This is a genomic window from Paraburkholderia sp. EG287B (assembly GCF_040965595.1).
Lineage (GTDB): Bacteria > Pseudomonadota > Gammaproteobacteria > Burkholderiales > Burkholderiaceae > Paraburkholderia.
Genome location: NZ_JBFRCG010000005.1, coordinates 115,344 through 227,795 on the forward strand (window position 1 = coordinate 115,344; position 112,452 = coordinate 227,795).

The window sequence follows — 112,452 nt, forward strand, 5'->3', positions numbered from 1 at the left end:
AGTCATCAAGGGATCGAGCCATGAACGCCTCCGCATCGTCGTCGCCGGCTCCGCGGAGGGCGGGGCCGATCCGCATTGCCATCACCACGGGTGAGCCGGCCGGCGTCGGCCCCGAGCTGACCGCCGCCGCACTGGCGGGTGCCTCGGCACATTGGCCCGACGCGCAGTTCGTCGTGCTAGGCGACAGCGCGCTGCTCGAAGCGCGCGCGCAGGCCGCGAAAGTCGACTGGGCCGCCGTGCTGGCAAACCAGCCCGTGCAGGTCGAGCATGTGGCGCTCGCCACGCCCGCCAAGGCCGGCAAACTCGACGCCGCCAACGGCCGCTATGTGCTGGCGCTGCTCGACCGCGCCATCGACGGCGCACTGGCCGGCGAGTTCGACGCCATCGTCACCGCGCCGCTGCAAAAGAGCACCATCAACGACGCCGGCGTACCCTTCACCGGCCACACCGAATACCTCGCCGAACGCACGCACACGCCGCGCGTGGTCATGATGCTGGCGGGCACCGGCGCGCGCCCGCTGCGCGTGGCGCTCGCGACGACGCATTTGCCGCTCAAGGACGTGTCGGCGGCGCTCACCGTCGAGGGGCTCGTCGAAACCCTGAGCATCATCGACCATGACCTGCGCCATCATTTCGGCGTGCCGCTGCCGCGCATCCTCGTGACCGGCCTCAACCCGCATGCGGGCGAGAATGGCTACCTGGGGCGCGAGGAAATCGACACGATCTCGCCGGCGCTGGCCGCCGCCGCCACGCAAGGCATCGACGCGCGCGGTCCGTACCCCGCCGACACGCTGTTCCAGCCGCGCTACCTCAAGGACGCCGACTGCGTGCTGGCGATGTTCCACGACCAGGGCCTGCCGGTCCTGAAATACGCGACGTTCGGCGAGGGCATCAACGTCACGCTCGGCTTGCCGATCGTGCGCACCTCGGTCGATCATGGCACCGCGCTCGACCTCGCCGGCACTGGCCGCGCGGACGCGGGGAGCCTGATCGCCGCCCTCGACACCGCCGTTTCGATGGCGCGCCACCGGCGCGCTATCTGATTGATTCCAGAGAAGATGTCCAATAGCAGCAGACAGCACCAGGGCCACTTCGCGCGCAAGCGCTTCGGCCAGAACTTCCTCGTCGACACGGGCGTGATCGATTCGATCGTCGACGTGATCCGCCCGCAGCGCGGCGAGCGCATGGTCGAAATCGGGCCGGGTCTCGGCGCGCTCACCGAGCCGCTCATCGAACGGCTCGCCACGCCCGAGTCGCCGCTGCACGCGGTCGAACTGGACCGCGACCTGATCGCGCGCCTCACGAAGAAGTTCGGCCCGCTGCTCGAACTCCACGCGGGCGACGCGCTCGCGTTCGACTTCGGCTCGCTCGCGGCGCCGGGCGAGAAGCCCTCGCTGCGCATTGTCGGCAACCTGCCGTACAACATTTCGAGCCCGCTGCTGTTTCACCTCACCACGTTCGCCGAGCGCGTGATCGACCAGCACTTCATGCTGCAGAACGAAGTGGTCGAGCGCATGGTGGCGGAGCCCGGCAGCAAGGCGTTCGGCCGTCTCACGGTGATGCTCCAGTACCGCTACGTGATCGACAAGCTGATCGACGTGCCGCCCGAATCGTTCCAGCCGCCGCCCAAGGTGGATTCGGCGATCGTGCGCATGATTCCCTACGCGCCGCACGAACTGCCGAAGGTGAACGACGCCATGCTCGGCGAACTCGTGACGGCCGCCTTCTCGCAGCGCCGCAAGATGCTGCGCAACACGCTCAGCGATTACCGCGAGCGCCTCGATTTCGACGCGCTTGGCTTCGACCTGGCGCGCCGTGCCGAGGAAGTGCCCGTCGAGGAGTATGTGAGTCTCGCGCAGGCGCTGGAAGGGGCTGGCGGCGCGTGATATGCGCGTGGTGCGCCGCCGCCTTGCCGGTGCACTAAGCGTCGTCGCTCAGGCCGCCTCGGCGCGCTGCGCCTCGTAGGCCTTGAGCTGGCTGTAGACGACGCGCAGCACCGAAAGCTCGCTCGACGCGTGCGGTGCCGCGCCGCCACGCTGGATCAGGTCGCCGAGCACGTGATCGGCCTCGATGCGCGAACCGTTCTGCACGTCGCGCAGCATCGAGGCGGTGAGCGACGAACCCTTGGCGAACAGCATCGCCCGCGAACGCTCGAGGAAGCTGTCGCGCACGGCGTGGCCGTGTCCGGCTGCGATCGCGCGGCATTCGGCGAACAGGCGCTCGATGATCGCGGCGCCGTCGGGCGTGGCGAGAATCACGCCAATGGGCGCACGGAAAAGACACGTGCTGCCCGCGAGCGACGCGAGGAACACCCACTTCTCCCACATCTCCTGAAGGATGTGATCGCTCGCCTTGACGTGAAAGCCGGCATTGCCGAACTGATCCGCCACGGCTTGCACACGCGCCGAGACGCCGCCGCCGAGTTCGCCGAACGTGATGGCCTGCACGTCGTTCAGATGGACGATCTCGCGCTTGTCGTTAAGCGTGGACGCAATCAGGCAGACGCCTCCCAGCACCGCCTGCGTACCGAAGCGCGCCTGCAGGACTTCGAGGTGACGCATGCCGTTGAGCAGCGGCAGGATCAACGTGTTGGGCCCGACGGCTGCGGCGAACGAATCGATGGCATTGTCGAGGTCGTAGGCCTTGCAGCTCAGCAGGACGAGATCGAACGGCTGGCCGCCTTGCGAGTCGAGCGCTTCGCGCGTGACGGTCTTGACGTCGCGCAGCGTCAGATCGCCCGCCGGACTGCGGATGACGAGCCCCGCTTCGCGCAGTTGCGCGGCGCGCGCCTCGCGCACCAGAAACGTCACGTCGCGCCCCGCAGCGGCGAGCCGGCCGCCGAAATAGCCGCCCGTCGCACCCGCACCGACTACCAGAATTCGCATGTCTACTCCTTGATCCTTATGTTCGTTGCTTGCGCGCGTTGCTTACGCCTGGCTGGCGAAATTGCCGCGGCAATTTCGGGATGGCGTCCATGCTAGAGCAAATCGGCGTATCTTGCCGGCGCCGGCAGGGCCGGCGTGTTTTTGGTACAGTCCGTTTTTTGACGACGGCAAAACGGAGTACACCATGCGCCTGCTGCACACGATGATCCGGGTCGGCGACCTCGATCGCTCGATCAAGTTCTATACCGAACTGCTCGGCATGAAACTGCTGCGCCGCGAAGACTTCCCCGATGGCAAGTTCACGCTGGCCTTCGTCGGGTACACGGACGAGCGCGACGGCACCGTGCTCGAACTGACGCACAACTGGGATACGGCTTCCTACGATCTTGGGACGGGCTTCGGCCACCTGGCGGTCGAAGTGGAAGATGCCTACGCTGCCTGCGCCAAGATCAAGGAGCAGGGTGGGACGGTGGTGCGCGAAGCCGGCCCGATGAAGCACGGAACTACGGTGATCGCGTTCGTGACCGATCCGGATGGGTACAAGATCGAGTTTATTCAGCGCAAGAAGTAAGGATGTGATACGGGCTGGTAAACCAGCCTGTTTTGTCGGGGAATTGCTTCGAACTGCGAATGAATTGAAATTCAGCTGGAATTCGCGCACTCGCAATGGAGATATCACATCCCCGGCACCATCTCGGGCGGATGCTGCTTAAGCTGCTTCCTCGCCTCGCGAAATTCCGGAAAAATCGACTCCACCGTTTGCCAGAACCTCGGGCTGTGATTCATCTCGCGCAAATGCGCGAGTTCATGCGCCACCACGTAGTCCACAACTGAGAGCGGAAAATGAATCAGCCGCCAGTTCAAGCGAATCCTGCCTTCGCTTGAACAGCTGCCCCACCGCGTCGCTGCCGAAGAAAGCGCATAAGACCGGAACGAGACGCCAAGCTTCTCGGCATACACCTCGAGGCGCTCACCGAAAATCCGCGTCGCTTCGCCCTGCAGCCATCCAGTCACGCGGTCCTTGATCTGCTGCGCGTCGGCATGCGGCGGCAGCGGCAACGCAAGCACGCGCGTCTCGTGATCGAACGCGAGTAAAGAAGCCCCCAGCTTCACCGTAATCGGCTTGCCAAGAAAAGGCAGTTCAGCCCCGTCGCTCCATTCCACGCGCGGCAAGGCGCGCTGCTCCGTGCGCGTCTGCCATTCGGCGATCTTGGCGAAGATCCACCGCTGCTTCTCGGCGATAGCGGTTTCGATATCGGCGATCGTGACCCACCGGGGCGCCGTGATGCTGAGCCCGGTACCATCGATCACGAACCCGATCGATTTACGCGACGAGCGCTTGAGCCGGTAATGCAGCGTGCGCGCGCCAAGCACGACAGTACGCAGCCGCGTGCCATCGGGCGCAAGCGGTGCCTTGCCGGGCTTTTCGGGCGACAGCGGCGTTCCGGGCTGCGGTGTGAGAGTGGGGGAGGACGCATCAGGCGCCACAACAGGCGCCGGTTCAGCAAAGAGCGGCAAGTCGAGCTGCCGGTTGTCGAGTGCCGCGTTTGGGCGCGGCGTGGGGGACTTCTGCATCGTCAGGCCTGGTGCGGGTGGGCGTGCGCGGCGTGGACGTGTGCCGTTCGCGGGGCGTTTGCGCGGGGCTGCTGGCGCCGTGTCGCGCGGCGCGCTCAGCCGTGCGGCGAGCAGCGCCCACATCCGCGCCACGACGCTTCGTGCGACGCGGGTCAGCCCGCCCTGCGCCTCAAATCCGTGCCGCTTTCGCCGCTGCGCCATCCGTTTCGCGATATGCCTCAGGATCGATCCGCCGCATTTCCGTTTCGATCCACGTTTCCACGCGCGTGTTCACTTCGTCGGGCGTGAGTCCGGTCGTCTCGATCGGCTTGCCGATCGACACCGTGACTATACCCGGATATTTGATGAACGAGTTTCGGGGCCAGACGTGGCCCGCGTTGTGCGCGATCGGCACCACGGGCGCGCCCGTTTCGATGGCGAAGCGCGGGCCGCCGGTCTTGTACTTGCCCTGCTTGCCCACCGGAATACGCGTGCCTTCGGGGAACATGATCACCCATGCGCCTTCGGCCATGCGCTGCTTGCCCTGACGTATCACCGAGGTGAATGCGTTCTTGCCTTCCTTGCGGTTGATGTGAACCATCTTCAGCATGCCCAGCGCCCAGCCGAAGAACGGCACGAACAGCAGCTCGCGCTTGAACACGTAGCACATTGGCCGCGGCATGAGCGCGGGGAACGCCAGCGTCTCCCATGCGGACTGGTGCTTCGAAAGCAGCACGGCCGGCCCGTCGGGCAGGTTCTCCATGCCCTCGATGCGGTAGCGAATGCCATTGAGGTGGCGCGCAACGAAGAGCGTGGAGCGGCACCAGCCCACGGCCATCCAGTAGCGCCGCGTCGCGTTCATGAACGGGAACGCGATAAAGCACGCCGTGGCGTACGGCATCGTGTAGACGATGAAATAGATGAACAGCAGCAGGGAGCGGAGAAAGCGCATCGGTCGAGCCGGTTTAATGTTCGCGTAAGCCGCCTGCGCCTTTACGCAGTGACGTTCGCGAGAAAGTCGAGCGCGAAAGCGCGCAGGTCGTCGTGGATCAGCGTGCCTTCGGGCAGGCCGCCGGCGGCGAGCGTCTTCTCGCCCTTGCCCGAACGCACGAGGTGCGTGCGAAAGCCGAGTGCCGCGCCTGCCTGCAGATCGCGCAGCGAGTCGCCGACCACCGGGGTATCGGCCGGTTCGATCTCGAAGCGTTCCGCGATCATCTTGAGCATGCCCGGTTGCGGCTTGCGGCACTCGCAGTGGTCCTGCGCCGTGTGCGGGCAGAAGAACACGGCGTCGATGCGTCCGCCCACGGCTGCCGCCTGGCGGTGCATCTTCGCGTGCATGGCGTTGAGCGCGGCCATGTCGAACAGTCCGCGTCCGATGCCCGACTGGTTCGACGCGACCGCGACGCGATAGCCCGCCTGATTCAGGCGCGCGATCGCTTCGAGGCTGCCGGGTATCGCGACCCATTCGTCCGGCGACTTGATGAACGCGTCGGAGTCGACGTTGATCACGCCGTCGCGGTCGAGGATCACGAGTTTTCTGGTGGTGCTGGTCGGCATGGCGTTTCGCTCAGTTCCGCATGTTTCCGCTAGTTTCCGCTTATGCAGCGAGCCGCGAGATGTCCGCGACGCTGTTCATCTGGCGATGCAGCGCCTTGAGCAGCGCGAGGCGGTTCGCCCGCAGCGCCGGGTCTTCGGCGTTGACCATCACGTCGTTGAAGAACGTGTCGACGGTCTCGCGCAGCGCCGCGAGCGCGGTGAGCGCGCCCGTGTACTCGCGCGCGGCGAGTTGCGTTTCCACGCGCGGCGCGACCTGTTCGAGCTGCGCGAAGAGCGCCTTCTCGGCGGATTCGACGAAGAGCGCGATCTGCACGCCGGCGTCTTGCGCACCCTCGGACTTCTTGAGGATGTTCGAGATGCGCTTGTTGGCCGCCGCGAGCGAGGCCGCTTCCGCGAGCGCAGCGAATTCGCGCACCGCGTCGAGACGCGAGACGATGTCGTCGAAGCGCGTGGGGTTCAGCGCGAGCACCGCGTCCACTTCGGTGGCCGCGAAGCCGCGTTCGCGCAGCATGCCGCGCAGGCGGTCCATGCAGAACTCGTAGATGGCCTGGGTCGATTCCGCCACGGCCTCGATGCCGGCAAATTGCGCGGAGGTGGCGCGCAGCAGCTCGACGAGGTCGAGCGGCAACTGCTTCTCGACGAGAATGCGCAGCACGCCCAGCGCGTGACGGCGCAGCGCGAACGGGTCCTTCTCGCCCGTGGGCGCGAGGCCGATGCCCCAGATGCCGACGAGCGTTTCCAGCTTGTCCGCGAGCGCGACGATCGTGCCCGTCGTGGTGCGGGGCAGGGCGTCGCCGGAGAAGCGCGGCTGGTAGTGCTCGGAGCACGCAATCGCCACTTCTTCGGGCTCGCCGTCGTGGCGCGCGTAGTAGGTGCCCATCGTGCCTTGCAGCTCGGGGAACTCGCCCACCATGTCGGTCAACAGGTCGGCCTTCGCGAGGCGCGCGCCGCGTTCCGCGAGCGCGATATCGGCGCTGCACATCAGGGCGATCCGGCCGGCGAGCGCTTCGAGGCGCTCCACGCGCCGCAGCTGCGAGCCGAGCTTGTTGTGATACACCACGTTCGCGAGCAGCGGCACACGGTCGGCCAGCGGCTTCTTCTTGTCCTGCTCGAAGAAGAACTTCGCGTCGGCCAGACGCGGGCGCACCACGCGCTCGTTGCCCTCGACGATCTCGTCGGGCGTTGGCGTCGCGATGTTCGAGACGATCAGGAAGCGCGAGCGCAGTCGGCCCTGGTCGTCGGTGAGCGCGAAGTACTTCTGGTTCGTCTGCATCGTGAGGATCAGGCATTCCTGCGGCACTTGCAGGAACTCGTCCTCGAACTTGCACGCGTACACGACCGGCCATTCGACGAGCGAATTCACTTCGTCGAGCAGCGACTCGGGCATCACGACCTTGTCGCTGCCGGCCTGTTCGATCAGTTGCGCGCGAATCGATTCGCGGCGGTCGGCGTAGCTCGCGATCACGAAGCCCTTGTGCTGGAGCGTGTGCGCGTACTCGTCGGCGTGCTGGATCGCGATCAGGCCTTCGGAGAGGAAGCGGTGGCCGCGCGTGGTGTCGCCGGCGTCGACGCCGAATGCCGTGACCGGCACAATCTGGTCGCCGTGCAGCACCGTGAGGCGATGCACCGGGCGCACGAACTGGACGTTGCTGCCGTCCGGGCGCTGGTAGGTCATGACCTTCGGGATCGGCAGCTTGCCGAGCGCTTCGTCGAGCACGGCCTGCAGGCCGTCGGCGAGCGTGGCGCCCGGCGCCGAGTAGCGCAGAAAGAACGCTTCGTTCTTGCCGTCGCTCGCGCGCTCGAGGTCGCTCACGGGGAAATCGGGGAAGCCGAGCGCCGCGAGCTTCTTCGCGAGCGGCGCGGTGGGCTGGCCGTTGGCGTCGAGCGCGACCGAAACGGGCAGCACTTTTTCGCGCACCTGCTTTTCGGGCGCGACGCTGCGCACGTTCCTTATCGTGACGGCGAGGCGGCGCGGCGTGGCGTAACGTTCGAACGAGAGATCGCCTTCGATCAGGTCGCGCGCGGCGAGGCGCTGCGCGATGCCTTCGGCGAACGCGTCGCCCAGGCGCGCGAGGGCCTTCGGCGGCAGTTCCTCGGTCAGCAGTTCGACGAGGAGAGTGGCGTGATGAGCTTGCGTCATTGTTCTTGAGATCCGGTCATGCCTCGTCGAACTTGCGTTCGACCTTCAGCGGCGGCGCCCAGGCGGGCATCGCGGCGTCCTGTTCGTCGGTAGTGAGGCCCGGCACGCCGTGCACGGGGTTGCCGAGCATCGGGAAGCCAAGCTTTTCGCGCGACTCGTAGTACGACTGCGCCACGCTGCGCGACAGCGCGCGAATGCGGCCGATGTACGCTGCGCGCTCCGTCACGGAGATCGCGCCGCGCGCGTCGAGCAGGTTGAACGTGTGGCCGGCCTTGAGCACGAGTTCGTAGGCGGGCAGCGCGAGTTGCAGGTCGATCATGCGCTTCGCTTCGGCTTCGTACGCGTTGAAGAACGTGAACAGCAGGTCGACGTTCGCGTGCTCGAAGTTGTAGGTCGATTGCTCGACTTCGTTCTGGTGGTAGACGTCGCCGTAGGTTAGGCGGCGCATTTCCGCGCCGTTCGGGCCTTGTTCTTCCCACTCGGTCCAGACGAGGTCGTAGACGTTCTCGACCTTTTGCAGATACATCGCGAGACGCTCGAGACCGTAGGTGATTTCGCCGAGCACCGGCTTGCAGTCGATGCCGCCCACCTGCTGGAAGTAGGTGAACTGCGTGACTTCCATGCCGTTGAGCCACACTTCCCAGCCGAGGCCCCAGGCGCCGAGCGTGGGGTTCTCCCAGTCGTCTTCGACGAAGCGCACGTCGTTCTGCTTCAGGTCGAAGCCGAGCGCCTCGAGCGAGCCGAGGTACAGGTCGAGAATGTTCTCCGGCGCGGGCTTGAGGACCACCTGGTATTGGTAGTAGTGCTGCAGACGGTTCGGGTTCTCGCCGTAGCGGCCGTCCTTCGGGCGGCGCGAAGGCTGCACGTAGGCCGCGCGCCACGGCTCGGGGCCGATTGCGCGCAGGAAGGTGTGGACGTGCGAGGTGCCGGCGCCGACTTCCATGTCGATCGGCTGGAGCAGTGCGCAGCCCTGCTTGTCCCAGTAAGACTGGAGCGTCAGGATGATTTGCTGAAACGTGAGCATGTGTGCCTGCAGTGTCTTTCGGGCTTTCGGGGGCGGAATGCGGCGGCCGGAGCCAGGCGAGCGCGCCGGCCGGGCGGCGATGCTCCGCCTTGCCCCTTCCCCTTGCGTGGCCCGGGCCGGGAGGCGGCCAGGTGCTAAAACGTTGAATTTTACCGGATTGCCGGCGCCTTGAGACCTGGACGGGGTTCGGGCGGCCGGCAGCGGTGTGGTTGCGTCGTCAGCGCGAGGTTGCGTGCGCTTTGTGCGCGGCTTATTTTTCGTTCGCCGGCTTGCGCTCTTTCGCGCCCTTGAACGCCGGTCCGAACGCAAAGCCGAGCGCCAGCAGCAGCAACGAAACGGCGATCACCGTGTTGTTGCCGCTCGTCACGTAGGGCGTGAAGCCGCTCGTGCCTTCCACCTTCACGTCGAGCGAGCCCACCGTGAACGTCGGCAAACGTGCGATCACGCGGCCTTTCGCGTCGATGGCGGCGGTGGCGCCCGTATTGGTCGCGCGCAGCATCGGGCGGCCGGTTTCGAGCGAGCGCATGCGCGCGATCTGCAGGTGCTGGTCGAGCGCGATGGTGTCGCCGAACCACGCGAGGTTCGTCGAGTTGATCAGGATGCCCGGCGAGGTCGGGCTCTCGCGCACGGTGCGGGCGATCTCCTCGCCGAAGATGTCCTCGTAGCAGATGTTCACCGCCACGAGCTCGCCGTGCACGCGGAAGGGCGGCTGCACGGGCGCCCCGCGCGCGAAGTCGCCGAGCGGGATGTTCATGAGATTGACGAACCAGCGGAAGCCCCAGGGCACGAATTCGCCGAAGGGCACGAGGTGATGCTTGTCGTAGCGATAGAGGCCGTTCTGGCCCGGCGTGATGCCGAAGAGGCTGTTGGTGTAGTCGATCACGCGGCCGTCGGACGTGATCGTGCCGCCCACGGCGCCGAACAGGATAGCGGTGTTGGTGCCGTCGGCGAAGGCGCGGACATCGCGGCCGAACTTCTGGGGAATTTCCTGCACGAGCACCGGCACCGCGGTTTCGGGCGTGACGATGAGATCGGCGGGCTTTTCGGTAATCAGCTTCTGGAACTCGTTGAGCGCGTCGATCGTGCCCTGCTCGGAGAACTTCATGTCCTGCTTGACGTTGCCTTGCAGCAGCCGCACGTTCAGCGGCGTGCCGGAGGGTTGCGTCCACGAGACGAGCGAGAGCAGCAGGCCGGCGGCGATCACGGCGAGAGCAAGCAGCGCCGGCGTCGCCACTGCGCCGCGCCGGGGCGCCATGCCGCCTTGGCCTTTCACGTCGCCCGCACGCAAAACCGCCTGCGCGATGAGCGCCGCGACGAGCGCGAGCACCCAGCCCACGCCATACACGCCCACGATGGGCGCAAAACCGGCGAGCGGACCGTCCACTTGCGCGTAGCCGCTAGCAAGCCAGGGAAAGCCGGTGAACACATAGCCGCGCGCCCATTCGCCGAGCGCCCACGCGCTTGCGAACGCGAACGCGCCGTGCCACGTGGGCGAGAACGGCAATTCGCCGCTACGCCCGTTCTTCGCGTGTCCCGCGCAAAACGACCAGACGAGTGCGGCGAGCGCCGGATACAGCCCGAGGTAAAGCGAGAACAGCACGAGCGCGGCGCCCGCGAGCACCGCGGGCATGCCGCCGTAGAAGTGCATGCTCACGTAGAGCCACCACACGCCGCTCACGAAGTTGCCGAAGCCGAACGCCCAGCCAGTGAAGAGCGCGCTCTTCCAGCCGGTGGTGCGCGTGAGCCAGACGTAGAACAGCGCAAAGATCGCAATGGCGAGCCAGCCGCCGTGCGGCGTGGGCGCGAACGACAGCGTGTTGAGCGCACCCAGCCCGGCGGCGGCGAGATAGTGCCAGAAGGGCAGCGCGCGGCGCGCGGCGCCGTTGGTGGTTTCGCTCGCGCGCGTCTCGGTGTGCGTGCGGGTATCGATCGGTTCGGCCATGCGGTGCGGTGGAAGGCGATGGAAAGCGCGCTGAAAAGCGCGAGCGCGGATTGCGCGACGAGCGCAACGATAGCACTTTCGTGCGACGGTACCGGGATGGTCTCCCGGGGACGGATCGAAGCGTCGGCGCGCTCGAAGCAAAAACGCCAGCCCGAAGGCTGGCGTCGTTTGCGCGAGAGCCGGCGCGCTCGCGTTGGGTCAGGTGCCCGGCGGCTGCAGCGCGGCTTCGCGCTGTCCTGCCATCGGGTCGCGCCGCACCAGCAGCATGTGAACCTGGCGCGCGTCGGCGCGCAGCACCTCGAAGATCAGGTCGTCGATGCGCACCTTCTCTCCGCGATGCGGCACGTGCCCGAAGTGATTCGTGACGAAGCCGCCGATCGTATCGACTTCTTCATCCGGGTAATGGGTGCCGAACGCCTCGTTGAACTGCTCGATTTCGGTGAGCGCGCGCACGCGGAACCGCCCGTCGGGCGAGGCGATGATGTTGCCGCTTTCCTCGTCGAAGTCGTACTCGTCCTCGATGTCGCCGACGATCTGTTCCAGCACGTCTTCGATCGTGATGAGACCGGCCACGCCGCCGTATTCGTCCACGACGATGGCGATGTGATTGCGGTTCTGACGAAAGTCGTGCAGCAGCACGTTCAGGCGCTTGGACTCGGGGATGAACACGGCCGGGCGCAGCATGCCGCGCACGTCGAATTCCTCTTCGGCGTAGTAGCGCAGCAGGTCTTTCGCGAGTAGCACGCCGATCACGTTGTCGCGGTTGCCGTCGTACACGGGGTAGCGCGAGTGCGCTTTCTCGAGCACGAACGGAATGAATTCGTCAGGACTTTCGGCGATGTTGATCGCGTCCATCTGGGCGCGCGGGATCATGATGTCGCGCGCGCATAGCTCGGACACCTGGAACACGCCTTCGATCATCGAAAGCGAATCGGCGTCGATCAGGTTGCGCGCGTGCGCGTCCTGGAGGATTTCGAGAAGCTCGCTGCGAGAGTCGGGCTCGGGCGAGATGAAGTCGGTCAGCCGCTCGAGTAGCGAGCGCTTTTCCTGCGGTTTGTCGGTCTGGCGTCGACTGGGATAAGAGTCGTTCATGGTGGTGCGCCCTTTGCCCGCTGGGGGCAGGGCGCGCTGTTGCGGAAGGTTAAGGATACAACATGCCTGTGGCGCTACCGTGTATTGCCACACAAAGGACACACACCGGCAGATCAATCCTAACGCAGATGCGGCGTGGCCGCCCGGTGGACGAAAAAGCGGCGCGGCGTGACGGCAGCCGCCGTCCGGTCAACCTCGGAAGTGCAACCTAAGAAGCGCAACCGCAGAAACGCGGCGGCCTCAAGCGCAGCGCGCGAGCAGCCGCTCCAGCGCGCGGTCGCGCATGCCGCTCTCGCGCAGTGCATCCACGGTGCGGCGCACGTAGTCGAGCGTCGAGCCGTAGCGGCCCGACGCGCAGCCGAACACGGTGCGCACGGTGGCTTCGGAAAGCTTGCCGGTGTAAGACGCCACATCACGGCGCATGACGAAGGCGAGCGCGTCGACGCGGCGGCCGTCTGCGAGCACACAGGGCAGCCAGGCGGGGCGGTACGAGCCCATCGGCATCTCGCGGCGCCAGAGCGCTTCGAGGTGCGGCATCACGCCTTCGGCCGCAAGCCGGAACGCGACGCCCGCGCACGAGCCGCCGCGGTCGAGCGCGAGCACGAGGCCGGGCTGCTCAGGCGTGCCGCGGTTCACGCGCGACCACAGATACAGCCCGCGATGGTAGCCGTGCACGCGCGAACGCACGTTCTCGACGGTGGGCAGCCCAGGGTTCCAGATCAGCGAGCCATAGCCGAACAGCCAGATGTCGCTCGCGCTGTCCCAGCCTCGCGCTTTCAGCGTGCAGTCGAGCGAGGCGCGCAACTCGTCTTCGCTCAGGAGCCGCGACTCGCCGAGCGCCGGCGGGTAGCCGGGACAAGGCACGCTCGCATCGCCCGCCTCGGGCAGTGCTGAGGGTTCGACGAAATCGGGCGTGCGTTTGTCGTTCATGGCGGGGGCTTACTTGTACGGATCAGCAAAGCCTAGCGAGTTGAGCACCTCGGTCTCGATGCCTTCCATCTCTTCGGCTTCGGTCTCGTCTTCGTGATCGTAACCCTGCGCGTGCAGCGCGCCGTGAACGAGCAGATGCGCGTAGTGCGCGGCGAGCGGCTTGCCCTGCTCGGCGGCTTCCTTTTCCACCACGGGGCAGCACAGGATCAGATCGCCCGTGACCGGATCGTCCTCGCTCTCTGCATAGGCGAAGGTGAGCACGTTGGTCGCGTAGTCCTTGCCGCGATACGTGCGGTTGAGCGTGCGGCCTTCTTCGGCGTCGACGAAGCGCACGGCCAGCTCCGCGTCGGCGAACAGCGCGGCCTTGAGCCACGCCGCCACGGTGGCGCGCGGCAGCGTGGCCTTGTGCTCGGGGAACGCCTTCGCGGCGGGGAACTGCACGGTCAGTTTGAGTTTCGGTGCGCGGGGCATGGGGCTAAAGCTGTGAGACGACGCAGGCGGCGGCGTTAGCGCGCGTCGCCAACGCCTTCGTCCTTTTTCGAATGCGCGTCATAAGCCTCGACGATACGCGCGACGAGCGGATGGCGCACGACGTCCGCGCTCGTGAAGTGCGTGACGGCGATGCCGCGCACGTCCTTCAGCACATGCTGCGCTTCGATCAGGCCGCTCTTGTGGCCGCGCGGCAAGTCGATCTGCGTGGTGTCGCCGGTCACGACCGCCTTCGAGCCGAAGCCGATACGCGTGAGGAACATCTTCATCTGCTCGGGCGTGGTGTTCTGCGCCTCGTCGAGAATGATGAACGCGTGATTGAGCGTGCGCCCGCGCATGTAGGCGAGCGGCGCGATTTCGATCATCTGGCGCTCGAACATCTTCGCGGTCTTGTCGAAGCCGAGCAGATCGTAAAGCGCGTCGTACAGCGGACGCAGATACGGATCGACCTTCTGCGACAGATCGCCGGGCAGGAAGCCCAGACGCTCGCCCGCTTCCACGGCCGGACGCGTGAGCACGATGCGCTTGACCTGGTCGCGCTCGAGCGCGTCCACGGCGCAGGCCACGGCGAGATAGGTCTTGCCGGTGCCCGCGGGGCCGATGCCGAACGTCACGTCGTGCGAGATGATCTGCTTCAGATATTCGCGCTGCGCAGGCGTGCGGCCGCGCAGGTCGGCGCGGCGAGTGTACAGCTTCGGACCCAGTTCCTCGATATCGACGCTTTCGCTCGCGGGCTCGTCGAACGGATGATCGGGGTCGCCGCGAAAGCGCGGGTCGATCTCGGAGGCGTCGTTGCCACCGCTATTGCCGCCGTTCACATTGCCGCGCACGCCGCCGTGGCCATTGCCGCGCGGATCGTTCGCCGAGTTGCCGCCGAAGTTCGCAGGGTGCCGGGCTTCGACGAGCGCGAGCTGAATGTCGTCGACGGAGAGCGGATCGCGCGCCTGGTTGTAGAAGTTCTCGAGTGCCGCGAGCGCCAGCCTGGCGCCACGCCCGCGAATGGTGATGCGATGGCCGCGCCGCGCGAGCGTCACGTCGAGCGCTTGCTCGATCTGGCGCAGGTTTTCGTCGAGCGGGCCGCAGAGGTTGGCGAGCCGCGCGTTGTCGTCGCGCGGCGCGGTGAATTCCAGATGCTGCTGATTGGGCTTCAAGGTGTCTCTGAACTCCTGAATTCCTGGCTGGGTGCGCCGAGCCGATTAATGCGCGAGCGTCGAAGCGTCTTCGTGCGCGAGCACGAGTTCGCCGCGCAGCGAGTGCGGGTACGCGTGGTTGATCTTCACGTCGATCATCTGGCCGATCAGGCGCGTGTGCGAAGCGAGCGGCGCCGGGAAGTTCACCACCCGGTTGTTCTGCGTGCGGCCCGAGAGTTCGCTCGGGTCCTTGCGCGAAGGGCCTTCCACGAGAATGCGCTCGACCCGGCCGACCATCGACTGGCTGATGCGCGCCACGTTCTCTTCGATCGTGGCCTGCAGGTGCTGCAGGCGCTTGAGCTTCACTTCGCGCGGCGTGTCGTCTTCGAGATTCGCGGCGGGCGTGCCCGGGCGCGGGCTGTAGATGAACGAGAAGCTCGTGTCGTAGCTCATCTCCTCGACGAGCGCCATCATCTTCTGGAAGTCCTCTTCGGTCTCGCCGGGGAAGCCGACGATGAAGTCCGTGGAGAGCGACAGGTCCGGGCGGATCGCGCGCAGCTTGCGGATGATCGACTTGTACTCGAGCACGGTGTAGCCGCGCTTCATCGCCATGAGCACGCGGTCCGAGCCGTGCTGCACCGGCAGATGCAGATGGCTCACGAGCTTGGGCACCTTCGCGTAGGTGTCGATCAGGCGCTGCGTGAATTCCTTCGGGTGCGAAGTCGTGTAGCGGATGCGCTCGATGCCGGGGATTTCGGCGACGTATTCGATCAACGTGGCGAAGTCGGCGACGTCGTGCGCGCCATTCGTGAGCGCGCCACGATAGGCGTTGACGTTCTGGCCAAGCAGCGTGACTTCACGCACGCCCTGGTCGGCGAGGCCCGCGATTTCGGTGAGCACGTCGTCGAGCGGACGCGAGACTTCCTCGCCGCGCGTGTAGGGCACGACGCAGTAGCTGCAGTATTTCGAGCAGCCTTCCATGATCGAGACGAACGCGCTCGGGCCCTCCACGCGCGCGGGCGGCAGATGGTCGAACTTCTCGATTTCGGGGAAGCTGATGTCCACCTGCGCGCGGCCCGAGGCGCGGCGCGCGTCGATCATCTGCGGCAGGCGGTGCAGCGTTTGCGGGCCGAACACGAGGTCCACGTACGGCGCGCGCGCGACGATCGCCGCGCCTTCCTGGCTGGCCACACAGCCGCCCACGCCGATCAGCAGGTTCGGGTTCGCTTCCTTGAGCTCGCGCACGCGGCCGAGGTCGGAGAAGACCTTCTCCTGCGCCTTTTCGCGCACCGAACAGGTGTTGAAGAGGATGACGTCCGCGTCTTCGGGGGTGTCGGTCTTCACGAGACCTTCGGCAGCGCCGAGTACGTCGACCATCTTGTCGGAGTCGTACTCGTTCATCTGGCAGCCAAAGGTCTTTACATAAACTTTCTTGGTCATCGGGTTTCGCCGTTCGCAGTGGTTGACCTGGGGGCGTCGTCCGCTTGATGCACGCGCGTGATGCACGGTCTGCACGTCAGGACTACGGTGTTTTATGAGGGCTGAATCGAGATGCGGGGAAGCCGGCTATGAGGCCGGCGTTGGCATCCTGTTTCTGGCCATGCGCGTCTGGCAACTTGGGACGTTCCGGGTTGCTCTTTTGTTCTGTTTGCCGGTGCCGCATTTGCCGATATTGGCCAATGCGGACGCGCCTGCGGATCGCTTTCTGCGCAATCTAACATTATATCCGTTTGCGTCTGCGGCTTTGCGTCGCTTCGGCCGGATCCGTGCAGGGGACGAGCGCCTCCAGTTCGCCCGAAGTCTGCGCGAAACGCTCGGTGAGGAAATCGAGCAGCGCCCGCACGCGCGGCGCGAGAAAGCGATTGCGGTGGTAGAGCGCGTGCAGCGGCGCGTCGGGGTAGCGCCACTCGGGCATCACGGTCTTGAGCCGCCCGGCGCGCAGATCCTCCGCGACATCCCAGATCGACTTCACCGCGAGGCCATAGCCGCACAGCGCCCACTGGCGCGCGACTTCGCCATCCGTCGACTCGAGCGCGCCATCGAGCGGCACCGTATAGGTCTGCGTTTCGGTTTGCGATCCGCTGCCGCGCGTGAAGCGCCACTCGTTCACCGGCCCCGCCGCCGAACCGATCACGATGCAGTCGAAACGGGCCAGATCGTTCGGCTCCCGCGGCTCGCCGCAGCGTGCGAGGTACGCGGGCGAGGCGCACAGCACGCGGCGGTTCGGCGCGAGCCAGCGCGCCACGAGCGAACTGTCCTGCGGCGTGCCGAAGCGGATCGCGAGATCGATGTCTTCGAGCACGAGATTCGAGAGCGAGTCGGTCAGCATCAGCGCGAAACGCACGTCGGGGTAGAGCGCGCGGAATTCGTCGAGCCAGGTCATCAGCAGATTGCGGCCGAAATCCGAGGTCGCCGAAATGCGCACCTTGCCGCGCACCGCGTTCTGGCCCTCCTGCAAGGCCGCCTTGGCGTCGTCGAGCGAGCGCAGCGCGTGCTCGCTGCAGGTGAGGTAGAGGCGGCCTTCGTCGGTGAGGCGCAGCTGGCGGGTGGTGCGGTCGAACAGCCGTGCACGAAGCTCCGCTTCGAGCCGCGCGAGCCGGGCGCTGGCCGCCGCGGGCGTGAGGCCGAGCTTGCGGCCCGCCGCGGAAAGGCTGCCGAGGCGTGCCGCCTCTACGAACAGGCGCACGTCGCCGAGGTTGTCCATCGCGATTATTAGAAATGGATTGAAAATGATTCAAATGCTACGCCAATTATCAAATTCGAGCGTAGCCGCGACAATGCGCGTGTTTTCAGGACAGCCGCCCAGGCCTGCACGCCATGCAACTCGATCACGTCACGCTCGTCACGCCCGACCTCGAAGGCACATGCCGCTTCTTTCGCGACGTCGTCGGCCTCGAAGACGGCCCGCGTCCGCCGTTTCGCGTGGACGGCCACTGGCTCTACGCGCACGGCCGCCCGGTCATCCATCTGGTCGAGGCGACCGGGCCCGCGCGGTTGCCAGGCGGTGCGTCTGCGCTCGTCGCGCCGCGCATCGACCACGTGGCGTTTCGCGTGGCGCCGGGCATCGAGTGGCGCGCGCTCGTCGAGCGGTTTGCCGCGCACCGCGTGCCGTACCAGCTGGCGGAGGTGCCCGCGAGCGCGGAAGTGCAGCTGTTCGTTGCGCTCGCGCCCGGTGTCGTCGTCGAGTTCGTGACGTCGCTGGCGGCCGGCGCGGCGGCTTGATGGCCGCTGGCTGCCACTGAAGCCCATTTGAATCCAGGCTGATTTTCGGAGATTTCGATGCCTATCCCCTTGCTCGCGCTGGCCATCAGCGCCTTTGCCATCGGCACCACCGAGTTCCTCATCATGGGCCTGTTGCCCGATGTGGCGCGCGATCTGCACGTGACGATCCCCGCCGCGGGCCTGCTCGTGACCGGCTATGCGCTCGGCGTGGCGGCCGGCGCGCCGCTGCTGGCCGCGCTGACGAGCCGCATGCCGCGCAAGCTCGCGCTGCAACTGCTGATGGGCGTGTTCATCGTCGGCAACGTGATGTGCGCGGTCGCGTCGAACTATTCGCTGCTGATGGTTGCGCGTGTCGTCGCGTCGTTCGCGCACGGCTCGTTCTTCGGCATCGGCGCCGTGGTGGCCGCCTCGCTCGTGCCGCAGGAAAAGCGCGCGAGCGCCATCGCGCTGATGTTCACGGGGCTCACGCTCGCCACCGTGCTGGGCGTGCCGTTCGGCACCGCCATTGGCCAGCAGTTCGGCTGGCGCGTGGCGTTCTGGATCGTGAGCGGCCTTGGCGTGATTTCGCTCGTCGGCGTGACGGCGCTGGTGCCCAACCAGCACGATAGCGGCCCGGCCGGGCTCGGCCACGAAGTGCGCGTGCTGCGCGACCCGCAGGTGTGGCTCGCGCTCGGCATGACGGTGCTGGGGTTCGGCGGCGTGTTCGTCGTGTTCACCTACATCGCGCCGATTCTCGAGCAGGTGGGCGGCTTCTCGCCGCGCGGCGTGACGCTGATGCTCGTGCTGTTCGGCGTGGGCCTGACGCTCGGCAACACCCTGGGCGGCAAGCTCGCGGACCGCGCGCTGATGCCTTCGCTGATGGGCATTCTCGTCGTGCTCGCCGTGGTCATGGCCATCTTCACGAAGACGAGCCACGCCATGTGGCCCGCCGCGATCACCGTGTTCGTATGGGGCATCGCCGCGTTCGCGACCGTGCCGCCGTTGCAGATGCGCGTGGTCGCGAAAGCCGCGGCGGCGCCGAATCTCGCTTCGACGCTGAACATCGGCGCGTTCAACGTGGGTAACGCAATGGGCGCGTGGATGGGTGGCCTCGCCATCGCGCACGGCGTGGCGCTCGACTCGCTGCCGTGGGTGGCCGCGGCCGTCTCGGTGGCGGCGCTCGTGCTCACCTGGGCGGCGGCGCGGCTCGACACGCGCGCCGTACCGCTGCGCGACGCGCACGTGGCGGCGCGGCAGAATACGTGAGCGCCCGACGAGGGCAACGCGCAAGGCCGCGCAGAAGGCAGCGCGCCTTATGCGCAGGGCGCGAAAGCAATCCACGAATCGCGCTCTGCAATGCTGATAACAGTGTGAAGATAACTTCGTTGGGCGTGGCAAATCGCGATGCTAGTCTTGCCTCCATTCATGCTCTTGCGCCGCAATGACGCGGCGCTGCCTGGAGGCAGCCATGCATTCACCCCTCGCGCTCGTACGCGATGCACAACCCGATAGTGCGCACACCGAAGGATCTTACGAGACGCTGGAGCATCTCGTGGGCGTGAACCTCGCCCGGCTGCGCGCCGAACGCCAGCTTTCGCTCGATGCGCTCGCACGCGCCTCCGGCGTCTCGCGCGCGATGCTCGCCCAGGTCGAGTCGGCGCGCAGCGTGCCGTCGATCAAGGTGCTGTGCAAGGTGGCGGCGGCCCTCAAGGTCTCGGTGTCGGCATTCCTGCGGCGGCATGCCGTGAACGGCTTCGAGCATTTGCCCGCCGAGCGGGCGTCGCGCCTCGTTTCCGCCGACGGCCGTTATTCGGCGCGCGCGCTCTATCCGGAAGCGGAGCCCGCCGCCGCCGAATTCCACGAACTGCGCATCGCGCCGCTGCATACCGAGTCCGGCGTGCGCCGCCCGCCCGGCACGACGGTGAACCTCGTGGTGAGCGAGGGCACGCTCGAAGTGAGCGTGCACGATCGGCGCCAGCTGCTCGCCACCGGCGATGCGATCGTATTCGACGCCGACCAGCCGCACAGCCTGCGCAACCCGGGCGACACCGAGGCGCGCGTGTTTCGCGTGACGCTCAACGCCGAGACGCCGCCGCGCTGGGACGTGCCGGCCGCGACGGCTGGCGGCGAAGCGGCGTCGGCAGTCGAAGCCATCAGGACGGTTGAGGCGGTGGATGCGGTCGAGGCGGTCGCAGCCGTGGCGGCGCAGCCGGCATGAGCCGTGTCGCATCGTCGAGAAAATTCTCTAGTCGTACTTTTTTGCGCTGCACAGTTGCGCAGCCTGTTGTATCCTTTGCCCGCCGGTTAAGTCAGGTAATAAGCCGGTAATCAGTGCGTCTTCAGGGCGGGGTGAAATTCCCCACCGGCGGTATGCCGGCCGCGCCGCAAGGCAAGGTCGACGAGCCCGCGAGCGCCTGCGCGAGCCTCATTGTGTCGTGCGCAGGGTCAGCAGATCTGGTGCGAAGCCAGAGCCGACGGTCATAGTCCGGATGAAAGAAGATGTGCAGATGGTCATGTTTGCCCATCCGCCGCGGCGTTTCGGCCGATGCGTGTGCGTCCCCATTTTCGGGGCGCGCGGCATCCGTGCGAATCGCGCGTGCCGGGGATTCCTGTCTGTTTGCAATGCCCTGAAACGTTTTTCGCCTAACTCTCGCGAGGAGCGTTTCACATGTCCCTTACTGCCAGTACCCCTCTCGCTGCATCCCAGGGCGCGCCGCTCGACGCCGCCGCCGATCTCCCGTTCATCGATTCCGAGCCGGTGCCGCCGCGCATTGCCGCCGCGTTGCAAGCCATGCGCGAAGGCCGCCCGGTCGTGCTGCAGGACGATCACGACCGCGAGGACGAGGCCGACCTGATCGTCGCCGCCGAGCGCCTCACGCCCGAAACGATGGCGCTCTTTATCCGCGAATGCAGCGGCATCGTGTGCCTGTGTCTGTCTGACGAAAAAGTGCGCGCGCTCGAACTGCCGCCGATGGTGGCCCACAACGAGAGCCGCAACCGCACTGCGTTCACGGTCTCGATCGAAGCGCGCGACGGCGTGAGCACGGGCGTGTCGGCCGCCGACCGCGTGACGACGATCCGCGCCGCGATCGCCGCGGACGCAAAGCCTGCCGATATCGTGCGCCCCGGCCACGTGTTCCCGCTGCGCGCGCAGAAGGGCGGCGTGCTGGCGCGCCGCGGCCACACCGAAGGCACCGTCGATCTGGCGGTGCTCGCGGGCCTCGCGCCCGCCGGCGTGCTGTGCGAGCTGATGAACCCGGATGGCACGATGGCGCGCGGCAAGCAGGTCGACGACTTCGCGAAGCTGCACAATCTGCCGGTGCTCTCGATTGCCGAGCTGGTGGCGTTTCGCGAGTCGCTCGCCGTGGCGCGCGAGCGCTGTGCCGAGCCGGCCTGAGTCACGCTGAAAGTCGCAAGGTGAGGTGAGGGACGTGACGCCGACGGGCGCCGCGTCCCGTTTTCATTGCGGCATGCGCGATTTGTGCGATCTGTGCGCCGGTGGCGCGCGCAGCCTTACGACTGCACGTCGCCGAATTCTCCGCGCACGCCGGCCTCGACGAGCGCCGGCAGTTCTTCCATGTGCGCCATGATGCGTGTGATGCCCATCTCGCGCAGCACGTCGGCGTAGCCCGAAGGAATGTGGCTCGCGCCCACGAAGGCAATCGTCTTCATGCCTGCGGCGCGCGCGGCGTTCAAACCCGAAATGCTGTCTTCGACGACGATGCACCGCGCCGGCTCCACGCCGAGCTGCTTCGCCGCGTGCAGGTACACGTCCGGATAAGGCTTGGGCCGCGCGACCTGCTCGGCGCTGAAGATGCGCTCGCCGAAGATCGTGTCGAGCCCGGCGCGCCGCACCGAAGCGTGCACGCGCGTGAGCCGGCTGTTCGAAACGACGGCGGCAGGCAGCGTGACCCGGCGCAAGGCGTCGCGCACGCCGTTGATCGGGCTCACCGACTCGGCAATCGCGGCTTCGCAACGATGTTCGATGGTCTCGAGAAAGTCCTCGGGCATCGTGAGGTCGAAGCGCGCGGCGACGTCGGCGAGAAAGCGCGAGGTCTGCTGGCCGAACGCTGCATTCACGGCGGCGTGAAAATCGATGCCGGGAAAGGTGCTGCTGAGCGTGTCGAACAGAACGCGGTCGGCGATGACTTCACTGTCGACGAGCACGCCGTCACAGTCGCAGATGAGATGGTCGATCATGCGTGAAACGAGAGCCCGGGCGCAGCGCGCGGCCAGAGGTCAGCGGCCGGTGCGTGCGCCTGAGCCAGGCAGGCGGGAAGGTGGAAACCCCCAATCATACGTGCTTTTGCTTTTTGCACGCAGTGCACTCGCGGCCTGCAAGGCTCAGCCGTCGTCCGCGGCGTTTGCCGAGCCGGCGTCGGCCCACGCTTTTGCCGCGCTGATCGCGCGCTGCCAGCCGGCCACGCAACGTGCGGCCGCGTCGCTCGGCAACGAAGGCGTGAAGCGGCGCTCGAGGCTCCAATGCTGCTGGAGTTCGTCGATATCGCGCCAGAACCCCACCGCGAGCCCGGCCAGATATCCCGCGCCCAGCGCGGTGCTTTCGCTCGAGCGCGGCCGCAACACGTTCACGCCCAGCAGATCGGCCTGGAACTGCATGAGCAGATCGTTCGCGCTGGCGCCGCCATCCACGCGCAGCTCGTTTATGCGCATACCGGAATCGGCCTCCATGGCGGCGAGCACGTCGAACGACTGATAGGCGATCGAGTCGAGCGCCGCGCGTGCGATATGCGCCGCAGTCGTGCCGCGCGTGAGCCCGAACAGCGTGCCGCGCGCGTGCGCGTTCCAGTGCGGCGCGCCGAGGCCGGCGAACGCGGGCACGAGGTACACGCCGTCGCTGTGCGGCACGCTGGCCGCGAGCGGTTCGATTTCCGCTGCGCTGCGAATGATGCCGAGTCCGTCGCGCAGCCATTGCACCACCGCGCCCGCGATAAAGATGCTGCCCTCCAGCGCGTATTGCGTCTGCCCGAGCGCTTGCCACGCGATGGTCGTGACGAGGTGGTGGCTCGACTCGACGGGTTGCGCGCCGGTATTCATCACGAGAAAACAGCCGGTGCCGTAGGTGTTCTTCACCATGCCGGGGCGCATGCACATCTGCCCGAAGAGCGCCGCATGCTGGTCGCCGGCCACGCCGGCGAGCGGGATTTCGGCCGCGAAGAGCGACGCCGCCGTGCGCGCATAGACCTCCGACGACGAACGCACCTCCGGCAGCATGCTGCGCGGAATCTCGAAGAGCGCGAGCAGGTCGTCGTCCCAGCGCAGCGCGTGGATGTCGAAGAGCATCGTGCGCGCGGCATTGGTGACGTCGGTGGCGTGCAGCGCGCCGCGTGTCAAGTGCCACAGCAGCCAGGTGTCTACGGTGCCGAAGGCGAGCCGGCCCGCGCGCGCTTTTTCGCGCGCGCCCTCGACATGATCGAGAATCCAGCGGATTTTCGTGGCCGAAAAGTACGCGTCGATCGGCAGGCCGGTTTTCGCGCGCACCATCGGCTCGAGCCCGCGCGCTTTCAGCTCGTCGCAATAGCCGGCCGTGCGGCGGTCCTGCCAGACGATCGCGTTGTACACGGGCTGCCCCGTCGCACGGTCCCATACGATGGTCGTTTCGCGCTGGTTCGTGATGCCGATGCCCGCAATCGCGGCGGCCCCGACACCCGCGCGCGTGAGCGCTTCCGCCGCGACGCCAGCCTGGCTCGACCAGATGTCGCGCGGGTCATGCTCGACCCAGCCGGGCCGCGGGTAGAGTTGCGCGAACTCCTTCTGCGCGAGCGCGACGATCGCGCCGCTGCGCTCGAGCAGCAGGGCGCGCGAACTCGTCGTGCCCTGGTCCAGCGCGAGGATGTACGACTCGGCGTGCGAGTGAGGCATCGTGCAGTCTCCCTGGAGGGGCGCGGCGGTACGCGCGTCGATCGGCCGTCGACCGGCGCGCAACGAGGCGCGTGGCATCGAACCCAGCATAGCCCGAAAGCGGTTTGCGCTCGCTTCGGCGCAACGGAACGGCCAGGGTGTCGCTCGCGCGGCGCGGTGCGACAATGACCGAGTCGGGATGCAGTCGTTCCAACCAGGCGAAAACGATAACGAGGCAATAATGCGTGCAATTGCAATGATCGGTGCGGCCGTGCTGCTCGCGGGGTGCGTGGGCGCGCCGCCGGGCACGGAAGGCGGGGGGCGCGCGCCGTCGCTCGCCGCCTTGCAGCAGATGTGCGGCGGCCAGACAGTCGATTTCGGCGCGTATGCGCCGGGCGTCTACGCGGCCATCTTCGACGCGTGGGTCGCGAATCGGCGCGGCAGGCTGCCCCAGGACCAGTTTTGCGGCTTCCAGGCTCAGCTCGCGCAGCAATACACCACGCTCGGCAAGAGCGCCAATGGCGAGGCGCGGGGTGAGTGGGTGAACTTCCTCAACGCACAGCGCGCCCAGGCGCTGAGCTGGCGGTCGGCGGTCGACCCCACGCTGAGAGCCGGGTAGGCGAACAGGCGGATGGCGCTGCGGCAGGGTGCGCGCGTACGCGCGCTGCACGGAGGCATGCGCAAAAAAATGGTCACGCGGGCATGAAGCGCGCGGGTCCGCGTGACCATGCACTGCAGGCGCGTACGTCTACAGCCGTGCGCCTGCATCGGGGACGTGCCCGACAAGTCGGGCTGGCGGACGACCCATGCGTCCGCGCAAATCGATAAAGGGCAATGGAGCCTGTGGCTGCGCGGGTGCTCGGCCCGCGGGATCAGGCTACGAACACCGTTTGATGGCGCGCAACGCAGAGTCGCCGATTTCGGTTAGTCGCCATTGCTGAAGGCCGGATGCAAGGCGCTCCAGTTGGACGAGCTGTCGTTCGAGCAAGGCGTCCAGTTCTTCTCGCTCCATGTCGAGCTGGTTGGGGGCGTCCTGTACTAGCAGCAGGGTGGCGAATTCATGCGGACTCAGCATCGTTCTCTCCGTGTTGCCGCATCAGAGGTCGCCGGTTGCGGCCCGCAGGGCGGCGCAGCGACAGGAATGCGGTGGTGTGAGCGAAAGCCTGCGACCGGGCAGGTCGACTGGCTGGAGGGACCGGCCGCCCGGACCGCCTGTGCGCGGCCCAAACGACACCCAGCCCGGGATCTACCTCGGGGAACTGGAGTGTAGTCAACGCCGCTGCGTTGTACAAACCACGCCCCGAAAATTTTCCCTTTGACATTCGAGCCCGCACGCAGCGGTCGTGCGAGCCGCCTGGATTCGCGAAATCACTTGAAGTTCGTGCCGCAGCGCGGCACGCAGCGAGCGAATCCGCTTCGATTCGCTACGCATCAAACGCACGGTAGGCCCGCGGGTATTGCGTTTGCGCGTCGGCCAGTGATCGTCACATGACGTAACGCGGAGAGGTCGTCTATTCCCGGAACTGCGGGAAGCGGGCCCGGTCTGTGCTTTGTGACTGCAGCTGCGCGAAAGTACAGCTAAGATGGAATTAGGGATGGCTTGTAACGTTCGCCGCGCGTGACTGGCGCAGCTCGCCGGGCCTCGGGCTTCCGGCTGGGCGCCGCGCGGCGTGAGCGTAAAACGCCGCTTCGGGAGTAGGACACAATGCGTAACGACAATGAGCCTCGCCATGTGATGCCCTGGCGCATCGAAGACATCGATCTCACCCGTATCGACCGTCAACGTGCCGCCGCCAACGAAGACCTGATGCTGCTCCTCGCCGCCTCTTCGTTCATTGAAAGCGGTTCCGATCTTTACACGAGCAACCTGAACGTGTTCTTCAACGGCGACCCCGAGGTCTCCGAGTGGCTCAACCGCGAATGGGAGCCCGAGGAGCTTCAGCATGGACGCGCGCTGAAGACGTACATCCAGTACGTGTGGCCCGAGTTCGACTGGGACGCGGCGTTTCAGACCTTCATCGAAGAGTATTCGAAGACCTGTTCGTTCGAGGAATTCGAGAAAACGCGCGCGCTCGAAATGGTCGCGCGCTGCGTCGTCGAAACCGGCACCGCCACGCTCTATCGCGCGATCGGGGAGTATTCGGATGAGCCCGTGCTCAAGGAAATCACCGACAACATTCGCAGCGATGAAGTGCGCCATTACAAGCACTTTTTCCGCTATTTCAAGAAGTACAACCAGATAGAAGGGCACGGGCGTCTCGCCGTGCTCGGTGCGCTCATGCGCCGCGTGATGGAGATCAAGAACGAAGATTCCGAGATCGCGCTGCGCCATGTGTACGCGGGCCGCTACCCCGACCGCGTGCGCGACGACGCCTATAGCCGCGAACTCACCGCGCGCGTGAACAGGCTGGTGCGCCACAATCTTTCCGCCGACATGTGCGTGAAGATGCTGCTCAAGCCGCTCAACCTGCCCGCGAAGATCCGGCCCGGCGTGCACTATCCGCTCGCGAAGATCACGCAACACGTCTTCTTCCGCTAGGACATCCGCACGCGAAAACAAAAAGCCCGCTGCTGGAGCGGGCTTTTTCGTTTCTGGGCGCAAAGATCAGCGATCGCGCTGGCCGTTGCCGTCGCGGCGCGCATTGCCGCCTGGGCGGCCGCCGAGCAGCGCGCCCGGGTTGCCTTGCGACTTGCGTTGCTGCGGGCGGCCCAGTGCGCTTTCGTGCGAAACGCCGCGCTGGCTTTCGCGACGCGTATGCTCGCCGCGCGCGCCTTGTGCGCCGTGATTCGCGCCTTGCTGTTTCACGGGCTTGGCGGTGCGCACGCCGCCGTTCGAGGCCGGCTTGGCCGGGCGCTGGCCGCCGTTGCCGCCACCGTTGGCTGCATGCGCGCGGTTGCCGTCGCGGCCACCTTCACGGTTGCCTTCGCGATTACCGCCGCGCGGCTCACGCGATTCACGCGATTCACGCGATTCACGCGGCTCACGCGGCTCACGCGCCTGCGCAGGCCGTCCGCCGTTCGCGGCATTGGTGCCATTCGACGCACCACGGCCCTGGCCCTGGCCTTGCCCCTGGCGCGGCGAGCGCCCTTGGGGCTGGCTGCGGCGCTGGATCGGCTCGGGCTTCGCGTTCGGGTCCGGCTCGAAGCCCGCGATGACCTCCTGGGGCACCGCGCGCTTGATGAGCTTTTCGATGTCCTTGAGCAGCTGATGCTCGTCCACGCAGACGAGCGACACGGCTTCGCCCGTCGCGCCCGCGCGGCCGGTGCGGCCGATGCGGTGGACGTAGTCCTCGGGCACGTTCGGCAGATCGTAGTTGACGACGTGCGGCAGCTGGTCGATATCGATCCCGCGCGCGGCGATGTCGGTCGCGACGAGCACCTGGAGCGTGCCGTCCTTGAACTCGCTCAAGGCGCGCGTGCGTGCCGACTGGCTCTTGTTGCCGTGAATCGCCAGCGCGCTGATGCCGTCCTTCGAGAGCTGCTCGGCGAGGCGGTTGGCGCCGTGCTTGGTGCGCGTGAACACGAGCACCTGAAACCAGTTGTGCTGGCGGATCAGGTGCGTCAGCAGGTCGCGCTTGCGGTCGCGGTCGACGGGATAGATCTTCTGCGCCACGGTTTCGGCCGTGGTGTTGCGGCGCGCGACTTCGATCAGCGCGGGCGAGTCGAGCAGGCTGTCGGCGAGCGCCTTGATCTCATCGGCGAAGGTGGCTGAGAAGAGCAGGTTCTGGCGCTTGGGCGGCAGCTTCGCGAGCACGCGCTTGATGTCGTGGATGAAGCCCATGTCGAGCATGCGGTCCGCTTCGTCGAGCACGAGAATCTCGAGCTGCGACAGATCGATCGTCTTTTGCTGCATGTGATCGAGCAGGCGACCCGGCGTCGCGACCACGATATCCACGCCGCGCCTGAGCGCGTCGATTTGCGGATTGATGCCCACGCCGCCGAACATCACCGTGGACTTGAGCTTCAGATACTTGCCGTAGGCGCGCACGCTCTCTTCGACCTGCGCGGCGAGTTCGCGCGTGGGCGTGAGGATCAGCGCGCGCACCACGCGCTTGCCACCTGCGGCCGGCGCCATGTCCGTGAGGCGTTGCAGGATCGGCAGCGTGAAGCCGGCAGTCTTGCCGGTGCCGGTTTGCGCGCCGGCGAGCAGGTCGCCGCCGCCGAGCACGGCGGGAATCGCTTGCGCCTGGATAGGCGTGGGCGTGCTGTACCCAAGTTCGTTGACTGCGCGGACCAGCGGTTCGGACAAGCCGAGAGAATCGAAAGACATAAACACCTGTTGTATTGCAGTAGCGCGGGCGTCGCTTCGCGGCCCGAAGGCGCGCTGCGCAGCCAAAGCGGTGTTGCCGGGTTCGAATGCGCCCGGTGAAGCCGCCTTTTCGCGTTGTTCGGACGGCGCGCCAGTGCGCGCGCCGCGTTTTTTCTTCATGGAACGGACAGGTCTATCGAGACCTGTCGTCTGGCGTTAAGTTGCATCGTGCGGCCGCGGACACTGCGGCAGCCGTACGATGTCTTCGCATTGACGCGTCACGCGACGTAGCGCGCGACGCTCACGAATTGACAGACGCTCCCGGCGAGCACGAACAGATGCCAGATTCCATGTCCGTGCCGGATGCGTTCGTCATTGACGAAAAAATAAATACCGACGCTGTAAATGACGCCGCCGGCCAGCAGCCACGCCGTGCCCGCGGCCGGCAAGGCTTCGATGAGCGGTCGAACCGCCACCACCGCGAGCCAGCCCATCACCACATAGAGCACCATCGACAGCGCTCTCGTGCGCCGCCCGAGCGTGAGTTCCTGAACGATGCCGAGGGCCGCGAGCCCCCAGCTCACGCCGAAGAGCGACCAGCCCCAGGGACCACGCAGCGTCACCAGCGTGAACGGAGTATAGCTGCCCGCGATGAGCAGATAGATCGCGGCGTGGTCGCACTTTTGCAGCACTGCCTTCAGGCGGATGCCGCGCACGCCGTGATACAGCGTCGAGATGGTGTACAGCGCGCACAACATCGCCCCGTATACCGCAAAGCTCACGACCTTGTACGCGTCGTGATCCAGCGCCGCGAGCGTCACGAGCGAGACGAGTCCCGCCACCGACAACATCGCGCCCACGAGGTGAGTCATGCTGTTCAGACGCTCACCGGCGTGCATGACGACCACTCCTTGTTCTTCCTGGGCGCGACGCGCGCCGGCGGAACAGTGTTCCACCGCGTACGGCGCCGTGCCCGAGCGCAGCGTTCAAAACCAGGCCTGACGGGCCACGGAGCCGCTTTCACCACACGGCGCCGGCGCCAAATAGCGAAGGGCGCAGCCCGCGCTGTGCGGACTGCGCCCTTATCAGGCAACCGTCACTATAACAGTAACCACTTGCGTGGGACCGCCGCAAGGGCTCCGGCCCCTACGGCCGTGGACGGCTTTGCGTCAGTCGAGCGGCGACGAGCGCAGGTCCGCGACCTGCTGCGGCGACACCGGCGTGCCCTTGTTGCCCCAGGACATGCGGATGAACGTCACCACCGCCGCAACCTCCTGATTCGAGAGCGACTGCGCGAACGGCGGCATGCCGTACGGGCGCGGATTGCCCCCCGTGCTCGGCGGATAGCCGCCGTTGAGCACCATGCGGATCGGGTTCACGGCCGAATGCATCTGGATCGACTGGTTGTTCGCAAGCGGCGGGAAGTTCGGCGGCATGCCGAGACCGTTCTCCGCGTGGCACTTGGCACACTGGTCGTGGTAGATCTTCTGACCTTGCTGCAAGAGTTCGCCGCCGAACGCTTCCGACGTCTCCATCTGCATCGTTTCGGGCGCTTCCTTCTTCTGCGGGATGGTCTTCAGATACGAGGCCATCGCGTGGATGTCGTCGTCCGAGAGGTATTGCAGACTGTTGTGGATCACGTCCGCCATCGGGCCGAACACGGCGCCGCGCTCGGACACGCCGGTCTTCAGGAGGCTTGCGATGTCCCTGATGTCCCAGTCGCCGAGGCCGCCTTCGCTGCCCGTGAGCGACGGCGCGTACCAGTTCTGCAACGGGATCAGGCCGCCCGCGAAGGCCGCCGAGTTGACCGGGCCGCCCACCGCGTTGATCGACGTGTGGCACATGCCGCAGTGGCCGAGGCCTTCGACGAGATACGCGCCGCGGTTCCATTCGACCGACTTGGTCGGATCGGGCTTGTACTCGCCCTCGCGGAAGAACAGCGTGCGCCAGCCGATCAGCAGGTTGCGGTTGTTGAACGGGAACTTGAGTTCGTGCGGGCGGCTGGGCGCGTTGACGGGCGGGACCGAGCGCAGATAGGCGAAGATCGCGTCGGCGTCGGCGCGTGTGACCTTGGTGTAGCTCGCGAACGGGAACGCCGGATAGAGCAGGCTGCCATCCTTCGAGCGGCCCGTGTGCATGGCGCGATAGAAGTCGTCGGCGCTCCACTTGCCAATGCCGTACTGGTCGTCGGGCGTGATGTTCGGGGTGTAGAGCGTGCCGAACGGCGTGGCCATCGGCAGGCCGCCCGCGAACATCTGGCCGCCGCGCACGGTGTGGCAGGCGATACAGTCGCCGGCGCGCGCGAGGTACTCGCCCTTCTTGATGAGATCGCCCTGGTCGACGGGCGTCGCGGCCTGCGCCGCGCCGTTGTGCAGATAGTGGGTGCCCGACCAGAGCACCGGTACGAGGGCCGCGGCGGCGGCCACGATGACGGCGGAAAGTGCGAACAGGGACTTGCGGTTCATATTGGCTGTCTCCCCCGGCGCCTTATTGCGGTTCGCTGCCGCAGGCAAGCGGCGTCTTGAGTGAGCCAGCCGGCGCCGGCACGGGGTTCTGCGGCGCGCTCTGCGTGGAGAGCCAGGCCGCGACCGCGTTCACGTCTTCGTCGGTGAGACGCGTGGCGATCTCATGCATGCAGTCGGGTGCCTTCGCATGCCGCGAGCCCGAGCGCCAGGCGCCGATCTGCGCGCTGATGTAGTCCATGTGCAGACCGACCAGACCCGGAATGGCCGGCTCCATGCCGGTGAGCTTCGCGCCGTGGCAAGCTGCGCAGGCGGGCACCTGCTTGGCCGGGTCGCCGTGCAGGACGATCTGCTGACCGCGCGCGAGCGTGTCGCTGCCGACCGAAGGTTTCGCCGGCGGCGGGTAGGGCGGCCGCTGCTGCGAGAAGAACGTCGCGATCTCGTGCAGGTAGTCGTCGGAGAGATAGGTGACCAGATAATTCATCGGAGGGTACTTGCGGCGCCCCTCGCGAAAGTTCATTAGCTGGTTGAACAGGTACTCGGCCGGCTTGCCGGCGAGACGCGGGAAGTAGTCGTTGTCGGTGCCCTGCCCGTGCGAGCCGTGGCACGCGGTGCAGCCCTGCACGCGTGCGGCGATCGTGTCGGGGGCTTTGGCCTGCGGCGCGGAGGCCGCCGTCTGGGCATGTGCAGCGCTGAGAACGCCGGTCGTCCCGAGCAAAAGTGCTGCTGCCAGAGGCGCGACGAGCGGAATGAGCGGTCGGAAGATACGTCTTGGGGACACGCGTAACTCCATCTTTATCGTGGACCTGACCAGGCTTCGAACGGCCCGGCTTCCAGGCTGCGCGCGATGAAAGCAGAAGACGTGCGCGCTGCGGCGACGCAGCAGATTCTAGCATCGGGAACTCATAGTGACCATTTGCCGCATGCGCCACAAGCGCCCTCCGATGGCTTCGAGGCGCCACCGGGACGTGCTTGCGGCCGATCGTCGCGTCGGTGCCGGTTATGATTCTGCACCTGTTCGCCAATCGGTGACACGGGGTTGTCCCGCACCCGCGCCACACTCGGCGAGCCGCTCGTTGCCGGCTGCATGCGTGACCCGATGCCGGGCGCATGCCGCCGCCGCTTACGGTCTCGTGCCTTCGCTCGATGCTCGCGCATGGAATGCGCGTTGAAGCCGCATCGCGCCCGCATTGAACCGAATCGCGCGGCGGCTATCGAAGCAGGCACCCTGGCGGGACACGCGATGTGATGCGTGTGCGTGTTGCTGTTGCCGTTTTCATGTTGTTTCCTTGCCACTTGTCTCGATGACTCCAATTGCACTTTCCCTATCGTTGCATCAAGCCGACCGATCCCCTTCGCGCGAAGTCCGCGCGACCCGCAACACGCGGGAGGGCGAGGTCCGATGAAAGCTGACTGGCTCTGGATCGGGCAGGTCGCCATGGCGGCCATCGTCAACATTGCCTACGCATTCGCGCTCGGCTCGGCGTTCTATGGCGCGTGGCTCGACAAGGACGGCCGCACGCCGGTCGCGCCCGCGCGCCTCGCATGGCTGCGTGCGCAACGCTCGCTGCGCGCCGCGGCGTTCGTGCTCGTGGCGGCGCTCATCATGTGGATGCTTTACGAGAGCGCGTCGGTCAGCGGCGAACCGTTGCCCAGCGCGTTCGGCGTGGTCGGCACGGTGCTCTCGCAAACGCACGTCGGCCACGCGTGGACCGTCGCGTTCGTCGGCGCGCTCGTGTTGCTCGGCTGCGCGTTCGCGGCTTCGAGTGTGGCGCGCGACGGCGTGCTGTGGCTCGCGCTCGTCGCCATCGCCGCGGGGCGCGCGGGGCTCGGCCACGCCGCCGATGCGGGCTTCGCCTCGGCCGCGCTCGGGCTGCACACGCTCCATTTGCTCAGTGCGAGCGCGTGGAGCGGCATCGTCATGGCGGGGGGGCTTGCCGTGCTGCCGGCGCTCGGCGCATCGACGGCACGCGGCGTGCTGATCCGCACGGCGGGCCAGATTTCGAACGTGGCGTTCTTCGCGGTGGGCTTCGTGATCGCGACGGGCGTGTTCGATGCGCTGCGCGGCAGCGGCGGCTCGATCGACGCGATCGTCGGCAGTACCTGGGGCCGCGTGCTGATGCTCAAAGCCGTGCTCGTGCTGCTCGCGCTCGCGATGGGCGGCTTCAACCGGCTCGTGGCGATGCCCGAGTTGCGGCGCGCGGCGTCGACAGCGGCGGCGCGCCGTTTCGTCAACGTGATCCATCTCGAAGCGATCGTGATGATCGGTGTGCTCGTGACCGCGGCCGCGCTCGCGCACAGCGTGCCGGCCTACGTGTTGCAGGGCTGAAACGTCGTCGCTGCAACTTATTCGTAGCCGAGCCGGTGACTCAAGATCGGTGAGAAGAAGAGGGCGAGGGCGCAGCCCGTGGCATTGCCTTCGAGTTCCGCGAGTGCGGCCACGGACGCTGGATTGGCGATCAGCGCGATCAGCTGCGGCGCGCACCACAGCGCCGCGGCGCCGATCGCGGCGTACTCGATCCAGCGAATGCGCCAGCCGCGCGTGCAGGCGATTGCGGCAGCGAGCACGCGCAGGAAGCCGAAGGCGACGAGTGCGCCGACGGCGGCTTGTTCGCGGATCAGATAGTCGGGAAGCGACGCGTCCATGGAGTCCCTTGCAACACCGAGGTTGGGTTGCAAAGGAATCAGCAAGGAGCAGGCCAGTGGGGGGCGTTCGCGCTCGGCGCGTGCGTTCGATGACGGTCGCGCCTTGCGCGGCGCGGCTTTCCATGAACTGGCTGTGTGCGCAAACGACATAGGCCGTGCGCGCGTCTCGCGAGCGAGCGCGCCTGGGCGCGCAAAGCCACGCGAAACGTTACTTCGCCGAAACGCGCGATGGCCAGCGTGTCACGGCACGCTGCGCGCCGCGCGTTTCGGCGTTCATTTGCGCATCACCATTCGGCGACGCTGCCATCCTCGTGACGCCACACCGGATTGCGCCAGCGGTGACCCGTCTTCGCCATCTCCCGCACCTTCTCCTCGTTCACGTCGATGCCGAGACCCGGGCCCTGCGGAATCGAGACGAAGCCGTCTTCGTACTTGAAGACTTCGGGATTCCTGATGTAGTCGAGCAGGTCGTTGCCCTTGTTGTAGTGGATGCCGAGGCTCTGCTCCTGGATGAACGCGTTGTAGCTCACCGCGTCGATCTGCAGGCAGGTGGCGAGCGCGATCGGCCCGAGCGGGCAGTGCAGCGCGAGCGCGACGTCATAGGCTTCGGCCATCGCGGCGATCTTGCGGCACTCGGTGATGCCGCCCGCGTGCGAGGCGTCGGGCTGGATGATGTCCACGTAGCCGCCCGCGAGAATGTGCTTGAAATCCCAGCGCGAATACAGACGCTCGCCCAGCGCGATCGGCGTGCTGGTCTGGTTGACGATGTCGCGCAGCGCCTCGACGTTTTCGGAGAGCACGGGCTCTTCGATGAACATCAGCTTGAACGGATCGAGTTCCTTGGCGAGCACCTTGGCCATGGGCTTGTGCACGCGGCCATGGAAGTCCACGCCGATGCCGACGTTCGGGCCCACGGCCTCGCGCACGGCCGCGACGTTGTTGATGACGCCCTGGACCTTATCGAAGGTGTCGATGATCTGCAGCTCTTCCGAGCCGTTCATCTTCACGGCCTTGAAGCCGCGCTCGACCACGGCGCGCGCGTTGTTGGCGACGTCGCTCGGACGGTCGCCGCCAATCCACGAATACACCTTGATCTTGTCGCGCACCTGGCCGCCGAGCAGCGCGTGAATGGGCACGCCATGATGCTTGCCCTTGATGTCCCAGAGCGCCTGATCGACGCCGGCAATGGCGCTCATCGAGATCGGGCCGCCGCGGTAGAAGCCCGCGCGATACATCACCTGCCAGTGATCCTCGATGAGGAGCGGGTCCTTGCCGATCAGATAGTCGGCGAGTTCGTCGACGGCCGCGGCCACCGTGTGCGCGCGACCTTCGACGATCGGCTCGCCCCAGCCGACGATCCCCTCGTCCGTTTCGATCTTCAGAAAGAGCCAGCGCGGCGGGACGACAAAGGTTTCGAGCCTGGTGATTTTCATGCGGTGTCTCCATGACCTTGAGCGGTAAGGCGGCGCTCGCACCACGCGCGAGCGGCGACGTCTTCAAGCGCACATGCTACTGCAAAATTCGCCTTTAAGTGCTATTAATAGTATTATTTCGCAACGCTTCCCAATATCCAGGAGAACGGCGATTCAACGCGATCTGCACGGCACGGTGGCCTACGAACTCGGCAGCGCGATCCTGCGCGGCGACTACCCGCCCGCGACGGTCCTGCCGCGCGAGGCCGAACTCATGGCAACGTTCGGCGTGAGCCGCACGGTGCTGCGCGAGGCGCTGCGCACGCTCACCTCGAAAGGGCTCGTGGAGTCGCGCCCGCGCGTGGGCACGCGGGTGCGCGCGCGCGAAGCGTGGAACCTGCTCGATGCCGACGTGCTCGACTGGTACGCGCGCGTGGCGCCGCCGCTCGCGTTCGCGCTCAAGCTCCAGGAAATGCGCGAGATGATCGAGCCGTTTGCGGCAGCCCTCGCCGCGAAGGCGCACGATGCCGATGCGCTTGCCTCGATCGCCGCCGCGCATGAGGCCATGGCCGAGGCGCGCAACGTGGACGAATGGGTGCGCGCCGACCTGCGCTTTCATCTCGCGGTACTGGGCGCCTGCCGCAACGAATTGCTGGTGCCGCTCGGCACGCTGATCGCGCGCACGCTCGAAGGCCAGCTGCGCGTGAATGCGAAGCGCGCCGACGTGTTCAACGCCGCGCTGCCCGACCACACCCTCGTGTACGACGCGATTGCGCAACGCGACGCCTATGCGGCGAGCCGCGCGATGGCGGCGCTGCTGCGCCTGACGCGCGAGCGCATCGAGCGCTGAACGCGTATGCCCAATGGGTGTCTTCGCAACGAATCGCATCAAGTGCAGCGAATTGCGGATGTCAAACGTTTGCGCTGGTGCAATCAATAACGTTTGCTATGCTTTAGGCCGATCGAACGGCGCTTTGGCTTTCAGTGCCGTCAGCAAGTCGAAGGCAAGGCAAACGGTTGAGCGATGAAGAAGAGCGAAGCGAAAGACACGCAACTGGACAACGCAACCCTGCTGGAAATCATCAAGGCGCAGTCGGACATCGCGAAGCTCGGGCTCGATCTTGGCGGCGTAATGGCCTACGTGGCCGAGCGCACCGAGCAGCTCACGCGAGCGCAGGGCGCGGTCGTCGAGCTCGCCGAGGGCGAGGACATGGTCTACCGCGCGGCCTCGGGCAATGTCGCGGACCTCCTTGGACTGCGCCTCGCGCGTGAAACGAGCCTCTCGGGCCTGTGCGTGCGCGAGGGCGAGATCCTGCGCTGCGACGACTCCGAAACCGATCCGCGCGTGGACCGCGAAGCCTGCCGGCGCGCCGGCCTGCGCTCGATGATCGTCACGCCGCTCAAACACCTCGAGACGACCGTCGGCGTTCTGAAAGTCACGAATTCCGAAGTCGACGCCTTCAAGGACGAGGACATCCGCACGCTCTCGCTGATGTCCGAGCTCATCGCCGCGGCGATGTTCCATGCCGCGCGACACGAGACGAGTGAGCTCTATCTGCGCGCGACGCATGACGCGCTCACCGGTTTGCCCAATCGCGCGCTCTTTTACGATCGCCTGCGCCAGTCGGTGGATCTCGCGGTGCGCTCGTCGGGCGGACTCGGCGTGCTCAATCTCGACATGGATGGCCTCAAGCCGATCAACGACCGCTACGGCCATCGCGCCGGCGACGCGGCGATTCGCGAGACCGCGACGCGCATCGCGCGTCACAGCCGCCGCGTGGACACGGCCGCGCGCGTGGGCGGCGACGAGTTCGCCGTGATCTTGCCCGGCATCGCGGGGCGCAGGGACGCCGAGGCATACAGCCGCCGGCTCGTGAACACGGTGGGCGAGCCGTTCGAGTTCGAAGGACACCGCATCGATCTCGGCGTGAGCGTGGGCGTTGCCATCCTGCCCGAAGACGGCACCGAGATGACGGCGCTGATCGAATACGCGGATCGTTCGATGTACGAAACGAAGCGGGAGCGCAAGCAGATCAGGTAAATGCTGTCCGGCCTGGCGGGCTCGGGGTTTTCGGTTCGCCAGGCGCGCGCAAATGAAAAAAGCCGCTGTCCTTGTGGGACAGCGGCTTTCTTTTGCAACTGGTGGCGAATCAGGGATTCGAACCCCGGACCTGCGGATTATGATTCCGTCGCTCTAACCGGCTGAGCTAATTCGCCGAAGAAGAGAATTATCGCGACACCGCCGCAGGCTGTCAACCCCCTTCGTCATCTTTTTTGCAGGGAAGGCGGCCGCCGGGCGAGAGGCCCCGCCCGGCGCCGCTCACAGCCTCAATCCTGCGCGTAAATATCCGAGTCCTTGGTTTCCTTCACGAACAGCATGCCGATCACGAAGGTGCCCAGTGCGATGATGATCGGATACCAGAGGCCCGAGTAGATATCGCCGCGCGCCGCCACGATCGCGAACGCCGTTGCCGGCAGGAAGCCGCCGAACCAGCCGTTGCCGATGTGATAGGGCAGCGACATCGAGGTGTAGCGGATGCGGGTCGGGAACATCTCCACCAGCATCGCCGCGATCGGCCCGTACACCATGGTCACGAAGATCACGAGGATCGTGAGCATCACCACCGTCATCGGCCAGTTGAGCTGCGCGGGGTCGGCCTTGAGCGGATAGCCCGCCGCTTTCAGTGTGGCCGCGAGCGTCTTCTCGAACAGCGCGCCGGCTTCCTTGGCGCCAGGCGCCCGCCCGTCGAACGTGTCGATGGTCGTGTCGCCCACCTTGATCTGCGCGCGCGTGCCTGCCGGGGCGGCCACGTTGTCGTAGTTCAGGCCGGCCTTCGAAAGCGCGCTCTTGGCGATGTCGCACGAGCTCGTGAACTTCGAGGTGCCGACCGGGTTGAACTGGAACGAGCATTCGGCCGGATCCGCGATCACGACGATCGGCGCGCGCTGCGTGGCGGCTTCGAGCGCCGGGTTCGCATAGTGCGTGATTGCCTTGAAGATCGGGAAGTAGGTGAGCGCCGCGATCAGGCAGCCAGCCATGATGATGGGCTTGCGGCCGATCTTGTCCGACAGCGCGCCGAAGAACAGGAAGCACGGCGTGCCGATCAACAGCGCCAGCGCGATCAGGATGTTGGCGCTCGAGCCGTCGACCTTGAGCGTTTGCGTGAGGAAGAACAGCGCGTAGAACTGGCCCGTGTACCAGACCACGGCCTGGCCGGCCGTGAGGCCGAAGAGGGCGAGCAGCACGACCTTGAGGTTCTTCCACTGGCCGAACGCTTCCTTGATCGGCGCCTTCGAGACCTTGCCTTCCGCCTTGATGCGCTTGAACGCCGGCGATTCGTCGAGCTGCAGACGGATCCATACCGAAACGGCGAGCAGCAGGATCGAGGCGATGAACGGAATGCGCCAGGCCCACGCGGCGAACTGTTCCTCGCCAACGAACGTGCGCACGCCGAGGATCACGAGCAGCGAGAGGAACAGGCCGAGCGTGGCGGTCGTCTGGATCCACGAGGTGTAGAAGCCGCGGCGTCCGGGCGGCGCGTGTTCCGCGACGTAGGTCGCGGCGCCGCCGTACTCGCCGCCGAGCGCGAGACCCTGCAGCAGACGCATGCCGATGAAGATCACCGGCGAGGCAATGCCGATCGACGCGTAGCCGGGCAGGAAACCGACCACGAAGGTCGAGATACCCATGATGACGATCGTGACGAGGAACGTGTGCTTGCGGCCCACGAGGTCGCCGAGGCGCCCGAACACGATCGCGCCGAACGGACGCACGGCAAAGCCGGCGGCGAAGCCGAGCAGCGTGAAGATGAAGCCGGCCGTGGGATTGACGCCGGAAAAGAAGCTCTTGCTGATGAAGGCCGCGAGCGATCCGGCCAGGTAAAAGTCGTACCACTCGAACACGGTGCCGAGCGACGACGCGAAGATCACGCGTTTTTCGTCGCTGGTCATCGGCGCGTGCGAGACTTGTCCGCCAACGGTTGCCATAGATGTCTCCAGTATTGATATGCGTGTGGTCCGTCGGGCAGGCGATTCGTAGACCCGCGGTCCTGCGGAGCATTATTGGAATGGAAACTTACGGGCTTCTGACGCGCGTGTGGGTTTCCGAGTGACGTATCGGAGTGGGGTTTAATCGGTTATGTTCGCGAATACGCAGGCAAAATCGCGCATGTCGATTTGAACATCTTCTAAAGTTCGCTCTTTGATTCCCGTGCCGCGGATCGGATAAGGGTAAGTCCCATCCCGGTTTCTGACGCGATCTGTCAGTTTCGCAGTGATTTCGCCGTGAAAGCGCCGTCGATGCCGCTCAGGCGTGCGCGCGCAGCCGCAGCGTCACGCGCACGAGCGTGCCGGCGAGGCGCGGCGCGTCTTGATAGACGTGATCCTCGATGGCGAGCGTGCCGCCGTGCATCGTGGCGATCTCGCGCACGATCGCGAGCCCGAGCCCGCTGCCTTCGCCGTCGCGCCCGAGAATGCGGTAGAAGCGCTCGAGCACGCGCTCGCGCTCGGCGGACGGAATGCCCATGCCGGTGTCTTCCACCTCGAGATGGACCGCGCCCGCCGCGGGCTCGGGCCGCACGCGCACGGTGATGCGTCCGCCCGCGGGCGTATAGCGGATCGCGTTGTCGATGAGGTTCGAGAGCATCTCGCGCAGCATCACCGGGTTGCCGTCCACTTCGATGCGCGCCGCCGCTTCGCCATCGTCTTCCTCGCTGTCGCAGGCCGTTTCGGGGCCTTCGTAGCCGAGGTCCATCTGTTTGGCGAGCGCCGGCTGCACCCAGTCGCGCACGGCGTGGCGTGCCACGTCGGCCACGTCCACGGGCGTGAAGACCTGTCCGGACATGCGGTTTTCCGCGCGCGCGAGCGCGAGCAGCTGCGTGACGAGCCGCGCGGCGTGCTCGGAGCTCGTCGCGATCTGCTCGAGCGAGCGGTGCACTTCGGCGGGCGCGTTCTGGCGCAGCGCGAGCTCGGCCTGGGTGCGCAGGCCCGCGAGCGGCGTTTTCATCTGATGCGCGGCGTCGGCGATGAAGCGCTTTTGCAGCTCCATGTTCTGTTCGAGCCGCGTGAGCAGGTCGTTGAACGAGGTGACGAGCGGCTCGATTTCGGGCGGCGCGCGGCGCGCTTCGAGCGGGGATAGATCGTCGGGCCGACGCATGCGGATGTTCGACTGCAGCGCGTGCAGGGGCGCGAGGCCGCGCGAGAGGCCGAACCACACGAGCAGGATCGCGAGCGGCAAGATCACGAACTGCGGCAGGATCACGCCCTTGATGATGTCGTTGGCGAGCTGGCGGCGCTTGTCGAGCGTTTCCGCGACCTGCACGAGCACGGGTTGACCTTGCCGGTCGTCGGCGCCGGGATGCTTCGGCTCCACCGTCGTGTAGGCGACGCGGATGTCGATGCCATGCAGCGTGTCGTCGCGGAACTCGACGAGGCCCGGCGGCGGGCGGTCGTCGTCGTGCGGCAGCGGCATGTCGCGATCGCCGCCGATCAGCTCGCCGCGGCTGCCGAGCACCTGATAGAACACGCTGTCGACGTTATCGGCGCGCAGGAAGTCGCGCGTGGAGGCGGGCAGCGTCAGCTCGGCCACGCCGTTCACCGGCTGGATCTGGCGCGCGAGCACATAGGCGTCGGTCTCGAGCGCGCGGTCGAAGGGGCCATTGGCGATCGACTTCGCCACGAGATACGTGACCGCGATGCTCATCGGCCAGAGCAGCAGCAGCGGCGCGAGCATCCAGTCGAGAATCTCGCCGAAGAGCGAGCGCGGGCGCGCCTCGGCGGCGGCTTCGGCTTCGTCGGGCGGGGCGAACGGATTGGCGTAGCGGGCGTCGCGCGCGTCGTCGTCGAGGGCATCGGCCGCGAATGCGGTCGCGCCCGGGGCGCTGTCGCCGGCCGAACCGGCCACGCCTGCGGCGCCCTTGGGCGGCACGGCGCGCGCGATGGGAGGACGCCCGGCCATCGTCGATCCCGCCTACTTGAAGTAGTGGCTGGCGGGCATCGCCGGCGCGGCGTCGGGCGTGCCGGCGGGTGTCTGGCTTGCGCCGGCCTGCGTGTCCTTCGCCTCCTTTTCGAGGCAGTAGCCGAGCCCGCGCACGGTCACGATGCGCACGCCGCCCGCTTCGATTTTCTTGCGCAGCCGGTGCACGTAGACTTCGATGGCGTTGTTGCTGACTTCCTCGCCCCATTCGCACAGGTGGTCGACGAGCTGCTCCTTCGAAACGAGCCGCCCGAGCCGCTGCAGCAGCACTTCGAGCACGCCCAGTTCGCGCGCGGAAAGGTCGAGCACCTGGTCGTTGATGCGCGCAATGCGCCCCACCTGGTCGAACGCCAGCGCGCCATGCCGCACGACGGTCGGGCCGCCGCCCGCACCGCGCCGCGTGAGCGCACGCACGCGCGCTTCGAGCTCGTTGAGCGCGAAGGGCTTGGCCATGTAGTCGTCGGCACCGAGGTCGAGGCCTTTGACGCGCTCGTCCACGCTGTCGGCGGCGGTGAGGATCAGCACGGGCAGGTTGGAATTGCGCGCGCGCAAACGGCGCAGCACCTCGAGGCCCGGCATTTTCGGCAGGCCCAGATCGAGGATCAGGAGGTCGAACGACTGCATCGACAAGGCGGTATCGGCATCCACGCCGCTACGCACGTGATCAACGGCATAGCCTGATTGGCGGAGTGATCTCACGAGCCCGTCCGCGAGTATGCTGTCGTCTTCGGCAATGAGGATTCGCATGTTGCGCCAGCGTCGCCTTCGAGGCGTTTTGACCTCGTAGTCAGGCTCGTAACACCCGCGCCGCGCCGCGTCCTTGAAGGCGCGGCCAGGCGACGCGCGGCGGTCTCCCGAAATTCGCGGTTCTGGATCGCCAGAAAGGCTTGCCAAAACCACTGTTTTTTTATACAGTGTCTGCGTTCGTGTGCATTAGCCCGAATGAGGCGTGCGCAAGGTCACGAGACGCCGTTCATCATAGCAAAGGACGATTCATGGAAGATAGCAAGAAAGGCTCGGCTGGGCTGACTGCTGAAAAGAGCAAGGCGCTGGCCGCCGCGCTCGCGCAGATCGAAAAGCAGTTCGGCAAAGGGTCGATCATGCGACTCGGCGACGGCGAAGCGGTCGAGGACATCCAGGTAGTCTCCACCGGTTCGCTCGGCCTCGACATCGCACTCGGCGTGGGCGGTCTGCCGCGCGGCCGGGTGGTCGAGATCTACGGTCCGGAATCGTCGGGCAAGACCACGCTCACGCTGCAGGTGATCGCCGAAATGCAAAAGCTCGGCGGCACGGCGGCGTTCATCGACGCGGAACACGCGCTCGACGTGCAATACGCCGCCAAGCTCGGCGTGAACGTGCCCGAACTGCTCATCTCGCAGCCGGACACGGGTGAGCAGGCGCTCGAAATCACCGACGCGCTGGTGCGCTCGGGCTCGATCGACATGATCGTGATCGACTCGGTCGCGGCGCTCGTGCCGAAGGCCGAAATCGAAGGCGAAATGGGCGACTCGCTGCCGGGTCTGCAGGCGCGTCTGATGTCGCAGGCGCTGCGCAAGCTCACCGGCACGATCAAGAAGACGAACTGCATGGTGATCTTCATCAACCAGATCCGCATGAAGATCGGTGTGATGTTCGGCAACCCGGAAACCACCACGGGCGGCAACGCGCTCAAGTTCTACTCGTCGGTGCGTCTGGACATTCGCCGCATCGGTTCGATCAAGAAGAACGACGAAGTGATCGGCAGCGAAACGCGTGTGAAGGTCGTGAAGAACAAGGTCTCGCCACCGTTCCGCGAAGCCGTGTTCGACATTCTCTACGGCGAGGGCATCTCGCGTCAGGGCGAAATCGTCGACCTCGGCGTGCAGGCCAAGATCGTCGACAAGGCGGGTGCGTGGTACAGCTACAACGGCGAGCGCATTGGCCAGGGCAAGGACAACGCACGCGAATTCCTGCGCGAGAACGCGGACATTGCTCGCGAGATCGAAAACCGCATCCGCGAATCGCTTGGCGTGAGCACGATGCCGGACGGCGTCAAGGATTCCGGCGAAGTCGAAGTCGCTGACGAAGAGTAAGTCCACCAGGCTCTCGTAGATAAGGCAAGTTGATGCGCAAGGGCGGGTCACCCACGTCCTCGCCTTCCGGCGAGCAGGCTAACCCGCGAGCGGGTTCGCCTGCGGACAGGGGCGCCGAGCGGCGCTCCGCCGACAAGCCTGCCGACTCGCGCACGAGCCGCTCAAGCCATTTGAGCCGCGACGCCCAGCCGGGCGATCGCGGCTTTGCGCATTCTGGCGCCGCGTTTTCCTCGCCCACCGATCTCAGCGACGATGGCGGCGCGGTCTTCGAAGTCCCGTTCGAGGCTTTCTTCGACGGGGCGGATGAAGCGGCGGCAAACCTGCCGCCAGAGCCGCTGTCCGAACCAACATTCAAGCGATCGCGTCGCGCGCCTCTCGAAACGGCGCGCGAATCCAGCGCACCGCAAGGCGACCAATACGAGCGCAGCTCGGCCAGCCGCGCCGCACGCGCCAGCGAGCGCGAAAAGTCGTCCACGGCGAAGCAGCGCCCCGAGCGCTCCCTCAAGGGCCGCGCGCTCGGCTATCTATCGCGCCGCGAATACAGCCGCGCCGAGCTCTCGCGCAAGCTCATGCCGTACACCGAGGACGCCGACGCACTCGAAGTGCTGCTCGACTCGCTCGAACGCGAGGGCTGGCTCTCCGACGCGCGCTTTGCCGAAAGCGTCGTGCACCGGCGCGCGTCGCGCGTGGGGGCGGGGCGTATCGTCAGCGAACTCAAGCGCCATGCGGTGGGCGAAGCGCTCATCGAAGAGGTGAGCTCGCAACTGCGCGAGACCGAGCTCGTGCGTGCCCGCACGGTCTGGCAGAAGAAGTACGGCCAGTTGCCAGAGACGCCTGCCGAGCGCGCGCGTCAGGCGCGCTTTCTCGCGGCGCGCGGCTTCTCGATGTCGATCATCGGCAAGATCCTCAAGGGAATCGACGAAGACTGGTCCGACAACTGAGCCGGCCGTCTCGAAAAATCCACGCAGGCAAGTCCCCGCCCGGCCTGTGTGTTCGCGGCTGTCTCAAATACCCGGTATGTTAAAATCACGAGGTTTTCCAATCCGGTCTTACCTTTAGCATGCCGCTTTCTCCGCCCGTGCCCCGCCAGTTGCGCCATCAGCGCGCCATCCGGGCGGTTGCCTATGAGCGCGAAGACGGCCTGTGGGACATCGACGCGTGCCTGACCGACCACAAGCCACGCGACGTGCCGCTCGCCGCCGGTGTCCGGCCCAATGGTCTGCCGATCCATGAACTCTGGCTGCGCATTACGATCGATCGCAAGCTCAACGTCGTCGACGCCGAAGCGTCGTCCGACTGGGTGCCTTACGACGGTCAGTGCCAGAACGCCAATCCCGCCTATCGGGCCCTTATCGGGCTCAATCTCCTCGACAATTTCCGCCGTGAAGCGGGCCGGCTCCTCGCCGGCACGGTCGGCTGCACACACCTCACAGAAATGTTGGGCGTTTTGCCGACCGCTGCGATCCAGGCGTTCGTCGGGGCAGTGTGGGACACATCGAATGGCTCGCCGGGCGAAGCGCCCGGACCGGAACTCGGCAAGACCGCCGGAGGCAATGAGGCCGCCGGTGAAAAGCCGCCCTTCCAGCTTGGCCGCTGCCATGCGCTGCGGTTCGACGGGGAGGCGGTGAAGCAGTTTTATCCGCGCTGGTATGGCCATGTGCCGCGTTCAATCGCACGCGGCGCGGAAACCCCCAGCGTGCGCGACAGCCGGAGCCCGGGCCAAGAGGGCAGGGCCGACGCCGTCTCGCATGAATAACAACAGCGGAATCGAAGTTCACTCCAACTCTCAGACTGAAGGAATCACGCATGAAGATTCACGAGTACCAGGGTAAGGAAATCCTGCGGAAATTCGGAGTCGCGGTCCCGCGCGGCATCCCGGTGTTTTCGGTGGATGACGCGGTCAAGGCCGCTCAAGAGCTGGGCGGTCCGGTTTGGGTCGTCAAGGCGCAGATCCACGCTGGCGGCCGCGGCAAGGGCGGTGGCGTGAAGGTGGCCAAGACGATCGAGCAAGTCCGCGAATACGCGAACCAGATCCTCGGCATGCAGCTCGTCACGCACCAGACCGGTCCGGAAGGCCAGAAGGTCAACCGTCTGCTGATCGAAGAAGGCGCCGACATCAAGCAGGAACTGTATGTCAGCCTCGTCGTTGATCGCGTGTCGCAAAAGATCGTTCTGATGGGTTCGAGCGAAGGCGGCATGGACATCGAAGAAGTCGCCGAAAAGCACCCGGAACTGATCCACAAGGTCATCGTCGAGCCGTCGACGGGTCTGCTCGACGCCCAGGCCGACGACCTCGCCGCGAAGATCGGCGTGCCGGCTGCTTCGATTCCGCAAGCCCGCGCCATCCTGCAAGGCCTGTACAAGGCATTCTGGGAAACCGACGCTTCGCTGGCTGAAATCAACCCGCTGAACGTCTCCGGCGACGGCAAGGTCATCGCGCTCGACGCGAAGTTCAACTTCGACTCCAACGCGCTGTCCCGTCATCCGGAAATCGTCGCTTACCGCGACCTGGACGAAGAAGATCCGGCCGAAATCGAAGCCTCGAAGTTCGACCTCGCGTACATCTCGCTCGACGGCAACATCGGCTGTCTCGTGAACGGCGCAGGCCTCGCCATGGCGACGATGGACACCATCAAGCTGTTCGGCGGCGAGCCGGCCAACTTCCTCGACGTGGGCGGTGGCGCCACGACCGAGAAGGTCACCGAAGCGTTCAAGCTCATGCTCAAGAACCCGGGCCTGAAGGCGATCCTCGTGAACATCTTCGGCGGCATCATGCGCTGCGACGTGATCGCAGAAGGCGTGATCGCTGGTTCGAAGGCCGTGAACCTGAACGTGCCGCTCGTCGTGCGCATGAAGGGCACGAACGAGGACCTCGGCAAGAAGATGCTGGCCGAATCGGGCCTGCCGATCATCTCGGCAGACAGCATGGAAGAAGCCGCGCAGAAGGTCGTCGCGGCTGCCGAAGGCAAGTAATTTTCACCGGACACGAATGGCGGCGTGCCGGCGCGAAATCCGCAACGCAAGGCGCGGATGACGCGACGCGCGACGCCAAACGAAAAGAGGTCAATACATGTCGATTCTGATCAACAAAGACACCAAGGTCATCACGCAGGGCATTACCGGCAAGACCGGTCAGTTCCATACCCGCGCGTGCCGTGAGTACGCAAACGGCCGCGAAGCGTTCGTCGCTGGCGTGAACCCGAAGAAGGCCGGCGAAGATTTCGAAGGCATTCCTATCTACGCGAACGTGCGTGAAGCAAAGGACGCCACCGGCGCGACCGTTTCGGTCATCTACGTGCCGCCGGCAGGCGCTGCCGCTGCGATCTGGGAAGCCGTCGAGGCCGACCTCGATCTCGCGATCTGTATCACGGAAGGCATTCCCGTCCGCGACATGATCGAAGTCAAGGACCGTATGCGCCGCGAAGGCCGCAAGACGCTGCTCCTCGGCCCGAACTGCCCCGGCACGATCACGCCGGACGAGCTGAAGATCGGCATCATGCCGGGTCACATCCACCGCAAGGGCCGCATCGGCGTCGTGTCGCGTTCGGGCACGCTGACGTATGAGGCGGTTGCCCAGCTGACCGCGATCGGCCTCGGCCAGTCGTCGGCAGTCGGTATCGGCGGCGACCCGATCAACGGTCTGAAGCACATCGACGTCATGAAGATGTTCAACGACGATCCGGATACGGACGCCGTGATCATGATCGGCGAAATCGGCGGTCCGGACGAAGCGAACGCCGCCGAGTGGATCAAGGACAACATGAAGAAGCCGGTGGTTGGCTTCATCGCGGGCGTCACGGCGCCTCCGGGCAAGCGCATGGGCCACGCCGGCGCGCTGATCTCGGGCGGTGCGGATACGGCCGACGCGAAGCTGGAAATCATGGACGCGTGCGGCATCAAGGTGACGCGCAACCCGTCGGAAATGGGTCGTCTGCTGAAGGCGATGCTGTAAATTCGAAATGCGCCGCCACTCGTGCATCATGTATGCGCGGGCGGCCGGCGTTTTTTGATATGCTTGCGGAATCCTTTCACGAGGTTTCCGAACAAAAGCGAGGGAGCCAGTCATGGCCTCCTCGCTTTTTTATTTGGCTCGCCGCTTGAGCCGCCCATCCTGAGTCACGGCTGAGTCTTCGTCTCCATGCTCGAGTTTTTCGCGACGCTCCATTGGGGCGCTGTCATCCAGATCATCGTCATCGACATCCTGCTCGGCGGCGACAACGCCGTGGTGATCGCGCTCGCCTGCCGCGATCTGCCTGCGCAGCAGCGCATGCGCGGCATCCTGTGGGGCACCGCCGGCGCGATCGCGCTGCGCGTGGTGCTGATCGCGTTCGCCGTGGTGCTGCTCAACGTGCCGTTCCTCAAGTTCACAGGCGGCCTGCTGTTGCTGTGGATCGGCGTTCGGCTGCTCGCGCCCAGTCAACTCGAGCACGCCAACGTGAAGCCTGCCGAGCAGCTGATGGGCGCAATCAAGACGATCATCGTCGCCGATGCGGTGATGAGCCTCGACAACGTGGTCGCGATTGCGGGCGCTGCCGAAGCGGCCGATCCGCGCCATCGCATCGCGCTCGTGATCTTCGGGCTGATGGTGAGCATTCCGCTCATCGTGTGGGGCAGTCAGCTCGTGCTCAAGCTGCTCGACCGCTACCCGGTGATCGTGACGCTCGGCGCGGCGCTGCTCGGCTGGATCGCGGGCGGGCTCATCATCAACGACCCCGCCGGCGACCGCTGGCCGCTGCTCGATACGCCCGCGGCCGAATACGGCATGAGCGCGGCGGGGGCCGTGTTCGTCGTCGCGCTCGGGTCGTGGCTCAGGCGCCGCAACGCGCGGCGCAGCCAGGCGCAGGGGCCGCAGTCGCACTGAGCGCGCAGGGCTGTGCCATAGCGCCTGGGCCATCCGGCCGACTGCTGCGCAAAGCGGGCCGCCGATACGATCAAGACGCCTGTTCACGACTGTGAGCAGGCGTTTCTTGTTTCAGGAGCCCTGACGATGACCGTATCCGCCCTTCCCATGAGCCCGCCGCCGCGCAACGGCTGCGCGTGTTTTGCAGCCAGACTGTCGCGTCTCGCTGGCGTTGCCGCGCGCTGGACCGCGCGCGGCTTCACACTGATCGAACTGATGATCGTGCTCGCGATCGTCGGTGTGATCGCCGCCTACGCCATTCCCGCGTACCAGGATTACCTCGCCCGCAGCCGCGTGGGCGAGGGCCTTTCGCTCGCGTCTTCCGCACGCCTTGCCGTGGCGGAGAACGCCGCGAGCGGCAACGCCTTCGGCGCGGGCTACACGGTGCCGCCCGCCACCCGCAACGTGCAGTCGCTGCATATCGACGATACGACCGGCCAGATCACGGTTGCTTTCACCTCGCGTGTGGCGCCGGTGGGCAGCAACACCATCGTGCTCGTGCCTTCGGTGCCCGACAACGCCGATCAGCCCACCGCGCGTGTCGCGCTCGCGCAGGGCGGCGTGCAGGGCGGCACGCTCACGTGGGAGTGCTTCGCTGCCGGCAAGACGGCTTCGTCGCTGGGCGCGCCCGGCACGGGCCCGTCGCCGGCGGACGCCGCCACGCTGGCGGGCAATCTCGCGCCGCCGGAGTGCCGCGCATAAGGTTTGCGCACAGGTGCGGGGGCAACGGTGAGCGCCTTCGAGCGCATTCGCGCAGCGCACGCCGATGCGAGCCAACCGGCCGCAACCGCACAGCGGGGGAAAAGTTTTGTATAGTGCCCCGTTGCTGAACGCCCCCGCCCAACCATGCCTTCCAATTTTGCGCGTTACCTTACGTTCGTCTTGCTGGCCCTCGCGTTGACGCTGCCCTATGCGGTCGTCAACCACACCTATCCGATTCCGACTTTCTACGCGGAATTCGTTGCACTGACACTTTATGTGCTGATGGGCGCCGCCGCGTTGCTGCTCGTTCGTCCGGCGCGCACGGGCGAGGGCTTCGCGTCGCCCACGGTCGCGCTCGTGCCGTTTTTCTTTGGTCTGGTGCTGATCGTGCAGACCTTCGCGCTGCCGCTCGCCGAGCCTTCGATGAACTGGCTCGGCGCCGGTTATCTGCTCGCCGCGTTCCTCGCGACGCACGCCGGCTACACCATCACGCGCGCGCGCCTCATGCAGTCCGCACTCGTGTGGGGGGCGTTCGCGCTGCAGTTCGGCGGCCTCTTCGCCGTGTTCACCCAGGTGATCCAGCTCTTTCACCTGGAGACGAAGGTCACGCCGCTCGTGGTGGCGTACAACATTACCGTCGAGCGCCGGCCGTTCGGCAACATGGCGCAGGCCAATCACCTGGCCACCTATATCGCCTTCGCGATGGCGGGTGCGATGTACCTCGTGCTCACGCGGCGTCTGAACATCCTGCTCTGGGGCGTGTTGACCGCGATCTATTCGGGCGGTCTCGCGCTCACCGTGTCGCGCGGGCCGTGGCTGCAGATGGGCGTGATTTTCGTCGCGGGTCTGTGGATCGCGCTCGCGGGCTGCCGCAGCGAAGCCGACGAGGGACGTGGTGCGGGTGCGCAAGGCCTCGGATCGGCAGCGGGCTCGGGCCGCAAGGCCGGCGGCGTGCGCGCCTGGGTCATCCCGGTCGTGCTCGTGCTGATTTTCTTCGGCATGAATGCGTTCGTGCGCTGGGCCAACGTCCACTACGGCCTCGACCTTGCGCAGTCGGCCGCCGAGCGCATGAAGGACGCCAGCCAGATCGCGCCGCGCCTCGCACTGTGGCGCTACGGCTGGACGATGTTCAAGTCGCATCCGGTGCTGGGCGTCGGCTGGGGCGATTTCCCGGTGCACCAGTTCGAGCTGGCGCGCTCGCTTGGCGGCGTCGAGATCGCCAACAACGCGCACGACATCTTCCTCGACCTGCTCGCGAAGACCGGCCTCGTCGGTCTTGCCATCGTCGTGATCGGGCTCATTGCGTGGTTCGTGCGCGGGCTGCGCGCGCCGCACACCGCCGAGCGCGTGTTCGGCTACATGCTGATCGGCGTGCTCGTCATGCATGCGCTCGTCGAATATCCGCAGCAGTACATGTTCTTCCTGCTGCCGGCGATGTTCGTGTTCGGTCTGCTGGAGACGAAGCCGCTGCGAGTCGTGCCGTCGCGCGTCTCGCTCGGCGTGTATGCGGTGGTCGTGTTCGGCGGCGTCGCGGCGCTGTACCCGGTGCTGCGCGACTACAACCGCGCCGAGGTGCTGTATTACGGACAGCACCCGGCGCGCGACTACGGCGACGATCCTTCGCGCCTGTTCGGCGCGTGGGGCGACTACGGCATGGCCACGCTGTTGCCGCTGAACGCCGCGAGCCTGCCGAGCAAGCTCTACGCGCATCAGCGCGCCATCGCGCTGCTGCCCGGCGAGACGGTGCTGCGCCGCTACGCGGTCTTGCAGGCGCTGGACGGCGATACGGCGGGCGCATTCGATACGGTGGAGCGCCTGCGCATCTTCGCCACGGAGCTGCACGACTGGCAGACGCAACTCGCTTCGCTCTATGGCCTGCTCGACGAGCAGCCCACGCTCGCCGACTTCAAGGCGCAACTCGTCAAGAAATACGGGATGCCGGCGAAGTCGGTCGAACAGGACGACGAGGACGATTCGGACGAATGAGCCTCAAAGCTCGGAGTATTTCGCGGCGCTGCCTTTTGCCTTCTCCACGGGATAGCGCTGCGCGTTCAGCTCGAGCTTTTCCGCTGCCGCATCGACCAGATCGATCCCGGCGGTATGCGCGACCAGCAAGAGGTAGATGAACACATCCGCGCATTCGTGCCTGAGATGCGTGAGTTGCGCGGGATCGGCGAGCTGTGCGTCGATCTGCGCATCGGTCTTCCACTGGACCGTTTCCAGCAGCTCGCCTGCCTCGATACTGGTGGAGACGATCAGGTTGCGCAACGTGTGAAACTGCTTCCAGTCGCGCTCGTCGCGGAAGGCCAGAACCTGCGCGAGCAGTTCGTCGAGCGTCATGGCGTCAGCGCTCCGCGACCCAATCCCCCGACTTCCCGCCGTGCTTTTCCAGCACGCGCACATCGGTGATCGTCATGCCGCGGTCCACGGCCTTGCACATGTCGTAGACGGTCAGCAGTCCGACCTGCACGGCGGTCAGCGCTTCCATCTCCACGCCCGTGCGGCCGAGCGTTTCCACCTGCGCCGTGCAGTGAACCCCGGGCAGCGCTTCGTCGAGCGCGAAGTCCACTTTCACGCGCGTGATCGCGAGCGGATGGCACAGCGGAATCAGATCTGACGTGCGCTTCGCCCCCTGGATCGCGGCGATGCGCGCAACGCCGATCACATCGCCTTTTTTCGCGTGGCCGTCGCGGATCAGCGCGAAGGTTTCCGGCAACATGCGGATCGTGCCGCTCGCGAGCGCAATGCGCTTCGTCTCTGCCTTGCCGCCGACATCGACCATATGGGCGTCGCCGGCTGCATCGAAATGCGTGAGTTCAGGCATGGTGGGTTCTTCCTTGAGGGGTACCTATCTTAACAGTCCGGCACGCCGCGCTTTCTACGCGTCTTGCCGTGCCGCAAGAGTTGTAAGGCGGGCTACAATCGATCGGTTGGCGCAAGCGAGCGCGGGCGGTCCTTACCGGGCGCGCCGCCGGGCCAGTTTTCCGCATTCCCCGATCCTGTCATCAATGCGTCTGAAACGGCTGCTTGCTGCATGGTTGTGCGCGTCGCTCGCGGTTTCGCCGCAAGCGAACGCGCAGGCGTCGAATGCCGCCGTGCTCAAGCTCGGCGTGGCCCCGCCGACCGCCACGCAGCCCGCACCGGCCCCCTCCGGCCCGGCACCGAATGCAGCCAATGCGGCGCCCGCACTCGTCAGCGGTCCGTTCGACGACGCGGCGGACCCCGTCGTCCCCGCCTCGATCGCGCAGGGCGTGTTCGGCACTTACGGCGGTGCGCAGAGCCGCTTTTCTTCCCAGAGCCAGGCCGGCGCAGCGTCCTCGTCTTCGAGCGGCAATACCAGCGTGCGCGCCCCCGCCTGGGTGCCGCAACTGCCCGACCTCGGCGACGGCTCGGGCGGCGCGCTCACGCCGCAGGCCGAGCGCCGTATCGGCGAGCGTGTGATGCGCGAGATTCGCCGCGACCCCGACTATATCGGCGACTGGCTCGTGCGCGACTACCTCAATTCGGTCGCCGCGCGCCTCGCCGCGGCCGCTAGCGCGCAGTTCATCGGCGGCTATCGGCCCGACTTCGAGCTGTTCGCGATCCGCGACGGCCAGATCAACGCGTTCTCGCTGCCGGGCGGCTTCATCGGCGTGAATTCGGGGCTCATCGTCGTCACGCAAACGGAGTCCGAGCTCGCCTCCGTGCTCGGTCACGAAATGGGCCACGTCTTGCAGCGGCACATCGCACGCATGCTTTCGCAGAGCGAGCGCACGGGCCTGGCCGCGCTGGCCGGCGTGCTGTTCGGCATTCTCGCGGGCGTGCTCGCGCATAGCGGCGATCTCGGCGCCGGGATTGCGCTCGGCAGCCAGGCGTATGCCGTGGACAGCCAGTTGCGTTTCTCGCGCGCTGCGGAGCACGAGGCCGATCGCGTGGGCTTCCAGCTGCTTACGGGGGCGGGCTACGACCCGTGGGGCATGGTGGCGTTTTTCGAGCGGCTCGAGCGCGATTCGATGGAAGACACGGGCGTGCCGGCCTACGCGCGCACGCACCCGCTCACCGGCGAGCGCATCGCCGACATGCAGGACCGCGCGCGCCGCGCCGCTTACCGGCAGCCGCGCCAGGCGCCCGAGTACGGTTTCGTGCGCGCACGCGTGCGGGTGCTTCAGGACCGCACGCGCAACGAGTACATCGACGAGGTTTCGCGCTTGCGCTCGGAGCTCGAGGACCGCACGGCGCTCAACGTCGCCGCGAACTGGTATGGCATTGCCTACGCGCAGATGCTGCTGGAGCGCTACGACGACGCCACGGCGTCGCTAGCGAACTCTCGCGCGGCGTTCGCGCAGTTCGAGGCGGCAGATGGCAGCAAGACGCGCAACTCGCCGAGCCTCGACGTGCTCGCCGCGGACATCGCGCGCCGCGCGGGCCGCACCGACGACGCCGTGCGGCAGGCCCTGGCCGCGCACCAGGCGTGGCCAGGGTCACACGCGGCCACCGATGCGCTGCTGCAGGCGCTGATCGCGGCGCGGCGCTTCAAGGAGGCGCAGACGCTCGCGCGCAGCGAAACCGAGGCCGAACCGCAGCAGGACGCATGGTGGCTCTATCTGGCGCAGGCGAGCGCCGGACTCGGCGACGCGCTCACCCAGCATCGGGCGATGGCGGAGAAGCTGGCGCTCGACGGCGCCTGGCCCTCGGCCATCCGTCAGCTCAAGGAGGCGCGCGACATGAAATCGGTGGGCTACTACGACCTGTCGACGATCGAAGCGCGTCTGCACGACTTCGAGGCGCGCTACCAGCAGGAGCGCCAGGACGAGAAGGACGAGGGCCGCGGCTGAGGCGGCGCTCAGTCCGCGGAGGCCGGCGGCGTGCTGCTCGCGCCTTGCTGCGCGGCCTGCGCGTCGCGCTCGGCGCGCGCCGGGCTCGTCACGAAGGCAAAGCGCGCGCTCACCTCGGCGCGCTTCACCGGCTGCAGCGGCAGCGCGGTGCCGGCGCGCCAGTGGAACGTACCGCTGTGGGCGTCGTCCGCGAGCGTCGCGTGGTCGGTGAAGAGATCGAGGTCGTGGTCGTGCAGCAGCGCCGCGCGCGGCGGCGTGCCCGCGTCGGCGAAGATCACGCTGCCGGCTTCGTCGAGGTAGACGGCCACGGGCTCGAACGCCTGACCGCCCTGATCGGTGAGCGTCAACGCGTCGTCGCCGCTGTCATGACCCGCGGCGAGGCGCACGATCCACGGCGTGTATTCGAGCTCGATGTACACGCGCTGCGGCCCGTTCTGGAAGTACCACTGGCCCTGTTCGTCGTGCTCGTAATTGCGGTTGATGAAGCCGAGCAGCGCTTCGTGGCGGATCGCCGTGCCGGGGGCGTTCTGCGCCTGGGCGGCCTCGTCGCGCATGCGCCAGTTGCCGCGTGCGTCGAGCAGCAGCCAGCCCGTGCAATGCGGGACGTTGGGCCAGCGCGCGAGCGCCTGTTTGACGATGTCATCCATGAGAGATGAAAGGCGAGAGATAAGTGAACACGCGCTGCGAAAGCCAGTCGCTGCGGCCGGGGAACGGTCCGGTCATGAAACCGACGTGGCCGCCGTGCGCGGGCTGATCGAGCTCGACCGCGGCGCTCACTTCGTGGCGAGCGGGCAGCGCGCGGCCAGGCAGGAACGGATCGTTGCGCGCATTCAGAATGAGCGTGGGGACGGCGATTTCGCCGAGCTTCGGGCGGATCGTCGCCTGGGTGTAGTAGTCGTGGGTGTCGCGAAAACCGTGCAGCGGCGCGGTCACAACATTGTCGAATTCGTACATCGTCCGGCTGGCGAGCACGGCTTGCGCGTCGAACAGGCCGGGGTACTGCTCGAGTTTCTGGAGCGCCTTCACCTTCAGCGTCTTCAGGAAGCTGCGCGTGTAGATCATGCCGAAGCCCTGCGTCAGCATCTCGCTGCCTGCATGCACATCGAGCGGCGTGGAGATCGCGGCGGCCGCGGCGACGATCGCGGCGTCTTCGCGACGCTGGGCGAGCCAGTGCAGCAGCACGTTACCGCCGAGCGACACGCCCGCGACCACGAGCGGGCCTGCGTGGCGGGCGGCGAAGCGGCGCAGCACCCAGTCGACTTCGGCGGAATCGGCGAGATGGTAGAAGCGCGGCAGCAGGTTCAGCGGACCGCTGCAGCTGCGAAAGTGGGGGATCGCCGCATGCCAGCCGCGCGCCTGCGCAGCGGCAGCGAGCGCGCGCGCGTAGTGGGAGCTCGAGCCGCCTTCCAGGCCGTGGAACAGGACGAACAGCGGGGCATTGTGTGAATCCGCACCGGCACGCTTGCCGTCCAGCCAGTCCACTTCGATGAAGTCGCCATCGGGCGTGTCCCAGCGCTCGCGCCGGTAGGCGGGCGCGGGCAGGCGCGAGAACAGCGCCGGCACGATGGTCTGGATGTGCGCACCGGGCAGCCAGAACGGCGCGCGGTAGTCGTTGTCGTAGTGGGGGCCGAGCAGGGCAGTCTGGGCTTCGAGCGCGGCCGCGACGCGGGCTGCCTCGCCGGGCCTGCGGGTGTCGTCGGTCGTACTCATCACTGCCCCCTGCTTTGCGCCCTTATGTCAGTGCAGCGCGCCCTGGCCGTGGCGCAATCTGGCCGAGAACTGGGTAGCTGCGTCGTCGGGCATGCGGCTCGCGTGAATGTGCGCAATGCGCCACTCGCCGCGCTCGTGAACCATCACGTAGGTCGTGAAGACCATGGTGGGAATCGCGCTGGGATCGACCGGGCGGTGCGCTTCCACGATCGCATAGACCACGGTGCCGAGGCTGTCGTACACGCGGATGTCGAGCGGCTCGATCGACACCGGCGCCGCTTCGAGCTGCGCGGCGAGGCCCGCGCGGATGCTCGGCAGGCCGTGCAGATGCGCGCCTTCCGCCGTGATGCAGCTCACGAACTCTTCATCGATCCACAGACCCATCAAGCTGTCGATGTTGACTTCCGCGACGGCCTGGTAGTACGCGTTGAGGGTGTCCGCGGCGGCTTCGAAGATGTGGGCAAAACGTGGCATGGCTCGTTGGTCTTGTGCGCTCGGTGGCGTCTGCCTGGGCGCGGGTTGGCGATTGATCGGTTGCGTCGCTGCGCGGCTGTCGCTACATGCCGCGCGTTTGCCGCGAGCATGCCGCTTTCGCGAGACAGGCCTGTGACGTGCTCCGATGCGGCGCTTTGGTCTCTCCCGGGCCTCCGATGCCTCTATTGGGCGCGCGCAACGCGCATGGCGTCCGTTGCGTGGCGCACATCCATTTGTGTGCGCGATGTTTTCAGCGTGGCGGGCGGCACATAGCCGCCCCACGCTGTCGGCGATGCCTGTTGCTTATCGCTGCCCGAGCAGCATGCCGCGCAGATCGCCGAAAACCTGCTCCGGGCTCAGTTCGCGCAGGCAGTTCAGATGCCCGAGCGGACACTCGCGCGCAAAGCACGGACTGCATTCGAGATGGAGCCATTGTACCTTTGCAAGCTCGGACAAGGGCGGCGTGTGGCGCGGATCCGTCGAACCGTACAGCGCGACGAGCGGCCGGCGCAGCGCGGCGGCCACGTGCATCAGGCCCGAATCGTTGGTGACCACGGCGTTCGCGCGCGAGATCAGCGCGCACGCTTCGCCGAGCGCGGTTTGCCCGCACAGGTTGCGCACGTTCGGCGCGCGATCGGCGATGGCCTGGGCGAGCGGGGCGTCCTTCGGCGAGCCGAGCGCGACGATCTGCGTGTACGGGAACGACTGGCCCACCATCTTCGCGAGCGCCGCGAAATGCTCGGGCGGCCAGCGCTTGGCGGGGCCGTACTCGGCGCCGGGGCAGAACACGAGCAGCGGCACGCGCGTATCGAGATTGAAGCGCGCCGACACGCGCGACGCCTCGTTCGGGTCCGACTCGAGGCGCGGCATTGGCAGGTCGTCGGGCACGCTCGCGCCGGGCGCGTAGGCGAGCGCGGCGTAGTGCCTGACCATCGGCGGGCGCTCGTCCTTCGGCGGATTCGCGTGGCGCACGTTCAAGAGGCCGTAGCGGTTCTCGCCCGTATAGCCGATGCGCAGCCCGATATTGGCGAGCCACGGGATCAGCGCGGACTTGAGCGAATTGGGCAGCACGTAGGCGGCGTCATAGCGCTCGGCGCGCAAGTCGCCCGCCAGTTGCCAGCGGCGCAGCAGCTGCAGCTTGCCGTGGCCGAGGTCGGTGGCGTAGACGTCGCGGATCTCGGGCATACGCTCGAGCACGGGCGCAACCCAGGTTGGCGCGAGCGCATCGATCTGAATGCGCGGGTGCAGTTTCACGAGCCGCGAAAAAAGCGGCTGCGCCATCAGTGCGTCACCGATCCAGTTCGGTGCGATTACCAGCGCGCGGCGCATCGGGAGTCAGGGTCCGGAGAGGGTAAAGGTTGCACGTGCGGCTTGCGCGCCCGGGGCCGGCACTGGCCGGCATGGGGGCGTATTGGGCCGCGCGCGAAACACGGTTGGGAAAATGACGAACAGCCGCGCGCCGGTGAACGGGCGGCGGCATGACGTAAGACGCGCCGCCGCATGCACGGCGGCGCGCCGCGAATGAGGCGAAACGCGTCAGTGGCCGTGGACGACCTCGCCCGCGCGCAGCTTGTAACGCGTGCTGCAGTACGGGCACTTCGCTTCGCCGTGCGTCACGTCGAGGAACACGCGCGGGTGGTTGCTCCAGCGCGGCATCGACGGATTCGGGCAGTAAGCGGGCAGATCCTTGGCCGAAAGTTCGACCAGCGGCATTTCCTTAATTTCGCTCATGAGGACGATTCTCTGTGTAGCTGTGGGGGCCAGGCGTTGGCGCGCCCGGACCTTTAATTCTTAGACCTTCGCGAGCCAGCGCGCGTACTTGTCGTTCTTGCCCGAGACGACGTCGAAGAAGGCCGATTGCAGCTTCTCGGTGACCGGGCCGCGCGAGCCGCTGCCGATGGTGCGGTTGTCGAGCTCGCGGATCGGCGTGACTTCGGCGGCGGTGCCCGTGAAGAACGCTTCGTCGCAGGTGTACACCTCGTCACGCGTGATGCGCTTTTCGATCACGGGAATACCCATGTCGCGCGCAAGCGTGATGACGGTGTCGCGCGTGATGCCGTCGAGGCACGACGCGAGGTCCGGCGTGTACAGCTTGCCGTTGTTCACGAGGAAGAAGTTCTCGCCCGAGCCTTCCGAGACATAGCCGTCCACGTCGAGCAGGAGCGCTTCGTCGTAGCCGTCGGCGGTGGCTTCCTGGTTGGCGAGGATCGAGTTCACGTACCAGCCCGAAGCCTTGGCGCGCACCATCGACACGTTCACGTGATGGCGCGTGAACGACGACGTCTTCACGCGGATGCCCCTGGCAAGGCCGTCTTCGCCGAGATAGGCGCCCCACGGCCATGCGGCGATGGCCACGTGAATGGTGTTGCCCTTGGCCGAAACGCCGAGCTTTTCCGAGCCGACCCAGATGATCGGGCGGATGTAGCACGACTCGAGCTTGTTCGCGCGCACGACTTCGAGCTGCGCGTCGGCGAGCGTCTTTGCGTCGAACGGCACGTCCATCTGGAAGATCTTGGCCGAGTTGAGCAGACGCTTGGTGTGCTCGGCGAGGCGGAAGATGGCCGTGCTGCCGTCGGCGGTCTGATAGGCGCGTACGCCTTCGAAAACACCCATGCCGTAGTGCAACGTGTGGGTCAGCACGTGAATGTTGGCGTCGCGCCAATCAATCAGCTTGCCGTCCATCCAGATCTTGCCGTCGCGGTCGGCCATTGACATACGATTCTCCAGACAAGTGCAGTAAATATCGGGCTTATACAGGGGTTTCGCCGCGCGCTGCGTGGCTGCGATTGGCAAAGACGATTATTTTAGCGTCATTTGACGCCTGCCAGCGCGCCCGCGGGCGCATGGGGCGGGGTTTTCGGGCGATTTTAGGGTCGTTTCGCACCGCCTCCCGCCGATTTTTTTCGGGTTTCGCGCGTGCTGCAACGCAGCAAATCGCGCGAACGCCCGCCCGGCGAGCAGCGTCTGCCCAAATACGGGAGATTCGCCTGGACACGTCTCAGATCGTCCTGGCTATCAGCTAAAATACCGATCTCGCAATTCGATGCCGGCTCGTGCCAGCGACGAGCAGCCGACACGGCGATCCGGGACAGCGTTCAAACCCGGATCCCGCGCCGTGCCGCTGCGCACGCTGCGCACGTCTTGCCGCGCCAGAGTATGGCTTGCGGCGCCGCATCGCCTTGCCACCGCCTTCCCACCATCAAGATGACATGCCCATGAACAAGGTTCTGCGTCTTTCCGATCTGATCTCCGAAGGCAAATTGAAGGGCAAGCGCGTATTCATCCGCGCCGACCTGAACGTGCCGCAGGACGACAACGGCAACATCACCGAAGACACCCGCGTGCGCGCCTCCGTGCCGGCCATCAAGGCCGCACTCGAGGCCGGCGCGGCCGTCATGGTCACCTCGCACCTGGGCCGCCCGACCGAAGGCGAATTCAAGCCCGAAGACTCCCTCGCGCCGGTCGCGAAGCGCCTCGCCGAACTGCTCGGCCGCGACGTGCCGCTGGTCGCGAACTGGGTGGAAAACGGCGTGAACGTCGAGCCGGGCAACGTGGTGCTGCTCGAAAACTGCCGCGTCAACAAGGGCGAGAAGAAGAACTCGGACGAGCTTTCGCAAAAGATGGCGAAGCTCTGCGATATCTACGTGAACGACGCGTTCGGCACCGCCCACCGCGCCGAAGCCACGACCTACGGCATCGCGAAGTACGCGCCGACGGCCTGCGCGGGTCCGCTGCTCGCCGCCGAACTCGACGCGCTCGGCAAGGCCCTCGGCGCGCCGAAGCGCCCGCTGGTGGCGATCGTCGCCGGCTCGAAGGTCTCGACCAAGCTCACCATTCTCAAGTCGCTGGCCGAGAAGGTCGACCAGCTGATCGTGGGCGGCGGCATCGCCAACACGTTCATGCTCGCGGCAGGCCTGAAGATCGGCAAGTCGCTTGCCGAGGTCGATCTCATCGACGACGCGAAGGCCATCATCGACGCGGCGCGCGCCCGCGGCGCCTCGGTGCCGATCCCGACCGACGTCGTGACCGCCAAGGAATTCGCGCCGACGGCCAGGGCCGAGACGAAGACCGTGGCCGACGTGGCCGACGACGACATGATCCTCGACATCGGTCCCGTCACCGCCAACGCACTCGCCGCGCAACTCGCGCAGGCCGGCACGATCGTGTGGAACGGCCCGGTCGGCGTGTTCGAGTTCGACCAGTTCGGCAACGGCACGAAGACGCTCGCGGATGCGATCGCCGGTTCGGGCGCGTTCTCGATCGCCGGCGGCGGCGACACGCTCGCGGCCATCGCGAAGTACAACATCGCCGACAAGGTCAGCTATATCTCCACCGGCGGCGGCGCCTTCCTCGAGTTCCTCGAAGGCAAGAAGCTGCCGGCGGTCGAAGTGCTCGAAACGCGGGCGGCCGGTTAAGTGGCGCCTCGCGCCCCGGCCGGGAAGGCCATGAGCAAACTTCCTCGTGCAGGCGCACAGAAGTCGCGCAGCGCAGCCGGGGCCGCAGCAAAACAGAAGGGGCGCGCAGCGCCCCAGGCAGGGACGGAAAAGGCGGGGGCCGACGCGACCCCCGCCGCCGCTGCCGAAAAGGACATTGCGGCGACGCAGTCGACTGCTGAATCGACAGCCGCACAGAATCCGGCAGGGCGCCCAGCCACGCCCGCATCGAATACGACTACGCATGTAGATAGCGCCGCAGCGGCTCATGTGAGCCCCGCGGCGCCCTCCAAGAAAGCGACGCCGGGTAGACCCGGTGCGCGTTCCGGCGCCTCCGCACCCGCGGCTCAGCCGGCCAGCACTTCTCGCAGCAACGGTTTTCCCAGCGATCCTATCCAGACGAGGAGACTCATGCATCGCGCCACCAAGATTGTCGCCACCATCGGTCCGGCTTCCAGCACGCCGGACATCCTGCTGAAAATGATCCGCGCAGGACTGGACGTGGTGCGCCTCAACTTTTCGCACGGCACCGCCGACGATCACCGTCAGCGTGCTGAAATGGTGCGGGACTGCGCCCGCCAGGCTGGCCGAGAAGTTGCGATCATGGCGGACCTGCAAGGCCCGAAGATTCGCGTCGGCAAATTCGAGAATGGCAAGACGACGCTCGAGCCGGGCCATCCGTTCATCCTCGACGCCGAATGCGAGCTCGGCAATGACGAGCGCGTCGGTCTCGACTACAAGGACCTGCCGCGCGACCTGAAGCCGGGCGACATCCTGTTGCTCAACGACGGCCTGATCGTGCTCGACGTGTCGCGCGTGATCGGCAGCGAGATCCACACGACCGTGAAGGTCGGCGGCGAGCTGTCGAACAACAAGGGCATCAACCGCCAGGGCGGCGGCCTGACGGCGCCCGCGCTCACCGCGAAGGACATGGAAGACATCCGCACGGCGATGTCGCTGGGCGCGGACTTCGTCGCCGTGTCGTTCCCGAAGAACGCCACCGACATGGAAATGGCGCGCCAGCTCGCGAACATCGCGGGCGCGCCGTACGGCATCAAGCCGAAGATGATCGCGAAGATCGAGCGCGCCGAAGCGATTCCGGCGCTGCAGGAAATTCTCGATTCGTCGGACGGCATCATGGTCGCGCGCGGCGACCTGGCCGTGGAAGTGGGCAATGCCGCCGTGCCGGCGCTGCAAAAGCGCATGATCCGCATGGCGCGCGACTCGAACAAGCTCGTCATCACGGCCACGCAGATGATGGAGTCGATGATCCACGCACCGGTGCCCACACGCGCCGAGGTCTCGGACGTCGCCAACGCCGTGCTCGACGGCACGGACGCGGTGATGCTCTCGGCCGAATCGGCGGCGGGCAAGTACCCGGTGCAGACCATCGAGGCCATGGCCGCGATCTGTCTGGAAGCGGAGAAGTCGGAGCAATCCGAGCTGGACAAGGACTTCCTCGACCGCACCTTCACGCGCATCGACCAGTCGATCGCCATGGGCGCGCTGTTCACGGCCTACCACCTGGGCGCGAAGGCGATCGTCGCGCTCACGGAGTCGGGCTCGACCGCGCTCTGGATGTCGCGCCACTGGACCCACGTGCCGATCTTCGCGCTCACGCCGCGCGCAGGCAGCGAGCGCGCCATGTCGCTCTACCGCAACGTCACGCCGCTGCACCTCGACACGAGCAGCGACCGCGACACGGCGCTTCAGCAGGCCATCGAGGTGGTGGTGAGCAAGGGCTATGCGTCGCGCGGCGACATGGTCGTGCTGACCGTGGGCGAGCCGATGGGGCAGCCGGGTGGCACGAACACGCTGAAGATCGTGCGCGTCGGCGACGTGCTGTAATCTCGCGACGATTTTTTTCGCTTTATTTTCGCGACTCCCGAAAATAAATGCGGTGGGCGCCGACTGGTATCACACTGGTATCAGATCGGCGCCAGATCGGTGCCACTTAGACGCCTTTTCCCCGCAATTGCAGCCCGTACGCCGGAGAAACGGCGCGCGGGCTGTCAACTCCTTTTGCACCTTCTCGCGCTTTTGACGCTCCGATACGCCAATTTCATGCCAGTTACGTGCCTGGCGCCGGGAACGGACGCGCTTCGCGATAAAATCACGCCATCGAGCCCGCGGCAGGTCACGCGGGCGGCGGCTGCCAGGCCGCCCTCGACCGGCTGCGCAAGACAGCCGGCGGCAGAAGCATTTCGTTTCAAATCAAAGGAGTAGCAACAATGCCTCTCGTATCAATGCGTCAACTGCTCGACCACGCGGCTGAACACGGTTATGGCCTGCCCGCGTTCAACGTGAACAACCTGGAACAGGTCCAGGCGATCATGGAAGCCGCGAACCAGGTCGGTTCGCCGGTGATCATGCAGGCATCGGCCGGCGCGCGTAAGTACGCGGGCGAGCCCTTCCTGCGTCACCTGATCGAAGCCGCGGTCGAGTCGTATCCGCATATTCCGGTCGTGATGCACCAGGACCACGGCCAGTCGCCGGCGGTCTGCATGGCGGCGATCCGCAGCGGTTTCACCAGCGTGATGATGGACGGCTCGCTCGAAGCCGACGGCAAGACGGTCGCATCGTACGAGTACAACGTCGAAGTCTCGCGCAAGGTCGTCGAAATGGCGCACTCGATCGGCGTCACGGTCGAAGCGGAACTGGGCGTGCTCGGTTCGCTGGAAACGATGAAGGGCGACAAGGAAGACGGTCACGGCGCCGAAGGCACGATGACGCGCGAGCAGCTCCTGACGGATCCGGAGCAGGCCGCCGACTTCGTGAAGCTCACGCAGTGCGACGCGCTGGCCATCGCCATCGGCACCTCGCACGGCGCGTACAAGTTCTCCAAGAAGCCCACGGGCGACATCCTGTCGATCCAGCGCATCAAGGAAATCCACGCGCGCATTCCGAACACGCACCTCGTGATGCACGGTTCGTCGTCGGTGCCGCAGGAACTGCTGGCCGAGATTCGCGAATTCGGCGGCGACATGAAGGAAACGTACGGCGTGCCGGTCGAAGAGATCCAGGAAGGCATCCGTCACGGCGTGCGCAAGATCAACATCGACACCGACCTGCGTCTGGCGATCACGGGCGCGATCCGTCGCTATATGTATGAAAACCCGTCGAAGTTCGACCCGCGCGACTACCTGAAGCCGGCTCGCGAAGCCGCGAAGAAGGTGTGCGTGGACCGCTTCCTTGCGTTCGGCTCGGAAGGCCAGGCCGGCAAGATCAAGCCGGTTGCGCTCGACAAGATCGCCGAAAAGTACAAGTCGGGCGAATTCGCGCAGATCGTTCGCTAAGCGGGCTTCTGCGCCAGGCGCGTCGTGCGTTGCCGGCCGCGCCTCGCCGGCCGCGCCTCGCCGGCCGCGCCTCGAGTAGTCAAAACATCGCCGTTTCCGCCTGCTTTGGGGGAACGGCGATGGGCTTTTCCGGGAAATTTGCCGGTTTTTGGTTTACCCTCGCATTACCTCCGGTTTTACGGTTTCCTGGCGCGGTTGCAACCGCGGTTCTGGACCGAACCCGCCTCCGTTTCGATTGTCCTTTTAGCGAATCACGACGATGTCTACCCTCTACGAATCCACGCTCCGCTCGCTGCCGCTTCTCGGCCGCGGCAAGGTCCGCGACAACTATGCCGTGGGCAACGACAAGCTGCTGATCGTCACCACCGACCGTCTGTCGGCGTTCGACGTCATCATGGGCGAGCCGATTCCGCGCAAGGGCGAGGTGCTCAACCAGATGGCCGACTTCTGGTTCGAAAAGCTCAAGCACGTCGTGCCGAACCACCTCACGGGCGTCGCGCCGGAAACCGTCGTGGCCGCCGACGAAGTCGAGCAGGTCAAGGGCCGCGCCGTCGTGGTGAAGCGCCTCGAGCCGATTCTCGTGGAAGCCGTGGTGCGCGGGTATCTGGCCGGCAGCGGCTGGAAGGACTATCAGGCAACGGGCGCCGTGTGCGGCGTCGAACTGCCGCCGGGCCTGCAGAATGCACAAAAGCTGCCCGAGCCGATCTTCACGCCCGCAGCCAAGGCCGAAATGGGCCACCACGACGAGAACATCACGTACGAAGAGATGGAGCGCCGCATCGGCACCGAGCTGTCGCGCACCATCAAGGAAATTTCGATCAAGCTGTACAAGGAAGCCGCCGACTACGCGGCCACGCGCGGCATCATCATTGCGGACACGAAGTTCGAATTCGGTTTCGACAACCACGGCCAGCTGTATCTGATGGACGAGGCGCTCACCGCCGACTCGTCGCGCTTCTGGCCGGCCGACCAGTATCAGGTGGGCTCGAACCCGCCGTCGTTCGACAAGCAGTTCGTGCGCGACTGGCTCGAAACCCAGGACTGGAAGAAGGAGCCGCCGGCGCCGAAGCTGCCCGACGAAGTGATCGCCAAAACGTCGGCGAAGTATCAGGAGGCGCTCGAGCGTCTCACGGGTCAAAAGCTCGCGTAAGCGAGAAGAGGGAAGAAGGAAGCACAATGAGCGAAGTTCAGACGGCTCACCAGCATGCGGCGCCGCTCGTCGGCGTGTTGATGGGCTCCAGCTCCGACTGGGACACGATGAAGCACGCGGTCGCGATCCTGCAGGAGTTCGGCGTCGCGTACGAGGCCAAGGTGGTCTCGGCGCACCGCATGCCCGACGAGATGTTCGAGTACGCGGAAAAGGCGCGCGAGCGCGGCCTGCGCGCGATCATCGCCGGCGCGGGCGGCGCGGCGCACCTGCCAGGCATGCTGGCGGCCAAGACCACGGTGCCCGTGCTGGGCGTGCCGGCGGTCAGCAAGTATCTGAAAGGCGTGGATTCGCTCCACTCGATCGTGCAGATGCCCAAGGGCGTGCCGGTCGCGACCTTCGCCATCGGCGAGGCGGGCGCGGCCAATGCGGCGCTGTTCGCCGTCTCGATCCTGAGCGTGACCAACACCGAATACGCGAACAAGCTCGCGGCTTTCCGCGTGCGCCAGAACGAAGCGGCGCACGCCATGGTGCTGCCCCCGCTTTGATTGCCCCGCTTTGATCGTCCCCACGCGCCGCGGCCATCCCGCGGCCGACCACGAAGATGACTCCTGACAATTCACCGGTTTCACCGATCCTGCCCGGCGCCTGGCTGGGCATGGTGGGTGGCGGCCAGCTCGGCCGCATGTTCTGCTTTGCCGCGCAGGCGATGGGCTACCGCGTCGCCGTGCTCGATCCCGACGCGACCAGCCCCGCGGGCACTGTGGCCGACCGCCACATCTGCGCCGCGTACGACGACGAAGCCGCGCTCACCGAACTCGCGCGCCTGTGCGCGGCCATCTCGACCGAGTTCGAGAACGTGCCCGCAGCGAGCCTCGACACGCTCGCGAAGTCGACCTTCGTGAGCCCGGCCGGGCGCTGCGTGGCGGTGGCGCAGGACCGCATCGCCGAGAAGCGCTTTATCGCGGCGGCCGGCGTGCCGGTCGCGCCGCACGTGGTGATCGAGTCGTCGCAGGCGCTCGCCGGCATCGACGACAAGGCGCTCGCCGCCGTGCTGCCGGGCATTCTCAAGACCGCGCGCATGGGCTACGACGGCAAAGGCCAGATTCGTGTCTCCAACGCCGAGGAAGTGCGCGAGGCGCATGCGTCGCTCGGCGGCGTGCCGTGCGTGCTCGAAAAGCGCCTGCCGCTGAAATTCGAGGTGAGCGCCCTGATCGCGCGCGGCACGAACGGCCAGGCCGTGGTCTATCCGCTCGCGCAGAACACGCACCGCAACGGCGTGCTCTCGCACACCATCGTGCCCGCGCCGGACGCCAGCCCCGCGCTCGTGCAGCAGGCCCAGCAGGCCGCGATCCAGATCGCGGCGAAGCTCGGCTATGTGGGCGTGCTGTGCGTGGAATTCTTCATCCTCGAAGACGGCTCGCTCGTCGCCAACGAAATGGCGCCGCGTCCGCACAACTCGGGCCACTACACGACCGATGCGTGCGCCACGAGCCAGTTCGAGCAGCAGGTGCGCGCCATGACGGCCATGCCGCTCGGCGACACGCGCCAGCACTCGCCGGCCGTGATGTTGAACATTCTCGGCGACGTGTGGTTCCCCTGCGCCGTGGGCGAGGCGAAGCCCCAGAAGGGCGCCGCGCCCGTCACGCCGCCGTGGGACCAGGTGGCCTCGATGCCGGCCGCGCGTCTGCATCTGTACGGCAAGGAAGACGCGCGTCCGGGCCGCAAGATGGGCCACGTGAACTTCACCGCGCCGACGCTCGACGAAGCGCGCACGGCCGCGCGCGACTGCGCGCGCCTGCTGCACATCGCCACGAGCTGAGGTTGGGCCGCATCATGTCCGATCAGCAGAACGCGCCGCACGATGGCGCGCCGCCTCTGACCGATGCCGACATCGAGCACGCCGCCGCGCTGCTCGACGCGGGCGAACTGGTCGCGTTCCCGACCGAGACCGTCTACGGTCTGGGCGGCGATGCGGCGAGCCCCGAGGCGGTCGCGCGCATCTACGCGGCCAAAGGGCGGCCGGCGAACCATCCGGTGATCGTTCACCTGCCGCCCGGCGGCGACCCGCAGTACTGGGCCGCTCAGTGGCCCGAGGCGGCGCAAAAGCTCGTCGACGCCTTCTGGCCCGGCCCGCTCACGCTGATCGTCAAGCGCCACGAACGCATTCCCGACGCCGTGAGCGGCGGCCAGGATTCGGTGGGGCTGCGCTGCCCGTCGCATCCGGTCGCGCAGCAGTTGCTGGCGGCGTTTTCCGCGCGTCGCGGCGGCCATGGCGGCGTGGCGGCGCCGTCGGCGAACCGCTTCGGCCACGTGAGCCCGACCACGGCGCAGCACGTGCGCGACGAATTCGGCGCGGCGGTGCATGTGCTCGACGGCGGCGCATGCGACGTGGGTATCGAATCGACGATTCTCGATCTCTCGCGCGGATTTCCCGCGTTGCTGCGGCCCGGTCACGTGACGCCGCACGACATCGCGCGCGTGCTGGGCGAGGCGCCGCGCTTGCCCGACGGCTCGGACGCCACGGCGCCGCGCGCCTCGGGCACGCTCAAGGCGCACTACGCGCCGCGCACGCCGCTCGCGCTGCTGCCGTTCGAGGCGCTGGAGCCGCTGCTTGCGGCGGCGCGCGATGCGGGCGAAACGGTGGCGCTGGTGGCGCGCGCCTCGCGCGCGGGCGTTTGGGCGCAGGCCCAGGGCGTGCACTTCGTCGTCGCGCCGGAAGAGCCGCAGGAATATGCGCGTGAACTGTATGGCTTGCTACGCGCGCTCGATCGCGCGAACGTCTCGCGCATTCTCATCGAGAAACTGCCGGAGACGATCGAGTGGATCGCGGTCAATGACCGGTTGGGGCGGGCGGCGGCGGCGTTCGAGGCGCAGCAGCAGGGCTGATCACGTTCTTTCGCGTTCAATGAAAAACACCCCATGAGCCTGACGGTTCGTGGGGTGTTTTTTCTTGCACCGGAAGATCCGGTGCAAGCGGCTCAAGCGACGCTTGTCACGGCGCCTTGCCAATGCCCGCAGCAGCCAGCTGCGTTTCAGCGAAGTTCGCGAACTGCGCGTGCAGCGAGGTGGTCGGGTGCACGAGATCCGCGAACATGTAGGTCGTGGGCGCGTTGGCCGTCGTCAGCGTTTGCGGCGAGCAGAACAGCGAACTGCCGAAGTTGCTGCCGTATTGCGCTGCCGCAGCCTTCAGGATGGTCGGATCCGTCGTGGCCGGCAGTCCGAGCGTCGCTTGCGGATTCGCGAGGGCGTAGTTCGTGGCGTCGGTTTGCATCTGCGCGATGTTGCACGCCGTGCCCGTGTTCGTCACCGTGAAGCCAAGGCTCGCTGCGTTCTGGATCGTCTGGTCGAGCCACGAGAACGTATCGATCACGACGGCCTTCTTTGCCACCAACGTGGGTTGCAGCGTCTCCAGCAGCGTGAGGTTGTACATTGCCGAGATGAGCGTGAGCGCGGTGTCAGCCGCGGTCGCCGAGCCAGGCACTGTCCCGGGCGTCGCCGCATCGGCTGCCAATGCGGCCGGCGTCTTGCCGATATCGGGCACCGTTGCGACGGCGACTTTGGGCGTCCCGGCAATCTGCGTATTGACGAGGGTCGCCAGCGTTTTGGCTGCAGTGATCACCGGCAGCACCGACGCGAAGTTGGCTGTGTAGGTCGGGTTGGCGACAAGTTGGAGCGCGATGGCTGCCGGCACCAGGGCTGTCGCCTGCGCTTGCGTGAAACCGGCCTGCATCAGGGTTGTAACCGTGCTCTGCTGCGTCGCGGGATCGTTGACGAGCGTCGAAAATGGAGTGGCCGCGAGCGCCGTGCCGAATGCCGTCAGACCTGCACCGTTGTTGTCCAGCAGGTTCAGGATTTCATTCGCGCCGCCTTCCACGAGCACGAGCTGATTCGCATTGAAGCCGGCGTGCTGCGCCAGATACTGCTGGAGCTGCCAAGTGACCGGCTGCTCGCTCGCGGCAGGGATCACGGCGCTGGTATTCGCCACGCCGCCGCCCGTCACCAGCGCGCCGCCTTGCGCGTAGTCCAAGCCGCCCGTTGCCGTCAGCGGCAGACCGAAGCCGCCTTCGAAGGCCGGCGAAAGCGTGTTGCCGAAGTATTCGGACACATGCTGCGCCCAGACTTCGCCCGGGTTGGTCGTGAAGCGGCCGCCGCCGAAGCCCGGCAGAATCTGCTCCGAATACGTGCCCGCGTCGGTCAGGCTCGTGCCGAACGCCACCACCTGCATGTTGACGCCCGACGGCGGCGGCGTGCTCGCGTTGTTGTTCCCCCCGCTGCCGCCACCGCAGGCGGCGAGCAGCGCAAAGGCGGCGCTCGCGGCAGCGATCTGGGTGGCGCGCAACAGCGTACGGTGTCTCGGTCCTTGATGCTTCATATTCACTTCATCTCCTCTGTGTGTGGCCTTTGATGCCATGCTTGCCTACTCATGCAACGGGTGCTCGTGGCACGAGCGGCTGCCCCGTTGTCGATGTTTTTCTCGATCGCCGGCCTTGCATGCAACCCCCTGCTTGCTGCTGCCCCAGGGTCAGGGCCAAGGCCGACAGACTACGCAATCTCTCAGCTATTGCGCGACCCGAACTCACCCTCGGTGTTGTTTTCCGGCACGCCGTAGCGCGTTCCCGCGGGTGTCGCCGGCGCCGTCACGGAGGCGAGGCCGAGCGCGTCGTGGCGCTCGCACCAATCGGGCGGCGCGAACAGCGCGGCGAGACGCGAGCGCCAGCCGGACATGCGCGCGAAGTCCCGCGCCATCGCGAGCCATTCGTGAAATGTCGCGTTAAGCGGATTGCATGATGCAAGCGGCTTGACGATGCCGTAATCGGGCGCGTCGTGCGCGTCTTCCTCGACATAGCTGCCGAACAGGCGGTCCCAGATCGCGAGCACCCCGGCGTAGTTGCGATCGATATAGCGCGCGTTGCGCGCGTGGTGGACGCGATGCATCGACGGCGTGTTGAACACGTTTTCGAGCCAGCCGAGCTTGCCTACGGCCTGGGTGTGCACGAAGAACTGGAACGCGAGATTGACGAGCACGATCGCGACGATCTGCTCCGGCGTGAAGCCGAGCATGGCGAGTGGAATCCAGAAGATCCACATGCCCGCCACGGGGTACATGAGGCTCTGGCGAAACGCCGTGGAAAGGTTCAGGCGCTCCGACGAATGGTGGACGACGTGCGCGGCCCAGAGCCAGCGCACGCGATGGCTCGCACGGTGAAACACGTAGTAGAGCAGGTCCTGCGCGATAAAGAGTGCGAACCATGCGACGAGCCCCGGCTGCCACGCAACGAGCCGGAAGTGCCGGTAGACATAGGCGTAGACGGGCACCGCGACGAGCCACGCAAGCTTGTCGGCGCCCTGGTGCATGAGCGCGAGCGCGGCGTTGCACAGCGTATCGGGCCAGGCGTAGCGGGCACTGTCGGGGGTGGTGTTCGATGCAGCGCGCGGCCGTGTGTGGGAGAGATGCCACGCTTCCCAGCCGATGCAGGCGAGAAACACGGGGGCGAGGGCGAGCAGCAGCCATTGCGCGTCGAACTGCACGAACGTCGTCCTCCTTGTCCCGTGGGCGGCGCTGGCGGGCAGCGCGGCGTTTGTTGTCTCGTATCGTATTGGCCGCGTTGGTGTGCGTTCGCAGGGTGCGCGGCTCGATGGCCGGGCACGCAAGATAAAACTTTCAATGCATTACCGGCCTTTGCTCGCCAGAGTACACGCCCCGGGCCCCGGACGGGCGGGGCTTTGCTAGAGGAAAACTTCGAGCCCGACGCATCGCGGCGAACTCGGATGAGGCGTGCGGGGACAGGTCCACGGCGCCCGCCGGGCGCGGAAACGGCGTGCACGCCGTGTGCAAGCAACGTGCGCGTAGCGCGTGGTCAATGCGCGCCGCGTCGTCTGGCCGGAGCCTTGTACGTGGCCTTCGCGACCTTCGACCCTTTTGCCGCGCGCTTCGGATGCGGCTCGACGTACACGGGCTTTTCTTCGGGCATGCCCTTGTAGACCCACTCGAGCAGCGCGTCGTGCGCGGCGCGCGCCGCTTCGGCGCGCGGATCGTTGATGAGGCTCACCACGATCCAGCTCTCGCCGTTCTCGGCTGCCACGTAACCGGCGATGGCGCGCACGTCGCGCAGCGTGCCCGTCTTGATATGCGCGTTGCCTTCCACGCCCGCGTTGGTGAGGCGGTTGCGCATCGTGCCGTCCACGCCGACGACCGGCAGCGAGTCGATGAACACCTGCGCGACCGGGCTCGCGTTCGCGTTCTGCAGCAGGTTCGCAAGAGAGAGCGCGCTGACGTGCTCTTCGCGCGAGAGGCCGCAGCCGTTGTCGAGCACGAGTTCGGGCATGTTCAGGCCGCTGCGCCGGAGGTACGTATTGACGGCCGTCGCGGCCTTGCCCGTGGTCGCAGGCGGTTTGCCCTCGACGGCGCCGAGCGTGAGGAACAGATTGCGCGCCATCACGTTGTTGCTGAACTTGTTGATGTCGTGCACGACGTCCGATAGCGGCGGGCTCTGGTGCACGGCGAGCAGACGCGCGCGCGGCGGCACGACGCCTTCGCGCACCGCGCCGGCCGGCGTGGCGAAGAGGCTGCCGCCCGTTTGCTGCCAGAGGGCGAGGAAGCCGTCCGCGAAGAACGTGCTGTGGTCCACGGGCGCGGCCATGTTGAGCGTGCGCTCGCCGCAGCGCATCGCGTAGCTGCCCGCGAAGCTCGCGGTGACGACGCCGTTGCCGCCCGGCGAAACCTGCGGGCTCGGCAGCATGCCGCCGCAGGCGCCGGCGCGCTCGCGGATCTGGTTGTCGATCTGCCACTGCGCAACGGGCGGCACCACGTCGATCGACACGCCCTCGCGGGAGGGCGAGAACGTGAACGAGACCGACTTGAACGCGTACATCAGCGGATCGGGGCCGACGTTGTAGGGCGCGCTGTCGTCGCCGTCGAACGAGGGCAGGTCGCGCGTGGACGGATCGAACTCGCTCTTGTCGAGCACGAGCGCGCCGTCGATGCGCGCGACGCCCGCCGTGCGAATCTTCTGCACGAGGTCGATCAGCTCTTCGGGCACGAGCTTCGGGTCGCCTGTGCCCTTGATATAGAGGTTGCCGTGCAGCGTGCCGCTCGCATCGACTTCGCCGTCGGTATAGGCGCTCGTTTTCCAGCGATAGTCGGGACCGAGCATCGCGAGGCCGCTCCACGTCGTGACGAGCTTCATCGTCGAGGCTGGCATCATCGGCTGGCCGGCATTCACGGCGACGCTGGGCTGACGGTCGCCGACCTTTTCGATCACCACGCTGACCGACGAGAGCGGCACGTGCGCGCGCTCCAGACCCGCCATCACGGTGGGCGGCAGCACGGTGGTCACGTTGACCGTGGGAATGCGCGCGCCTTCGGGCTGCGCATACGCGGCCGGCGCGGCGGCGAAGCCCGCGGCGAGCGTGGCGCAGGCTAATGCGAGGGCGAGCGGTCGAGGCAGGCGCGCAGTGGCGGCGGCGCGATGCGTGCGGTCGGTGTGCGAGGCAGGCAGTCTGAACAAGGAGCGTAGGCGGGACAGCGATGCGGGCAGCATGAAATGCGTTCGGGCGAGTGCAGGGGCGGTGCTTGGGCCGCGCGCGGCGTACGGAAAGCGGAGACTCTCCGGTGCTGCGCGCGGACGCGAAAATTGGGGCGGCGTGTGATTCGTGGTGCGCGCGCGATGCGCTCGCTTGAACGTACTGTACAAGCCCGCACGCGCGCATCGCGGCCGAATCACGAGTGGAGCGCCGCAAAAGCGCACATTGTAAAGACCTCGCGCCGCGTGCGCGCATTGCCGCAAGAAAACGTTGCACATTGCGTGGCGTGATGCAAACACTGCCCATAATGTGCCCACCCCGCGCGCCATTGCAGCGCGACCGGCTGCGTGCCGCAGCGGCGCGGCGCCCCTGTTCAGGCGCTAGAATGCTCGCATCCTCATCCACTCACGCAGCGCGGCGCAGCGGCGCCGCCCGGCCAACATTACGATGCGCATACTGCTAGTCGAAGATGACCGCATGATCGCCGAAGGCGTGCGCAAGGCGCTGCGCGGCGAAGGCTTCGCGGTCGACTGGGTCGAAGACGGCGATGCCGCCCTCTCCGCCGCGAGCGCGGATTCTTACGATCTCATGCTGCTCGATCTCGGATTGCCGCGGCGCGACGGTCTCGACGTGCTGCGCACCCTGCGCGCGCGCGGCGCGGCGCTGCCCGTGCTGATTCTCACCGCGCGCGACGCCGTCGCCGACCGCGTGAAGGGTCTCGACGCCGGCGCGGACGACTACCTCATCAAGCCCTTCGATCTCGACGAACTGGGCGCACGCATGCGCGCGCTAATCCGCCGCCAGGCGGGCCGCAGCGATTCGACCATCCGCCACGGCTCGATCACGCTCGATCCGGCCTCGCACCAGGTCACCCAGGACGGTTCGCCCGTTGCGCTTTCGGCGCGCGAATTCGCGCTGCTCGAAGCGCTGCTCGCGCGTCCGGGCGCGGTGCTCTCGAAAACCCAGCTCGAAGAGAAGATGTACGGCTGGGGCGAGGAGATCGGCAGCAATACCGTCGAGGTCTATATTCACGCGCTGCGCAAGAAGCTCGGGGCCGACCTGATCCGCAACGTGCGCGGCCTCGGCTACATGATCGCCAAAGACGCATGAAGCAGGTAATCAAGCGCGGCCATGCGTGGGACCGGAGTAAGCGCCAAAGCGCTAACCCCAGATCGACAGGGAGACCCCTTTAGCCGATGAGTTCCATCCGACGACAACTGCTGTTCTGGCTGCTCGCGATCGTCGTCGCGGGCGTTGGGCTCGCGGGCTGGCTGATTTATCGCCAGGCGCTCGCCGAAGCCAACGAGCTGTTCGACTACCAGCTGCAGGAAATCGCCGAGGCGCTGCCCTCCGAGCCATTCAACGAGATCCTCAGTTCGCGCGACACGGGCGACGAAGGCATCGTGCTGCAGATCTGGAATCGCAACGGCGTGCTCATGTACTACTCGCATCCGCGTGCGCCGCTCGCGCCGCGCGCGGAACTCGGCTTTTCGACGGAGCGCACCGATCGCGGCGACTGGCGCGTGTATGGCGCGATCGTCGGCGACAACGTCGTGCAGCTCGCGCAGCCCGTTTCGGTGCGCAACCGGCTCGCCGCGAACGTCGCGTTGCGCACGCTCTGGCCGCTCATCGTGGTGCTGCCGTTTCTCGGCATCGCGGTCTGGATCATGGTGGGTCGCGGGCTCAGGCCGCTCTCGCGCGTCGCGCGCGCGCTCGACACGCGTCATCCCGAAGCGCTTGATCCGCTGCCCGAAGAGCGTTTGCCGCGCGAAGTCACGCCGCTCGTGCATGCGTTGAACGCGCTGCTCGATCGCCTCGCGCAGGCCATCGATACGCAGAAGGCCTTCGTCGCCGATGCCGCGCATGAGTTGCGCACGCCGCTGGCCGCCGTGCAGATCCAGGCGCAACTCGTTGCGCGCGCAAGGGATGACGAAACGCGCCGCGAAGCGCTCGTCGATCTGCAGGCGGGCGTGACGCGCGCCACGCGTCTTGCCGAGCAGCTGCTTGCGCTCGCGCGTTCCGAACCCGACGGTCATGCGCGTGCGCAGAACGTCGATCTGCATGCGCTGCTCGATGATTGCGTGCTCAACTATGCGCCGCTCGCGCAGCAGCGCGGTGTCGATCTCGGCATCGAGGAAAGCGCGGCGGCGAGCGTGCATGGCGACGCCGATGCGTTGCGCGTGATGCTCAACAATCTGCTCGACAACGCGACCAAATACACGCCCGCGGGTGGCCGCGTGGACGTCAGCCTCGCGGTCGTCGACGGGCATCCGTGCGTGCGCATCGCGGACAGCGGGCCGGGCATCCCGGAAGAGGAGCGTGCGCGCGTGTTCGATCGCTTTTATCGCGTGGGCGCGGGCGCGAATCGCGCACGCACCGATATCGCCGGCACGGGCCTCGGGCTCGCTATCGTGCGACGAATTGCAGATCAGCACGACGCGACCATCGCACTCGGCGATTCGCCCGCCGGCGGCCTGCTCGTGGACGTGCGGTTCTGATTCTCAATCGCCCGCAAATGCCCGCCGCGCGGGCGTTTGCGCGATTGTTGCGATTTCCGCGTACTTAAGACTCCTTTAAGCGACACGGCTTACTCTTCGGTACGTCGTGATGAGTACCCCGCGCAAGGAGTCCGCAATGAATACAAAAGTTCTTTCCCGCAGTGCCGTGGCAGCCGCCGTGGTCGTCGCATTGTCGGCGGGCTACGTAGCAGGGCACCGTGATCTGCCTGCTCCGCAGGTCATCTCGCAGGCCCAGGCCGCGGCGATGATGCCGGCCGAAGCCGCAGCCAAGACTGGCATTCCCGACTTCTCGGGTCTCGTGGAAACCTACGGGCCCGCGGTGGTCAACATCAGCGCCAAGCACGTCGTGAAGCAGACGGCGCTGCGCAGCGGCGGCAGCGGCAGCGGTTCGCAACAACTGCCGATCGATCCGAGCGATCCGTTCTACCAGTTCTTCAAGCACTTCTATGGCGGCGCGCCCGGCATGGGCGGCGGCGACAATGGTCCGCAGGCCGACCAGCCGAGTGCGAGCCTCGGCTCGGGCTTCATCGTCAGCCCGGACGGCTACATTCTCACGAACGCGCACGTCGTGGACGGCGCCAACGTCGTGACGGTGAAGCTCACCGACAAGCGCGAATACAAGGCGAAGGTCGTGGGCGCGGACAAGCAGTCGGACGTCGCCGTGCTCAAGATCGACGCAAAGGACCTGCCGACCGTGAAGATCGGCGACCCGCGCCAGAGCAAGGTTGGCCAGTGGGTGGTGGCGATCGGCTCGCCGTACGGCTTCGACAACACGGTGACCTCGGGCATCATCAGCGCGAAGTCGCGCTCGCTGCCGGACGAAAACTACACGCCGTTCATCCAGACCGACGTGCCGGTCAACCCCGGCAATTCGGGCGGCCCGCTGTTTAATCTGCAGGGCGAAGTAATCGGCATCAACTCGATGATCTATTCGCAGACGGGTGGCTTCCAGGGCCTTTCGTTCGCAATCCCGATCAATGAGGCGATCAAGGTCAAGGACGAACTCGTCAAGACCGGTCATGTGAGCCGTGGGCGTCTCGGCGTCGCGGTGCAGTCGATGAACCAGACGCTCGCCAACTCGTTCGGCATGGACAAGCCGCGCGGCGCGCTGGTGAGCTCGGTGGACGCGAGCGGTCCGGCCGCGAAGGCGGGCCTGAAGCCCGGCGACGTGATCCTGTCCGTGAACGGCCAGGCCGTGGACGACTCGTCCGCTCTGCCTTCGCTCATCGCCGGCATGAAGCCGGGCACGAAGGCCGATGTTCAGGTGTGGCGTGACAAGAGCACGAAGGACCTCACCGCAACCATCGGCACGCTGGGCGACGCGAAGGTGGCTTCGAACGAGGCACCGCAGGCGCAGATGCAAGGGCGCCTCGGCGTCGCCGTGCGCCCGCTCACGCCGGAAGAGAAGAGCAGCGGCTCGCTCGATCACGGTCTGCTCGTCCAGCAGTCGGGTGGTGCAGCCGAAAACGCGGGTGTCCAGCCCGGCGACGTGATTCTCGCCGTGAATGGCCGCCCGGTGACGAGCGCCGATCAGCTCAAGCAAATGGTTTCCAAGGCTGGCAACAGCATTGCGCTCCTGATCCAGCGAGACGACGCACAGATTTTCGTGCCTGTCGATCTCGGCTGATCCCTGCTGTCGCGAGTCCGGCTCCGTGCGCCGGATTCGCGGCGAGAGCAGGTTTCATTACGTTGTACCCGCGCTGCCGCCGTTGGCCTCTGGCCCCGGCGGCAGCGGTTTTTTGGGGCGCACAAACCTTCGACGCGCTGATCGGGCATGCCCCTTGCGGGAGCATTACATCGGACAACCTGAAAGGAGCGATCGATGAAGCGTTTCCACAACTCGCGCCCCGTTCATGCCACCGCTTACGCGACGGTTCTCGCGGCCACGCTTGCGCTCGGCTACGCGGGAGGCGCGGCGGCGCAGCAGGCCGATGCCTCGGGCACGGTCGGCGGCTCGACCACCGACAACACGAGCGCCGGCAACACCAACGGCGGCGGCATGCCCCAGGTTCAGCAGCAGGGCGACGTGTCGTTCGTCTCCGGCGGCGTGGGTCTCGACGAATCCAGGGCGCTGCTCGGCGCGGAGCGCGACTGGCCACTGGCGTTGCGCTTTACCCAGCGCAGCGGCGAGTACGTGGCGGACGTGCGCGTGCAGATCACCGACTCGCACGGCGCGAGCGTGCTCGATACGACTTCCCGCGGGCCGTACATGCTCGTCAAGGTGCGTCCGGGCCGCTACAACGTGCATGTGAGCCATGCGGGCGTCGACAAGACGAGCGCCGTGACGGTGGGCTCGAACGGCAGCGCGCGGGCGGCGTTCATCTGGTAAGCCGCCTGGCCGGGCCCCGCCGCGTTTGCGCACTGCCGCACGCGCGCCGCGCATAAGATTCACGCAGCCAGGACGAGTTTGGCCGATAATGAGGCCGAGGGGAGGCCGCGATCGCTCAGGCGTTTCGCGAGCAGGTTCGCGTGTTGCCGTCGGTCGCCGTCGCTTGCGTGACCGGCGCGGCAACAGGCGGCTGGCGAGCGGCCATCCCGTGGCATTGCACGGCACGCGCCTTCGTGGCGGCGGGCCACGCGAACCGGTGCGGCCTGCCGCCCGGCGAGGGCAGGGCGCCGCGGGCGCCGCCTACCAACAGGGGAGCCGAACATGGCGGTCGAACCGGATGCGGACCATCGCATCGAACTCGTCGCGAACCGTCACCGCGTGCGCGTGATTCATGGCGGCATCACCATTGCCGATACGCTGCACGCCGTCACCCTTTGTGAAACCGGCTACCCCGACGTCTTCTACTTTCCGCGCGCCGACGTGAACATGGCGCGACTCGAACGCTCCGGACAGATCTCGCATTGCCCGTTCAAGGGGGAGGCGACGTATTTCCATTTGCGTACCGAAGACGGGCGCGTCGACGACGCGGCCTGGAGCTACGAAGCGCCGCTCGATGACGCAAGCGGCATCAAGGGGTATCTGGCCTTCTACGCGACTCGCGTGGACCGGATCGACCAGACCTCCTGAAATGGCCCGGTAGCTTGCATAGGGGAGCCGCCATGGAACTGAACGATGCGTTGAGAATTCCGCTCGAACCGGCCGCCGTCTGGGCGGCGCTGCAGGACGTGGCGCTCGTGCGCGCGAGCATGGAGCATTGCGAGTCGTTCAGGCGGCTCGGCCCCGGCGAATACGCGATCACGCTCACGGTGCCGCTCGGGCCGCTGCGCGCACGCTACGAAGTGCGCGCCCACATTGCCAGTGACACGGCGCAGGTGCCGCTCACGCCCCGGCGCGTGCTGAGCTTTCGCGCCCGCGCCGACGGCATCGGCTCGCTGCGCGGCCAGATCGACGTCGCGCTGCGCCCCGAAGAGCGCGCCACGACGCGGGAGCCGGGTACGGGCAAGGATGTGAGCACGCGAATCGACTACTCGGTGTGGGCCACGCTCACGGGACCGCTTTCCGAACTGCCGCCGCGCCAGATCGAGAACGCGCTGCACGAGCTCGCCGACGACTTCTTCACGGAGTTCTGCGCCGTAGTTGCGGTCAAGCACGGCCAGGCGCCGAACCGCGTGGCGGGCGAGCAGCCGCGCCGGCAGCACGTGTTCCTGCGGCCGATCAACCTCGCCGGTCTGGCCCGCCGCGCGCATATCCTGCCGCAGCACCATGCGGGCGGCACGCTTTCGGGCCGCGCGGCAAGCACGCTGAATCACGAACCGCCGCCGCATGCCATGCCGTATTGGGCGTGGGCCGCGATGATCTTTTTCGTCGCGTTGCTGCTCTATGCGGCCCGCTGGTTTACCGCGACCTGAAATAGGCGGCGGGCGGCGCGCCGCCCGCCGGACCGCGCAAAGAAACGTTCACGCGCCCCGAAACTCCCGCCGCCACGCCGACGGCGAAATCCTGAACGCCTCCACGAAATGCTGACGCAGCGACGCCGCCGAGCCGAAGCCCGCGCGCTGGGCGATCGCGTCGATCGGCTGATCGGTGCTTTCGAGCAGTTGCTGCGCGCGGGCGAGGCGCTCGCCGAGCAGCCACGCGCTCACCGTCGTTCCCGTCGTCGAACGGAACTGGCGCGTGAAGGTGCGCCGGCTCATCAGGGCGCGCTGCGCGAGCGAGTCGAGCGTGTGGGGCGCGTCGAGGTGGGCGCGAATCCAGTCGAGCAGACCCGGCAGACGCTCGCCGCGCCCGGCTGCCGCGAGCGGCTGCTGGACGTACTGGGCCTGGTTGCCCTGGCGATGCGGCGGCACGACGAGCCTCCGCGCCACGTAGTTCGCGGCGCCCGAGCCGCACAGGCGCCGCATGAGATGCAGGCAGCAGTCGAGTCCCGCCGCCGTGCCCGCCGAGGTCAGCAGGTCGCCGTCGTCGATGTAGAGCACGCCGGGGTCGAAGCGCACGGCCGGAAAGCGCTGCGCGAAGTCGTCGGCGGCGGCCCAGTGCGTGGTGCCCGGGCGGTCGTCGAGCAGGCCCGCGTGCGCGAGCACGTAGGCGCCGAGACAGAGCCCGACGAGGATCGCGCCGCTCGCGTGCGCGTCGCGCAACGCGTCGCAAAGCGCGGCGGGCGGCGCCTCGTGGGTGTCGCGCCAGCTCGGCACGACGATCACGTCCGCGTCGCGCAGCCCCTCGAGGCCGTGTGGCGCGCCGATCGTGAAGCCGGCCGTGGTCGTGAGCGCGCCGGGCTCCGCCGCGCAGACGGCGAGTTCGAACGGCGGCACGCCGCCTTCGCTGCGGTCTTCGCCGAACACGACGCAAGGCACCGAGAGATGGAACGGGCTGATGCGGTCGAACGCGATCACGGCGACGCGCAAGGGGGCCGGTGAAGGAGCCTGACGGATAGCAGTGGCCATGACGAGTCCGAAGAGGAATGGCCCGATTCTAGCGAAAGTTGTCATCCGGGCCACTGTCGCGTGGGCGCACGCAGCGCCACAATCCCGCCATCGACTGCGCGTCTTCGGACCGGTCGGTTTCACTCAACCCCAGGAGGCATGGCCATGTCCGCAAATCCGCGCCGGGCGCTCGTCGTCATCGACGTGCAGAACGAATATGTCAGCGGCGATCTGCCGATCGAATATCCCCCCATCGAGACGTCGCTCGCCAATATCGGCCGCGCGATCGACGCCGCGCGCGCCGCCGGCGTGCCGGTCGTGGTGGTGCAGAACGTCGCCCCGGCGGATTCGCCGCTCTTCGCACGCGGCAGTGTGGGCGCCGAGCTGCATCCGGTCGTGGCCTCGCGCGAGCGCGATCACTACGTCGAAAAAGCGCTGCCTAGCGCCTTCGCGGGCACCGATCTCAAGGCCTGGCTGGCCGGGCGCGGCATCGACACGCTCACGGTGGTGGGCTACATGACGCACAACTGCGATGCGTCGACGGTGTTCGAGGCGACCCACGCGGGTCTTGCCGTGGAGTTTCTGGCCGATGCGACCGGTGCGGTGCCGTATGCAAACGAGGCGGGAGCGGCGAGCGCCGAGGAGATCCACCGCGCGTTCAGCGTGGTGATGCACACGCGCTTCGCGGCGGTCGTGAGCACGGATGCCTGGCTTGCCGCCGTCGAAAAAGGTATGCCGCTCGCGCGCGACAACATCTACGCGTCGAATCAGCGGGCCCGCGCGAACCGCGTGCCGGCCTGAGCGTCCAAGAAAAAGGCGGCCTCGTCAGCGGGCCGCCTCGGTCGATTCGGGAACTGCGCGCGCAGGGCTCAGGCGTCCGGCTCGGCCGCCCCGATGCGCAGTGACGGGCTGAAGCGCAGCGCGTCGAGCATGGCGTCGACGTGCAGTTCGGCGTTGCTCGCCACGTCGAACACGTCCGGCAGGATCGCCATATCGCGCAGCGCGCCGCCGATGAACGAATGGAGCACGCGCGAAGCGCGCTTCGGGTCGAGGTCGGCGGGCAGCTGACCCTTCGACATCGCATTGCGCAAACCCTGCTCGATGCTGGCCAGCCCCTCGCGCATATCGGTCTGATGGCGCGCCATCACGGGGCCCATTTCCTCGACGAACTCGCACTTGAGGAACAGGATCTCGAACACGCGGCGGCGGCGCACGTCGGTGGCCGTATTGCGCAGACACAGAATACATAGATCGCGCATGCGCCCGAGCGGGTCGGGCTCGCCGGGATCGGTCGATGCCACCTTCAGCTCGTCGAGCGGCAGCACCACGCGGTCGAACATGGCCGTGAACAGGTCGCCCTTGTTCTCGAAATGCCAGTAGATCGCGCCGCGCGTCACGCCCGCAGTCTGGGCGATGTCGGCCAGCGAAGTGCGCGACACGCCCTTTTCGTAAAAGACGTGTTCGGCGGCGTCGAGGATCCGGTTGCGCGTCTCCAGCGCTTCCTCTTTCGTTCGGCGGACCATTTTGTAAAGTCAGTGCGTTGCAGTGGGTTAGGGGAATAAATGTATTTGGGGTGCGAACCGTAATGTATTGATTTGTAATATGGAGGTGATGCGAGGATCGCTCCTGAAGTACCACTCAACGGTTACGTAACGTCCTTTTACATTCGTTCGCGAATGTATCTATAATAGCACCCCACCACTTGGGTGCCTCAAGTGGTGATGTCCGGTTAATATCCGTCCTTGGCCAAGTGGTCGTAGAAACCCCAATGCGCGACGCCTCTCGCGGCGGCGCGCGGCAGTATCGCCCGGACGGATATGCAGACCGGAACGCGCCTTTCTAGAAGAAGTACCGGGTTTATCCGTCAGGTATTTGCCAGATGCTGGCGTGCGTGGTCGTCCTCCTCGTTGCAGGACGCCGCACGCTTTTATTGTCAGTTATAGACAGAGGTCGCTCCATGCGCGTCGAACGGGTTCCATTCCGCCTAATCAGTGTCGCGACGGCTGCCATCGTGCTCGCAGCCTGCGGGCAAAAGCAGTCGGCGCCGCCGCCGCAAACCCCCGAAGTGGGTATCGTCACCCTCCAGCCGACCGCCGTGCCGGTCGTCTCCGAGCTGCCCGGCCGTACCAGTGCCTACCTCGTCGCGCAAGTGCGCGCACGGGTGGACGGCATCGTGCTGCGCCGCGAATTCACCGAAGGCGCGCTCGTCAAGGCGGGCCAGCGGCTCTACAAGATCGACCCGGCGCCGTACATCGCCGCGCTCAACAACGCCAAGGCCACGCTCGCCAAGGCGCAGGCCAACCTCGTCACGCAGAACGCGCTGGTTGCGCGCTACAGGGTGCTCGTGCAGGCCAACGCGGTGAGCAAGCAGGACTACGACAACGCCGTTGCCGCCCAAGGCCAGGCCGCAGCCGACGTCGCCGCCGGCAAGGCCGCCATCGACACGGCGCAGATCAACCTCGGCTATACCGACGTCACTTCGCCTGTCTCGGGCCAGGTCGGTATCTCGCAGGTCACGCCGGGCGCCTACGTGCAGGCGAGCGCGGCCACCTTGATGTCGACGGTGCAGCAGCTCGATCCGATGTACGTGGACGTCACGCAGTCGAGCCTCGACGGCCTGAAGCTGCGCCGCGAAATCCAGGAAGGACGCCTGAAGACCAACGGCCCGAACGCCGCCAAGGTTTCGCTCGTCCTCGAAGACGGCCGCACCTATTCGGAAAAGGGCAAGCTCCAGTTCTCCGACGTCACCGTTGACCAGACCACGGGCTCGGTCACGGTTCGCGCGATCTTCCCGAACCCCGACCGCGTGCTGCTGCCGGGCATGTTCGTGCGCGCGCGCATCGAAGAAGGCATCAACAACAACGCGTTCCTCGTCCCGCAGGTCGGCGTGCAGCACGACCAGAAGGGCCAGGCATCGGTGTACGTCGTCAACCAGGACAACAAGGTCGTGCCGACGCCGATCACCACGGCGGGCACGCAGGGCCAGGCCTGGGTCGTCCAGAGCGGTCTGAACGCCGGCGACCGCGTGATCGTCCAGGGCACCGACAAGGTCAAGCCGGGCTTGCAGGTCAAGCCGGTTGCCGCGCAGCTGCCGCCGCCGCCGCCGCAGGGCGCGCCTTCGGCCGACATGGCAACGGCTTCGGGCTATGCGAACGCCGCCAGCGCCGCATCGGGGCCGAAGGCTGCCTCGGCTGCACCTGCCGCCTCCGCAGCGCAATAACGGGGAGCCTGCTTCATGGCAAAGTTCTTTATTGATCGCCCAATCTTTGCATGGGTGATCGCCATCATCCTGATGCTGGCGGGCGTGGCTTCGGTGTTCACGCTGCCGGTCGCGCAGTATCCGACCATCGCGCCGCCTTCCATCCAGATCAGCGCGAACTATCCGGGCGCGTCGGCCAAGACGGTGGAAAACACGGTCACGCAGGTGATCGAGCAGCAGATGAGCGGTCTCGACCACCTGCTGTACATCTCGTCGACTTCCGATGACTCGGGCACGGCCACGATTACGCTGACCTTCGCGGCGGGCACCAACCCCGACATCGCGCAGGTGCAGGTGCAGAACAAGCTGCAGCTCGCCACGCCGATTCTGCCGCAGGTGGTGCAGCAACTCGGTATCAGCGTCACGAAATCGAGCAGCAGCTTCCTGCTGGTGCTCGCGTTCGTGTCCGAAGACGGCAGCATGACCAAGTACGACCTCGCGAACTACGTCGCGTCGAACGTGAAAGACCCGATCAGCCGTATCGACGGCGTGGGTACGGTCACGCTGTTCGGCTCGCAGTACGCGATGCGTGTCTGGCTCGATCCAAACAAGCTCACGAACTTCCAGCTCACGCCATCTGATGTGACAGCGGCGATCACCGCGCAGAACGTGCAGATCGCGGGCGGCCAGCTGGGCGGCACGCCGGCGGTGGCAGGGCAGTCGTTCCAGGCGACCATCACCGAAGCGACGCTGCTGCAGACGCCGGCACAGTTTGGCGACATCCTGCTGAAGGTGAACCAGGACGGCTCGCAGGTGCGTCTGAAGGACGTGGCGCGCATCACGCTGGGCGGCGAAAACTATAACTTCGACACGAAGTACAACGGTGCGCCGACCGCCGGCCTCGGCATTCAGCTCGCGACGGGCGCCAACGCGCTGCAGACCGCGAAGCTCGTGCGCCAGAAGATCGACGACCTCTCGAAGTACTTCCCGCACGGTCTCGTCGTGAAGTACCCGTACGACACCACGCCGTTCGTGCGCCTGTCGATCGAGGAAGTGATCAAGACGCTGCTGGAAGGCATCGTGCTCGTGTTCCTCGTGATGTATCTGTTCCTGCAGAACCTGCGCGCGACGTTGATTCCGACGATCGCGGTGCCGGTGGTGCTGCTGGGCACGTTCGCGATCATGGCGATGGTGGGCTTCTCCATCAATACGCTGTCCATGTTCGGTCTCGTGCTCGCCATCGGCCTGCTGGTGGACGACGCGATCGTGGTCGTGGAGAACGTCGAGCGGGTGATGGTGGAAGAGGGCTTAGGGCCGAAGGAAGCCACGCGCAAGGCCATGGGCCAGATCACCGGCGCACTGGTGGGCGTGGCGCTCGTGCTCTCCGCGGTGTTCGTGCCGGTGGCGTTCTCGGGCGGCTCGGTCGGCGCCATCTACCGGCAGTTCTCGCTCACGATCGTGGCGGCGATGGTGCTGTCCGTGCTCGTCGCGCTGATTCTCACGCCGGCGCTGTGCGCGACCATCCTCAAGCCGATTCCGAAGGGCCACCACGAAGAGAAGAAGGGCTTCTTCGGCTGGTTCAACCGTACGTTCGAGACGAGCCGCGACAAGTACCACAGCGGCGTGCACCACGTGATCAAGCGCTCGGGCCGCTGGCTCATCATCTACCTCGCGGTGATCGTCGCGGTCGGCCTGCTGTTCGTGCGCCTGCCGAAGTCGTTCCTGCCCGATGAAGACCAGGGCACGATGTTCGTGATCGTGCAGACGCCTTCGGGCTCGACGCAGGAAACCACGGCGCGCACGCTCGCGAACATCCAGGACTGGCTGCTCAAGGACGAAGGCAGCATCGTCGAATCGACCTTCACCGTGAACGGCTTCAGCTTCGCGGGCCGCGGCCAGAACTCGGGTCTCGTGTTCGTGCGTCTGAAGGACTACAAGGTACGTCAGCACGCGGACCAGAAGGTCCAGGCGCTGGTGCGCCGCATGTACGGTCACTTCGCGAACTACAAGGACGCGATGATCTTCCCGGTGAATCCGCCTTCGATTCCTGAACTCGGCACCGCGTCGGGCTTCGACTTCGAACTGCAGGATCGCGGCGGCGTCGGCCACGAAAAGCTGATGGAAGCGCGCAACATGCTGCTCGGCATGGCCGCGAAGGACCCGTCGCTTGCGCTCGTGCGCCCGAACGGCCTGAACGACACGCCGCAGTTCAAGGTGGATATCGACCGCGAGAAGGCCAATGCGCTCGGCGTGACGTCGGCGGCGGTCGACCAGACGTTCTCGATCGCGTGGGCATCGGCGTACGTGAACAACTTCCTCGACACCGACGGCCGTATCAAGAAGGTGTACGCGATGGCCGACGCGCCGTTCCGCATGAATCCGGAAGACCTCGGTCTCTGGTACGTGCGCAACAGCTCGGGCGGGATGGTGCCGTTCACCTCGTTCGCGAGCGGCCACTGGACGTACGGTTCGCCGAAGCTCGAGCGTTACAACGGTATTTCGGCGATGGAAATCCAGGGTCAGGCGAGCCAGGGCAAGTCGACCGGCCAGGCCATGACGGCCATGGAGCAGATCGCGGCGAAGCTGCCCGCGGGTATCGGCTACGAATGGACGGGCCTGTCGTACCAGGAGCGTCAGTCGGGCTCGCAGGCGCCGATCCTGTACGGCATCTCGATCCTCGTCGTGTTCCTGTGTCTCGCGGCGCTGTATGAAAGCTGGTCGATTCCGTTCGCGGTCATCATGGTGGTGCCGCTCGGCGTGCTCGGCGCGCTGCTGGCGGTGACCTTGCGCGGCCTCGAGAACGACGTGTTCTTCCAGGTGGGTCTGTTGACCACTGTGGGTCTGTCGGCGAAGAACGCGATTCTGATCGTGGAGTTCGCGCGCGACCTGCAGGCCGAAGGAAAGATGGGACCGATCGAGGCGGCGCTCGAAGCTTCGCGACTGCGTCTGCGGCCGATTCTCATGACGTCGATGGCGTTCATTCTCGGCGTGCTGCCGCTCGCGATCAGTAACGGCGCGGGTTCGGCTTCGCAGCACGCGATCGGCACGGGCGTGATCGGCGGGATGATCACGGCCACGTTCCTCGCGATCTTCATGATCCCGATGTTCTTCGTGGTGATTCGCGCGAAGTTCGCCGGCGAGAAGGAAGACGCGGACGTCGCGCTGCAGCACTACGAAGAGCACCACGCGCACGACCATGACCAGGACCAGGACCAGGGCGGCGGCGCTCAGGGCGGCGGCAATGACCGTGGTGGCGAAGGTGGCAACGACGGCAGCAACGGCGACGGCCCGGGCAAGGAAGGACATTGAGATGCATAAACTATCCGTAATTGCTGCGGGCGCCGCAGCGCTGGCCGCCGCGCTCCTCGCGGGTTGCACGATGGAGCCTTGGTACCACCGGCCCGAAGCGCCGGTGTCGCAGAGCTTCCCGCAGGGCGGCGTGTACGCTACGCAGCCCATTGCTGCGGGCGCGAATGGTCAGAACGGCCAGGCAGCCCCGAGCGCCAATGGCGCCGTGGCGACCGACATCGGCTGGCGCGAATTCTTCGTCGATCCGCGCCTGCAGCAGCTCGTCGACATCGCGCTGAAGAACAACCGCGACTTGCGCGTGTCGGTGCTCAACGTCGAGGCGGCGCGCGCGCAGTATCAGATCACGCGCGCCGAGCTGTTCCCGGCGATCAACGGTGTGGCTTCGGACACGCGCACGCGCGTGCCGAGGAACTTTCAGACCACGGTGAATAATCCGTACAGCGTCTACAACGTGGGCGTGCAAGCGTCGTGGGAAATCGACTTCTGGGGGCGCATCCGCAGCCTGAAGGACCAGGCGTTGGCGCAGTACCTCTCCACGGCGTATGCGCGCAAGTCGGCCGAGATCACGCTGGTTTCGGAAGTCGCGGATCAGTACCTGACGATGCTCTCCGACGACGACCTGCTCAAGGTCACGCAGGAAACGCTCAAGACGGCGCAGGACTCGTACAACATCGCGAAGGCGCAGTTCGATACGGGCACCGGCACCGAACTCGATTTGCGTCAGGCGCAAACCGTGGTCGAGAACGCGCAGGCCAACATGCAGGCGCAACTGCGCGCTCGTGCCCAGGCCGAAAACGCGCTCGTGCTGCTGATTGGCGAGCCGCTGCCGGCGGATCTGCCGCAAGGTCTGCCGCTCGACGGCCAGGCGCTGCTCAACGACATTCCTGCAGGCCTGCCTTCGGATCTGCTCACGCGTCGTCCGGACATCATGCAGGCCGAAGAAACGCTGCTCGCGGCAAACGCCAACATCGGCGCGGCGCGTGCGGCGTTCTTCCCGAAGATCTCGCTCACGGCGGCGTTCGGCACCGAAAGCCTGTCGCTCGGCGGGCTCTTCAAGGCCGGCACGGCGGCGTGGAGTTTCGTGCCGCAGATCACGCTGCCGATCTTCGAGGGCGGTTCGAATATCGCGAACCTGCAACTCGCGAATGTCGAGAAGCGCATCGAGATCGCCAACTACGAGAAGTCGATCCAGTCGGCGTTCCGCGAAGTGGCCGATGGTCTGGCTGCACGCGGCACCTACGACGAGCAGATCGCTGCGCTCGAGCGCAGCACCTTTGCGAACCAGCGCTCGCTCACGCTTTCGGAACTGCGCTACAAGAACGGCGTGGACAGCTACCTGCCGGTGCTGGCGGCGCAGACCAGTCTGTACACGGCGCAAACGTCGCTCGTCACGGCGCGTCTGGCGCGCCTGACCAACCTCGTCGATCTGTATCGCGCGTTGGGCGGCGGCTGGATCGCGCATGCGGGCGAGACGCCGCGCGAGCCCGATGCGCCGGCCGATTACGGCGCGGCCAGCGCGCCGGCGGCGGCTTCGGCGGCTACGGCGGGGTAACGCGCTTCGGTTTCGGAACCGGAAGCCAGAACGCCACGGGAGACCGTGGCGTTTTTTTTGCGCGTGGGCGTGCGCAACGCAAGGACGAAAAAAAAGCGCCATGGTTTCCCATGGCGCCGAACCAGCAAAAGACCCCGCCCGCCTGTGTATGGATGGGCACCTGCGAGCGGGGCACCTCTCGCGTCAACTCAATACGTTCAAACCCGCTTCGATCAGTACAGCGAGATCGACTCAGTGCGCGGCCGAGCGCGGCATTTCGTGGCCCGTATCCGGCGCCTGCTCCGTGTCGAGACGGCCTTCGAGATCGTGTCCGGCGCGGCGGATGGCGCGCTCGGCGGCTTTCTCGCTCTTCGCACCGTTGAAGATCAGGTTCAGCACCACCGCCGAAACCGAGGCGAGCAGGATGCCGCTATGGAGCAGCGGCGAAAGCGCGGGCGGCAGCTTGGCGAAGAAGTGCGGCGACACCACCGGCACGAGGCCGAAACCCACGCTCACGGCCACGATGAAGAGGTTGTGCTGGTTCTTCACGAAGTCCACGCGCGAGAGCACCTTGATGCCGTTCGCCGCCACCATGCCGAACATCACGATGCCCGCGCCGCCCAGCACGAAGGCGGGCACGGAGGCGACCATCTGCGCCATCTTCGGAAAGAGGCCGAGCAGCACGAGAATAACGCCGCCCATCGCGCACACATAGCGGCTCTTCACGCCCGTCACGCCGATGAGGCCCACGTTCTGCGAGAACGACGTATGCGGGAACGAGTTGAAGATGCCGCCGATCATCGTGCCGAGACCGTCCACGCGCAAGCCGCGCACGAGTGTGGCCTGATCGACGGGGCGCTCGACCATGTCGCCCACGGCGAGGAACATGCCCGTCGATTCGATGAAGGTCACGAACATCACGATCACCATCGTCGCGATCGGCAGGATGTGGAACTTCGGCATGCCGAAGTGGAACGGCATGACGATGCCGACCCACGGCGCGGTGGCCATGCCTTCGAGATTCACGCGGCCGAGCGCGAGCGCGATGGCGAAGCCCGCGACGATACCGAGCAGCACCGAGATATTGGCGATGAAGCCGCGCCCGAACTTGTTGATGAGCAGGATCAGCATCAGCACGAGCAGCGAGAGGCCGAGGTAGATGGGGTTCCCATAGTCGGGGTTGCCCACGCCGCCCGCGGCCCAGTTGATGCCCACTTCCATCAGCGAGAGGCCGATCACCGCGATCACGGTGCCCACCACGACCGGCGGGAAGAAGCGCAGCAGCTTGCCGATCATCGGCGCGATCACGATGCCGATCGCGCCCGCCGCGATGGTCGAGCCGAAGATGTCGAGCAGGCCGAGCGAGGGATTGGTACCGATGGCGATCATCGGGCCCACCGAGGCGAACGTGCAGCCCATGATCACCGGCAGGCGGATGCCGAAGATCCACAGGCCGAGCGTCTGGATCAGCGTGGCGATGCCGCAGGCGAACAGGTCGGCGCTGATGAGAAAGGCGATCTGGTCCTTCGGCAGCCCGATCGCGCCGCCGACGATGAGCGGCACGGCCACCGCACCTGCGTACATCACGAGCACGTGCTGGATGCCGAGTGTCAGCAACTGGCTAAACGGCAGGCGCTCGTCGCAGGGATGGACCTGCTTCTGGCCAGACCGCTGGGCGGCCTGGTCCTCAATGCCCTTGGCTTGCATGTCGTCTGTCTCCGTCTCTTGGTTTAAGGATATGGCCTCCAAGGTATGCGGTAAGAAAATATGCAACAAGACCACTGGAGACTATTCCGTGCTTTCCGGCGACGATATGCGCGCGTCGGTATGGGCCGGCGACATAAGGGTGGGATCGGCGCGCGGAGGCCGTGCGCGGCCGCTTCGTGACGGCTTCACAAGATGCTGTTTTGGACCGCGCGTGTGGCGGCGCAAGGCGGGAAGCCCCTGTTTGCGGCGGTTGAGCGCCTTCGCGCGGTGGGCGCCGCGGCGTGGGCTTGGCGGCGCGTCGCCATGCCAGAGCGTGTGAGGGTGCGTCGAGCGCAGGGCGGCGATGCCCAGCGGGTCATGTCACATATGGCTGCGCCGTTATGATCTCTATTTCGAATGCGCAATGTGAGCCATTTTGCATCGCGCGGCGACCCACGGGGTTAACCCGCGAATGGACGTTTTTCGCGTCGAAATCGGCTGTGTTGCGCGCGAGTTCGCGGCAGGTTTGAAAGCCCCGCTTAACGCGCATTTGGCACCGCGCATCTCGCCGTTATGATGGCCTTTCCCGTTCTCACCCACCTCGCATATCGTTCCTCATGAGCCCATCGCAGACGCGTTTTCTCGGTATCGACCTCGGCACTGGTTCACTCAAGCTCGGCATCATCGATGGCGATGGCGTCGAGCGCGCCGCCGCGAGCGTGGCCTACGCGCTCGAAACGCCGCAGCCCGGCTGGGCCGAGATCGCCGTGGATCGCTGGTGGGACGCGCTCGTCGCGGCCTGCGCGCGGCTGCCCGAGAGCGAGCGCGCCGCGGTGCGGGCGATTGGCTTTTCCGGACAGATGCACGGCATCGTGCTCACCGACGAAGCGGGCCGCGCGTTGCGCCCCGCGATGCTCTGGCCCGACACGCGCGCGCATGCGCTGCTCGATGCCTGGCCCGACGACGCCGAACACGCGCAGCCCAACCCCGTTGCGCCCGGCATGGCGGGGCCGCTGCTGCGCTGGGTCCTGCAGCATGAGCCGCAAGTCGCGCAAGCCGCGCGCTGGGCGCTGCAGCCGAAGGACTGGCTGCGTGTCGCGCTGGGTGGCTCAGTCAAAGCCGATCCCTCGGACGCGTGCGCGACGGCGCTCGCCGCGCCCGATGGCGCGTGGGACTTCGCGCTGATCGAGCGGCTGGGATTACCGGCGCGGTGGTTCGCGCCGCTGGCCGCGTCGCATGAAGCGATCGGCGCGCTGAGCGCGCAGGCCGCCCAGGCGCTCGGGCTGCCCGCCGGCATCGTGCTCGCGACGGGCGCGGGCGACACGCCTTGCGCCGCGTTCGGCAGCGGCCTCGCCGACGAAGGCGACGCGCTCCTCACGACCGGCACGGGCGGCCAGATCGTCGTGACCGCGCGCAGCGAGCCGCCCGCGCGGCGCGGGCTGCATCGCTACCGCTCGGCGACGGGCGGCTGGTACACCATGGCGGCCATGCAGAACGTGGGCGTGGCGCTGGAGGCGGCGCGCGGCTGGCTGGCCTACGACTGGGCTTCGGCTTATGCGGACGCGTTCGCCGTGCCGCCATCGGCGACGCTCGCGTTCCTGCCTTACCTGAGCGGCGAGCGCTCGCCGTGGCTCGACCCGGCGGCGCGCGGCGGGTGGCTCGGCGCAACGCTCGGCGACTCGCGCGGCACGCTCATGCGCGCGGCGTTCGAAGGCGTCGCGTTCGCGTTGCGCGCGGGCCTCGACGCCGTGCGCAGCACCCATGAAGGCGCCGATGGAGGCACGCGGGATGCGCGCAGTGTGCCGACGCTCAAGCTCGCGGGCGGCGGCTCCGTGGACGCGCGCTGGCGGCAATTGCTCGCCGACACGCTCGAGGCGGACCTCTACGCGATCGACTGCCCGAACGCAGCGGCGCGCGGCGCCGCGATGCTGGGCGGCCTCGCCTGCGGGCACTGGCGCATGAGCGACCTCGCGGCGCTTGCGCCGGCCGCGACGCAGGTGGCGTCGCCGCGCGAGGACGCCGCGCTCGCGCAGCGCTATGCGCGCTTCATCGATCTGTATGGCCGCGTGCGAACCTGGTTTGCACCGGCACCGTGATGAGGCGTATCGACATCACCGAGACACAGGAGCAGCGAAGATGAAGACGAAAGCCGCCGTCGCATGGAAAGCCGGGATCCCGCTGACGATCGAGGAAGTGGATCTGGAAGGTCCGCGCGCCGGCGAGGTGCTCATCGAGGTGAAGGCGACGGGCATCTGCCATACCGATTACTACACGCTCTCGGGCGCGGACCCCGAAGGGATCTTTCCGGCGATCCTCGGTCATGAAGGCGCGGGCATCGTGGTCGATGTCGGTGCGGGCGTGGGTACGGTGAGGAAAGGCGATCACGTGATTCCGCTTTACACGCCGGAATGCCGCCAGTGCAAATTCTGTCTCTCGCGTAAAACGAACCTGTGTCAGGCCATTCGCGCGACGCAAGGCAAGGGCCTCATGCCCGACGCCACCTCGCGCTTCTCGCTGGGCGGCAAGCCGCTCTATCACTACATGGGCACGTCGACGTTCTCGAACTACATCGTCGTGCCGGAAATCGCCGTGGCGAAAATCCGTGAAGACGCGCCGTTCGACAAGGTCTGCTATATCGGCTGCGGCGTGACGACGGGCGTGGGCGCCGTGGTGTACTCGGCGAAAATGGAAGCGGGCGCGAACGTGGCGGTGTTCGGCCTCGGCGGCATCGGCCTGAACGTGATTCAGGGCGCGAAGATGGTGGGCGCCGACAAGATCATCGGCGTGGATATCAATCCGAAGCGCGTCGAACTCGCAAAGCAGTTCGGCATGACGCATTTCGTCAATCCGAACGACGTCGAGAACATCGTCGATTACATCGTGCAACTGACCGATGGCGGCGCCGACTATTCGTTCGAATGCATCGGCAACACGAAGGTGATGCGCGAGGCGCTCGAATGCACGCACAAGGGCTGGGGCCAGTCGTTCATCATCGGCGTGGCGGGAGCGGGCGAGGAGATCAGCACGCGCCCGTTTCAGCTCGTCACGGGCCGCCAATGGAAAGGCTCGGCGTTCGGCGGCGCGCGCGGGCGCACCGACGTGCCGAAGATCGTCGACTGGTACATGGAAGGCAAGATCAACATCGACGATCTGATCACGCACACGCTCGCGCTCGACCAGATCAACCACGGCTTCGACCTCATGAAAAAGGGCGAGTCGATCCGCTCGGTCGTGCTCTACTGAGCGAGGCGTAACAGCAAAAAAGGCGTTGCCACCGCGAGGGGCAACGCCTTTTTCATGGCGGGTACAGCGTGCTAGCGACGCCCGATCAGACTCGCGCCGTAGACGAGTGCGGCGAGCGCCGTGATCCAGAAGCTGGTGGGCCAGTCGGTGTAGAACGCGAGCGTCACGCCGAGCCAGGCCTGCACGAGCGCGAGCAGCGCGGCGAGCACGAGTCCGGTGGACAGACGCGTGGTGAGATTCTGCGCGGCGGCGGCCGGACCGACCATCAGCGTGAAGACGAGCAGCACGCCGACGATCTGCGTGCACGCGGCCACCGCGAGCGCTGCGATGGCGAGGAACAGCATCGAGACCGCGCGCAGCGACACGCCCTTCGCTTCGGCGAGTTCGGGCTGCAGCGAGGCGAACAGCAGCGGCCGCATGATGGCGGCCAGCGCCGCGAGGCTCGCCACGGCGAGGGCGGCCAGCACGCCGAGCGTCTCGCGGTTCACGCCGAGCACGTTGCCGAACAGCAGCGCCGTGACCTGCGTGGCATACGACGTGAAGAAGTGCAGAAACAAGAGGCCGAAGCCGAGCGCCAGCGAAAGGATCACGCCGATCGCGACATCGCGGCCCGCGAGCTTTTCGCCGAGCGCGCCCATCGAAACGCCGGCGGCGAGCGTGAAGCCCACCATGCCCCACATCGGCGAGACGCCTAGCAGTACGGCGCCCGTCGCGCCCGTGAAACCCACGTGCGAGAGCGCGTGGCCCGCGAAGGTCTGACCGCGCATCACGAGGAAATAGCCCACCACGCCCGCGAGCACCGCGACGATGCCCGACGCCGCGAAGGCGTTCACCATGAAATCGTATTCAAGCATCGTGCGTGTGGCCGTGGGTGTTGTCGTTGTTGTTGCCGTGGGCGTGACTGTGTCCGTGCGCGTGGCCGTGGCCGCCATGGTCGTGGCCATGATCGTGCTCATGCTCGTGGTCGTGCTTTTCGACTTCCACGTCGCCCGACATCACGAAGATGCGGCCCTTCATGCGCATCACTTCGATCGGCGAGCCGTAGAGGCGCGAGAGCACGGGCGCGGTGATGACTTCATCGACGCTGCCGAGCGCGGCCACGCCGTTGCCGAGATAGAGCACGCGGTCGAGCGCGTTGAGGAGCGGGTTGAGTTCGTGCGCGGAGAACAGCACCGCGATGCCGAGCTCGCGCTGCACGCGGCGCACGAGTTCGACCACGCCGCGCTGGTGGTTGGGGTCGAGGCTGATGAGCGGCTCGTCGAGCAGCAGCAGCTTCGGGTCGCCGAGCAGGCATTGCGCGAGCAGCAGGCGCTGGCGCTCGCCGCCCGACAGCTCCGAAAGCGGACGGTCCGCGAGCGCGGTCGCCCCCACGAGGTCGAGCACGCGCGCCACGTCGGCGCGGGTGGCGGCGTCGGCGCGCGGCAGGCCCCAGCGGTGGCCGTCGGCGGCCATCGCCACGAAGTCGCGGCCGCGCACGCGGCGGCTCGCGAGCGCCGTGCGCGTTTGCGGCATGTAGCCGATTTTCGCGTTGCCGCGCGCGACCGGCTCGCCCAGCACGCGGATCGCGCCGTGCGAGGCCGGCACGAGGCCGAGAATCGCCCGCATGAGCGTGGTCTTGCCCGCGCCGTTCGGCCCGAGCACGCCGATGAATTCGCCCTGGTTCACCGCGAAGTTCGCGTCGCGCAGGATCGTGCGTTCGCCGAGCGTCAGCGTCACGCCCGCCAGCGTGAGCACAGGCGTGGGCGCGCGGTGGGCGCCGTTGTGCTGTGCGTGGTGCGATGAAGCGATATCGGTGGGCGAAGAGCCGGCCCCGGTCATGACGTCTGTCCTTGCTGAATACGGTTAGTGTTGCCCTGCTGTTCCCGCTGCCAGCGCCTTGTCGAGCGAGTCGAGCTGCGCGAGCATCCATTGCTGGAAGTTCACGCCGGCCGGCTCGGTCTCGGTCACGCTCACGGACGGCACCTTCGACTGCTTCGCCAGCGCCAGCATGCGCCGCGTGAGCGCTTCGGTCGCCTGGCTGTTATAGATCAGCACGCGCACGCGGCGCTCGCGCAGGTCGCGCTCGAACGCGGCGATGTCCGAGGCGCTCGCCTCGGTGTCGTTCATCGTCGCAAGCTGGAAACGCAGGTTGCGCATGTCGAGGCCGATCGCATCCGACATATAGCCGAACACCGGCTCCGTGGCCGTGACGGGCTGCCCCTGGTAGCGCGCGCGCAGCGCCGCGACCTTGGCGTCGACCGGTTGCAGCGAGGCGAGGAACGTTGCCAGGTTGGCATCGTACACGCTCTTGTGCGCGGGGTCCGCTGCGCCGAGCGCGGCGCTCACCGCGCGCGCCACGGCGGGCATGGTCTTCGGGTCGTACCAGAGGTGCGGATTGTCGCCCGATTTCTTGCCGACGAGGTCCGCCGCGACGATCGTCGTGCGGTTGGCGCCGTTCTTGCCGGCGCCCGTGGCGCCGAGCAGCTTGGTCATCCACGGGTCGTAATCGGCGCCGTTGTACACCACCACGCGCGCATTCTGGAGCGCGCGGGCGGTCTTCGGGCTGGCCTCGAAGAGGTGCGGGTCCTGGTCGGGGTTGCTCAGGATGCTCGTCACGTCCACGTAATTGCCGCCGATCTGCTTGACGACGTCGCCGTAGAAGTTCTCCGCCGCAACGACGGGAATCGTGGCGCTGCCGGCCTGCGCCGCCAGGGCCGCGTTCGCGCCGCCGATCGCGCCGACCAGCGCGAGAGCGAGCCCGCCCGCGAGGCGCGCGAGCGTGACGCGACGGCGCGCGCCGGTTGTGGCAGCCCGGGGCGTGCAGTTGGCACGGCTGAACGTGATCATGGTTCTATCCTTGTCTATAGGGAGCCTGAAAGCGGACGCGGGCGCGTCGGCGTCGCGAAGGCGAGATGATATAACGTATCACTTCGATTGGCGAGTCAGCTCGCCATCCGGTCAGGGGGCCGGATCTGCAGGCCGCAGCCCGTCGAGGCTTGCGCGTCGCACCATCGAAATCTCGGCCAATCGCGTTTGTTCGCCTTGACAGTCTCCGACTCGTATCCGATCATTCGATCAACGACAGAGCAAATGCTCACATGTCGGGCGATCGCTCAGCGGCTCCTCGGGAGTGCCTGCCGCGCGCCCCGCACGAACGAAATTGGAGACAACCTGTGGCACACACCGCGACCCCAGCGGCCGGACGTTTGCAGGACAAGGTAGCCGTGCTGACTGGCGCGGCGAGCGGCATTGGCGAGGCGGTCGCCCAGCGTTATCTGGACGAAGGCGCGCGCTGCGTGCTCGTCGACGTAAAGCCCGCCGGGTCCGTCGCGCCGGCGCTGGCCGCCGCGTACCCCGAGCGCGTGCTCGCGATCTCCGCCGACGTCACCCGCCGTGAGGACATCGACCGCATCGTGGCGAGCGCGGTCGAACGCTTCGGCCGCATCGACATCCTCTTCAACAACGCGGCGCTTTTCGACATGCGCCCGCTCCTCGACGAATCCTGGGACGTGTACGATCGCCTCTTCGCAGTGAACGTGAAGGGCATGTTCTTCCTCATGCAGGCCGTGGCGCGCCGCATGGTCGAGCAGGGCCAGGGCGGCAAGATCATCAACATGTCCTCGCAGGCGGGCCGCCGCGGCGAAGCGCTCGTCTCCCACTACTGCGCAACCAAGGCCGCCGTGCTGAGCTACACGCAGTCGGCGGCGCTGGCGCTCGCGCCCCATCGCATCAACGTGAACGGCATTGCGCCTGGCGTGGTGGATACGCCCATGTGGGAGCAGGTCGACGCGCTCTTCGCACGCTACGAGCATCGTCCGCCCGGCGAGAAGAAGCGCCTCGTGGGCGAGGCCGTGCCGCTCGGGCGCATGGGCCTGCCCGGGGATCTCACGGGCGCCGCGCTCTTTCTCGCTTCCACCGACGCCGATTACATCACCGCGCAGACCCTCAACGTCGACGGCGGAAACTGGATGAGTTGACCTTTCCCGCAACCCTTGCACAACGCATCACGACAGCAGCCCGGCTGCAGCAAGACATAACGCAACGAACAAGGAGACAACGTCATGAAGCCAGCAATGAAGACCGCCGCAAAGTGCATAAGTCGAGCGGTGAGTGTGGGTGCACTCGTCGCCGCGGCGAGCGCCGCGCACGCGCAGACCGTCACGATCGCCATGTTGAACAACCCGGACATGATCGAGCTGAAGAAGCTCTCGCCGGCCTTCGAAAAGGCCAATCCGGGCATCAAGCTGAACTGGGTGATTCTCGAAGAAAACGTGCTGCGCCAGCGCGCGACCACCGACATCACGACCAACAGCGGCCAGTTCGACGTGATGATGATCGGCACCTACGAGGCGCCGCAATGGGGCAAGCGCGGCTGGATCGTGCCGATGACGAACCTGCCCGCGAGCTACGACCTCGACGACGTGGTGAAGACCGCGCGCGACGGCCTCTCGTACAACGGCACGCTTTACGCGCTGCCGTTCTACGTCGAAAGCTCGATGACGTATTACCGTAAGGACCTGTTCGACAAGAAGGGCCTCAAGATGCCCGAGCAGCCGACCTATGACCAGATCAAGGACTTTGCCGACAAGCTCACCGACAAGTCCGCCGGCACCTACGGCATCTGCCTGCGCGGCAAGGCCGGCTGGGGCGAGAACATGGCGTACGTGACGACGGTCGCGAACACCTTCGGCGGCCGCTGGTTCGACGAAAAGTGGCAGGCGCAGCTCACCTCGCCCGAGTGGAAGAAGGCGGTGAACTTCTACGTCGACATGCTGAAGAAGGACGGCCCTCCGGGAGCCAGCTCGAACGGCTTCAACGAAAACCTCACGCTGATGTCGTCGGGCAAGTGCGCGATGTGGATCGACGCGACGGTGGCGGCCGGCATCCTCTACAACAAGCAGCAGTCGCAGGTGGCCGACAAGATCGGCTTCGCGGCCGCGCCGACCGAAGTCACGCCCAATGGCGCGCACTGGCTGTGGTCGTGGGCGCTGGCCGTTCCGAAGTCGTCGAAGTCGCAGGACGCCGCGAAGAAGTTCATCGAATGGGCCACGTCGAAGGAATACGTCCAGATGGTCGCGCAGGACGAGGGCTGGGCTTCGGTGCCGTCGGGTACGCGGATTTCGACCTATCAGAATCCCGAGTACAAGAAGGCCGCGCCGTTCTCCGAGTTCGTGCTGAAGGCGATCCAGACCGCCGATCCGAACCATCCGACCGCGAAGCCGGTGCCGTACACGGGTATCCAGTTCGTCGGGATTCCTGAGTTCCAGTCGTTCGGTACGGTCGTGGGTCAGAGCATTGCAGGCGCCGTGGCAGGGCAGATGAGCGTCGACCAGGCGCTCACGGCGGGTAACGCCGCAGCCAACCGCGCCGTGGCGCAAGCCGGGTATCAGAAGTAACTGCGAGACGTCAGGCTGCGCCGTTCAGGCAGCCAGTGTAGTAGCGCGAAGTGCGCGCCGGGCCACCCGGCGCGGCGCGCACCCTCGCGACAGCCGATGCCGCGCCGTGCCCCGCACAGGCGCGCAACCGAGAAGGGTGGTCCTCATGCGTCATCTCCATCTCCCCATGCCTATATTCAATCGAGCGCGCACGCCACAGAAACCGCAGCAGGTCGAATCGCGCCGCTCGGCCTCACGCTGGCTCGTGACGCCGTCCGTGGCGGTGCTGCTGCTGTGGATGACGATCCCGCTCGCGATGACGATCTGGTATTCGTTCACGCGATACAACCTGCTGAACCCCGACCTCAAGGGTTTCGCGGGCTTCGACAACTACAGGTTCCTCGCCACCGATCCCTCGTTCGTGCCGTCGATCGTGCACACCATCGAGCTGATCGTGGCGGTGCTCGTGATCACCGTGGTCGGCGGCGTGCTGATGGCGGTGCTGTTCGACCGCAAGTTCATCGGTCAGGGCGTGGCGCGCCTGTTCGCGATCGCACCGTTCTTCGTGATGCCTACGGTGAGCGCGCTGATCTGGAAGAACATGATCCTGCATCCGGTGTACGGCCTCGTGGCCATTGCGATGCGCTCGATGGGCATGACACCGATCGACTGGTTCGCCGTTTATCCGCTCACCGCGGTCATCATGATCGTGGCGTGGCAGTGGCTGCCGTTCGCGTTCCTCATTCTCTTCACGGCGATCCAGTCGCTCGACCAGGAGCAGAAGGAAGCCGCGAAGATCGACGGCGCGGGCCCGATCGCCCTGTTCTTCTACATCACGCTGCCGCACCTGCGGCGCGCGATTGCCGTCGTCGTGATGATGGAAACCATTTTCCTGCTGTCGATCTTCGCCGAGATCTACACGACCACGGGCGGCGGTCCCGGCAACGCAACCACCAACCTCACTTACCTGATCTACTCGATGGGCCTGCAGCAGTTCGACGTGGGCATCGCTTCGGCTGGCGGCATTCTCGCCGTCGTGCTGGCGAACATCGTGTCGTTCTTCCTCGTGCGCATGCTCGCGCGCAACCTCAAAGGGGAGTACGAAAAATGAGCCAGATTACCGCTACGCCCGCGCAATCGCCCGACGCGGTCAACCATTCTTCGCCCATGCAGTTCATCGGGCGCGTGCTGCCGGGGCTGCTTGCCTGGCTGATCGCGATCGCACTGTTCTTCCCGATCTTCTGGATGACGATCACGGCGTTCAAGACCGAGCAGCAGGCCTATATCCCGACGATCTTCTTCCTGCCGACGCTCGACAGCTTCCGGGAGGTGTTCGCGCGCAGCAACTACTTCGCGTTCGCGTGGAATTCGGTGATGATTTCGGCCGGCGTGACGATCGTCTGCCTGATCCTCGCCGTGCCCGCGGCCTACGCGATGGCGTTCTTCCCGAACAAGCGCACGCAGGGCATTCTGCTGTGGATGCTCTCCACCAAGATGATGCCTTCGGTGGGCGTGCTCGTGCCGATCTACCTGCTGTGGAAGAACTCGGGGCTGCTCGACACCGTGAGCGGACTGGTGATCGTCTACACGCTCATCAACTTGCCGATCGCCGTGTGGATGGCGTACACGTATTTCAACGAGATTCCCAAAGACATTCTCGAAGCCGGACGCATGGACGGCGCGGCCACCTGGCAGGAAATCGTCTATCTGCTCATGCCGATGGCCGTGCCGGGGCTCGCATCCACCGCGCTGCTGTTGATCATTCTTTCGTGGAACGAAGCGTTCTGGAGCATCAACCTCTCCAGCTCGAACGCCGCGCCGCTGACGGTGTTCATCGCCTCGTACTCGAGTCCTGAGGGGCTCTTCTGGGCGAAGCTCTCCGCGGCGTCACTGCTCGCGGTCGCGCCGGTGCTGATCGTCGGCTGGCTGTCGCAGAAGCAACTGGTGCGGGGCCTTACCTTCGGGGCAGTCAAGTAATGGCCAATGCGATGTCCATTCAAGCCCTGATCTGCGATTGCGACGGCGTGCTGATCGACAGCGAAGCGGTGGCGGCCCGCGTGCTGGTGCGCGAACTCGAAGCGCGCTGGCCCGGCGTGGACGCGGCGCCCGTCGTCATGCCGCTGCTCGGCCAGCGTATCGAGCGCGTGCTGGGCGGCGCGGGCGAAGCGCTCGGGCGCAGCCTCAGCGCCGCCGACGTCGATGCGATCCGCACCGTGGCCGAGGCCGAAGCGCGCGAGGCGCCGCTGTTCCCGGGCGTCGTGGCGGCGCTGGAAGCCGTGGCGCTCACCAAGGCCTGCGCGAGCAACAGCTACACGGCGGTGGTGCGCGAGGTGCTGACGCGCAACGGCCTCGACCGCTTCTTTGGCGCGCGTGTGTACTGCGCCGATATCGTCGCCCGGCCGAAGCCCGCGCCCGACGTTTATCTCGCGGCGGCGCAGGGCATGGACGTCGCGCCCGCTGCGTGCCTCGTGGTCGAGGACAGCGTGACGGGCGTGAGCGCTGCGCGCGCCGCTGGCATGACGGTGCTCGGCTTCGTGGGCGGCACGCACGTAGGTGGCGACGCGCACGCGCACGAGTTGCGCGAAGCGGGCGCAATCGAAATCTTCGACGACATGACGACGCTGCCCGCGCGGGTGGCGCAATGGATGAACCAGGCGCAAACGCATTCGAACTGAACCGGCTTAAGCAGACTTAAGCTGACTTAAGCTGACTTAAGCAGAAACGGAGACACATCATGGCAAGCGTGATCCTCAGAGACGTACTGAAGCGCTACGACGACAACGAAGTGCTGCGCGACGTGAACCTCGACATCGGCGACGGCGAATTCGTCGTGTTCGTGGGCCCGAGCGGCTGCGGCAAGACCACGCTCATGCGCATGATCGCGGGGCTGGAGGACATCAGCGGCGGCGACCTGATGATCGACGGCACGCGCATGAACGACGTGCCGCCGGCCAAGCGCGGCATCGCGATGGTGTTCCAGTCGTACGCGCTGTATCCGCACATGACGCTGTACGACAACATGGCGTTCGGCCTCAAGCTCGCGGGCGCGAAGAAGCCCGAAATCGACGCGGCCGTGAAGAACGCCGCGAAGATCCTGCACATCGACCACCTGCTCGACCGCAAGCCCAAGCAGCTCTCGGGCGGCCAGCGCCAGCGCGTGGCGATCGGGCGGGCGATCACGCGCAAGCCGAAGGTGTTCCTGTTCGACGAACCGCTCTCGAACCTCGACGCCGCGCTGCGCGTGAAGATGCGCCTCGAATTCGCGCGTCTGCACGACGAACTGAAGACGACGATGATCTACGTGACGCACGATCAGGTCGAAGCGATGACGCTCGCCGACAAGATCGTCGTACTCTCGGCGGGCAATGTCGAACAGGTCGGTAGTCCGAACCGTCTCTATCACGCGCCGGCGAATCGCTTCGTGGCGGGCTTCATCGGCTCGCCGAAGATGAATTTCCTCGACGGCACGGTGCAGCAGATCGGCAGCGACGGCGTCGTCGTGCGCTACGAAACGGGCGATACGCAGAAGGTGGGCGTCGAGCCGGGCAAGGCGCGCGAGGGCGACAAGGTGACGGTGGGCATCCGCCCCGAGCACCTGCACATCATGACGGGCGCGGAAGGCGTGAGCGCGAAGGCGATGACGGTCGAGTCGCTCGGCGACGCCGCCTATCTCTACGCCGAATGCCCGGTCGCGCCCGATGGCCTGATCGCGCGCATTCCGCCGCTGGAGCGGCACGAGCGCGGCGAGGCGTTCAAGGTGGGATCGACGCCAGACCATTGCCATCTCTTCGACGCGAACGGCCTGGCGTTCGAGCGTCGCTTCGCGCAGCAACTGGCTGCGTGAGTTCACTGGCTTGCCGGACGCACCGCCTCGGAGGAGGGTGAGGCGGTGTCTTGTGTGGCGAGGTACCTGAGGTTGCCTTTGTCAGCCCGCTTCGTGCGGGCTTCTTTTTTGGGCTTAGCGTTCGATCGCGGCGCGCGCGCACTGCTCGTCGGTGACGAGCCCCGAGAGCCAGCCGCCGTTGAGCGCCGCGATCACCGCTTCGCGCTTGCGCGCGCCGCCGGCGAAGCCGATGGTCGGACGTCGCGGCGGCGAATCGAGGTACACGCTCGTGACGCGGCGGCCTGTGGGCGAATCGACGCGCTTGCCGGCGGCGTCGATCGGCAGGCCGAGCATTTCGGCGATGGCACCCTGGTCCATCAGTTCGCGCACTTCGTCGGAGGTGATGAAGCCGTCCTCATGCAGCGGGCAATGCTCGCCGATGTTGCCGATGCCGACGAACGCGACATCGGCCTCGCCCGACAGTGACTCGACGATGCGATAGAGCCGGTGATTGCACCATTGCGCGCGCTCGGCCTCGTTATCCGCGATGAGCGGCGCGGGCAGCAGAAAGTGCTTGCCACCCGTCTTCTCGGAGATGTGCAGCGCGACGTCGTAGCGGTTCGACGAGCCGTCCTGGGCGATCGCGCCCACCATCGAAACCAGCCGATGCTGTGGCCGCTCCAGTTGCGCGATCTGATCGACGGCGGCCTTGAGCGTGCGACCGCTGCTCACGGCCACCACCATCGGCCGCTCTTCGGTGAGGTAGCGCTCCATCACCTGCGCGCCTGCAACGGCGAGCTTGCGGTCGATTTCCTCGGGCGTGTCGTTGTCGACGGGCACCACTTCGCAGACCGAAAGGCCGTAGCGCTTCGAAAGCGCGTCGGCGAGCGCGAGACAATCGGCGAGCCGATGATCGACACGCACGCGAATGAGGTTCTTCTCGACCGCGAACGCGACGAGGCGCTGCGCCACCGGGCGCGACACCTGCAGCTTCTCGGCGATTTCGTTCTGGGTGTTGCCGGCCACGTAGTAGAGCCAGGCGGCGCGGGTCGCGAGATCGAGTTTTTCGGTGGACTTGGGCACGGTGGTGGTCGGGGGGATGCGGGGCCGAAGTGTACTGCACGCGTTACGCGAGGCGTTCGCGCGAGGGCTCGAAGAGCGGGCGCACGTGGCGGTACAGCGCGCGGTAGGCGGTGAGCCGCTCGCGCAGCGCCGCGTGGCGCGCGGCGTTGGGCGTGTACTCGGCCACCACGGGTGGCTTGGTCAGCACCTCACGCGCGTCGCCGCCCGCCGCGAGCCAGCCAAGCCGCGCCGCGCCGAGCGCCGCGCCCGTCTCGCCACCGCCGTGCTGGCGCGTGGGCGTGTCGAATGCGTCCGCAACCAGTTGCGCCCAGTAGCCGCTGCGCGCGCCGCCGCCCAGCATCGACAGCGCACCCACTTCGGTGCCCGCGGCCGCGAGCGCGTCGAGGCCGTCGGTGAGCGCGAGCGTCACGCCTTCGAGCACGGCGTAGCCGAGCAGCGCGCGGTCGGTCGCGTGCGTCATGCCGAAGAACACACCCTGCGCATACGGGTCGTTGTGCGGCGTGCGCTCGCCCGAGAGATACGGCAGGAAGAGCGGGGCCTCGGCGAGGGTCGGCGCGTTGAGCTGCTCGACTTCGGCGAGCAGCGTGGGCTCGTTCGTGCCCGTGAGCTTGCAGACCCAGCGCAGGCAGCTCGCCGCCGAAAGCACGACGCTCATCTGGTGCCAGCGGTCCGGAATGGCATGGCAGAACGCGTGCACGGCGGAAGCGGGATTCGGCCGGAAACGGTCGCCCACCACGCAGAGCACGCCCGAGGTGCCGAGCGAGACGAAGCCGTCGCCGGGCTGCGTGGCGCCGATGCCGATGGCGCTCGTCGCGTTGTCGCCGCCGCCCGCCGCCACGACCACGTCGTCGCGCAAGCCGAATTCGCGCGCGAGCGCGGGCAGGAGCGTGCCGGACGGCGCACTGCCTTCGGCGAGCGCGGGCATTTGCGCGCGCGTCATGTTGCAGGCGTCGAGCAGCGCGTCGGACCAGTCGCGTTTGGCCACGTCGAGCCAGAGCGTGCCCGCGGCATCCGATGGATCGGAGACCTTGCCGCCGGTGAGCTGCAGGCGCAGATAGTCCTTCGGCAGCAGCACACAGGCCGTTGCGCGAAAGACTTGCGGCTCGTGGCGCGCGACCCACAGCAGCTTGGGCGCAGTGAAGCCCGGCATGGCGAGATTGCCCGCGATGCGATGCAGCTGCGGCGCGCGCGCGGTGAGCTCGGCGCATTCGTCCACGGCGCGCATGTCGTTCCAGAGGATCGCGGGGCGCAGCACGTTGTCGTGCGCGTCGAGCAGCACGGCGCCGTGCATCTGCCCGGAAAGGCCAATGCCGCGCACCTGCGCGAATTCGTGCGGATGCGCCTCGCGCAGCGCGGCGAGCGCGCGGCGCGTGCCGTCCCACCAGTCGGCGGGATTCTGCTCGGACCAGCGCGGGTGAGGGCGCGAGACGACGAAGGGCGTGCCGGCGGTGCCGATCACGCGGCCGTCGGGCGCGAGCAGCAGGACTTTCACTTCGGAGGTGCCGAGGTCGATGCCGAGATACATAGGCGCGCTGAAGTCGTGAAGAGAGTTGCGCTACTTTAGCCGCGCGCCGGGCGCGACGCCATGCGCGCCGACCCGGAGGGCGCGCGTGGCGCGGGTGTTGCGGATTACGGTGCGGTCTGTCTTCAAACGCTGCAGCCGCGCGAGGCGAGCCACTGGTCGACGCGCGTGAGCGCGCCGCGCACCGCGCCGCCCAGTGTCGGGTTGCCGGCGAGGCCGCCCCACAGCAGCTTGTCGCCGAGAAACGCCGAGACGGGGTCGCCGCTCTCGAACATGCGGTGCACGGCCGCTTCGTCCATGACGCCGTCCTGGTAGCGGTAGGGCAGCGTGCCCTTGTGCCAGCGTTCCAGAAAGCGCAGGAAGAGCGCGGGCAGCATGGCCGTGGCGGCGGGCGTCGCGCCCCCGGCGATGCGTTGCGCGAGCGTGGGCGCGATGAAGCCGGGGATCTTCGAGTAGCCGTCGGCGGCCACGCGCTGGTTCGTGTCCTGGATGTACGGATTGCTGAAGCGTTCGAGCACGACGTCGCGATACTTCGCGAGATCGAGCGGGCTGGGCGTGAGGCAGGGAATCACGTCCTCGCTCACGTACTCGCGCGCGAAGGTGCGGATGTCGGCGTCGTGGGTGCCTTCGTGGATGAAGTCGAGCCCGACGAGCGTGCCCGCCCACGCTATGCAGCTGTGCGTAGCGTTGAGGATGCGGATCTTCGCTTCCTCGTAGGGCATCACCGATTCGACCATCTCCGCGCCGGCGCGCTCCCAGGCGGGCCGCCCTGCGCAGAAGTGATCCTCGATCACCCACTGGATGAACGCCTCGCCCATCACCGGGCAGGCGTCGTCCACGCCGGTCGCCGCTTTTACGCGCTCGCGCACGTCGGGCGTGGGGCGCGGCGTGATGCGGTCGACCATGGAGTCGGGGCACGCCGTGTTCGCGTCGAACCAGTCGCGCAGATCCGTTGCGCCGCGCAGCGCGAGGAATTCGCGCATGCCCGCATGAAAGCGCTTGCCATTGCTGCGCAGGTTGTCGCAGGTCTGCAGCGTGACGGGGCCGCCGTCGCGCGCCTTGCGCGCTTCGAGGATCGCGGCGAGCGCGCCGTAAATCGTCGTGCGGCCGCCCTTGAGGTCGGCGGCGAGGTCGGGGTTCGCGGTGTCGAGGCGGTCGTGTTCGTCGAGGTAATAGCCGCCTTCGGTCACGGTGAACGCGACGATCCTGCAGTTCGCGTCGGCGCCTGCGTCGATCAGGCTAGCGAGATCGGCGGACCACGGCAGCACGCGCGTGATCGAGCGGATCGTCTCGTAAGCGCGCTCGCCCTGCGGCGTGACCGTTTCGAGCGTGTAGACGCCGTTCTGCGCGGCCAGCGCGTCCATCACGGCGTTCATGTCGGAGCGGATGTTGCCGACGGTGAGCGACCAGGCGGCCTCGTCGGGCTTGCGCGCGAGGTTCACGCGATGCAGGTACCACGCCTGATGCGCCCGGTGAAACGACCCGGCGCCGATGTGCAGGATCACGTTCGCATTGCTGCGTTCGGTGTTCATTCGGTGTCTCCTTACTCAAAGCGGCCGATCGGCTCGAGCCTGAGCAATTGCTCTAGTGATGAACGAATGATCGTATCCGGTCGATCGAAAGTCAAGCGGGCGAGGGCGGTTTTCGGTGGCGCGCTGCGGCGGGGGAGGGCGCGCGTGCGCGTGCAGCGCACGGACGTGCCCCACCTGCGGGCCGAGCGAGGATGTTGTGGCGCACAAAGCGCCCGGGGTAGAAAGCGGGGAAAAAGGGTCGGCGGGGGCGGCGGCCTCAGCCGCCGATCTGCGCGACTGCCGCGACGGCCTGTTCGGTCGCATCCTGCGCGCAGCAATCCACGACGATGCGCTCCGGCATGGCGCGCAGCCACGTGAGCTGGCGCTTGCAGAGCTGGCGGGTGGCGAACACGCCCTTGTCGCGCATGGTGTCGTAATCGACCTCGCCATCGAGGTATTCCCAAACCTGGCGATACCCCACGCAGCGCATCGACGGCAGGTTCGGGTTCAGGTCGCCGCGCGCACGCAGCGCCTTCACCTCGTCGATGAGACCGCCCGCGAGCATCGCATCGAAGCGCGCTTCGATGCGCGCGTGCAGCACGCTGCGATCGGACGGCTCGAGCGCGACGGGCACGAAGCGGTAACGCGCGGCTTCATCCTCGCGTGTGGACGGCGCGGCGAGCAGCACCGACATCGGCTGCCCGCTCAGCATGAAGATCTCGAGCGCACGCTGGATGCGCTGCGAGTCGTTCGGGGCGAGGCGTGCAGCCGTGGCTGGATCGACCTGCGCGAGGCGGGTGTGCATGGCGGGCCAGCCGTCGCGTGCGGCTTCGGCGTCGAGTTGCGCGCGCACGGCCGGATCGGCCGAGGGCAGGTCGTTGAGGCCTTGCGTGAGCGCCTTGTAGTAGAGCATCGTCCCGCCCACGAGCAGCGGCACGTGCCCGCGCGCGACGATCTCGCCCGTCACGCGCAGTGCGTCGGCGCGAAAGTCGGCGGCGGAATAGGCATCCAGAGGATCGACGATATCGATCAGATGATGCGGGGCGGCTGCAAGCTCCGCTGCGCTCGGCTTCGCCGTGCCGATGTCCATCTCTCGATACACGAGCGCCGAATCCACGCTCACGATTTCCACCGTGCGCCCGCGCGCCGCCGACTGCGCGGCATACGCGAGCGCGGCCGCCGTCTTGCCCGAGGCAGTGGGGCCGAGCAGACACGCGACGGGCAGCGCTGCGTCGGTTGGTTCCGTAGACTGCGTCATTGACCGCGCATGAAGAGCCGATCGAGATCGGCGAGCGTGAGCTGGTACCAGGTCGGCCGGCCGTGGTTGCACTGGTCGGCGCGCTCGGTGGCTTCCATCTGGCGCAGGAGCGCGTTCATTTCGTCGAGCGTGAGACGCCGGTTCGCGCGCACCGCATGATGGCAGGCGAGCGTGCCGAGCATCTCGTGCTGGCGCTCGGTGAGCACGCGCGAGCCGCCGTACTCGTGCAGGTCGGCGAGCACGGCGCGCGCGAGCGCCTGGAGATCGGCGTCCTTGAGGAGCGCGGGCACCGCGCGGATCGCAATCGAGGTGGGCGAGAGGACGGCGAGATCGAAACCCAGCGCTTCGAGCGTGGCCTTTTCTTCCTCGACGGTGCCGGTTTCGACGGGATCGGCCGTCATCGAGATCGGGATCAGCAAGGGCTGCACCGCGAGCGAGCGTTCGGCGAGGGCCTGCTTGAACTGCTCGTACAGGATGCGCTCGTGCGCGGCGTGCATGTCGACGATCACGAGGCCGCGCGCGTTCTGCGCGAGCACGTAGATGCCATGGACCTGGCCGAGCGCGAAGCCGAGCGGATGGTCCTCGCCGGCTTCGAAGGCGGCGTTCGGCGCGCCGGCAGCGAACGCATCCACTGCGCCGTCTTGCGCCTGCAGCACGGTCGAACCTTGCGCCGTGCCGGCGCCGACATCCTTGCGGCCGAACAACGCGTCATACAGTGCAAGCGGCTGCGCGACGGGCAGGCTGCCTTGCGTCATGCGCGACTGGCGCAGCCAGGTGTTGCCGCTGCCCGCGCTGGCAGCGCCGCCGCCTGGCTGGCCGAATCCCGACGCGCGCGAGAGCGCGCCACCCATGCCGCCGCCAAAGCTGCTCGCCACGCTCGCAGTGCCGAACTTGCCGTCGGCGCCGAAGCCGCCCCTGGCGCCGGGCGCTGCGCCTCCACGCGCGGAGTCGGCCGCGCCCGAAGCCAGCCCCACCGAGGCGCCCAGCACCCCGGCGCCCGGCAGCGCCCGCGGCTCGATCAGCGCAGCGGCATGGCCGCCCGAGGTGGTCTCGGGCGAGGCACCCGCGTGGCGGGCGAGCGCGCGCTGCACGGCATGAAACACGAACTGGTGAATCGAGCGCGAATCGCGGAAACGCACTTCGATCTTCGAGGGATGCACGTTCACGTCGACGGCTTCGGGCGGCAGGTCGAGGAACAGCACGTACGACGGGTAGCGGTCGCCGTGCAGCACGTCCTCGTACGCCGAGCGCACCGCGTGCGTGAGCAGCTTGTCGCGCACGAAGCGGCCGTTCACGAAGAAGTACTGCTGGTCGGCGCGGTTGCGGCTCGCCGTCGGCAGCCCTGCACAACCGTACACGGCGAGCGGACCGGCGCGCTCGTCGAGCGGCAAATGCGCCGTGGCGAACACTTCGCCGAGGATCTTCGAGACGCGCGTGGCCGGATCGCTCGCGTTCCAGTGCTCGACCGCGCGGCCGTTGTGCAGCACCGAGATCGCGACGTCCGGGCGCGCGAGCGCGCTGCGGCGGATCATCTCGAGGCAATGGCCCAGTTCGGTCTGCTCGCTCTTGAGGAACTTGCGGCGCGCGGGCGTGTTGAAGTACAGCTCGCGCACTTCGATGGTGGTGCCCTGGCCGCCCGCAGCCGGCGAGATCGCGCCGGTGTGCCCCTCGATCTTCACGGCGTGCGGCGCGTCGGCGCTACGGCTCGTGATCGACATCTCGGCCACCGAGGCGATCGACGCCAGCGCTTCGCCGCGGAACCCGAGCGTCGCGACGCTCTCCAGTTCGGCAAGCGAGCGGATCTTGCTCGTGGCGTGGCGCATGAGCGCGAGCGGGAGTTCGGCTTCGGGAATCCCGCAGCCATCGTCGGCGATGGAGATGCGCTTGACGCCGCCCTCGTCGAGCAGGATGCGCAGCGTGCTCGCGCCCGCGTCGAGCGCGTTTTCGAGCAGTTCCTTGACGACGGAGGCGGGCCGCTCGACCACTTCACCCGCGGCGATCTGGCTGATGAGCTGGTCGGGCAGCGCCTGGATCGCGCGCGCGGGCTGCGCGGCGCGCGATGCGACGGCGGCGCTGGCGGAATCCGGCGCGGCGCCGGCGGGTTCGGAATTTGAAGACATGCGCGCAATTATAGCGAGTCGGCGCCTGCGGACCCGACGCGCTTGAGCGCCCGCGAAACCCTCATCTAGCCGCGCTTTGTGCGCAAATTCACCGAAATTGACGGGATATTTTCGTGACGCGCGGGCACTTTCGGTATCATGGCGCGGTCAATTTGGCTTCTCGCGCAACACAGGGCGAACGCGCTTTTTTCAGGCGCGCGGCCCGCGATCAATAAGGGACACTTTTGGATACGCTCCTGCAGTTCGTCAATCTTGTCTTGCATATCGACAAGTTTCTCGGTGTCTTCATCCAGCAATACGGCGGCTGGGTCTACGCGGTGCTGTTCCTGATCGTGTTCTGCGAAACCGGGCTCGTGGTGCTGCCGTTTCTGCCCGGCGACTCGCTGCTCTTCATCGGCGGCGCGTTTGCCGCGACGCATGAAATGAATCTCGGCGTGCTGATCGTGCTGCTGCTCGTGGCGGCAGTCCTCGGCAATACGGTGAACTTTCTGATTGGGCGCGCCATCGGGCCGAAGGTGTTCAATACGCACATTCCCGTGCTCGAACGCTTCCTCGACCGCGCCGCACTGCAGAAAACCCACGAATTCTACGAGCGCCACGGCGGCAAGACCATCGTGCTCGCGCGCTTCATTCCTGTCGTGCGGACGTTCGCGCCGTTCGTGGCGGGCGTCTCGCAAATGCCTATGCGACGCTTTCAGTTTTACACGGTCACGGGCGCGCTGTTCTGGGTGTTGCTGCTCGTGCTGCTCGGCTACTTCTTCGGCAACATTCCGTTCATTCGCCAGTACCTCAACGTGATCGTGCTCGTCGGCATCGGCGCGGCGATCGTGCCGATCCTGATCGGCGGCGTGTGGAAGATGCTGCGCAAGGACTCGCGTGGCGGCGCCGTGCGCAAGCCCAACGGCGGTTGAGCGTCCGGCGCCTCGCCTCCAGGCGGCAACGCAAAGAAAAACGGCATCGCCTGCGAAGGCGATGCCGTTTTGTTTTGGCGGGTGCGTCGAACGCGGCGCGCTAGGCGCCCACGCGGCGAATGATCGAGGGCGTCTCGGGCGTCGGGTAGCCCGCGTCCTTGAAGGTCTCGACTATCGTGCGGTTGGTGTCGAAGTACACCTGCCAGTAGCTGTCATTGCTGGTGTAAGGCCGCACGGCCAGCAGCGGGCCTTCGGGCGTGAACGAGAGAATCTCGACGTCGGGCGGCGGCTCCTGCGCGACGTTCGGAATCTTCGCGATGGCCGCGCGCAGGCGGCTGGCCGCATCGACGGGATCGACGCCGTTGGCGATCTTCGCGGTCAGCTCCACGCGGCGCACGGGCGTCGCGCTGTAGTTCGAGATGGTGTCCGAGAAGATCTTGTTGTTGCCGACGATGTTGACCACGTTGTCCGGCGAGATGATGGTCGTGCCGAAGATGCCGAGTTCCTTCACGGTGCCCGTCACGCCTCCGGCCGTCACGAAGTCGCCCACCTTGAACGGGCGCAGCACCTGCATGAACACGCCCGCCGCGAAATGCGCGAGCAGGCCGCCCCACGCGGTACCGATGGCGAGGCCGAGACCGGCGAGGAGCGCCGCGAACGAGGTGGTCTGCACGCCGAACACCTGCAGGATCGCGAGGACCAGCAGCAGGTTCAACACGGCGGCGAGGATCGAACTGAGGTAATGCGCGAGCGTGGGATCGACGCGCTCGTTGCGCGCGAGCACCTTGCGCAGCACACCGGCGACGAGGTTGATGGCCCAGCGTCCGATGATCCACAGGACGATCGCCGCCAGGACCTTGGTCCCGAAGTCGATGCCCCGGGTCATGATGAATACGCGGATGGTTTCGAGATCCAAAATGCCCTCGCTTGTGTCGTTGGTTGAGCCTGGAAGACGTGCAACTGACAGCGGCGGGAGCATGACGGGCGCCGTGGTTCGCGCCGACTGTCCCTTGGCGCATTTATAGGCGAAGCGGCGAAAGCGTGCATCCAGCGTGCCCGGCGGTCTCAGGGTTGACCCTGCGCACGGAGCGCGCGGCGCGCGTCCGCTCGATGCGGCATGCATGACCGTTCGGCTGTATCGTTGCGCGATCGACCCCGACACCAACCGACACTAAACAGGAGGCCCGCCATGAACCTGCCGAACACCGATCTCCATCTCATCACCGTGAAGCTCGACGAGCTGCGTCCCACGCAGATCACGGTGGGCTTTCGGGAGGTGAACGCCAAGCGCGCGCACTGGCAGACGCTCGACAAGAAGGGGCGCGCGGCGGCCATCGACTCGCACTGGTTTCCCGCCGTGCTCGGGCCGAAGTCGCGCTACTACGTGGTGGATCATCACCACCTCGGCCGCGCGTGGCTCGAAGAATCGGTCGAGAGCGTGCGGGTGACCGTCCTCAAGGATCTCTCGTGGCTCGAGCCCACCATCTTCTGGCGCATGATGGAGCACAACCAGTGGGTGCATCCGTTCGATGCCGCGGGCGAGCGCTGCGAATTCGACCAGTTGCCCAGGCAGCTCCTTGGGCTTGCCGACGATCCGTATCGCAGCCTCGCGGGCGAGTTGCGCACGTCGGGCGGCTACGCGAAGGACACGACGCCGTTCAGCGAATTCCTGTGGGCCGACTATCTGCGCCGCAAGGTATCAGAAACGCGCCTGCGCAAGGACTTCGACGCGGCGCTCGCCGACGCGCTGTCGCACGCACACGATCCCGACGCGCGTTATCTGCCGGGCTGGTCGGGCGTGGTGCCAGCCGCGCCGGCAGCGCCGTCGGCGGCGCCGGCTAAGGCTGACAAGCCTGCCAGGGTCAAGAAGGGCTGAAGCGGGCGGCGCACCCTGCCTCGCCAAGGCGAGATGCAGGCGTGCGCGGGGTGGCGTTCGTACCACCCGCACGCGCATCGCTTGCGCGCCAGTTCAGCGTTCAGCGGGCGTCGGGCAACGGCGACTGCGGCGGCGCGCCCTTCGTGAGGTAGTGGCAGAGCCACTCGCTGGCGGGGCCGCGCGCCGCGTCGGTGCGATGGATCAGCGAGATGTTGTAGCTCACCGAGCGCCGGTCCGCGAGCGCGACGCGCACGAGCCGCCCGGCTTCGAGATCGCCTTCCACGAGGTGCTTCGGCATCGACCCCCAGCCGAGGCCCGCGAGCAGCAGCCGGTGCTTCGCGCCGAGGTCGCCGAGCTTCCACGCGCGATTGCTGTACACGCCGAAGTTCTGGCCTTCGGTCAGGCGGCTGCGGTCGGTGAGCACCAGCTGCGTGTGCTCGCGCGCGTCCGAAATGCGCACGGGGTGCTCCGCCTTGGCGAGCGGATGGCAGGGGGCGGCCACGAGCACGAGTTCCACGGTGCCGATGGACTGCGCCTCGATCACGTGCGGCCAGTTGTGGTTCGGCCCGCTGATCCCCACCGCGCAGTCGCCGTCGAGCACGAGCTTGAGCACGCCGCCGAGCGCTTCCATGGTGAGATTCAGCGCGACGGTGGGAAACGTGAACGCGAATGCCTGCAGCGCCTCGACGAGGCGCTGCGACGGAAACATCACGTCCACGGCCAGCGAAACCTCGCCCTCGAGCCCCCTCTGCAGGCCGGCCGCCTTGGCGTTAAGCTGACCCATGAGCAGATCGAGGCGGCGCGCGTCGGCGAGGATCGCGCGGCCCGCGGCCGTGAGTTCCGGCTTGCGCTTGCCGCGCTCGAACAGCGCGACGCCCAGCAGCGCCTCGAGATTGGCGATCGTATAGCTGACCACCGACTGCGCGCGGTCGAGCTGGCGCGCCGCCGCCGAGAAGCTGCCGGTTTCGGCGACGGCGATCAGCGCGCGCAGCTGCTCGAGGCTAGGGGAGCGGTCCGAGGTGCGGTCCACGAGGTACGGTCCTTTTCGATCTATCGAAAAAATGGATGATAACC

Annotated in this window: 95 protein-coding genes, 1 tRNA gene, 2 pseudogenes and 1 riboswitch; of the genes and pseudogenes, 48 read left to right on the forward strand and 50 right to left on the reverse strand. The window is 66.7% G+C overall.

Annotated features, from left to right (window positions below):
- Nucleotides 1–20 precede the first annotated feature (20 nt).
- A complete protein-coding gene (gene pdxA / locus AB4Y40_RS10090) occupies nucleotides 21–1,043 on the forward strand; it encodes a 4-hydroxythreonine-4-phosphate dehydrogenase PdxA (protein WP_368687552.1) in 1,023 nt (340 codons plus the stop codon).
- A gap of 15 nt (nucleotides 1,044–1,058) precedes the next feature.
- The gene (gene rsmA / locus AB4Y40_RS10095; protein ID WP_368687553.1) at nucleotides 1,059–1,886 is read left to right on the forward strand and encodes a 16S rRNA (adenine(1518)-N(6)/adenine(1519)-N(6))-dimethyltransferase RsmA; all 828 of its coding nucleotides are present in this window, start codon (nucleotides 1,059–1,061) and stop codon (nucleotides 1,884–1,886) included.
- A gap of 48 nt (nucleotides 1,887–1,934) precedes the next feature.
- Here rsmA and panE read toward each other — a convergent pair whose 3' ends face one another.
- On the reverse strand, nucleotides 1,935–2,885 hold the full coding sequence (gene panE / locus AB4Y40_RS10100) for a 2-dehydropantoate 2-reductase (RefSeq protein ID WP_368687554.1): 951 nt from the start codon (nucleotides 2,883–2,885) through the stop codon (nucleotides 1,935–1,937).
- Nucleotides 2,886–3,069: 184 nt separating this feature from the next.
- Here panE and gloA point away from each other — a divergent pair, with 184 nt between their 5' ends.
- Nucleotides 3,070–3,456, forward strand: coding sequence for a lactoylglutathione lyase (gene gloA / locus AB4Y40_RS10105; protein ID WP_368687555.1), 387 nt, complete (start codon nucleotides 3,070–3,072; stop codon nucleotides 3,454–3,456).
- 104 nt (nucleotides 3,457–3,560) lie between these two features.
- Here the strand turns inward: gloA and AB4Y40_RS10110 are convergent, their stop codons facing one another.
- The 12 genes from AB4Y40_RS10110 to AB4Y40_RS10165 form a co-directional block, all read right to left on the reverse strand.
- Nucleotides 3,561–4,460: a SprT family zinc-dependent metalloprotease gene (locus AB4Y40_RS10110; RefSeq protein ID WP_342921257.1), complete on the reverse strand. Its 900-nt coding sequence runs from the start codon at nucleotides 4,458–4,460 to the stop codon at nucleotides 3,561–3,563.
- A gap of 169 nt (nucleotides 4,461–4,629) precedes the next feature.
- Nucleotides 4,630–5,391 (reverse strand): 1-acyl-sn-glycerol-3-phosphate acyltransferase, encoded by a 762-nt coding sequence (locus AB4Y40_RS10115; protein WP_133182884.1) that lies wholly within the window; start codon nucleotides 5,389–5,391, stop codon nucleotides 4,630–4,632.
- A gap of 41 nt (nucleotides 5,392–5,432) precedes the next feature.
- The gene (gene gmhB, locus AB4Y40_RS10120) at nucleotides 5,433–5,996 is read right to left on the reverse strand and encodes a D-glycero-beta-D-manno-heptose 1,7-bisphosphate 7-phosphatase (RefSeq protein ID WP_368687556.1); all 564 of its coding nucleotides are present in this window, start codon (nucleotides 5,994–5,996) and stop codon (nucleotides 5,433–5,435) included.
- A gap of 40 nt (nucleotides 5,997–6,036) precedes the next feature.
- A complete protein-coding gene (gene glyS, locus AB4Y40_RS10125) occupies nucleotides 6,037–8,136 on the reverse strand; it encodes a glycine--tRNA ligase subunit beta (protein ID WP_368687557.1) in 2,100 nt (699 codons plus the stop codon).
- A 16-nt stretch (nucleotides 8,137–8,152) separates the two neighbouring features.
- Nucleotides 8,153–9,160, reverse strand: a complete 1,008-nt coding sequence (gene glyQ, locus AB4Y40_RS10130) for a glycine--tRNA ligase subunit alpha (RefSeq protein WP_368687558.1) — start codon at nucleotides 9,158–9,160, stop codon at nucleotides 8,153–8,155.
- A gap of 250 nt (nucleotides 9,161–9,410) precedes the next feature.
- Nucleotides 9,411–11,102 (reverse strand): apolipoprotein N-acyltransferase, encoded by a 1,692-nt coding sequence (lnt, locus tag AB4Y40_RS10135; RefSeq protein ID WP_368687559.1) that lies wholly within the window; start codon nucleotides 11,100–11,102, stop codon nucleotides 9,411–9,413.
- Between the two features lie 198 nt (nucleotides 11,103–11,300).
- On the reverse strand, nucleotides 11,301–12,194 hold the full coding sequence (locus AB4Y40_RS10140; protein ID WP_368687560.1) for an HlyC/CorC family transporter: 894 nt from the start codon (nucleotides 12,192–12,194) through the stop codon (nucleotides 11,301–11,303).
- A 240-nt stretch (nucleotides 12,195–12,434) separates the two neighbouring features.
- A complete protein-coding gene (locus AB4Y40_RS10145) occupies nucleotides 12,435–13,124 on the reverse strand; it encodes a gamma-glutamylcyclotransferase (RefSeq protein ID WP_368687561.1) in 690 nt (229 codons plus the stop codon).
- 9 nt (nucleotides 13,125–13,133) lie between these two features.
- Nucleotides 13,134–13,595, reverse strand: coding sequence for an rRNA maturation RNase YbeY (gene ybeY / locus AB4Y40_RS10150; RefSeq protein ID WP_368687562.1), 462 nt, complete (start codon nucleotides 13,593–13,595; stop codon nucleotides 13,134–13,136).
- A gap of 35 nt (nucleotides 13,596–13,630) precedes the next feature.
- Nucleotides 13,631–14,764 (reverse strand): PhoH family protein, encoded by a 1,134-nt coding sequence (locus AB4Y40_RS10155; RefSeq protein WP_368687563.1) that lies wholly within the window; start codon nucleotides 14,762–14,764, stop codon nucleotides 13,631–13,633.
- A 45-nt stretch (nucleotides 14,765–14,809) separates the two neighbouring features.
- On the reverse strand, nucleotides 14,810–16,183 hold the full coding sequence (miaB, locus tag AB4Y40_RS10160; protein ID WP_368687564.1) for a tRNA (N6-isopentenyl adenosine(37)-C2)-methylthiotransferase MiaB: 1,374 nt from the start codon (nucleotides 16,181–16,183) through the stop codon (nucleotides 14,810–14,812).
- A 280-nt stretch (nucleotides 16,184–16,463) separates the two neighbouring features.
- A complete protein-coding gene (locus AB4Y40_RS10165) occupies nucleotides 16,464–17,447 on the reverse strand; it encodes a LysR family transcriptional regulator (RefSeq protein ID WP_368687565.1) in 984 nt (327 codons plus the stop codon).
- A 113-nt stretch (nucleotides 17,448–17,560) separates the two neighbouring features.
- Here AB4Y40_RS10165 and AB4Y40_RS10170 point away from each other — a divergent pair, with 113 nt between their 5' ends.
- The 4 genes and pseudogenes from AB4Y40_RS10170 (at nucleotide 17,561) to ribB (ending at nucleotide 21,341) form a co-directional block, all read left to right on the forward strand.
- The gene (locus tag AB4Y40_RS10170) at nucleotides 17,561–17,965 is read left to right on the forward strand and encodes an extradiol dioxygenase (RefSeq protein WP_368687566.1); all 405 of its coding nucleotides are present in this window, start codon (nucleotides 17,561–17,563) and stop codon (nucleotides 17,963–17,965) included.
- A gap of 57 nt (nucleotides 17,966–18,022) precedes the next feature.
- Complete coding sequence (locus tag AB4Y40_RS10175) at nucleotides 18,023–19,210, forward strand: MFS transporter (protein WP_368687567.1); 1,188 nt, start codon at nucleotides 18,023–18,025, stop codon at nucleotides 19,208–19,210.
- A gap of 202 nt (nucleotides 19,211–19,412) precedes the next feature.
- Nucleotides 19,413–20,057, forward strand: a pseudogene (locus tag AB4Y40_RS10180) (helix-turn-helix domain-containing protein); the annotation flags it as partial.
- A 218-nt stretch (nucleotides 20,058–20,275) separates the two neighbouring features.
- Nucleotides 20,276–20,449: riboswitch (FMN riboswitch) on the forward strand.
- A gap of 163 nt (nucleotides 20,450–20,612) precedes the next feature.
- On the forward strand, nucleotides 20,613–21,341 hold the full coding sequence (ribB, locus tag AB4Y40_RS10185) for a 3,4-dihydroxy-2-butanone-4-phosphate synthase (RefSeq protein ID WP_368687568.1): 729 nt from the start codon (nucleotides 20,613–20,615) through the stop codon (nucleotides 21,339–21,341).
- 116 nt (nucleotides 21,342–21,457) lie between these two features.
- Here the strand turns inward: ribB and AB4Y40_RS10190 are convergent, their stop codons facing one another.
- Together AB4Y40_RS10190 and glpK are read right to left on the reverse strand one after the other, a co-directional pair.
- Nucleotides 21,458–22,144 carry an HAD family phosphatase gene (locus AB4Y40_RS10190; protein ID WP_069262876.1) on the reverse strand — a complete coding sequence of 229 codons (687 nt, stop codon included), beginning with the start codon at nucleotides 22,142–22,144 and terminating at the stop codon, nucleotides 21,458–21,460.
- A 144-nt stretch (nucleotides 22,145–22,288) separates the two neighbouring features.
- Complete coding sequence (gene glpK, locus AB4Y40_RS10195; RefSeq protein ID WP_368687569.1) at nucleotides 22,289–23,824, reverse strand: glycerol kinase GlpK; 1,536 nt, start codon at nucleotides 23,822–23,824, stop codon at nucleotides 22,289–22,291.
- A gap of 220 nt (nucleotides 23,825–24,044) precedes the next feature.
- Between glpK and AB4Y40_RS10200 the strand changes: the two genes are divergently transcribed.
- Entirely contained in the window at nucleotides 24,045–24,422 is a 378-nt protein-coding gene (locus tag AB4Y40_RS10200) for a hypothetical protein (protein ID WP_368687570.1), read from the forward strand.
- Nucleotides 24,423–24,680: 258 nt separating this feature from the next.
- Here AB4Y40_RS10200 and AB4Y40_RS10205 read toward each other — a convergent pair whose 3' ends face one another.
- Entirely contained in the window at nucleotides 24,681–24,878 is a 198-nt protein-coding gene (locus AB4Y40_RS10205) for a hypothetical protein (RefSeq protein WP_028205977.1), read from the reverse strand.
- Nucleotides 24,879–25,508: 630 nt separating this feature from the next.
- Between AB4Y40_RS10205 and AB4Y40_RS10210 the strand changes: the two genes are divergently transcribed.
- Nucleotides 25,509–26,342 (forward strand): ferritin-like domain-containing protein, encoded by an 834-nt coding sequence (locus tag AB4Y40_RS10210; RefSeq protein WP_368687571.1) that lies wholly within the window; start codon nucleotides 25,509–25,511, stop codon nucleotides 26,340–26,342.
- Between the two features lie 66 nt (nucleotides 26,343–26,408).
- On the opposite strand, the gene AB4Y40_RS10215 is transcribed toward AB4Y40_RS10210, so the two are convergent.
- The 4 genes from AB4Y40_RS10215 to AB4Y40_RS10230 form a co-directional block, all read right to left on the reverse strand.
- Complete coding sequence (locus AB4Y40_RS10215) at nucleotides 26,409–28,073, reverse strand: DEAD/DEAH box helicase (RefSeq protein WP_368687572.1); 1,665 nt, start codon at nucleotides 28,071–28,073, stop codon at nucleotides 26,409–26,411.
- A gap of 257 nt (nucleotides 28,074–28,330) precedes the next feature.
- Nucleotides 28,331–28,951 carry a hemolysin III family protein gene (locus AB4Y40_RS10220; protein ID WP_368687573.1) on the reverse strand — a complete coding sequence of 207 codons (621 nt, stop codon included), beginning with the start codon at nucleotides 28,949–28,951 and terminating at the stop codon, nucleotides 28,331–28,333.
- 270 nt (nucleotides 28,952–29,221) lie between these two features.
- A complete protein-coding gene (locus tag AB4Y40_RS10225; protein WP_368687574.1) occupies nucleotides 29,222–30,517 on the reverse strand; it encodes a c-type cytochrome in 1,296 nt (431 codons plus the stop codon).
- 22 nt (nucleotides 30,518–30,539) lie between these two features.
- Entirely contained in the window at nucleotides 30,540–31,307 is a 768-nt protein-coding gene (locus tag AB4Y40_RS10230; protein WP_069262871.1) for a c-type cytochrome, read from the reverse strand.
- A gap of 609 nt (nucleotides 31,308–31,916) precedes the next feature.
- On the opposite strand from AB4Y40_RS10230, the gene AB4Y40_RS10235 reads away from it, so the two are divergent.
- Nucleotides 31,917–32,843 (forward strand): CopD family protein, encoded by a 927-nt coding sequence (locus AB4Y40_RS10235; RefSeq protein ID WP_368687575.1) that lies wholly within the window; start codon nucleotides 31,917–31,919, stop codon nucleotides 32,841–32,843.
- A 17-nt stretch (nucleotides 32,844–32,860) separates the two neighbouring features.
- Here AB4Y40_RS10235 and AB4Y40_RS10240 read toward each other — a convergent pair whose 3' ends face one another.
- Both AB4Y40_RS10240 and dgoD read right to left on the reverse strand, forming a co-directional pair.
- Nucleotides 32,861–33,160, reverse strand: coding sequence for a hypothetical protein (locus AB4Y40_RS10240; RefSeq protein WP_368687576.1), 300 nt, complete (start codon nucleotides 33,158–33,160; stop codon nucleotides 32,861–32,863).
- A gap of 284 nt (nucleotides 33,161–33,444) precedes the next feature.
- Nucleotides 33,445–34,593 carry a galactonate dehydratase gene (dgoD, locus tag AB4Y40_RS10245; protein WP_368687577.1) on the reverse strand — a complete coding sequence of 383 codons (1,149 nt, stop codon included), beginning with the start codon at nucleotides 34,591–34,593 and terminating at the stop codon, nucleotides 33,445–33,447.
- Nucleotides 34,594–34,666: 73 nt separating this feature from the next.
- Here dgoD and AB4Y40_RS10250 point away from each other — a divergent pair, with 73 nt between their 5' ends.
- Nucleotides 34,667–35,422, forward strand: coding sequence for a FadR/GntR family transcriptional regulator (locus AB4Y40_RS10250; protein WP_368687578.1), 756 nt, complete (start codon nucleotides 34,667–34,669; stop codon nucleotides 35,420–35,422).
- Between the two features lie 174 nt (nucleotides 35,423–35,596).
- On the forward strand, nucleotides 35,597–36,613 hold the full coding sequence (locus AB4Y40_RS10255) for a diguanylate cyclase (RefSeq protein WP_368687579.1): 1,017 nt from the start codon (nucleotides 35,597–35,599) through the stop codon (nucleotides 36,611–36,613).
- Between the two features lie 99 nt (nucleotides 36,614–36,712).
- Here the strand turns inward: AB4Y40_RS10255 and AB4Y40_RS10260 are convergent.
- The 4 genes from AB4Y40_RS10260 to AB4Y40_RS10275 all read right to left on the reverse strand — a co-directional run bounded on the left by AB4Y40_RS10260 (nucleotide 36,713) and on the right by AB4Y40_RS10275 (nucleotide 41,293).
- Nucleotides 36,713–36,789 (reverse strand) — tRNA-Met (locus tag AB4Y40_RS10260).
- 111 nt (nucleotides 36,790–36,900) lie between these two features.
- Nucleotides 36,901–38,559, reverse strand: coding sequence for an MFS transporter (locus AB4Y40_RS10265; protein WP_368687580.1), 1,659 nt, complete (start codon nucleotides 38,557–38,559; stop codon nucleotides 36,901–36,903).
- A 319-nt stretch (nucleotides 38,560–38,878) separates the two neighbouring features.
- Entirely contained in the window at nucleotides 38,879–40,528 is a 1,650-nt protein-coding gene (locus AB4Y40_RS10270) for a sensor histidine kinase N-terminal domain-containing protein (protein WP_368687581.1), read from the reverse strand.
- A 12-nt stretch (nucleotides 40,529–40,540) separates the two neighbouring features.
- Nucleotides 40,541–41,293: a response regulator transcription factor gene (locus AB4Y40_RS10275; protein ID WP_342921200.1), complete on the reverse strand. Its 753-nt coding sequence runs from the start codon at nucleotides 41,291–41,293 to the stop codon at nucleotides 40,541–40,543.
- Between the two features lie 248 nt (nucleotides 41,294–41,541).
- Here AB4Y40_RS10275 and recA point away from each other — a divergent pair, with 248 nt between their 5' ends.
- The 8 genes from recA to AB4Y40_RS10315 all read left to right on the forward strand — a co-directional run bounded on the left by recA (nucleotide 41,542) and on the right by AB4Y40_RS10315 (nucleotide 50,206).
- Nucleotides 41,542–42,618 (forward strand): recombinase RecA, encoded by a 1,077-nt coding sequence (recA, locus tag AB4Y40_RS10280; RefSeq protein ID WP_069262865.1) that lies wholly within the window; start codon nucleotides 41,542–41,544, stop codon nucleotides 42,616–42,618.
- A gap of 32 nt (nucleotides 42,619–42,650) precedes the next feature.
- Complete coding sequence (gene recX / locus AB4Y40_RS10285; RefSeq protein WP_368687582.1) at nucleotides 42,651–43,559, forward strand: recombination regulator RecX; 909 nt, start codon at nucleotides 42,651–42,653, stop codon at nucleotides 43,557–43,559.
- Between the two features lie 119 nt (nucleotides 43,560–43,678).
- A complete protein-coding gene (locus AB4Y40_RS10290) occupies nucleotides 43,679–44,374 on the forward strand; it encodes a DUF2889 domain-containing protein (protein ID WP_324160523.1) in 696 nt (231 codons plus the stop codon).
- Nucleotides 44,375–44,424: 50 nt separating this feature from the next.
- Nucleotides 44,425–45,591 carry an ADP-forming succinate--CoA ligase subunit beta gene (sucC, locus tag AB4Y40_RS10295; RefSeq protein WP_321930262.1) on the forward strand — a complete coding sequence of 389 codons (1,167 nt, stop codon included), beginning with the start codon at nucleotides 44,425–44,427 and terminating at the stop codon, nucleotides 45,589–45,591.
- Nucleotides 45,592–45,688: 97 nt separating this feature from the next.
- Nucleotides 45,689–46,570: a succinate--CoA ligase subunit alpha gene (sucD, locus tag AB4Y40_RS10300; RefSeq protein WP_069262862.1), complete on the forward strand. Its 882-nt coding sequence runs from the start codon at nucleotides 45,689–45,691 to the stop codon at nucleotides 46,568–46,570.
- Nucleotides 46,571–46,756: 186 nt separating this feature from the next.
- Entirely contained in the window at nucleotides 46,757–47,479 is a 723-nt protein-coding gene (locus AB4Y40_RS10305) for a TerC family protein (protein ID WP_368687583.1), read from the forward strand.
- Nucleotides 47,480–47,605: 126 nt separating this feature from the next.
- A complete protein-coding gene (locus AB4Y40_RS10310; protein ID WP_368687584.1) occupies nucleotides 47,606–48,220 on the forward strand; it encodes a pilin in 615 nt (204 codons plus the stop codon).
- A gap of 144 nt (nucleotides 48,221–48,364) precedes the next feature.
- The gene (locus AB4Y40_RS10315) at nucleotides 48,365–50,206 is read left to right on the forward strand and encodes a PglL family O-oligosaccharyltransferase (RefSeq protein WP_368687585.1); all 1,842 of its coding nucleotides are present in this window, start codon (nucleotides 48,365–48,367) and stop codon (nucleotides 50,204–50,206) included.
- 3 nt (nucleotides 50,207–50,209) lie between these two features.
- Here AB4Y40_RS10315 and AB4Y40_RS10320 read toward each other — a convergent pair whose 3' ends face one another.
- Together AB4Y40_RS10320 and moaC are read right to left on the reverse strand one after the other, a co-directional pair.
- Nucleotides 50,210–50,560 (reverse strand): nucleotide pyrophosphohydrolase, encoded by a 351-nt coding sequence (locus AB4Y40_RS10320; RefSeq protein ID WP_368687586.1) that lies wholly within the window; start codon nucleotides 50,558–50,560, stop codon nucleotides 50,210–50,212.
- A 4-nt stretch (nucleotides 50,561–50,564) separates the two neighbouring features.
- Nucleotides 50,565–51,044 carry a cyclic pyranopterin monophosphate synthase MoaC gene (gene moaC / locus AB4Y40_RS10325; protein WP_042266308.1) on the reverse strand — a complete coding sequence of 160 codons (480 nt, stop codon included), beginning with the start codon at nucleotides 51,042–51,044 and terminating at the stop codon, nucleotides 50,565–50,567.
- Nucleotides 51,045–51,228: 184 nt separating this feature from the next.
- Here moaC and AB4Y40_RS10330 point away from each other — a divergent pair, with 184 nt between their 5' ends.
- Nucleotides 51,229–53,034: a M48 family metalloprotease gene (locus AB4Y40_RS10330; protein ID WP_368687587.1), complete on the forward strand. Its 1,806-nt coding sequence runs from the start codon at nucleotides 51,229–51,231 to the stop codon at nucleotides 53,032–53,034.
- An 8-nt stretch (nucleotides 53,035–53,042) separates the two neighbouring features.
- Here the strand turns inward: AB4Y40_RS10330 and AB4Y40_RS10335 are convergent, their stop codons facing one another.
- The 6 genes from AB4Y40_RS10335 to AB4Y40_RS10360 all read right to left on the reverse strand — a co-directional run bounded on the left by AB4Y40_RS10335 (nucleotide 53,043) and on the right by AB4Y40_RS10360 (nucleotide 57,933).
- Entirely contained in the window at nucleotides 53,043–53,681 is a 639-nt protein-coding gene (locus AB4Y40_RS10335; RefSeq protein WP_368687588.1) for a DUF2946 family protein, read from the reverse strand.
- Nucleotides 53,674–54,744 carry a YheT family hydrolase gene (locus AB4Y40_RS10340; RefSeq protein WP_368687589.1) on the reverse strand — a complete coding sequence of 357 codons (1,071 nt, stop codon included), beginning with the start codon at nucleotides 54,742–54,744 and terminating at the stop codon, nucleotides 53,674–53,676. The genes AB4Y40_RS10335 and AB4Y40_RS10340 overlap by 8 nt, the downstream gene beginning before the upstream one ends.
- Nucleotides 54,745–54,771: 27 nt before the next feature.
- Nucleotides 54,772–55,218, reverse strand: coding sequence for a nuclear transport factor 2 family protein (locus AB4Y40_RS10345; RefSeq protein ID WP_069262853.1), 447 nt, complete (start codon nucleotides 55,216–55,218; stop codon nucleotides 54,772–54,774).
- Nucleotides 55,219–55,521: 303 nt separating this feature from the next.
- Nucleotides 55,522–56,547, reverse strand: a complete 1,026-nt coding sequence (waaF, locus tag AB4Y40_RS10350; protein ID WP_201695308.1) for a lipopolysaccharide heptosyltransferase II — start codon at nucleotides 56,545–56,547, stop codon at nucleotides 55,522–55,524.
- Nucleotides 56,548–56,754: 207 nt separating this feature from the next.
- On the reverse strand, nucleotides 56,755–56,949 hold the full coding sequence (locus tag AB4Y40_RS10355) for a zinc-finger domain-containing protein (protein ID WP_028205950.1): 195 nt from the start codon (nucleotides 56,947–56,949) through the stop codon (nucleotides 56,755–56,757).
- Nucleotides 56,950–57,009: 60 nt separating this feature from the next.
- Nucleotides 57,010–57,933: a branched-chain amino acid transaminase gene (locus tag AB4Y40_RS10360; RefSeq protein WP_368687590.1), complete on the reverse strand. Its 924-nt coding sequence runs from the start codon at nucleotides 57,931–57,933 to the stop codon at nucleotides 57,010–57,012.
- Nucleotides 57,934–58,433: 500 nt separating this feature from the next.
- On the opposite strand from AB4Y40_RS10360, the gene AB4Y40_RS10365 reads away from it, so the two are divergent.
- The 7 genes from AB4Y40_RS10365 (at nucleotide 58,434) to AB4Y40_RS10395 (ending at nucleotide 66,983) form a co-directional block, all read left to right on the forward strand.
- On the forward strand, nucleotides 58,434–59,633 hold the full coding sequence (locus AB4Y40_RS10365; protein WP_368687591.1) for a phosphoglycerate kinase: 1,200 nt from the start codon (nucleotides 58,434–58,436) through the stop codon (nucleotides 59,631–59,633).
- A 429-nt stretch (nucleotides 59,634–60,062) separates the two neighbouring features.
- Entirely contained in the window at nucleotides 60,063–61,499 is a 1,437-nt protein-coding gene (gene pyk, locus AB4Y40_RS10370; RefSeq protein WP_368687592.1) for a pyruvate kinase, read from the forward strand.
- A gap of 383 nt (nucleotides 61,500–61,882) precedes the next feature.
- A complete protein-coding gene (fba, locus tag AB4Y40_RS10375) occupies nucleotides 61,883–62,947 on the forward strand; it encodes a class II fructose-bisphosphate aldolase (RefSeq protein WP_133182807.1) in 1,065 nt (354 codons plus the stop codon).
- Nucleotides 62,948–63,206: 259 nt separating this feature from the next.
- The gene (locus AB4Y40_RS10380) at nucleotides 63,207–64,097 is read left to right on the forward strand and encodes a phosphoribosylaminoimidazolesuccinocarboxamide synthase (RefSeq protein ID WP_368687593.1); all 891 of its coding nucleotides are present in this window, start codon (nucleotides 63,207–63,209) and stop codon (nucleotides 64,095–64,097) included.
- A gap of 26 nt (nucleotides 64,098–64,123) precedes the next feature.
- Nucleotides 64,124–64,642, forward strand: coding sequence for a 5-(carboxyamino)imidazole ribonucleotide mutase (gene purE, locus AB4Y40_RS10385; RefSeq protein ID WP_028205944.1), 519 nt, complete (start codon nucleotides 64,124–64,126; stop codon nucleotides 64,640–64,642).
- Nucleotides 64,643–64,698: 56 nt separating this feature from the next.
- The gene (locus AB4Y40_RS10390) at nucleotides 64,699–65,916 is read left to right on the forward strand and encodes a 5-(carboxyamino)imidazole ribonucleotide synthase (protein WP_368687594.1); all 1,218 of its coding nucleotides are present in this window, start codon (nucleotides 64,699–64,701) and stop codon (nucleotides 65,914–65,916) included.
- Between the two features lie 14 nt (nucleotides 65,917–65,930).
- The gene (locus tag AB4Y40_RS10395; RefSeq protein WP_368687595.1) at nucleotides 65,931–66,983 is read left to right on the forward strand and encodes an L-threonylcarbamoyladenylate synthase; all 1,053 of its coding nucleotides are present in this window, start codon (nucleotides 65,931–65,933) and stop codon (nucleotides 66,981–66,983) included.
- Between the two features lie 106 nt (nucleotides 66,984–67,089).
- Here the strand turns inward: AB4Y40_RS10395 and AB4Y40_RS10400 are convergent, their stop codons facing one another.
- The 3 genes from AB4Y40_RS10400 to dacB all read right to left on the reverse strand — a co-directional run bounded on the left by AB4Y40_RS10400 (nucleotide 67,090) and on the right by dacB (nucleotide 71,545).
- Nucleotides 67,090–68,469 carry an acylhydrolase gene (locus AB4Y40_RS10400; RefSeq protein WP_368687596.1) on the reverse strand — a complete coding sequence of 460 codons (1,380 nt, stop codon included), beginning with the start codon at nucleotides 68,467–68,469 and terminating at the stop codon, nucleotides 67,090–67,092.
- Nucleotides 68,470–68,651: 182 nt separating this feature from the next.
- Nucleotides 68,652–69,626, reverse strand: a complete 975-nt coding sequence (locus AB4Y40_RS10405; RefSeq protein WP_368687597.1) for a sterol desaturase family protein — start codon at nucleotides 69,624–69,626, stop codon at nucleotides 68,652–68,654.
- Between the two features lie 329 nt (nucleotides 69,627–69,955).
- Entirely contained in the window at nucleotides 69,956–71,545 is a 1,590-nt protein-coding gene (dacB, locus tag AB4Y40_RS10410; protein WP_368687757.1) for a D-alanyl-D-alanine carboxypeptidase/D-alanyl-D-alanine-endopeptidase, read from the reverse strand.
- 523 nt (nucleotides 71,546–72,068) lie between these two features.
- Between dacB and AB4Y40_RS10415 the strand changes: the two genes are divergently transcribed.
- The 6 genes from AB4Y40_RS10415 to AB4Y40_RS10440 all read left to right on the forward strand — a co-directional run bounded on the left by AB4Y40_RS10415 (nucleotide 72,069) and on the right by AB4Y40_RS10440 (nucleotide 77,938).
- Entirely contained in the window at nucleotides 72,069–72,731 is a 663-nt protein-coding gene (locus AB4Y40_RS10415; RefSeq protein WP_028205939.1) for a response regulator, read from the forward strand.
- Between the two features lie 86 nt (nucleotides 72,732–72,817).
- A complete protein-coding gene (locus AB4Y40_RS10420) occupies nucleotides 72,818–74,119 on the forward strand; it encodes an ATP-binding protein (protein WP_368687598.1) in 1,302 nt (433 codons plus the stop codon).
- Nucleotides 74,120–74,255: 136 nt separating this feature from the next.
- On the forward strand, nucleotides 74,256–75,767 hold the full coding sequence (locus AB4Y40_RS10425; protein WP_368687599.1) for a DegQ family serine endoprotease: 1,512 nt from the start codon (nucleotides 74,256–74,258) through the stop codon (nucleotides 75,765–75,767).
- 195 nt (nucleotides 75,768–75,962) lie between these two features.
- Entirely contained in the window at nucleotides 75,963–76,469 is a 507-nt protein-coding gene (locus AB4Y40_RS10430; RefSeq protein ID WP_368687600.1) for a carboxypeptidase regulatory-like domain-containing protein, read from the forward strand.
- Nucleotides 76,470–76,790: 321 nt separating this feature from the next.
- On the forward strand, nucleotides 76,791–77,156 hold the full coding sequence (locus AB4Y40_RS10435; protein ID WP_368687601.1) for a DUF427 domain-containing protein: 366 nt from the start codon (nucleotides 76,791–76,793) through the stop codon (nucleotides 77,154–77,156).
- Between the two features lie 32 nt (nucleotides 77,157–77,188).
- On the forward strand, nucleotides 77,189–77,938 hold the full coding sequence (locus AB4Y40_RS10440; protein WP_368687602.1) for a CoxG family protein: 750 nt from the start codon (nucleotides 77,189–77,191) through the stop codon (nucleotides 77,936–77,938).
- A 48-nt stretch (nucleotides 77,939–77,986) separates the two neighbouring features.
- Here the strand turns inward: AB4Y40_RS10440 and AB4Y40_RS10445 are convergent, their stop codons facing one another.
- Nucleotides 77,987–78,973: a helix-turn-helix domain-containing protein gene (locus AB4Y40_RS10445; protein ID WP_368687603.1), complete on the reverse strand. Its 987-nt coding sequence runs from the start codon at nucleotides 78,971–78,973 to the stop codon at nucleotides 77,987–77,989.
- 138 nt (nucleotides 78,974–79,111) lie between these two features.
- Here AB4Y40_RS10445 and AB4Y40_RS10450 point away from each other — a divergent pair, with 138 nt between their 5' ends.
- A complete protein-coding gene (locus AB4Y40_RS10450) occupies nucleotides 79,112–79,753 on the forward strand; it encodes a cysteine hydrolase family protein (RefSeq protein ID WP_368687604.1) in 642 nt (213 codons plus the stop codon).
- Nucleotides 79,754–79,821: 68 nt separating this feature from the next.
- On the opposite strand, the gene AB4Y40_RS10455 is transcribed toward AB4Y40_RS10450, so the two are convergent.
- Entirely contained in the window at nucleotides 79,822–80,475 is a 654-nt protein-coding gene (locus tag AB4Y40_RS10455; RefSeq protein WP_368687605.1) for a TetR family transcriptional regulator, read from the reverse strand.
- A 434-nt stretch (nucleotides 80,476–80,909) separates the two neighbouring features.
- Here AB4Y40_RS10455 and AB4Y40_RS10460 point away from each other — a divergent pair, with 434 nt between their 5' ends.
- Genes AB4Y40_RS10460 through AB4Y40_RS10470 form a run of 3 tightly spaced genes read left to right on the forward strand, consistent with a single transcriptional unit; the run spans nucleotide 80,910 to nucleotide 87,012 of the window.
- On the forward strand, nucleotides 80,910–82,172 hold the full coding sequence (locus tag AB4Y40_RS10460; protein WP_368687606.1) for an efflux RND transporter periplasmic adaptor subunit: 1,263 nt from the start codon (nucleotides 80,910–80,912) through the stop codon (nucleotides 82,170–82,172).
- A gap of 15 nt (nucleotides 82,173–82,187) precedes the next feature.
- Nucleotides 82,188–85,460 carry an efflux RND transporter permease subunit gene (locus tag AB4Y40_RS10465; RefSeq protein ID WP_368687607.1) on the forward strand — a complete coding sequence of 1,091 codons (3,273 nt, stop codon included), beginning with the start codon at nucleotides 82,188–82,190 and terminating at the stop codon, nucleotides 85,458–85,460.
- A 1-nt stretch (nucleotide 85,461) separates the two neighbouring features.
- Complete coding sequence (locus tag AB4Y40_RS10470; RefSeq protein WP_368687608.1) at nucleotides 85,462–87,012, forward strand: efflux transporter outer membrane subunit; 1,551 nt, start codon at nucleotides 85,462–85,464, stop codon at nucleotides 87,010–87,012.
- A 231-nt stretch (nucleotides 87,013–87,243) separates the two neighbouring features.
- On the opposite strand, the gene AB4Y40_RS10475 is transcribed toward AB4Y40_RS10470, so the two are convergent.
- Complete coding sequence (locus tag AB4Y40_RS10475) at nucleotides 87,244–88,698, reverse strand: nucleobase:cation symporter-2 family protein (protein ID WP_368687609.1); 1,455 nt, start codon at nucleotides 88,696–88,698, stop codon at nucleotides 87,244–87,246.
- A 596-nt stretch (nucleotides 88,699–89,294) separates the two neighbouring features.
- Here AB4Y40_RS10475 and AB4Y40_RS10480 point away from each other — a divergent pair.
- Both AB4Y40_RS10480 and AB4Y40_RS10485 read left to right on the forward strand, forming a co-directional pair.
- Nucleotides 89,295–90,773 (forward strand): xylulokinase, encoded by a 1,479-nt coding sequence (locus AB4Y40_RS10480; RefSeq protein WP_368687610.1) that lies wholly within the window; start codon nucleotides 89,295–89,297, stop codon nucleotides 90,771–90,773.
- 40 nt (nucleotides 90,774–90,813) lie between these two features.
- A complete protein-coding gene (locus AB4Y40_RS10485; protein WP_368687611.1) occupies nucleotides 90,814–91,920 on the forward strand; it encodes an S-(hydroxymethyl)glutathione dehydrogenase/class III alcohol dehydrogenase in 1,107 nt (368 codons plus the stop codon).
- 71 nt (nucleotides 91,921–91,991) lie between these two features.
- On the opposite strand, the gene AB4Y40_RS10490 is transcribed toward AB4Y40_RS10485, so the two are convergent.
- The 3 genes from AB4Y40_RS10490 to AB4Y40_RS10500 are packed head-to-tail and all read right to left on the reverse strand — an operon-like array spanning nucleotide 91,992 to nucleotide 94,746.
- The gene (locus AB4Y40_RS10490) at nucleotides 91,992–92,774 is read right to left on the reverse strand and encodes a metal ABC transporter permease (protein ID WP_028205927.1); all 783 of its coding nucleotides are present in this window, start codon (nucleotides 92,772–92,774) and stop codon (nucleotides 91,992–91,994) included.
- Complete coding sequence (locus tag AB4Y40_RS10495) at nucleotides 92,767–93,738, reverse strand: ABC transporter ATP-binding protein (RefSeq protein WP_368687612.1); 972 nt, start codon at nucleotides 93,736–93,738, stop codon at nucleotides 92,767–92,769. The genes AB4Y40_RS10490 and AB4Y40_RS10495 overlap by 8 nt, the downstream gene beginning before the upstream one ends.
- A 24-nt stretch (nucleotides 93,739–93,762) precedes the next feature.
- Nucleotides 93,763–94,746, reverse strand: a complete 984-nt coding sequence (locus AB4Y40_RS10500; protein ID WP_368687613.1) for a metal ABC transporter solute-binding protein — start codon at nucleotides 94,744–94,746, stop codon at nucleotides 93,763–93,765.
- A gap of 326 nt (nucleotides 94,747–95,072) precedes the next feature.
- Between AB4Y40_RS10500 and AB4Y40_RS10505 the strand changes: the two genes are divergently transcribed.
- The 6 genes and pseudogenes from AB4Y40_RS10505 (at nucleotide 95,073) to AB4Y40_RS10530 (ending at nucleotide 101,118) form a co-directional block, all read left to right on the forward strand.
- Entirely contained in the window at nucleotides 95,073–95,876 is an 804-nt protein-coding gene (locus AB4Y40_RS10505) for an L-iditol 2-dehydrogenase (RefSeq protein ID WP_368687614.1), read from the forward strand.
- A gap of 84 nt (nucleotides 95,877–95,960) precedes the next feature.
- The gene (locus tag AB4Y40_RS10510; protein ID WP_342921163.1) at nucleotides 95,961–97,295 is read left to right on the forward strand and encodes a sugar ABC transporter substrate-binding protein; all 1,335 of its coding nucleotides are present in this window, start codon (nucleotides 95,961–95,963) and stop codon (nucleotides 97,293–97,295) included.
- Between the two features lie 232 nt (nucleotides 97,296–97,527).
- A pseudogene (locus AB4Y40_RS10515) lies at nucleotides 97,528–98,385 on the forward strand (carbohydrate ABC transporter permease); the annotation flags it as partial.
- A complete protein-coding gene (locus AB4Y40_RS10520; RefSeq protein ID WP_254317055.1) occupies nucleotides 98,382–99,251 on the forward strand; it encodes a carbohydrate ABC transporter permease in 870 nt (289 codons plus the stop codon). The pseudogene AB4Y40_RS10515 and the gene AB4Y40_RS10520, both read left to right, overlap by 4 nt.
- An 11-nt stretch (nucleotides 99,252–99,262) precedes the next feature.
- Nucleotides 99,263–99,949, forward strand: a complete 687-nt coding sequence (locus tag AB4Y40_RS10525) for an HAD family hydrolase (protein WP_368687615.1) — start codon at nucleotides 99,263–99,265, stop codon at nucleotides 99,947–99,949.
- Between the two features lie 59 nt (nucleotides 99,950–100,008).
- Entirely contained in the window at nucleotides 100,009–101,118 is a 1,110-nt protein-coding gene (locus AB4Y40_RS10530; protein WP_368687616.1) for an ABC transporter ATP-binding protein, read from the forward strand.
- 114 nt (nucleotides 101,119–101,232) lie between these two features.
- Here AB4Y40_RS10530 and AB4Y40_RS10535 read toward each other — a convergent pair whose 3' ends face one another.
- The 5 genes from AB4Y40_RS10535 to mutL form a co-directional block, all read right to left on the reverse strand.
- A complete protein-coding gene (locus AB4Y40_RS10535) occupies nucleotides 101,233–102,180 on the reverse strand; it encodes a sugar-binding transcriptional regulator (protein ID WP_368687617.1) in 948 nt (315 codons plus the stop codon).
- 43 nt (nucleotides 102,181–102,223) lie between these two features.
- Nucleotides 102,224–103,705 carry a xylulokinase gene (gene xylB / locus AB4Y40_RS10540; protein ID WP_368687618.1) on the reverse strand — a complete coding sequence of 494 codons (1,482 nt, stop codon included), beginning with the start codon at nucleotides 103,703–103,705 and terminating at the stop codon, nucleotides 102,224–102,226.
- A gap of 122 nt (nucleotides 103,706–103,827) precedes the next feature.
- Nucleotides 103,828–105,234 carry a D-arabinitol 4-dehydrogenase gene (gene dalD / locus AB4Y40_RS10545; RefSeq protein ID WP_368687619.1) on the reverse strand — a complete coding sequence of 469 codons (1,407 nt, stop codon included), beginning with the start codon at nucleotides 105,232–105,234 and terminating at the stop codon, nucleotides 103,828–103,830.
- A 256-nt stretch (nucleotides 105,235–105,490) separates the two neighbouring features.
- The gene (gene miaA, locus AB4Y40_RS10550) at nucleotides 105,491–106,471 is read right to left on the reverse strand and encodes a tRNA (adenosine(37)-N6)-dimethylallyltransferase MiaA (RefSeq protein WP_368687620.1); all 981 of its coding nucleotides are present in this window, start codon (nucleotides 106,469–106,471) and stop codon (nucleotides 105,491–105,493) included.
- Complete coding sequence (gene mutL, locus AB4Y40_RS10555; RefSeq protein ID WP_368687621.1) at nucleotides 106,468–108,591, reverse strand: DNA mismatch repair endonuclease MutL; 2,124 nt, start codon at nucleotides 108,589–108,591, stop codon at nucleotides 106,468–106,470. Before mutL ends, miaA begins: the two co-directional genes overlap by 4 nt.
- A gap of 224 nt (nucleotides 108,592–108,815) precedes the next feature.
- On the opposite strand from mutL, the gene AB4Y40_RS10560 reads away from it, so the two are divergent.
- Complete coding sequence (locus AB4Y40_RS10560; protein ID WP_368687622.1) at nucleotides 108,816–109,502, forward strand: DedA family protein; 687 nt, start codon at nucleotides 108,816–108,818, stop codon at nucleotides 109,500–109,502.
- 100 nt (nucleotides 109,503–109,602) lie between these two features.
- On the opposite strand, the gene AB4Y40_RS10565 is transcribed toward AB4Y40_RS10560, so the two are convergent.
- Nucleotides 109,603–110,418, reverse strand: a complete 816-nt coding sequence (locus AB4Y40_RS10565; protein ID WP_368687623.1) for a mechanosensitive ion channel family protein — start codon at nucleotides 110,416–110,418, stop codon at nucleotides 109,603–109,605.
- Between the two features lie 273 nt (nucleotides 110,419–110,691).
- Here AB4Y40_RS10565 and AB4Y40_RS10570 point away from each other — a divergent pair, with 273 nt between their 5' ends.
- Nucleotides 110,692–111,378, forward strand: coding sequence for a ParB-like protein (locus tag AB4Y40_RS10570; protein WP_368687624.1), 687 nt, complete (start codon nucleotides 110,692–110,694; stop codon nucleotides 111,376–111,378).
- Nucleotides 111,379–111,478: 100 nt separating this feature from the next.
- Here AB4Y40_RS10570 and AB4Y40_RS10575 read toward each other — a convergent pair whose 3' ends face one another.
- The gene (locus AB4Y40_RS10575; protein ID WP_368687625.1) at nucleotides 111,479–112,408 is read right to left on the reverse strand and encodes a LysR family transcriptional regulator; all 930 of its coding nucleotides are present in this window, start codon (nucleotides 112,406–112,408) and stop codon (nucleotides 111,479–111,481) included.
- Between the last annotated feature and the right edge of the window lie 44 nt (nucleotides 112,409–112,452).

What these genes read in the sequence shown, in the direction of transcription:
- purE (WP_028205944.1), top strand. Translation starts at nt 64,124, where the DNA reads ATGAGCGAAGTTCAGACGGCTCACCAGCATGCGGCGCCGCTCGTCGGC.
- AB4Y40_RS10210 (WP_368687571.1), top strand. Translation starts at nt 25,509, where the DNA reads ATGCGTAACGACAATGAGCCTCGCCATGTGATGCCCTGGCGCATCGAA.
- miaB (WP_368687564.1), bottom strand. Translation starts at nt 16,183, where the DNA reads ATGACCAAGAAAGTTTATGTAAAGACCTTTGGCTGCCAGATGAACGAG.
- AB4Y40_RS10480 (WP_368687610.1), top strand. Translation starts at nt 89,295, where the DNA reads ATGAGCCCATCGCAGACGCGTTTTCTCGGTATCGACCTCGGCACTGGT.
- AB4Y40_RS10170 (WP_368687566.1), top strand. Translation starts at nt 17,561, where the DNA reads ATGCAACTCGATCACGTCACGCTCGTCACGCCCGACCTCGAAGGCACA.
- fba (WP_133182807.1), top strand. Translation starts at nt 61,883, where the DNA reads ATGCCTCTCGTATCAATGCGTCAACTGCTCGACCACGCGGCTGAACAC.
- AB4Y40_RS10530 (WP_368687616.1), top strand. Translation starts at nt 100,009, where the DNA reads ATGGCAAGCGTGATCCTCAGAGACGTACTGAAGCGCTACGACGACAAC.
- AB4Y40_RS10255 (WP_368687579.1), top strand. Translation starts at nt 35,597, where the DNA reads ATGAAGAAGAGCGAAGCGAAAGACACGCAACTGGACAACGCAACCCTG.
- AB4Y40_RS10115 (WP_133182884.1), bottom strand. Translation starts at nt 5,391, where the DNA reads ATGCGCTTTCTCCGCTCCCTGCTGCTGTTCATCTATTTCATCGTCTAC.
- AB4Y40_RS10445 (WP_368687603.1), bottom strand. Translation starts at nt 78,973, where the DNA reads ATGGCCACTGCTATCCGTCAGGCTCCTTCACCGGCCCCCTTGCGCGTC.
- AB4Y40_RS10490 (WP_028205927.1), bottom strand. Translation starts at nt 92,774, where the DNA reads ATGCTTGAATACGATTTCATGGTGAACGCCTTCGCGGCGTCGGGCATC.
- ybeY (WP_368687562.1), bottom strand. Translation starts at nt 13,595, where the DNA reads ATGCCCCGCGCACCGAAACTCAAACTGACCGTGCAGTTCCCCGCCGCG.
- AB4Y40_RS10455 (WP_368687605.1), bottom strand. Translation starts at nt 80,475, where the DNA reads ATGGTCCGCCGAACGAAAGAGGAAGCGCTGGAGACGCGCAACCGGATC.
- gmhB (WP_368687556.1), bottom strand. Translation starts at nt 5,996, where the DNA reads ATGCCGACCAGCACCACCAGAAAACTCGTGATCCTCGACCGCGACGGC.
- lnt (WP_368687559.1), bottom strand. Translation starts at nt 11,102, where the DNA reads ATGGCCGAACCGATCGATACCCGCACGCACACCGAGACGCGCGCGAGC.
- AB4Y40_RS10310 (WP_368687584.1), top strand. Translation starts at nt 47,606, where the DNA reads ATGACCGTATCCGCCCTTCCCATGAGCCCGCCGCCGCGCAACGGCTGC.
- AB4Y40_RS10380 (WP_368687593.1), top strand. Translation starts at nt 63,207, where the DNA reads ATGTCTACCCTCTACGAATCCACGCTCCGCTCGCTGCCGCTTCTCGGC.
- AB4Y40_RS10235 (WP_368687575.1), top strand. Translation starts at nt 31,917, where the DNA reads ATGAAAGCTGACTGGCTCTGGATCGGGCAGGTCGCCATGGCGGCCATC.
- sucC (WP_321930262.1), top strand. Translation starts at nt 44,425, where the DNA reads ATGAAGATTCACGAGTACCAGGGTAAGGAAATCCTGCGGAAATTCGGA.
- AB4Y40_RS10265 (WP_368687580.1), bottom strand. Translation starts at nt 38,559, where the DNA reads ATGGCAACCGTTGGCGGACAAGTCTCGCACGCGCCGATGACCAGCGAC.
- AB4Y40_RS10460 (WP_368687606.1), top strand. Translation starts at nt 80,910, where the DNA reads ATGCGCGTCGAACGGGTTCCATTCCGCCTAATCAGTGTCGCGACGGCT.
- AB4Y40_RS10355 (WP_028205950.1), bottom strand. Translation starts at nt 56,949, where the DNA reads ATGAGCGAAATTAAGGAAATGCCGCTGGTCGAACTTTCGGCCAAGGAT.
- AB4Y40_RS10450 (WP_368687604.1), top strand. Translation starts at nt 79,112, where the DNA reads ATGGCCATGTCCGCAAATCCGCGCCGGGCGCTCGTCGTCATCGACGTG.
- AB4Y40_RS10475 (WP_368687609.1), bottom strand. Translation starts at nt 88,698, where the DNA reads ATGCAAGCCAAGGGCATTGAGGACCAGGCCGCCCAGCGGTCTGGCCAG.
- gloA (WP_368687555.1), top strand. Translation starts at nt 3,070, where the DNA reads ATGCGCCTGCTGCACACGATGATCCGGGTCGGCGACCTCGATCGCTCG.
- AB4Y40_RS10140 (WP_368687560.1), bottom strand. Translation starts at nt 12,194, where the DNA reads ATGAACGACTCTTATCCCAGTCGACGCCAGACCGACAAACCGCAGGAA.
- AB4Y40_RS10335 (WP_368687588.1), bottom strand. Translation starts at nt 53,681, where the DNA reads ATGGATGACATCGTCAAACAGGCGCTCGCGCGCTGGCCCAACGTCCCG.
- rsmA (WP_368687553.1), top strand. Translation starts at nt 1,059, where the DNA reads ATGTCCAATAGCAGCAGACAGCACCAGGGCCACTTCGCGCGCAAGCGC.
- AB4Y40_RS10230 (WP_069262871.1), bottom strand. Translation starts at nt 31,307, where the DNA reads ATGGAGTTACGCGTGTCCCCAAGACGTATCTTCCGACCGCTCATTCCG.
- AB4Y40_RS10420 (WP_368687598.1), top strand. Translation starts at nt 72,818, where the DNA reads ATGAGTTCCATCCGACGACAACTGCTGTTCTGGCTGCTCGCGATCGTC.
- AB4Y40_RS10510 (WP_342921163.1), top strand. Translation starts at nt 95,961, where the DNA reads ATGAAGCCAGCAATGAAGACCGCCGCAAAGTGCATAAGTCGAGCGGTG.
- AB4Y40_RS10465 (WP_368687607.1), top strand. Translation starts at nt 82,188, where the DNA reads ATGGCAAAGTTCTTTATTGATCGCCCAATCTTTGCATGGGTGATCGCC.
- AB4Y40_RS10400 (WP_368687596.1), bottom strand. Translation starts at nt 68,469, where the DNA reads ATGAAGCATCAAGGACCGAGACACCGTACGCTGTTGCGCGCCACCCAG.
- AB4Y40_RS10200 (WP_368687570.1), top strand. Translation starts at nt 24,045, where the DNA reads ATGCGTGCAATTGCAATGATCGGTGCGGCCGTGCTGCTCGCGGGGTGC.
- sucD (WP_069262862.1), top strand. Translation starts at nt 45,689, where the DNA reads ATGTCGATTCTGATCAACAAAGACACCAAGGTCATCACGCAGGGCATT.
- AB4Y40_RS10430 (WP_368687600.1), top strand. Translation starts at nt 75,963, where the DNA reads ATGAAGCGTTTCCACAACTCGCGCCCCGTTCATGCCACCGCTTACGCG.
- AB4Y40_RS10305 (WP_368687583.1), top strand. Translation starts at nt 46,757, where the DNA reads ATGCTCGAGTTTTTCGCGACGCTCCATTGGGGCGCTGTCATCCAGATC.
- xylB (WP_368687618.1), bottom strand. Translation starts at nt 103,705, where the DNA reads ATGTATCTCGGCATCGACCTCGGCACCTCCGAAGTGAAAGTCCTGCTG.
- AB4Y40_RS10435 (WP_368687601.1), top strand. Translation starts at nt 76,791, where the DNA reads ATGGCGGTCGAACCGGATGCGGACCATCGCATCGAACTCGTCGCGAAC.
- waaF (WP_201695308.1), bottom strand. Translation starts at nt 56,547, where the DNA reads ATGCGCCGCGCGCTGGTAATCGCACCGAACTGGATCGGTGACGCACTG.
- moaC (WP_042266308.1), bottom strand. Translation starts at nt 51,044, where the DNA reads ATGCCTGAACTCACGCATTTCGATGCAGCCGGCGACGCCCATATGGTC.
- AB4Y40_RS10240 (WP_368687576.1), bottom strand. Translation starts at nt 33,160, where the DNA reads ATGGACGCGTCGCTTCCCGACTATCTGATCCGCGAACAAGCCGCCGTC.
- ribB (WP_368687568.1), top strand. Translation starts at nt 20,613, where the DNA reads ATGTCCCTTACTGCCAGTACCCCTCTCGCTGCATCCCAGGGCGCGCCG.
- AB4Y40_RS10485 (WP_368687611.1), top strand. Translation starts at nt 90,814, where the DNA reads ATGAAGACGAAAGCCGCCGTCGCATGGAAAGCCGGGATCCCGCTGACG.
- AB4Y40_RS10345 (WP_069262853.1), bottom strand. Translation starts at nt 55,218, where the DNA reads ATGCCACGTTTTGCCCACATCTTCGAAGCCGCCGCGGACACCCTCAAC.
- recA (WP_069262865.1), top strand. Translation starts at nt 41,542, where the DNA reads ATGGAAGATAGCAAGAAAGGCTCGGCTGGGCTGACTGCTGAAAAGAGC.
- AB4Y40_RS10470 (WP_368687608.1), top strand. Translation starts at nt 85,462, where the DNA reads ATGCATAAACTATCCGTAATTGCTGCGGGCGCCGCAGCGCTGGCCGCC.
- AB4Y40_RS10165 (WP_368687565.1), bottom strand. Translation starts at nt 17,447, where the DNA reads ATGGACAACCTCGGCGACGTGCGCCTGTTCGTAGAGGCGGCACGCCTC.
- dalD (WP_368687619.1), bottom strand. Translation starts at nt 105,234, where the DNA reads ATGAACACCGAACGCAGCAATGCGAACGTGATCCTGCACATCGGCGCC.
- AB4Y40_RS10425 (WP_368687599.1), top strand. Translation starts at nt 74,256, where the DNA reads ATGAATACAAAAGTTCTTTCCCGCAGTGCCGTGGCAGCCGCCGTGGTC.
- mutL (WP_368687621.1), bottom strand. Translation starts at nt 108,591, where the DNA reads ATGTCTTCAAATTCCGAACCCGCCGGCGCCGCGCCGGATTCCGCCAGC.
- AB4Y40_RS10320 (WP_368687586.1), bottom strand. Translation starts at nt 50,560, where the DNA reads ATGACGCTCGACGAACTGCTCGCGCAGGTTCTGGCCTTCCGCGACGAG.
- AB4Y40_RS10440 (WP_368687602.1), top strand. Translation starts at nt 77,189, where the DNA reads ATGGAACTGAACGATGCGTTGAGAATTCCGCTCGAACCGGCCGCCGTC.
- AB4Y40_RS10145 (WP_368687561.1), bottom strand. Translation starts at nt 13,124, where the DNA reads ATGAACGACAAACGCACGCCCGATTTCGTCGAACCCTCAGCACTGCCC.
- pdxA (WP_368687552.1), top strand. Translation starts at nt 21, where the DNA reads ATGAACGCCTCCGCATCGTCGTCGCCGGCTCCGCGGAGGGCGGGGCCG.
- AB4Y40_RS10250 (WP_368687578.1), top strand. Translation starts at nt 34,667, where the DNA reads ATGCTACTGCAAAATTCGCCTTTAAGTGCTATTAATAGTATTATTTCG.
- AB4Y40_RS10110 (WP_342921257.1), bottom strand. Translation starts at nt 4,460, where the DNA reads ATGCAGAAGTCCCCCACGCCGCGCCCAAACGCGGCACTCGACAACCGG.
- AB4Y40_RS10225 (WP_368687574.1), bottom strand. Translation starts at nt 30,517, where the DNA reads ATGAACCGCAAGTCCCTGTTCGCACTTTCCGCCGTCATCGTGGCCGCC.
- AB4Y40_RS10175 (WP_368687567.1), top strand. Translation starts at nt 18,023, where the DNA reads ATGCCTATCCCCTTGCTCGCGCTGGCCATCAGCGCCTTTGCCATCGGC.
- AB4Y40_RS10315 (WP_368687585.1), top strand. Translation starts at nt 48,365, where the DNA reads ATGCCTTCCAATTTTGCGCGTTACCTTACGTTCGTCTTGCTGGCCCTC.
- AB4Y40_RS10330 (WP_368687587.1), top strand. Translation starts at nt 51,229, where the DNA reads ATGCGTCTGAAACGGCTGCTTGCTGCATGGTTGTGCGCGTCGCTCGCG.
- AB4Y40_RS10275 (WP_342921200.1), bottom strand. Translation starts at nt 41,293, where the DNA reads ATGCGAATCCTCATTGCCGAAGACGACAGCATACTCGCGGACGGGCTC.
- AB4Y40_RS10415 (WP_028205939.1), top strand. Translation starts at nt 72,069, where the DNA reads ATGCGCATACTGCTAGTCGAAGATGACCGCATGATCGCCGAAGGCGTG.
- AB4Y40_RS10520 (WP_254317055.1), top strand. Translation starts at nt 98,382, where the DNA reads ATGAGCCAGATTACCGCTACGCCCGCGCAATCGCCCGACGCGGTCAAC.
- AB4Y40_RS10395 (WP_368687595.1), top strand. Translation starts at nt 65,931, where the DNA reads ATGTCCGATCAGCAGAACGCGCCGCACGATGGCGCGCCGCCTCTGACC.
- AB4Y40_RS10365 (WP_368687591.1), top strand. Translation starts at nt 58,434, where the DNA reads ATGAACAAGGTTCTGCGTCTTTCCGATCTGATCTCCGAAGGCAAATTG.
- AB4Y40_RS10340 (WP_368687589.1), bottom strand. Translation starts at nt 54,744, where the DNA reads ATGAGTACGACCGACGACACCCGCAGGCCCGGCGAGGCAGCCCGCGTC.
- glyQ (WP_368687558.1), bottom strand. Translation starts at nt 9,160, where the DNA reads ATGCTCACGTTTCAGCAAATCATCCTGACGCTCCAGTCTTACTGGGAC.
- AB4Y40_RS10270 (WP_368687581.1), bottom strand. Translation starts at nt 40,528, where the DNA reads ATGGCCGGGCGTCCTCCCATCGCGCGCGCCGTGCCGCCCAAGGGCGCC.
- AB4Y40_RS10570 (WP_368687624.1), top strand. Translation starts at nt 110,692, where the DNA reads ATGAACCTGCCGAACACCGATCTCCATCTCATCACCGTGAAGCTCGAC.
- AB4Y40_RS10360 (WP_368687590.1), bottom strand. Translation starts at nt 57,933, where the DNA reads ATGTCAATGGCCGACCGCGACGGCAAGATCTGGATGGACGGCAAGCTG.
- glyS (WP_368687557.1), bottom strand. Translation starts at nt 8,136, where the DNA reads ATGACGCAAGCTCATCACGCCACTCTCCTCGTCGAACTGCTGACCGAG.
- glpK (WP_368687569.1), bottom strand. Translation starts at nt 23,824, where the DNA reads ATGCCTCACTCGCACGCCGAGTCGTACATCCTCGCGCTGGACCAGGGC.
- AB4Y40_RS10205 (WP_028205977.1), bottom strand. Translation starts at nt 24,878, where the DNA reads ATGCTGAGTCCGCATGAATTCGCCACCCTGCTGCTAGTACAGGACGCC.
- AB4Y40_RS10525 (WP_368687615.1), top strand. Translation starts at nt 99,263, where the DNA reads ATGTCCATTCAAGCCCTGATCTGCGATTGCGACGGCGTGCTGATCGAC.
- panE (WP_368687554.1), bottom strand. Translation starts at nt 2,885, where the DNA reads ATGCGAATTCTGGTAGTCGGTGCGGGTGCGACGGGCGGCTATTTCGGC.
- recX (WP_368687582.1), top strand. Translation starts at nt 42,651, where the DNA reads ATGCGCAAGGGCGGGTCACCCACGTCCTCGCCTTCCGGCGAGCAGGCT.
- pyk (WP_368687592.1), top strand. Translation starts at nt 60,063, where the DNA reads ATGCATCGCGCCACCAAGATTGTCGCCACCATCGGTCCGGCTTCCAGC.
- dgoD (WP_368687577.1), bottom strand. Translation starts at nt 34,593, where the DNA reads ATGAAAATCACCAGGCTCGAAACCTTTGTCGTCCCGCCGCGCTGGCTC.
- AB4Y40_RS10290 (WP_324160523.1), top strand. Translation starts at nt 43,679, where the DNA reads ATGCCGCTTTCTCCGCCCGTGCCCCGCCAGTTGCGCCATCAGCGCGCC.
- AB4Y40_RS10215 (WP_368687572.1), bottom strand. Translation starts at nt 28,073, where the DNA reads ATGTCTTTCGATTCTCTCGGCTTGTCCGAACCGCTGGTCCGCGCAGTC.
- AB4Y40_RS10190 (WP_069262876.1), bottom strand. Translation starts at nt 22,144, where the DNA reads ATGATCGACCATCTCATCTGCGACTGTGACGGCGTGCTCGTCGACAGT.
- miaA (WP_368687620.1), bottom strand. Translation starts at nt 106,471, where the DNA reads ATGACGCAGTCTACGGAACCAACCGACGCAGCGCTGCCCGTCGCGTGT.
- AB4Y40_RS10220 (WP_368687573.1), bottom strand. Translation starts at nt 28,951, where the DNA reads ATGCACGCCGGTGAGCGTCTGAACAGCATGACTCACCTCGTGGGCGCG.
- AB4Y40_RS10500 (WP_368687613.1), bottom strand. Translation starts at nt 94,746, where the DNA reads ATGATCACGTTCAGCCGTGCCAACTGCACGCCCCGGGCTGCCACAACC.
- AB4Y40_RS10495 (WP_368687612.1), bottom strand. Translation starts at nt 93,738, where the DNA reads ATGACCGGGGCCGGCTCTTCGCCCACCGATATCGCTTCATCGCACCAC.
- AB4Y40_RS10390 (WP_368687594.1), top strand. Translation starts at nt 64,699, where the DNA reads ATGACTCCTGACAATTCACCGGTTTCACCGATCCTGCCCGGCGCCTGG.